Origin of the sequence: Winogradskyella sp. PE311 (genome assembly GCF_046545555.1) — a bacterium.
Lineage (GTDB): Bacteria > Bacteroidota > Bacteroidia > Flavobacteriales > Flavobacteriaceae > Winogradskyella.
In genome coordinates, this window is sequence record NZ_JBHZTH010000002.1 from 57,672 (window position 1) to 173,014 (window position 115,343).

The 115,343-nt window shown below is 32.2% G+C and carries 110 protein-coding genes and 3 tRNA genes (1 of these 113 only partly in view); 41 read left to right on the top strand and 72 right to left on the bottom strand.

The annotated features are described in order from the left end of the window. The 6 genes in view from ACFWU4_RS09815 to ACFWU4_RS09840 are tightly spaced (at most 19 nt apart) and all read left to right on the top strand, a layout consistent with a single transcriptional unit that may run on beyond the window. Positions 1–45 carry the 3' portion of an ATP-binding protein gene (locus tag ACFWU4_RS09815; RefSeq protein WP_411127340.1) on the top strand. 1,482 nt of this gene lie to the left of the window's left edge, so the window shows 45 of its 1,527 coding nt (coding positions 1,483–1,527); its start codon lies beyond the left edge, outside the window; the stop codon is at positions 43–45. Positions 46–48: 3 nt separating this feature from the next. Continuing rightward, the gene (locus tag ACFWU4_RS09820) at positions 49–3,126 is read left to right on the top strand and encodes a Z1 domain-containing protein (RefSeq protein ID WP_411127341.1); all 3,078 of its coding nucleotides are present in this window, start codon (positions 49–51) and stop codon (positions 3,124–3,126) included. Then, positions 3,123–4,091: a PD-(D/E)XK motif protein gene (locus ACFWU4_RS09825; RefSeq protein ID WP_411127343.1), complete on the top strand. Its 969-nt coding sequence runs from the start codon at positions 3,123–3,125 to the stop codon at positions 4,089–4,091. The genes ACFWU4_RS09820 and ACFWU4_RS09825 overlap by 4 nt, the downstream gene beginning before the upstream one ends. Next, the gene (locus ACFWU4_RS09830) at positions 4,092–6,722 is read left to right on the top strand and encodes an AIPR family protein (protein WP_411127345.1); all 2,631 of its coding nucleotides are present in this window, start codon (positions 4,092–4,094) and stop codon (positions 6,720–6,722) included. A 3-nt stretch (positions 6,723–6,725) separates the two neighbouring features. Continuing rightward, complete coding sequence (locus tag ACFWU4_RS09835) at positions 6,726–7,463, top strand: HNH endonuclease (RefSeq protein ID WP_411127347.1); 738 nt, start codon at positions 6,726–6,728, stop codon at positions 7,461–7,463. Between the two features lie 19 nt (positions 7,464–7,482). After that, the gene (locus ACFWU4_RS09840) at positions 7,483–8,952 is read left to right on the top strand and encodes a DUF2779 domain-containing protein (RefSeq protein WP_411127349.1); all 1,470 of its coding nucleotides are present in this window, start codon (positions 7,483–7,485) and stop codon (positions 8,950–8,952) included. Here the strand turns inward: ACFWU4_RS09840 and ACFWU4_RS09845 are convergent. The 5 genes from ACFWU4_RS09845 to ACFWU4_RS09865 all read right to left on the bottom strand — a co-directional run bounded on the left by ACFWU4_RS09845 (position 8,944) and on the right by ACFWU4_RS09865 (position 11,575). Then, the gene (locus ACFWU4_RS09845) at positions 8,944–9,366 is read right to left on the bottom strand and encodes a hypothetical protein (protein WP_411127351.1); all 423 of its coding nucleotides are present in this window, start codon (positions 9,364–9,366) and stop codon (positions 8,944–8,946) included. The two genes, ACFWU4_RS09840 and ACFWU4_RS09845, sit on opposite strands and share 9 nt — an antisense overlap. 50 nt (positions 9,367–9,416) lie before the next feature. Further along, positions 9,417–10,115, bottom strand: coding sequence for a hypothetical protein (locus ACFWU4_RS09850; RefSeq protein ID WP_411127353.1), 699 nt, complete (start codon positions 10,113–10,115; stop codon positions 9,417–9,419). 8 nt (positions 10,116–10,123) lie between these two features. Next, on the bottom strand, positions 10,124–11,014 hold the full coding sequence (locus ACFWU4_RS09855; protein ID WP_411127355.1) for a tyrosine-type recombinase/integrase: 891 nt from the start codon (positions 11,012–11,014) through the stop codon (positions 10,124–10,126). A 162-nt stretch (positions 11,015–11,176) separates the two neighbouring features. Continuing rightward, positions 11,177–11,446 carry a hypothetical protein gene (locus ACFWU4_RS09860; protein ID WP_411127357.1) on the bottom strand — a complete coding sequence of 90 codons (270 nt, stop codon included), beginning with the start codon at positions 11,444–11,446 and terminating at the stop codon, positions 11,177–11,179. A gap of 55 nt (positions 11,447–11,501) precedes the next feature. Continuing rightward, a tRNA-Met gene (locus ACFWU4_RS09865) sits at positions 11,502–11,575 on the bottom strand. Between the two features lie 128 nt (positions 11,576–11,703). Here ACFWU4_RS09865 and ACFWU4_RS09870 point away from each other — a divergent pair. Beyond that, positions 11,704–12,096, top strand: a complete 393-nt coding sequence (locus ACFWU4_RS09870; protein WP_411127359.1) for an START-like domain-containing protein — start codon at positions 11,704–11,706, stop codon at positions 12,094–12,096. 67 nt (positions 12,097–12,163) lie between these two features. After that, positions 12,164–13,018, top strand: a complete 855-nt coding sequence (locus ACFWU4_RS09875) for an aminotransferase class IV (protein ID WP_411127361.1) — start codon at positions 12,164–12,166, stop codon at positions 13,016–13,018. Positions 13,019–13,059: 41 nt separating this feature from the next. On the opposite strand, the gene ACFWU4_RS09880 is transcribed toward ACFWU4_RS09875, so the two are convergent. The 5 genes from ACFWU4_RS09880 to ACFWU4_RS09900 form a co-directional block, all read right to left on the bottom strand. Beyond that, entirely contained in the window at positions 13,060–13,614 is a 555-nt protein-coding gene (locus ACFWU4_RS09880; RefSeq protein ID WP_411127363.1) for a YqgE/AlgH family protein, read from the bottom strand. A 128-nt stretch (positions 13,615–13,742) separates the two neighbouring features. Then, positions 13,743–14,015, bottom strand: coding sequence for an HU family DNA-binding protein (locus tag ACFWU4_RS09885; protein ID WP_411127365.1), 273 nt, complete (start codon positions 14,013–14,015; stop codon positions 13,743–13,745). Positions 14,016–14,211: 196 nt separating this feature from the next. Then, positions 14,212–15,171 carry a methionyl-tRNA formyltransferase gene (gene fmt / locus ACFWU4_RS09890; protein WP_411127367.1) on the bottom strand — a complete coding sequence of 320 codons (960 nt, stop codon included), beginning with the start codon at positions 15,169–15,171 and terminating at the stop codon, positions 14,212–14,214. After that, positions 15,168–17,063, bottom strand: a complete 1,896-nt coding sequence (locus ACFWU4_RS09895; RefSeq protein ID WP_411127369.1) for an ATP-dependent DNA helicase RecQ — start codon at positions 17,061–17,063, stop codon at positions 15,168–15,170. Before ACFWU4_RS09895 ends, fmt begins: the two co-directional genes overlap by 4 nt. 1 nt (position 17,064) lies before the next feature. Beyond that, positions 17,065–17,625, bottom strand: a complete 561-nt coding sequence (locus tag ACFWU4_RS09900) for an AAA family ATPase (protein ID WP_411127371.1) — start codon at positions 17,623–17,625, stop codon at positions 17,065–17,067. Positions 17,626–17,703: 78 nt separating this feature from the next. Here ACFWU4_RS09900 and ACFWU4_RS09905 point away from each other — a divergent pair, with 78 nt between their 5' ends. From ACFWU4_RS09905 to murA, 3 genes are all read left to right on the top strand, one after another. Continuing rightward, positions 17,704–17,997: a DUF493 family protein gene (locus tag ACFWU4_RS09905; protein ID WP_411127372.1), complete on the top strand. Its 294-nt coding sequence runs from the start codon at positions 17,704–17,706 to the stop codon at positions 17,995–17,997. An 89-nt stretch (positions 17,998–18,086) separates the two neighbouring features. Continuing rightward, the gene (locus ACFWU4_RS09910) at positions 18,087–18,740 is read left to right on the top strand and encodes a DUF4290 domain-containing protein (protein WP_411127374.1); all 654 of its coding nucleotides are present in this window, start codon (positions 18,087–18,089) and stop codon (positions 18,738–18,740) included. 5 nt (positions 18,741–18,745) lie between these two features. Then, the gene (gene murA, locus ACFWU4_RS09915; protein WP_411127376.1) at positions 18,746–20,053 is read left to right on the top strand and encodes a UDP-N-acetylglucosamine 1-carboxyvinyltransferase; all 1,308 of its coding nucleotides are present in this window, start codon (positions 18,746–18,748) and stop codon (positions 20,051–20,053) included. Between the two features lie 373 nt (positions 20,054–20,426). Here murA and ACFWU4_RS09920 read toward each other — a convergent pair whose 3' ends face one another. The 23 genes from ACFWU4_RS09920 to ACFWU4_RS10030 all read right to left on the bottom strand — a co-directional run bounded on the left by ACFWU4_RS09920 (position 20,427) and on the right by ACFWU4_RS10030 (position 37,275). After that, complete coding sequence (locus ACFWU4_RS09920; protein WP_411127378.1) at positions 20,427–21,731, bottom strand: cryptochrome/photolyase family protein; 1,305 nt, start codon at positions 21,729–21,731, stop codon at positions 20,427–20,429. Positions 21,732–21,845: 114 nt separating this feature from the next. After that, positions 21,846–22,307, bottom strand: coding sequence for an SRPBCC family protein (locus ACFWU4_RS09925; RefSeq protein WP_411127380.1), 462 nt, complete (start codon positions 22,305–22,307; stop codon positions 21,846–21,848). A 34-nt stretch (positions 22,308–22,341) separates the two neighbouring features. After that, entirely contained in the window at positions 22,342–22,806 is a 465-nt protein-coding gene (locus tag ACFWU4_RS09930; protein ID WP_411127382.1) for a TspO/MBR family protein, read from the bottom strand. 1 nt (position 22,807) lies between these two features. Then, entirely contained in the window at positions 22,808–22,978 is a 171-nt protein-coding gene (locus tag ACFWU4_RS09935) for a Lacal_2735 family protein (RefSeq protein WP_411127383.1), read from the bottom strand. Between the two features lie 4 nt (positions 22,979–22,982). Beyond that, positions 22,983–23,519, bottom strand: coding sequence for a glutathione peroxidase (locus ACFWU4_RS09940; protein ID WP_411127385.1), 537 nt, complete (start codon positions 23,517–23,519; stop codon positions 22,983–22,985). 5 nt (positions 23,520–23,524) lie between these two features. Beyond that, entirely contained in the window at positions 23,525–24,211 is a 687-nt protein-coding gene (locus ACFWU4_RS09945; protein WP_411127387.1) for an SDR family NAD(P)-dependent oxidoreductase, read from the bottom strand. Between the two features lie 4 nt (positions 24,212–24,215). Next, a complete protein-coding gene (locus ACFWU4_RS09950) occupies positions 24,216–24,443 on the bottom strand; it encodes a hypothetical protein (protein WP_411127389.1) in 228 nt (75 codons plus the stop codon). Between the two features lie 3 nt (positions 24,444–24,446). Beyond that, a complete protein-coding gene (gene folE / locus ACFWU4_RS09955) occupies positions 24,447–25,139 on the bottom strand; it encodes a GTP cyclohydrolase I FolE (RefSeq protein WP_411127391.1) in 693 nt (230 codons plus the stop codon). Between the two features lie 55 nt (positions 25,140–25,194). Next, positions 25,195–25,467, bottom strand: coding sequence for a TIGR03643 family protein (locus tag ACFWU4_RS09960; protein WP_411127393.1), 273 nt, complete (start codon positions 25,465–25,467; stop codon positions 25,195–25,197). Further along, on the bottom strand, positions 25,464–25,895 hold the full coding sequence (locus tag ACFWU4_RS09965; RefSeq protein ID WP_411127395.1) for a hypothetical protein: 432 nt from the start codon (positions 25,893–25,895) through the stop codon (positions 25,464–25,466). The genes ACFWU4_RS09960 and ACFWU4_RS09965 overlap by 4 nt, the downstream gene beginning before the upstream one ends. A 102-nt stretch (positions 25,896–25,997) precedes the next feature. Then, positions 25,998–27,488: a deoxyribodipyrimidine photo-lyase/cryptochrome family protein gene (locus ACFWU4_RS09970; RefSeq protein ID WP_411127397.1), complete on the bottom strand. Its 1,491-nt coding sequence runs from the start codon at positions 27,486–27,488 to the stop codon at positions 25,998–26,000. Continuing rightward, positions 27,481–28,959: a cryptochrome/photolyase family protein gene (locus ACFWU4_RS09975; protein ID WP_411127399.1), complete on the bottom strand. Its 1,479-nt coding sequence runs from the start codon at positions 28,957–28,959 to the stop codon at positions 27,481–27,483. The genes ACFWU4_RS09970 and ACFWU4_RS09975 overlap by 8 nt, the downstream gene beginning before the upstream one ends. A gap of 3 nt (positions 28,960–28,962) precedes the next feature. Further along, a complete protein-coding gene (locus ACFWU4_RS09980) occupies positions 28,963–30,270 on the bottom strand; it encodes a DASH family cryptochrome (RefSeq protein WP_411127401.1) in 1,308 nt (435 codons plus the stop codon). Beyond that, a complete protein-coding gene (locus ACFWU4_RS09985) occupies positions 30,240–30,389 on the bottom strand; it encodes a DUF2256 domain-containing protein (RefSeq protein ID WP_411127403.1) in 150 nt (49 codons plus the stop codon). The genes ACFWU4_RS09980 and ACFWU4_RS09985 overlap by 31 nt, the downstream gene beginning before the upstream one ends. After that, entirely contained in the window at positions 30,386–31,813 is a 1,428-nt protein-coding gene (locus ACFWU4_RS09990) for an SDR family oxidoreductase (RefSeq protein WP_411127405.1), read from the bottom strand. The genes ACFWU4_RS09985 and ACFWU4_RS09990 overlap by 4 nt, the downstream gene beginning before the upstream one ends. Continuing rightward, positions 31,813–32,451, bottom strand: a complete 639-nt coding sequence (locus ACFWU4_RS09995; RefSeq protein WP_411127407.1) for a flavin reductase family protein — start codon at positions 32,449–32,451, stop codon at positions 31,813–31,815. Before ACFWU4_RS09995 ends, ACFWU4_RS09990 begins: the two co-directional genes overlap by 1 nt. Further along, positions 32,452–33,762, bottom strand: a complete 1,311-nt coding sequence (locus tag ACFWU4_RS10000) for an ABC1 kinase family protein (RefSeq protein WP_411127409.1) — start codon at positions 33,760–33,762, stop codon at positions 32,452–32,454. 5 nt (positions 33,763–33,767) lie between these two features. After that, on the bottom strand, positions 33,768–34,424 hold the full coding sequence (locus ACFWU4_RS10005; protein ID WP_411127411.1) for a TetR family transcriptional regulator C-terminal domain-containing protein: 657 nt from the start codon (positions 34,422–34,424) through the stop codon (positions 33,768–33,770). Between the two features lie 114 nt (positions 34,425–34,538). Further along, complete coding sequence (locus ACFWU4_RS10010) at positions 34,539–35,207, bottom strand: MIP/aquaporin family protein (RefSeq protein WP_411127413.1); 669 nt, start codon at positions 35,205–35,207, stop codon at positions 34,539–34,541. A 1-nt stretch (position 35,208) separates the two neighbouring features. Beyond that, the gene (locus ACFWU4_RS10015; protein WP_411127415.1) at positions 35,209–35,820 is read right to left on the bottom strand and encodes a low molecular weight phosphatase family protein; all 612 of its coding nucleotides are present in this window, start codon (positions 35,818–35,820) and stop codon (positions 35,209–35,211) included. Positions 35,821–35,880: 60 nt separating this feature from the next. Beyond that, the gene (locus ACFWU4_RS10020; RefSeq protein ID WP_411127417.1) at positions 35,881–36,351 is read right to left on the bottom strand and encodes a DUF6428 family protein; all 471 of its coding nucleotides are present in this window, start codon (positions 36,349–36,351) and stop codon (positions 35,881–35,883) included. 10 nt (positions 36,352–36,361) lie between these two features. Continuing rightward, positions 36,362–36,931, bottom strand: a complete 570-nt coding sequence (locus tag ACFWU4_RS10025; RefSeq protein ID WP_411127419.1) for a hypothetical protein — start codon at positions 36,929–36,931, stop codon at positions 36,362–36,364. 17 nt (positions 36,932–36,948) lie between these two features. Then, complete coding sequence (locus ACFWU4_RS10030; RefSeq protein WP_411127421.1) at positions 36,949–37,275, bottom strand: ArsR/SmtB family transcription factor; 327 nt, start codon at positions 37,273–37,275, stop codon at positions 36,949–36,951. Positions 37,276–37,445: 170 nt separating this feature from the next. Between ACFWU4_RS10030 and ACFWU4_RS10035 the strand changes: the two genes are divergently transcribed. Next, positions 37,446–38,294 carry a DUF2911 domain-containing protein gene (locus tag ACFWU4_RS10035; RefSeq protein ID WP_411127423.1) on the top strand — a complete coding sequence of 283 codons (849 nt, stop codon included), beginning with the start codon at positions 37,446–37,448 and terminating at the stop codon, positions 38,292–38,294. Positions 38,295–38,345: 51 nt separating this feature from the next. Here the strand turns inward: ACFWU4_RS10035 and ACFWU4_RS10040 are convergent, their stop codons facing one another. From ACFWU4_RS10040 to ACFWU4_RS10085, 10 genes are all read right to left on the bottom strand, one after another. After that, positions 38,346–39,323: a Gfo/Idh/MocA family protein gene (locus tag ACFWU4_RS10040; protein ID WP_411127425.1), complete on the bottom strand. Its 978-nt coding sequence runs from the start codon at positions 39,321–39,323 to the stop codon at positions 38,346–38,348. Then, the gene (locus tag ACFWU4_RS10045; RefSeq protein WP_411127426.1) at positions 39,313–41,130 is read right to left on the bottom strand and encodes a sodium:solute symporter; all 1,818 of its coding nucleotides are present in this window, start codon (positions 41,128–41,130) and stop codon (positions 39,313–39,315) included. Before ACFWU4_RS10045 ends, ACFWU4_RS10040 begins: the two co-directional genes overlap by 11 nt. A 162-nt stretch (positions 41,131–41,292) precedes the next feature. Next, positions 41,293–43,812 (bottom strand): PIG-L family deacetylase, encoded by a 2,520-nt coding sequence (locus ACFWU4_RS10050; RefSeq protein WP_411127428.1) that lies wholly within the window; start codon positions 43,810–43,812, stop codon positions 41,293–41,295. 114 nt (positions 43,813–43,926) lie between these two features. After that, on the bottom strand, positions 43,927–45,006 hold the full coding sequence (corA, locus tag ACFWU4_RS10055) for a magnesium/cobalt transporter CorA (protein ID WP_411127430.1): 1,080 nt from the start codon (positions 45,004–45,006) through the stop codon (positions 43,927–43,929). A 3-nt stretch (positions 45,007–45,009) separates the two neighbouring features. Beyond that, complete coding sequence (locus tag ACFWU4_RS10060) at positions 45,010–45,543, bottom strand: mechanosensitive ion channel domain-containing protein (RefSeq protein WP_411127432.1); 534 nt, start codon at positions 45,541–45,543, stop codon at positions 45,010–45,012. Between the two features lie 48 nt (positions 45,544–45,591). Beyond that, positions 45,592–46,539, bottom strand: coding sequence for a septum formation inhibitor Maf (locus ACFWU4_RS10065; RefSeq protein WP_411127434.1), 948 nt, complete (start codon positions 46,537–46,539; stop codon positions 45,592–45,594). 78 nt (positions 46,540–46,617) lie between these two features. Continuing rightward, positions 46,618–47,211, bottom strand: coding sequence for a Maf family nucleotide pyrophosphatase (locus ACFWU4_RS10070; RefSeq protein ID WP_411127436.1), 594 nt, complete (start codon positions 47,209–47,211; stop codon positions 46,618–46,620). A gap of 1 nt (position 47,212) precedes the next feature. Beyond that, positions 47,213–48,142, bottom strand: coding sequence for a geranylgeranylglycerol-phosphate geranylgeranyltransferase (locus ACFWU4_RS10075; RefSeq protein ID WP_411127437.1), 930 nt, complete (start codon positions 48,140–48,142; stop codon positions 47,213–47,215). Positions 48,143–48,219: 77 nt separating this feature from the next. Then, entirely contained in the window at positions 48,220–48,750 is a 531-nt protein-coding gene (locus ACFWU4_RS10080) for a KdsC family phosphatase (protein ID WP_411127438.1), read from the bottom strand. Further along, the gene (locus tag ACFWU4_RS10085; protein WP_411127440.1) at positions 48,750–49,547 is read right to left on the bottom strand and encodes a Rossmann-like and DUF2520 domain-containing protein; all 798 of its coding nucleotides are present in this window, start codon (positions 49,545–49,547) and stop codon (positions 48,750–48,752) included. The genes ACFWU4_RS10080 and ACFWU4_RS10085 overlap by 1 nt, the downstream gene beginning before the upstream one ends. Positions 49,548–49,617: 70 nt before the next feature. Here ACFWU4_RS10085 and ACFWU4_RS10090 point away from each other — a divergent pair, with 70 nt between their 5' ends. From ACFWU4_RS10090 to bshB1, 7 genes are all read left to right on the top strand, one after another. Then, on the top strand, positions 49,618–50,004 hold the full coding sequence (locus ACFWU4_RS10090; RefSeq protein ID WP_411127442.1) for a group III truncated hemoglobin: 387 nt from the start codon (positions 49,618–49,620) through the stop codon (positions 50,002–50,004). A gap of 16 nt (positions 50,005–50,020) precedes the next feature. Beyond that, positions 50,021–51,205 (top strand): MFS transporter, encoded by a 1,185-nt coding sequence (locus tag ACFWU4_RS10095; RefSeq protein ID WP_411127444.1) that lies wholly within the window; start codon positions 50,021–50,023, stop codon positions 51,203–51,205. Between the two features lie 76 nt (positions 51,206–51,281). Further along, entirely contained in the window at positions 51,282–51,731 is a 450-nt protein-coding gene (gene mscL / locus ACFWU4_RS10100; RefSeq protein ID WP_411127446.1) for a large conductance mechanosensitive channel protein MscL, read from the top strand. A 105-nt stretch (positions 51,732–51,836) separates the two neighbouring features. Then, on the top strand, positions 51,837–55,103 hold the full coding sequence (gene ccsA, locus ACFWU4_RS10105; RefSeq protein ID WP_411127448.1) for a cytochrome c biogenesis protein CcsA: 3,267 nt from the start codon (positions 51,837–51,839) through the stop codon (positions 55,101–55,103). Positions 55,104–55,176: 73 nt separating this feature from the next. Continuing rightward, positions 55,177–55,365 (top strand): hypothetical protein, encoded by a 189-nt coding sequence (locus ACFWU4_RS10110; RefSeq protein WP_411127450.1) that lies wholly within the window; start codon positions 55,177–55,179, stop codon positions 55,363–55,365. A 426-nt stretch (positions 55,366–55,791) separates the two neighbouring features. Next, a complete protein-coding gene (locus ACFWU4_RS10115) occupies positions 55,792–56,946 on the top strand; it encodes a trans-sulfuration enzyme family protein (protein WP_411127452.1) in 1,155 nt (384 codons plus the stop codon). A gap of 6 nt (positions 56,947–56,952) precedes the next feature. Next, positions 56,953–57,675 carry a bacillithiol biosynthesis deacetylase BshB1 gene (gene bshB1, locus ACFWU4_RS10120; protein ID WP_411127454.1) on the top strand — a complete coding sequence of 241 codons (723 nt, stop codon included), beginning with the start codon at positions 56,953–56,955 and terminating at the stop codon, positions 57,673–57,675. A gap of 44 nt (positions 57,676–57,719) precedes the next feature. On the opposite strand, the gene ACFWU4_RS10125 is transcribed toward bshB1, so the two are convergent. The 5 genes from ACFWU4_RS10125 to ACFWU4_RS10145 form a co-directional block, all read right to left on the bottom strand. After that, positions 57,720–57,795, bottom strand: a tRNA-His gene (locus ACFWU4_RS10125). Positions 57,796–57,922: 127 nt separating this feature from the next. Continuing rightward, positions 57,923–59,503: a M28 family peptidase gene (locus ACFWU4_RS10130; RefSeq protein ID WP_411127456.1), complete on the bottom strand. Its 1,581-nt coding sequence runs from the start codon at positions 59,501–59,503 to the stop codon at positions 57,923–57,925. 127 nt (positions 59,504–59,630) lie between these two features. Then, positions 59,631–60,665 carry a M28 family metallopeptidase gene (locus ACFWU4_RS10135; RefSeq protein ID WP_411127457.1) on the bottom strand — a complete coding sequence of 345 codons (1,035 nt, stop codon included), beginning with the start codon at positions 60,663–60,665 and terminating at the stop codon, positions 59,631–59,633. Positions 60,666–60,732: 67 nt separating this feature from the next. Continuing rightward, positions 60,733–61,068 carry an FUSC family protein gene (locus ACFWU4_RS10140; protein ID WP_411127459.1) on the bottom strand — a complete coding sequence of 112 codons (336 nt, stop codon included), beginning with the start codon at positions 61,066–61,068 and terminating at the stop codon, positions 60,733–60,735. 3 nt (positions 61,069–61,071) lie between these two features. Further along, positions 61,072–61,851, bottom strand: a complete 780-nt coding sequence (locus ACFWU4_RS10145) for a DUF3108 domain-containing protein (protein ID WP_411127461.1) — start codon at positions 61,849–61,851, stop codon at positions 61,072–61,074. Between the two features lie 149 nt (positions 61,852–62,000). On the opposite strand from ACFWU4_RS10145, the gene ACFWU4_RS10150 reads away from it, so the two are divergent. After that, positions 62,001–62,085 (top strand) — tRNA-Ser (locus ACFWU4_RS10150). A gap of 42 nt (positions 62,086–62,127) precedes the next feature. Here the strand turns inward: ACFWU4_RS10150 and ACFWU4_RS10155 are convergent. The 3 genes from ACFWU4_RS10155 to ACFWU4_RS10165 form a co-directional block, all read right to left on the bottom strand. After that, complete coding sequence (locus tag ACFWU4_RS10155; protein WP_411127463.1) at positions 62,128–64,287, bottom strand: molybdopterin cofactor-binding domain-containing protein; 2,160 nt, start codon at positions 64,285–64,287, stop codon at positions 62,128–62,130. 10 nt (positions 64,288–64,297) lie between these two features. Continuing rightward, on the bottom strand, positions 64,298–64,759 hold the full coding sequence (locus ACFWU4_RS10160) for a (2Fe-2S)-binding protein (protein WP_411127465.1): 462 nt from the start codon (positions 64,757–64,759) through the stop codon (positions 64,298–64,300). 85 nt (positions 64,760–64,844) lie between these two features. Next, a complete protein-coding gene (locus tag ACFWU4_RS10165; protein WP_411127467.1) occupies positions 64,845–65,435 on the bottom strand; it encodes an NTP transferase domain-containing protein in 591 nt (196 codons plus the stop codon). A gap of 101 nt (positions 65,436–65,536) precedes the next feature. Here ACFWU4_RS10165 and ACFWU4_RS10170 point away from each other — a divergent pair, with 101 nt between their 5' ends. The 3 genes from ACFWU4_RS10170 to ACFWU4_RS10180 all read left to right on the top strand — a co-directional run bounded on the left by ACFWU4_RS10170 (position 65,537) and on the right by ACFWU4_RS10180 (position 69,048). Continuing rightward, positions 65,537–66,163, top strand: coding sequence for an NAD(P)H-dependent oxidoreductase (locus ACFWU4_RS10170; RefSeq protein ID WP_411127469.1), 627 nt, complete (start codon positions 65,537–65,539; stop codon positions 66,161–66,163). Between the two features lie 37 nt (positions 66,164–66,200). Further along, positions 66,201–67,397, top strand: a complete 1,197-nt coding sequence (locus ACFWU4_RS10175) for a DegT/DnrJ/EryC1/StrS family aminotransferase (protein ID WP_411127471.1) — start codon at positions 66,201–66,203, stop codon at positions 67,395–67,397. A gap of 61 nt (positions 67,398–67,458) precedes the next feature. Further along, positions 67,459–69,048 (top strand): family 16 glycosylhydrolase, encoded by a 1,590-nt coding sequence (locus ACFWU4_RS10180; RefSeq protein ID WP_411127473.1) that lies wholly within the window; start codon positions 67,459–67,461, stop codon positions 69,046–69,048. Here the strand turns inward: ACFWU4_RS10180 and ribB are convergent. The 8 genes from ribB to pheT all read right to left on the bottom strand — a co-directional run bounded on the left by ribB (position 69,045) and on the right by pheT (position 79,692). Continuing rightward, positions 69,045–70,193 (bottom strand): 3,4-dihydroxy-2-butanone-4-phosphate synthase, encoded by a 1,149-nt coding sequence (ribB, locus tag ACFWU4_RS10185; protein WP_411127475.1) that lies wholly within the window; start codon positions 70,191–70,193, stop codon positions 69,045–69,047. The two genes, ACFWU4_RS10180 and ribB, sit on opposite strands and share 4 nt — an antisense overlap. Before the next feature lie 29 nt (positions 70,194–70,222). Continuing rightward, positions 70,223–72,202 (bottom strand): LptF/LptG family permease, encoded by a 1,980-nt coding sequence (locus tag ACFWU4_RS10190; protein ID WP_411127477.1) that lies wholly within the window; start codon positions 72,200–72,202, stop codon positions 70,223–70,225. An 86-nt stretch (positions 72,203–72,288) separates the two neighbouring features. After that, complete coding sequence (locus ACFWU4_RS10195; protein ID WP_411127479.1) at positions 72,289–72,930, bottom strand: LolA family protein; 642 nt, start codon at positions 72,928–72,930, stop codon at positions 72,289–72,291. 21 nt (positions 72,931–72,951) lie between these two features. Beyond that, a complete protein-coding gene (locus tag ACFWU4_RS10200) occupies positions 72,952–75,375 on the bottom strand; it encodes a DNA translocase FtsK (protein WP_411127481.1) in 2,424 nt (807 codons plus the stop codon). A gap of 30 nt (positions 75,376–75,405) precedes the next feature. Then, positions 75,406–76,179 (bottom strand): M15 family metallopeptidase, encoded by a 774-nt coding sequence (locus ACFWU4_RS10205; protein WP_411127483.1) that lies wholly within the window; start codon positions 76,177–76,179, stop codon positions 75,406–75,408. A gap of 77 nt (positions 76,180–76,256) precedes the next feature. Then, positions 76,257–76,625, bottom strand: a complete 369-nt coding sequence (locus ACFWU4_RS10210) for a diacylglycerol kinase family protein (RefSeq protein ID WP_411127485.1) — start codon at positions 76,623–76,625, stop codon at positions 76,257–76,259. A 7-nt stretch (positions 76,626–76,632) separates the two neighbouring features. Continuing rightward, on the bottom strand, positions 76,633–77,133 hold the full coding sequence (tpx, locus tag ACFWU4_RS10215; RefSeq protein WP_411127487.1) for a thiol peroxidase: 501 nt from the start codon (positions 77,131–77,133) through the stop codon (positions 76,633–76,635). 132 nt (positions 77,134–77,265) lie between these two features. Further along, positions 77,266–79,692, bottom strand: coding sequence for a phenylalanine--tRNA ligase subunit beta (gene pheT, locus ACFWU4_RS10220; protein WP_411127488.1), 2,427 nt, complete (start codon positions 79,690–79,692; stop codon positions 77,266–77,268). A gap of 184 nt (positions 79,693–79,876) precedes the next feature. On the opposite strand from pheT, the gene ACFWU4_RS10225 reads away from it, so the two are divergent. Further along, positions 79,877–81,091, top strand: coding sequence for a peroxiredoxin family protein (locus tag ACFWU4_RS10225; protein WP_411127490.1), 1,215 nt, complete (start codon positions 79,877–79,879; stop codon positions 81,089–81,091). Between the two features lie 4 nt (positions 81,092–81,095). Here ACFWU4_RS10225 and ACFWU4_RS10230 read toward each other — a convergent pair whose 3' ends face one another. The 6 genes from ACFWU4_RS10230 to recG all read right to left on the bottom strand — a co-directional run bounded on the left by ACFWU4_RS10230 (position 81,096) and on the right by recG (position 87,291). Next, positions 81,096–81,545, bottom strand: a complete 450-nt coding sequence (locus tag ACFWU4_RS10230) for a nuclear transport factor 2 family protein (RefSeq protein WP_411127492.1) — start codon at positions 81,543–81,545, stop codon at positions 81,096–81,098. Positions 81,546–81,644: 99 nt separating this feature from the next. After that, positions 81,645–81,791, bottom strand: coding sequence for a hypothetical protein (locus ACFWU4_RS10235; RefSeq protein ID WP_411127494.1), 147 nt, complete (start codon positions 81,789–81,791; stop codon positions 81,645–81,647). 27 nt (positions 81,792–81,818) lie between these two features. Continuing rightward, positions 81,819–83,213, bottom strand: a complete 1,395-nt coding sequence (locus ACFWU4_RS10240; RefSeq protein WP_411127496.1) for a TIGR00366 family protein — start codon at positions 83,211–83,213, stop codon at positions 81,819–81,821. Positions 83,214–83,452: 239 nt separating this feature from the next. Next, entirely contained in the window at positions 83,453–84,034 is a 582-nt protein-coding gene (locus tag ACFWU4_RS10245) for a tRNA-(ms[2]io[6]A)-hydroxylase (RefSeq protein WP_411127498.1), read from the bottom strand. A gap of 80 nt (positions 84,035–84,114) precedes the next feature. Continuing rightward, positions 84,115–85,185, bottom strand: a complete 1,071-nt coding sequence (locus tag ACFWU4_RS10250) for a flavin monoamine oxidase family protein (RefSeq protein ID WP_411127500.1) — start codon at positions 85,183–85,185, stop codon at positions 84,115–84,117. A 3-nt stretch (positions 85,186–85,188) separates the two neighbouring features. Next, positions 85,189–87,291 (bottom strand): ATP-dependent DNA helicase RecG, encoded by a 2,103-nt coding sequence (gene recG / locus ACFWU4_RS10255; RefSeq protein ID WP_411127502.1) that lies wholly within the window; start codon positions 87,289–87,291, stop codon positions 85,189–85,191. Between the two features lie 100 nt (positions 87,292–87,391). Between recG and ACFWU4_RS10260 the strand changes: the two genes are divergently transcribed. Both ACFWU4_RS10260 and ACFWU4_RS10265 read left to right on the top strand, forming a co-directional pair. Continuing rightward, positions 87,392–89,365, top strand: a complete 1,974-nt coding sequence (locus ACFWU4_RS10260) for a M1 family metallopeptidase (RefSeq protein ID WP_411127504.1) — start codon at positions 87,392–87,394, stop codon at positions 89,363–89,365. Then, entirely contained in the window at positions 89,365–90,249 is an 885-nt protein-coding gene (locus ACFWU4_RS10265; RefSeq protein WP_411127506.1) for a patatin family protein, read from the top strand. The genes ACFWU4_RS10260 and ACFWU4_RS10265 overlap by 1 nt, the downstream gene beginning before the upstream one ends. Before the next feature lies 1 nt (position 90,250). Here the strand turns inward: ACFWU4_RS10265 and ACFWU4_RS10270 are convergent, their stop codons facing one another. Further along, positions 90,251–90,769: a hypothetical protein gene (locus tag ACFWU4_RS10270; protein ID WP_411127508.1), complete on the bottom strand. Its 519-nt coding sequence runs from the start codon at positions 90,767–90,769 to the stop codon at positions 90,251–90,253. 223 nt (positions 90,770–90,992) lie between these two features. Here ACFWU4_RS10270 and ACFWU4_RS10275 point away from each other — a divergent pair, with 223 nt between their 5' ends. Genes ACFWU4_RS10275 through ACFWU4_RS10290 form a run of 4 tightly spaced genes read left to right on the top strand, consistent with a single transcriptional unit; the run spans position 90,993 to position 97,173 of the window. Beyond that, positions 90,993–93,149: a T9SS type A sorting domain-containing protein gene (locus tag ACFWU4_RS10275; protein ID WP_411127510.1), complete on the top strand. Its 2,157-nt coding sequence runs from the start codon at positions 90,993–90,995 to the stop codon at positions 93,147–93,149. Between the two features lie 17 nt (positions 93,150–93,166). Further along, positions 93,167–93,595 (top strand): hypothetical protein, encoded by a 429-nt coding sequence (locus tag ACFWU4_RS10280; protein WP_411127512.1) that lies wholly within the window; start codon positions 93,167–93,169, stop codon positions 93,593–93,595. 33 nt (positions 93,596–93,628) lie between these two features. After that, positions 93,629–96,436 (top strand): histidine kinase, encoded by a 2,808-nt coding sequence (locus tag ACFWU4_RS10285; RefSeq protein WP_411127514.1) that lies wholly within the window; start codon positions 93,629–93,631, stop codon positions 96,434–96,436. Continuing rightward, positions 96,433–97,173 (top strand): LytR/AlgR family response regulator transcription factor, encoded by a 741-nt coding sequence (locus ACFWU4_RS10290; RefSeq protein WP_411127516.1) that lies wholly within the window; start codon positions 96,433–96,435, stop codon positions 97,171–97,173. The genes ACFWU4_RS10285 and ACFWU4_RS10290 overlap by 4 nt, the downstream gene beginning before the upstream one ends. On the opposite strand, the gene ACFWU4_RS10295 is transcribed toward ACFWU4_RS10290, so the two are convergent. Both ACFWU4_RS10295 and ACFWU4_RS10300 read right to left on the bottom strand, forming a co-directional pair. Then, positions 97,170–98,738, bottom strand: coding sequence for an FMN-binding glutamate synthase family protein (locus ACFWU4_RS10295; RefSeq protein WP_411127518.1), 1,569 nt, complete (start codon positions 98,736–98,738; stop codon positions 97,170–97,172). The two genes, ACFWU4_RS10290 and ACFWU4_RS10295, sit on opposite strands and share 4 nt — an antisense overlap. A 3-nt stretch (positions 98,739–98,741) precedes the next feature. Next, complete coding sequence (locus tag ACFWU4_RS10300) at positions 98,742–100,016, bottom strand: M20 family metallopeptidase (RefSeq protein ID WP_411127520.1); 1,275 nt, start codon at positions 100,014–100,016, stop codon at positions 98,742–98,744. Between the two features lie 133 nt (positions 100,017–100,149). Here ACFWU4_RS10300 and ACFWU4_RS10305 point away from each other — a divergent pair, with 133 nt between their 5' ends. The 3 genes from ACFWU4_RS10305 (at position 100,150) to ACFWU4_RS10315 (ending at position 104,141) form a co-directional block, all read left to right on the top strand. Then, positions 100,150–102,483: an ATP-dependent helicase gene (locus ACFWU4_RS10305; RefSeq protein ID WP_411127522.1), complete on the top strand. Its 2,334-nt coding sequence runs from the start codon at positions 100,150–100,152 to the stop codon at positions 102,481–102,483. Positions 102,484–102,725: 242 nt separating this feature from the next. After that, positions 102,726–103,427 carry a hypothetical protein gene (locus ACFWU4_RS10310; RefSeq protein ID WP_411127524.1) on the top strand — a complete coding sequence of 234 codons (702 nt, stop codon included), beginning with the start codon at positions 102,726–102,728 and terminating at the stop codon, positions 103,425–103,427. Between the two features lie 93 nt (positions 103,428–103,520). Continuing rightward, on the top strand, positions 103,521–104,141 hold the full coding sequence (locus ACFWU4_RS10315) for an L-threonylcarbamoyladenylate synthase (protein WP_411127844.1): 621 nt from the start codon (positions 103,521–103,523) through the stop codon (positions 104,139–104,141). On the opposite strand, the gene ACFWU4_RS10320 is transcribed toward ACFWU4_RS10315, so the two are convergent. Next, on the bottom strand, positions 104,138–105,349 hold the full coding sequence (locus tag ACFWU4_RS10320) for a multidrug effflux MFS transporter (RefSeq protein ID WP_411127526.1): 1,212 nt from the start codon (positions 105,347–105,349) through the stop codon (positions 104,138–104,140). The genes ACFWU4_RS10315 and ACFWU4_RS10320 overlap by 4 nt on opposite strands. A gap of 82 nt (positions 105,350–105,431) precedes the next feature. Between ACFWU4_RS10320 and ACFWU4_RS10325 the strand changes: the two genes are divergently transcribed. From ACFWU4_RS10325 to ACFWU4_RS10335, 3 genes are read left to right on the top strand one after another with little or no spacing between them, the layout of a single operon-like run. Continuing rightward, positions 105,432–105,878, top strand: a complete 447-nt coding sequence (locus tag ACFWU4_RS10325; protein ID WP_411127528.1) for a DinB family protein — start codon at positions 105,432–105,434, stop codon at positions 105,876–105,878. Between the two features lie 41 nt (positions 105,879–105,919). After that, positions 105,920–107,683 carry an ABC transporter ATP-binding protein gene (locus tag ACFWU4_RS10330; RefSeq protein WP_411127530.1) on the top strand — a complete coding sequence of 588 codons (1,764 nt, stop codon included), beginning with the start codon at positions 105,920–105,922 and terminating at the stop codon, positions 107,681–107,683. A gap of 11 nt (positions 107,684–107,694) precedes the next feature. Beyond that, positions 107,695–108,231 carry a GNAT family N-acetyltransferase gene (locus ACFWU4_RS10335; protein WP_411127532.1) on the top strand — a complete coding sequence of 179 codons (537 nt, stop codon included), beginning with the start codon at positions 107,695–107,697 and terminating at the stop codon, positions 108,229–108,231. 186 nt (positions 108,232–108,417) lie between these two features. On the opposite strand, the gene ACFWU4_RS10340 is transcribed toward ACFWU4_RS10335, so the two are convergent. Continuing rightward, positions 108,418–108,831 carry a MerC domain-containing protein gene (locus tag ACFWU4_RS10340; protein ID WP_411127534.1) on the bottom strand — a complete coding sequence of 138 codons (414 nt, stop codon included), beginning with the start codon at positions 108,829–108,831 and terminating at the stop codon, positions 108,418–108,420. A 74-nt stretch (positions 108,832–108,905) separates the two neighbouring features. On the opposite strand from ACFWU4_RS10340, the gene ACFWU4_RS10345 reads away from it, so the two are divergent. After that, the gene (locus ACFWU4_RS10345; protein WP_411127536.1) at positions 108,906–109,295 is read left to right on the top strand and encodes a Fur family transcriptional regulator; all 390 of its coding nucleotides are present in this window, start codon (positions 108,906–108,908) and stop codon (positions 109,293–109,295) included. Between the two features lie 4 nt (positions 109,296–109,299). On the opposite strand, the gene ACFWU4_RS10350 is transcribed toward ACFWU4_RS10345, so the two are convergent. Next, positions 109,300–109,638: a winged helix-turn-helix transcriptional regulator gene (locus ACFWU4_RS10350; protein ID WP_411127538.1), complete on the bottom strand. Its 339-nt coding sequence runs from the start codon at positions 109,636–109,638 to the stop codon at positions 109,300–109,302. A gap of 91 nt (positions 109,639–109,729) precedes the next feature. Between ACFWU4_RS10350 and ACFWU4_RS10355 the strand changes: the two genes are divergently transcribed. From ACFWU4_RS10355 to ACFWU4_RS10370, 4 genes are all read left to right on the top strand, one after another. Then, complete coding sequence (locus ACFWU4_RS10355) at positions 109,730–110,404, top strand: NAD(P)H-dependent oxidoreductase (protein WP_411127540.1); 675 nt, start codon at positions 109,730–109,732, stop codon at positions 110,402–110,404. Between the two features lie 3 nt (positions 110,405–110,407). Then, positions 110,408–111,235 (top strand): SDR family NAD(P)-dependent oxidoreductase, encoded by an 828-nt coding sequence (locus ACFWU4_RS10360; protein ID WP_411127542.1) that lies wholly within the window; start codon positions 110,408–110,410, stop codon positions 111,233–111,235. Continuing rightward, positions 111,228–112,178, top strand: coding sequence for a 2OG-Fe(II) oxygenase (locus tag ACFWU4_RS10365; RefSeq protein WP_411127544.1), 951 nt, complete (start codon positions 111,228–111,230; stop codon positions 112,176–112,178). Before ACFWU4_RS10360 ends, ACFWU4_RS10365 begins: the two co-directional genes overlap by 8 nt. A 131-nt stretch (positions 112,179–112,309) precedes the next feature. Next, on the top strand, positions 112,310–113,599 hold the full coding sequence (locus ACFWU4_RS10370; RefSeq protein WP_411127546.1) for an APC family permease: 1,290 nt from the start codon (positions 112,310–112,312) through the stop codon (positions 113,597–113,599). Between the two features lie 131 nt (positions 113,600–113,730). Here the strand turns inward: ACFWU4_RS10370 and ACFWU4_RS10375 are convergent, their stop codons facing one another. After that, a complete protein-coding gene (locus ACFWU4_RS10375) occupies positions 113,731–115,272 on the bottom strand; it encodes an acyl-CoA carboxylase subunit beta (RefSeq protein WP_411127548.1) in 1,542 nt (513 codons plus the stop codon). Positions 115,273–115,343 lie beyond the last annotated feature (71 nt).

Below are 115,343 nucleotides of genomic sequence, written 5' to 3' on the forward strand. Positions count from 1 at the left end.
TATAAATCACTTCCAAAAGAAATATTAAACCTTTTAGAAAAATAAGCTATGAACAATCGAGAATATATTGATCAAATTATTAAATCTATCGAAACTCAGGTGATGAAGCATAAAGAAAATAACATTTATGTCACCCGAGAGTTTTTCGATTCCCCAGAAATCAAGTTAAATTCTAAGATTGCTATCGATGCGATTGCAAATGCTTTAAGTTGGCCAAGTCTAGACCAGAACACATTTACTTCATTCTTTGAGGTAGCCATTAAGGAATTTAGAGATAAGAACGCAACAGATATTCTTCCCAGCATTTCTATTAGAAAAAACCAAAAAGAATCTTGGTTAACAATTAAAAGGCAGGACAAACTCAATTGGAATACTCACGATCTCTCGAACTATCGAAATCGCTACTTACACTACCTAAGCAAAATAGGGCGTCCTAAGAAATATGTTGACGAAACTCGGAGATCAAGTCTAGAGATATTGAAAAAAATGGGTGATCCAAAATCTCAGAAAGAGTTTTATGTTAAAGGACTTGTTGTTGGCAGTGTACAATCTGGAAAAACTGCCAACTTTAACGCTGTTATTAATAGTAGTATTGATAGTGGTTATAAATTGATTATTGTCCTTTCAGGGATTATGGAAGACTTGAGAAAGCAGACACAGCAAAGAATTGAAAAAGAAGTTGTTGGCTACAGTAAAGCTGGATCAGGATTTTTAGGAGTAGGTGAAATTCAACCTTTTGGTGAATTGGGTGACAGTAAAGTTGCCCAAATAGTAATTCCGACTTCATCTGAATCTGACTTTAAGAAAACAATAAAAGAAGCAGATTTTTCATTGAACAATAAAAATATTTTGGTCTGTAAAAAAAATACTGGGGTGCTTAAAAATCTACTTCTTTGGCTCAGTGACTATTTAGATGAGAATAAAGAGAAACACGACCTGCCTTTTTTAATTATTGATGATGAAGCAGATAATGCATCACTTAACAATATGGGGCACCGAGGAAAAGAATATGCTACCACAATAAATGGACACATTAGAGCTCTTTTAGGGTTATTTAATCGGAAAACATATTTAGGATATACGGCTACTCCATTTGCGAATGTGCTTCAGGACAAAAATGAAGTGCCCGAGACTAAATGGACAATTTCATATAGAGAAAAGGGAGAAACTAAAACCAAAGATTTTGTTCAGGTTTCAAATTTATTTCCAGAAGACTTCATTGAGTTACTTTATCCTCCATCTGTGTATATAGGTGCGAAACACTTTTTCGAAACTAGGATTGATGATATTAAGAAGATTGAGCCATTGATCCCACCTCCTTTAAGAGATCATATTGATTGCTTTCCAAGCAGGGTGACAGTGCCCGAAATTGAGCCAACTACAAATTTTGGTAGAGGCACAAGAGCTTCGAGAAAAGATGATCCTTTTCCAAAATACTTGCCAGAATCTTTAAAAGAGGCAATTATGTGTTTCATATTATCTATAGCAATTAGATTATCCAGAAAGGAAGAAATGCATGAATCCTATTTACGTCAACCTCATAATACAATGCTGATTCATATTTCTAGATTTACTAATTGGCAAAACACCACTAAAAAACTAATTGTTGACTATGTGTCAAGACTCACTGAGAGTTTAAATAATGATTTACCTAGTTCAACAAAATCAATTTATTCAGTTTTTGAAAGAACATGGTATAAATATTATGCATATGTAGTTGAGAATATCTCAACTTATCTACCAGATGACTATGAGGATAATTTTTTAACTAAAAAAACTTTTGATGATGCTAAACAATTACTTGTTGAGGCTGTTAGTGGTATAGAAGTGGTTGCAGTTAATAGTGCAAGCGGAGATGAATTAATTTACCCTGATAAAACAGAAAAAAAATATATAGCGATTGGCGGTAATAAGTTGTCGAGAGGATTCACTTTAGAAGGATTAACAATAAATTACTTCACCCGAAACACAAATTTTGCTGATTCTCTATTGCAAATGGGCAGATGGTTTGGTTACCGACCAGGTTATATAGACTGTTGTAAATTATTTACTACAAGAAATAATATAGACAAATTCGATTTAACTACTACTACAATTGAAGAACTCGAGCATGCATTTAAGGATATGAATAGGTTAAATAAAACTCCACGAGAATTTATTCTTTGGGTAAAAACCAATCCAAGAGTAATTAGAGTTACTAGAACCTCGATGACGAGAAATACTGTCCAAAAGAGAATTAATTATAGTGGTGGCATAGAGCAGTCAACTAAATTTGAAATTAATAAGCATCGTATTGAAAATGCTTGGAAAGATTTTGAAAGCTTATGCTCAAAAAAGGATTGGAAATTCGACAACCCAAATTTCTTCACTTTTCAAACAGACAATAAGGGTTTGTATGAATTTTTGGACTTAGAAAATTCATTTGCAAATTTTGAAACTCCAGGCGTAAAAGAATATATAAAACTTTGTAATGAAGTTGGAAAATTAACTAATTGGACGATTGCAATTAAAAGAAATATGGGTGCTAAGGTAAAAATTGAACTTCAAAAACAAATTCAATCTTTTCCAGAAAACATGTATTTAACTATTCGTAGAGGACCTAAACCACTGAGTCAGCAAGTCTCAAGAGATTCTCTTTTACAAGATGATATTTTCCGTGCTTCAGGTAAGTCTGCTAATTTAGTTTCAACTGGGGATGATTTCTCAATTACACTAACTTCAGATGAAAAACGTAAAGCTGAAGAGCGATTTTATGAAAATAAAATTTCAGAATACATCGATTCTGGGTTTACCAAAAAGGAGGCGATTGAAAAGGCTAACAGAATTAAGTCTATTCCTGATAAAATCTATAGACGTAGTATGCAAGAAAGTGATGGTATATTGATGATTTACTTAATAGATGCTGAAAGAATATTTGAGTCAACCCAAGGGGAAGAGGACAAAGAATTACTCGAATATCGTGATAAGAAAAAAATAGATATTAATACGCCATTAATAGGTTATGCTCTAGGCTTTCCTAATATATCTGATGACATAGGTGGAGTTTATATAACTTCAGATCATCAGTATCAACTTGAATTTGAAGAAGACGAATTTGATGAATCAATAATTGATACTGATTTATGATAAATCCCAAAGAGATTGAGAGGAAATGGTTATCTATTGATGTTAAAGATATTACTGGATTTAGGTATATTAGATTAGATAAAAATAGTAAGCCTGAGTTTAATATTGGTTTTAATTCTGATGGTTTTAGATGTATAATACTAGAGCTTCCTAAAGATTTTTCTTTTGACTTTAATTCTGTTAAAAAAGAAAATTTATCAATTAGGAATATTAAAAAAGAAAATTATATAGTTATTGAGTTATTAAATATTGAGTATAATGATTTATTCAATGACTTACTAGTGTCTTTATATCAAAAAATTAACGATATAACTCATGCTCAAGATTATTCAAATGAATTTGTTTTAACATTTGGTAAGTGGATAGAATTCTTCGAAAATGATCGAAAGAATCAATTAAGTGAAGAGCAAATACAAGGTTTATTTGGAGAATTGTTTATTTTGAATGAGTATTTAAAAAAATCTAAGCCATCGGCAATTAGTTCCCTTCTTTCTTCATGGAAAGGCCTTTATGATTCTGCCAATGATTTTGAATTTAATTTAAAGAATGTTGAGGTTAAAACAAAAAAAGATTCTGTCCTATTTGTAAAAATTTCCAGTGAATATCAATTGGAAAAAGAATTAGATAAGAGTTTAGAATTATTAGTTGTTTCTGTAAAAATTGATTTAATCAACGGGAGATCAATATTTGATATGCTCCTAGAGATCATAAAACTGTTAAGAGAAACTCTTAGTGATTTATCAATATTATATCAGGCATTAAATCAAAAAGGATTAACTGTTGAGAATTTAAAGCAGTACAATAATCATAGATTTATAGTAACAAAAACAGAATCATTTAATGCTGGTCATGATGGTTTTCCAAAGCTGTCAATATCTAATATTGATAGTGAAATTTCAAATTTGAAATATAAGTTAAGAGTAACACAGTTGAACGAGTATTTAATTGAAATGAAAAAGTATTAAATGATATTAGAAGAGTATTTTAATTATAGAAAAGAATTATTAGATCAATCAAAAGATGATGAAGGTTTCATTCAGGAAAACTTAATCCTTTCACAAGTTTTACCTTCAATGTTAGATGCAAAACTTATAGATTCTGAAGATTTTACCAATTCTTATTTTAAATCAACTGGAGATAAATTAAAGATTAACGCTTACAGCATAAACGAGTCAGGGGAAAGACTTCAGCTTTTTTTAATAGATGAAAACTCTATTGATTTGGTGGCATCACAAGATGATTTATTGATTTCAACTAGAGCGTCATATGAGAGTCAGTTTAAGAGATGTACAAACTTTCACAACAAGGCAATAAAAGGGCATTTAAATGATGAAATTCAGGATTCAAGCCCTGTAAGACCATTAGTTTCAAGTATTTCTTCTTCGCAAGGAGCACAACAATTTGATGTAGTTGAAATATTTCTAATAACATTGACTTCCACTGTTTCTAAACAAGGAGCTACAATACAACCTAAACGAATTGAATTTGATGATGAAGAAATTGTAGTTACTTATTCAAAAAATAGAGAAAGACATAGTAAAGAGCTAATAGTTAAAAGAAGAATAATTGATCTTAATTTCTTGTACAATGTACTTATTTCTCAAGGTAGTAGAGAGGCATTAACTGTGAATTTTGAGAAAAATTTCGGAAATCCATTGAATGCGATTAAAGCAGCAGATGAAGATTATTTTGAATCTTATTTATGTGTTTTGCCTGCTTCTGTTCTTTCAAGACTATATAAAGAATTTAGTACCAGATTGTTGGAGAAAAATGTTAGGTCTTTTTTGCAGTTTAGAGGTGTTAATAAAGGAATTAGAGAGACAATTAGAAAAGAACCTGAGAAATTTGTTGCATACAATAACGGGTTAACCATAACAGCCACGGACGGTGATATTACATTCGAATCGGGTCAGTATAAAATTAAATCACTTACAGACTTTCAAATTGTAAATGGTGGTCAAACCACTGCAACTATTTATTTTACACAGAAGGATGGATTCGACATTAGCAAGGTTAAAGTAATGGCCAAGATTAATGTTGCAAAAGAAGCTACTGATGAAGAATTAGAGGAATTAATCTCTAATATAAGTACATATTCTAATGCACAATCTAGAGTATCTAAAGTTGATTTACGTTCAAGAAACCCTCAATTAGTTAGAATAAAGTCTCTAAGTGAAAGTGTGATGACTCCTTCTGGTAAAAAATGGTTTTTTGAAAGAGCAAAAGGTGAATTTAATACAAAGTTGAGAATTGCAGGTTCTAACAAAAGAAGATTAGCGAAAGAATATCCTACGCAAAGAAGATTTTCTAAAGAATTAATGGCAAAATACTATTCAGCTTGGGGTAATCAACCTCATTTAGTAAAAAAGGGTGGTGAAAAAATATTTAGATACTTTATTGAAAAATTGACTGGTGAAGGAGAATTTAAAAAACCTATAAATGTTAATCGGGATTTTTATGAAGAGCTCATCGCAAAGATTATATTATTTAGAAGACTAGAGAAAATATATGGTGCAGGAAAGAACTCAATGGGGCAATTAAGATCTGCGGTAGTGCCTTATACTCTTTCTATTTTATTTATGATAACAGATGCTAATAAAAAGGAACCTTCATTTGATCTCTTAAAAATATGGTTAAGTGAAGAATTAGAAAGTGACCTTGAGGCCTATCTAACTCAACTATTAAGGTTAGTAAATGAGCTAATTAAGAAATATTCTGAAAGTGATGATTATGGAGAATATTCTAAAAAGGAAGAGTTATGGAGGAGAATTAGTTCATCCAAGGAAATTAAAGAATATACAAGCACAGACGACACCAAAAAGATTATTGATAAATATGGTATCAGCAAGGCAGAATTAAAGAAAAGAAAAGGAGTAAATGATAAAACAGAGGAAGTGAATTTTAAAAATTTAAGTGATAATTTTTTAATTCATTCCAACGGCGTCAACTACTACAAATTAATTCAGTCAAATAGTGATTTATTAACTGGTGCGGATGAAAGAAGTCTTTTAAACATAATACATTCAATAATTAATAAAAAGGATATTGAGGATAACTTAATATCGGTTGAAAATCGTCTGACAAATAAATTTAGAATTGAAGTTCCTGACTTTTTTGATAGTATTGAAAGAGAAGAAAATTTACTACATAACACTTTAGATTATATAATTACAAATTATAACAAGTGTATTAATGAAAAGAAAGATATTCTGTTAGAATTTCAAAAAATTGAGGCAATTGCAAAAGCAAAGGAGATAAAATATGCTTCAGTAATTGATCAAATTGGGAAAAATCTGGCCAAAGGTATTTCGCCAACCATCAAACAATTGTATTATGCTTCTTATATAACAAAAGACAAAAGTGTAAAAGAATTAAAGCCTATAACAACACAAGTTGATATTAGTAAAGTCAGAATAGATGAGTTAGTAATGAGGAAAATGTTTGAATGGGATTCTACCGCAAAAATTTTAAGCCCTAAAGAACGAGCTTATATAGCTGATTTTGCCTGGGGATTGAAAAAGCTAAATAGTTTTCATGAAAAAAATATTAAAAAGCATCTAGAAACACTTTTAAAAAATGGCTTTAAAATATATTAGAAAATGGCAGAACGTTCAAAAGAATTAATTCAAGTTGGATATTATTTATCTAAATACGGACAAAAAGATCCACCAAAGAGGTTAGAAACAGCAAAATGGAATGAAGCATATAGAATGTTCTATGATGTTTTAAATGGAGGAAGAGCTGTGTTAGAATTTGAACATAGTTTAAAAAATTCAAGAGATGACTTTGATGGTTATTTTCCACAAACCAAAAGAGAAGGTTGGAAGGATAAAGATGGGAATCCTGAAAATTTAACAGGTTTTTCGGTAGATGTTTATGAGGAATTTAGCAATAAAGATGAAAATCAAATTTGGACAATAATCAAATCTTATTTGGATATAAATTATAAATTAAGGCCAGTTATTTTTAATGATCTTATAGCTGAAGATAATGCTAATAGTGATTTGTATTCTACAACAACAGAAGGAGGAATCAAAGTTAGAATATCTAAAATTATTGAAAGAAGCCCTAAATTAAGGCAACAGGCTTTAGACATACATGGCTATAAATGCCAAGTATGTGATTTTGACTTTGAATTAACATATGGTAAATGGGGGAAAGAATTCGCGGAAGTTCATCATATAATACCATTATCAGAATTAAAAGGTGAGAGTCACCAAACAAATCCTAAAACGGATTTAGCTATTTTATGTGCGAATTGCCATAGAATGGTACATCGAAAAAAAGAAATAACACTTTCATTAGATGAATTAAAAAATAAAATTAAAAATAAATAAAACTTTAAGGTTTAAATTAATGCTCACCAAAACAGACTTTAAGTATTATTTAGATTGTCCAGAATCTGTATGGTTATTAAAAAATAAACCACAAGTATATCCTAAAGGTAAGTTTTCATTATTTGTAGAAAAATTAATTAAAGAAGGTTATGAGGTAGAAGCATATGCAAAACAATTGTTTTCCAATGGTTTAGACTTACCAGTATATGGAAGTCCTACAGAAACACAACGAGCATTAAAAAGTAGTCATAGTGTTTACTTTCAGCCATCATTTAATACAAATAAAGACATCTTTGCACGAATAGATATATTAGAGCGTTTAGAAGATGGTACGTGGCATATCTATGAAGTAAAATCTTCTACCTCAATAAAAAAAGATAGAAAGCATAGACAAATAGAAGATGCGTGTTTTCAGAAATATGTATTGACTGAATGTGGTTATGTAGTTTCTAAAGTTTCAATAATCCACTTGAATAAAGAATATATTAAACAAGGTGCTATTGTAGCTAATGAATTATTAGAAATTACAGAGGTTACAGAAGCAGTAGATGGCATATATTCAAGTGTAGTTAATCAAATTAATTCGGCTTCAAATTTTATTAATAAAGAAGTAATTAATGAAACCGTATGTTCCTGTAAACACAAAACAAGGTCTAATCATTGTGATGCATTTGGTTATTTTAATACCACTATTTCAGAGTATAGTATTTATGAGATAGGTCGTATTTCAGCAAAAAAAGTAGGTTTATTAGCAGATAATGAGCAATTAGCAATTATCGATATTCCATTAGATTTTGAGTTAAATGTAAATCAACAAGCACAAGTAGAATCTGTAAAACAAGAACAACCAATAATCAATCAAGCTAACATTAAAAAAGAGTTAGACAAATTAAAGTTTCCATTACATTTTATAGATTACGAGACTTATGCAAGTGCTATCCCAAGATTAGATGGTTTAAGTCCGCATAAGCATTTAACCTTTCAAGTATCTATTCACACACTAACAGAAGATAATACTTTAACGCATTTTGAATATTTATTGGAGGCTATGAAAATGCCAATAGATATGTTACAAGCTATGCAAGACTTTACAGGAAGTACAGGTACGTTTGTATCGTGGCACGCAAGTTTTGAAATAGGCAGAAATAAAGACCTAATAGCATGGTTGCCAGAGTTTACCAATTACCTAACTTACATTAATGAGCATACGTTTGATTTAGAGACAATATTCAAAAAAGACTATATAGACTATCGTTTTCACGGTTCAAGTTCGATTAAAAAAGTACTACCAGTATTATGTCCAGATATTAGCTATTCAGATTTAGATGTTACTAATGGCACTATGGCTTTAGATACTTGGGGCAGAATGGTTTTAGACCCAAATTTTAACCAAGATATTGAAGCAACAAGAAAAAACCTTTTAGACTATTGCGAGTTAGATACTTTGGCAATGTTAGAAATACACAAGGTGTTGTTAAATTTATTGTAGTAAATAAACAATAATATTTTTCTGTAAATCATAATAAGGATATTGTCCTAAATGGTTTGGAACCATGTTTTTTACCAAATGATATCTATAATTCAATCTTTCTATCAATTGATCTAAATCTTTTTTGGTGGCAGGTTTGTTTTCATTTTTAGTAATTAGACTCTTTATTCCATCGGCAGCTAAAGCTCCAGCAGTGGCGTTACCAATTCCAACAACAGACATTTTTGTATTTTCATTACTATTATTAGTTGTTAAAACACCGTCTTTTTTTTGTACTGAGAGGGAAGTGTTAATTTTTCTTGCGTGATGAGCTTTAGAACGACAAGTATTACTGCAAAACTTTTGTACTCGACGTCGTTTTGGTTCAAATTCTTTAAAGCAGTATTTACAGGTGTAAAATTGTTGTTCTTTCATTAAGCGTAAAATAAACGTTTGTTTTACGCTAAATTACGTATTAAAAACCGTTATTCGTTATTTATTCTATTGAAATCGACATTAAATACAGATTTTAAGAGATGTTGGTCAACTTCATTTGTACTAATAGCTTTTGTTTTTGGTTTGGCAGATTTAGTAGGTTTATCTATTTTTAATTGAGTTGGTTTCTGCTTAATCGGTAGAGTGACGTTTGTTGATTTATCACCATTAAAAGAGTTATTATCGCTAATGTTTAAAATACGTCTAATTTCAAAATGCGATTTCCATTTACCAAAATGTTTATTTAGTTCGAGCTGATGTGCTACTAATACTTCATGTTGCAATTTTAAATACTCTTGCATTTCAGGTTTATAATTGATAACTCGATTTTTAGCTTCTTCTTGGACAATATCAGTAGCTGTTATCCATGAACTTAGTTCTTTAAAATAATCATCAATTAAGTAATGAAAGGCATCTTTATCTAAAGTGCTTTTTAATTCTAATAATTGAAAAACATTCGCTTTAAATATTTTTGACTTTTCTAAAATTTGAAGAAGCTCTGTACCTTTAGTAATAGGTTTAGTATCACCACTAGAATTGGTAATAAATAATGTATTTAAGAATCCTATTTTTTCTAAATTAATTAATTCCTTATCTGATAGTTGCTCGTATCTTTGACTAGGTATAAAGAATAAAATTGGTTGCTTTATTGACTCCATTAAAACCTCCATGTCGTTGCGTAATCCCATAGCTTATCTTATAGTAAATTTGAATAATCTTCAGGTAGCTCTGCATCAATATCTCTAAGATATTTTTCTAAAGCGGTCATGGAAGAGTGTCCCGTAATTTGCATTAATTTACTTTTTGCTTCATATGGTGAAGATTCCTTAACTAGTGCCCTATAAACTTTGGTTATAAATGTGTGTCTAAAGCTATAAAGCCCATAGTTATCACTAAAATTAAGGGCATCTTTTACCGTTTTATACCGTTTACTAAAATAGTCTCTACGGTTAATTAAATTAGTATTCCATTTTTCACCTATGGCATTAGCGCCAAATAAATAGTGTTCTTTATTTAGGTGCGATAGGTCTGGTAATTCTTTAAGTAATATCTGTGGAATAATCTTAGTTTTTAAGGCTTTATTCTTAGCTTTAAACTGTATCGTTTTTTCCTCGATATTAACATCTTTTACTTTTAGACGACAAACTTCAATAGGTCTAATAAAACTATACGCCATAAACTTGATAAACAATAATAAATGTGGATCCTCACTTTCTAAATATTTGAAAATCTCTATTTGTTCCTTGTGTGTATAAGTTTTGTGACGTGTAGGTTTACTCTTAAGAGTGCTAATCTGTTTAATAAAATTTTTCTCAATGATATCGTTATCCTCTAAAACTTGAAAAATACTACTGTAAACCGTTTTATGATTATTCCTATTTCTAGCAGAACTTCTAAGTTGAACCACGTTTAAATAGTCCACTACGAGTTTTTTAGTGACCTGGTTTATCAGTTTTACGTCTTTATGATTCTTTTTTAACCATTTCTGCAGTCCATTGAGTCTATTTTTATAGTCTTCTAAGGATTTTTCGGCTATAATGTTAGCCTTAAGTTCTATTGCTCTTTTAAAGGCATTATCTACTGTCAAAATCGTTGATTTTTTAGTAGACGTGTTTTTTGGAGTTTTAGTAGTTGCTTGCGCTTTTATTTCCGTTGTAATTACCGTTGGTGATTGTGCCTTTTGGACTTTTATCTTTTTTTGATGAAAGACGGTGTTATCTTCAAAAGGATTATAACCGTCTTTTAAAAATCATAACAAACGCTTTTTATATAAATTTAAAGCACTGTAGCGCTCGGCTTTAGTTTTAAATCTATTGGCTTTGCCATAGATGTTCTTCATACGTTTAAGCTTTCCGGTTTCTGGGTTACGGTAAGAGAAATAGACATACCATCGCTTGCTTAAGTCTCCTTCTGCATCGAATATTTTTGGTAGTGAAAATTGCTTGCTGTGTTCCAAATCGTGTTCCAAATCGTGTTCATTTTGGATGTCTAAGGTAATCAAATCATAAATAGTATTCATAAAAAAACGGTTTAGAGTGAACTAAACCGTTGGATTTGAATAATTTAACTATTTGTAGCGAGAACGAGAATTGAACTCGTGACCTCCGGGTTATGAATCCGACGCTCTAACCGACTGAGCTACCTCGCCATAAATGCGGGTGCAAATATAAAAACAAAATCTACGAGAACAAACATTAGATTCTAAAAAAAATAATTTTAGTTTAAAGTTTTGAATTGACCTATAAATGTATATATTGAGCCTATAATACTATGTTTATGGATGATAAAGAAAAATATGAAATGGAGTTTGTTATACAAGCTTCTCCTTCGCTTATATATACCTATATATCAACACCTTCAGGTTTGTCAGAATGGTTTGCAGATAATGTGAATTCTCGTGGAGAATTATTTACTTTTATTTGGGACGGTTCAGAGGAGCAGGCAAAGTTGCTAAGTAAGAAAAATGGGGAACGTGTTAAATTTAGATGGTTAGAAGATGATGAAGATGGTGCTTCTTATTATTTTGAAATCAGAATTCAGGTTGACGAAATTACAAAGGATGTATCTTTAATGGTTACAGACTTTGCCGAAGATGATGAAATAGATGAAGGAAAAATGCTTTGGACGAATCAGATTGGTAGTTTAAAGCAAGTTTTAGGTTCTAGATAACGAGTAACTAACTCAACTATTATATCTTTGTCTCGATTTAATTTTAAAAATTAATCGAGACTTTTTTATGATAAATTTTAACGGTAACCTTCTAGATTATAGTGATTCTAAAATTACACCAGAGAATAGAGGATATAAATATGGTGATGCTCTTTTTGAAACATTAAAAGTAGTTAATGGAAAGATTTTATTTTGGGAAGATCATTATTTTAGACTAATGGCTTCCATGAGAATTTTAAGAATGGAAATTCCTATGAACTTTACAATGGAATTTCTTGAAGCTGAAATTTTGAAAACGCTCGATGCTAATAATTTATTAACAAGCTCTGCAAGAGTTCGTCTAAATATAGATAGAGGTGAAAAAGGTAAGTATCTGCCTAATGAAAATGCTTCAATAGACTATAATATTATATCAGAGCCGTACACCAATCCATTTTACACTATTGATTCTGATAGCTTTTACAAAGTAGATCTGTATAAAGACTATTTTATGGCTCCTGGTTTATTGTCTGGCTTAAAATCTAATAATAAAGCATTACAAGTTATTGGTAGTATTTATGCAAAAGATAATGATTTAAATAATTGTTTGGTATTAAATACTAATAAAAGTGTCATTGAGGCCTTAAATGGTAATTTGTTTTTAGTTAATGGTGATAAAATTAAGACACCACCTTTAGAAGATGGCTGTTTAAAAGGAGTAATGCGCAAGCAAGTACTCGAAATATTATCTAAAGATGTTAATCTTTACGTGGAAGAAGCCTCTATAAGTCCTTTTGAGCTTCAAAAGGCAGATGAAATGTTTATAACAAATGTTATTAAAGGTATCGTTCCAATAACGCAGTATAGGAAGAAATCGTATTCTAGTGATTTTGCGCAAAAAGTAGTGACTAATTTAAATGCTAAGTTGAGACTCAGTTCTTAGATCGTAAATTCGGGCGAAAACTTTATTTTTAAGTTCAAGCTCTAATTATAACTAGGATTTTCAGGAGCATTAGACCAAATACTATATTCACCACCGAGTTCTAGCATTTTTTCGCGCCAAAAAGAAGGGCAGCATTTAGATATTATATCATTATTGTGAACGTTCTCAGAAATAAGCCAGGCATTCGATTCTAGTTCATTGTCTAGTTGCTGTTCAGACCAGCCAGAATAACCTAAAAAGAACCTAATTTCGTCTTTAGATATTTTGTTTTTATTTATTAGATCTAAAACAATACTAAAATCGCCACCCCAAAAAATTCCGTTAGAAATTTCGATACTATCTGGAATAAGTTTTGGTGATTTATGAATAAAATAAAGATTATCTTGTTCTACAGGTCCGCCATTATATACTTTGAATTCAGATTCGGTACCTTCAATCAGATCTTTAAGATGATACTCTAGAGGTTTGTTCAAAATAAAACCCACAGAACCTAGAGCATTATGGTCTGCTAATAGAATTACAGCACGGTTAAATGATAGGTCACCAATAATTGATGGTTCTGCAATTAAAAGATTTCCTTTTTCGGGTTTGGTCATTGATTGATGAGGTTTAATGCTTTTTAAATCTATTGTTTTTTTAGCAATTAAACAACTAAACTGTTTAAAATTAGTATAAAAAAAAGCCTACTCATTGAGTAGGCTCTGTATTTAAACAAAAAATGTTCTTAGTTTACAGCACTACTTAAGTCAGAACCTGCCTTAAATTTTACTACATTTTTAGCTTTGATTTTAATAGTCTTACCTGTCTGTGGGTTTCTTCCATCTCTTGCAGCTCTTCTAGAAACTGACCAAGAACCAAATCCTACTAAAGATACTCTGTTACCTTTTTGTAAAGATCCTTCGATGTCGATTAACATAGAATCTAACGCCTTCTTAGCAGCAGCTTTTGTAATCCCTGCATTCTCAGCCATACTGTTGACTAAATCTGTTTTGTTCATAAATTTTAAATTTAAATTGTTAAAAAATTGATTTCTAAATATTGATTGTTAAAAATCTACTCACAAAATTATTAGGAAAATTCAGCTACGCAAGTAATAGCAAGGGAAATACGGCATTTTGTTAATAAGTTACACTATTTGTTAATAAAGGAATGCATTTTGTCGGATTTTTTATTAAACCAATGATAATAAGGGATTACAGCAGTTTTGCGGATTCAGAAAATTGAAACCCATTTAAAAGAGATTTTACATCCATTTTACGCTTTCCTGGTAATTGAATTTCTTTCACATTTATATATCCACCTTTGCAGGCAATCTTTAACTCTTCTTTGGTTGTTATAATAGAGCCCTCTTTATGGTTATGTAATTCTATTAATTTTTCGACATTGTACAGTTTAATAGATAGTTTTTCTTCTTCATTATTATCTAAATAACACCAGGCCGTTGGAAAAGGGTTTAATCCTCTTATTTTGTTATATATAATATCAATAGGTTGCGACCAATCAACTTTACAATTATCTCTATTAAGTTTATATGCGGTTTTAAAATCTGTTGTTTGTGGTTGTATTGTGGTTGAAGTTTTATTTTCCTCAATTAGTTTAATGGTTTTAATGACTAACTTACTTCCAAGATTCATTAGATTATCATGTAATTCTCCGACCGTAGTATCATTTTCTATCTCGACTTCTTCACTCAATATAATAGCTCCGGTATCAATCTTTTCGTCAATAAAGAATGTTGTTACACCAGTCTTTGTTTCACCGTTAATTATTGCCCAATGTATTGGAGCTGCACCTCTGTAGTTTGGTAATAAAGAAGCATGAAGGTTAAACGTGCCAAATTCTGGCATTTGCCAAACGACTTCAGGCAACATTCTAAAAGCAACAATGATTTGTAGATTAGCATTTAATGAATTAAGTTTTTCAATAAATGTCTCGTTTTTTAAATTTTTTGGCTGAAGAATATTTAATTTATTCTTCAATGCGAATTCTTTTACTGCTGAAGATCTTAACTTCTGTCCTCGACCAGCCTTGCGATCTGGTGCTGTAATTACACCAACAACATTATAGTTATTATCCAAAAGAGCTTTTAAAGTTGCAACAGCAAAGTCTGGCGTGCCCATAAATACAATACGTAAGTCGCGTTTATTTTTCATTTAAGAGTATAGGTATTTGCTTGGGTTATTTTTATTTTATTTAATTCGTTTAGTTCAGAAAGAGTTTTTAATAGATCTTTTTCACTACAATTAATAACCTTTAGTAATTGGCGCGAAGATAAATCTTCTGCTCGTAATGCCTTTAAGATATGGTTTGAAATATCAAGTTTTAGTATTTTGTACGCTCTAGAGTTTTTATCATAACAAACCGAACATTTACCACATTTTTGAGTTTTTTTCTCGCCAAAATAACTGAGTAACTGAAGATTTTTACAGTCTGAATCATTTTTAGTATAATGTAATACTGATTCAACTTGTTTGTGCTTTAATTGATGTTGTTGTTCTATAATTTTTGCAATAGGATTGATTGTAATATTATCTTCTCTTGGTTTTAAAAACGTAATTTCCGAATCTGTATTTGCCATTTGCAAAGAGATGACTCCATCTTTCTCTAGTTGTTTTAATTGTACAATTACTATTCTTTCAGATAAATTAGTTTTCTTAACTATTAAATTGAGATTAACCTTAGTCTCATAATCAAAAATACCACCATAGGTTCTAAGTAAAACTTTAACCAAAGTATTTAACTCTTTGTGATTTTCTAGATATCTAAATAGTATAGTGTTACTTGTTATAAACTGAACTGTCGTTCTAAAATTAAAATGCTGAGTTAATGTAATAATTGAGTTTCTATCTAAAATAAGTAGCGTATTGTATGTAATCGACGTATTTAGTTTATAAGTGCTGCAAAATCCTCTAAAATCGAATTGATGTGTACTACTTTCTCCTTCACCATATGCTATCTGAAAATAGTTGCAAAGCTTAATATACACATTTTTTACGAAAGCCACTGAAGGTAAACTGCTCAAAAACTGATTACGTAAGTGGTCTTCATCGATACGTTGTTTTAAAATTATGGCATGGGCCAAGTCACCATCACGTCCAGCTCTTCCTGCTTCTTGATAATAACTTTCTAAACTCTCTGGTAAATTGAAATGAATTACCGTTCTTACATTGGCCTTGTCAATTCCCATTCCAAATGCTGTTGTTGCTACAATGATTTGCTTTTGTTTATTTGTCCATTGTTTTAGTCGTTCTTGTTTCTCTTTATTAGTAATACCTCCGTGATAATATGTAGATGAAAAACCTTTAGATTCTAAATAATTATTAATATCATTTGTGGCTTTTCTATTTCTTACATAAATAATTGAAGAGCCTTGATAAACATTCAAAAGATGTTCTAATTGATATAATTTATCATCTGTAAGGATTACGTTATACGCTATATTTGACCTTTCAAATGAAGCTTTGAATATTTTTGGAGATACAAAATCTAGATTTTTTATTATATCATTTACTACATTATCTTTAGCAGTAGCAGTTAAAGCAATACAATTAACATGCGGATGCAGTTGCCTTAATACTATTATATTTTTGTAAGCAGGTCTAAAATCGTTACCCCATTGACTGATACAATGCGCTTCATCTACAGCAATGAGATTTACTTTCATTTGCTGAATGCGTTCTTGTACTATTGGTTGGAGAAGACGTTCTGGCGATAGGTATAGAAATTTGTAATTACCGTAAATACAATTATCTAATTGCGTGTCTAAATCTTTGAAGGACATACCAGATGTTAAAGCAATCGCTTTAATTCCTTTTTGTTTTAAGGTATTTACTTGATCTTTCATCAACGCAATTAAAGGTGAAACAACAATACAAATACCATCCTTGATTAACGCTGGTATTTGGAAGCATATAGATTTACCACCTCCTGTTGGTAAAAGTGCGAAGGTGTCATCATTATCTAAAACCGTATTTATAATATCCTCTTGCAGTGGTCTAAAAGAGGTGTGATTCCAGTAACGTTCTAAAACTTCTATTGGGTGCATTTTATAGATTTAATTTCTCTATAATAAATTGTGTTCTGTCTTCTATTTTTCCGAAAGGGACTTCTATTATTTTATAATCAAACCGCTGGTAAGTCTGCATTAATTTATGGTAGATGTCAGTGGCTTGGTCAAATGTTTCAAAACGTTCTGCATCATCTTTATAAATAGCTTTCCATGGTGGTAATAAAAAGACAAAGTCATACCTATACGTTTTGCAAATATCGATAAAGTCTTTACCTACTTCTTGATTAAAATAGTCCATATAAGCTAGTACATCTGGCATACCACGATCAAAAAATGAAACCAAGTTATCTAACTTTTCAGAGGCCTTAAAATCAGCTACTCTAAGATTTATGAGTGTTGTATTAAACAAAACTGAATCATTAACTAATGCTATTGGGTTAGAATGTGTTTCAGTAATATCACCAGAGTTTTGTGCTTCAGCAGTTAACTTCCGAATAACCTCTTCATAACATTTATAACCTTTAGAGTTTAAGTTATCAATTATTGCTGTTTTTCCGGTAGCAGGACCGCCTGTAATAACTATTCTAATCGGATTCAAGTTGGCAGTATTTTTGCAGTAAAATTAAATATAAAAAATGTAAAGTTAAATGTATCTTTGCATCTGAAAAAAAATAGCATGGATAGTACTAATAAAAGCGACGAATTTTACGAAAAACTTAAAGCTCAGTTATACGATACGGCACTTTGGCCTGCTGAATATTTATATAAATTTATTGTTATTTCTAAGGGGACAGGTATTAAATCTATTGAAGATCTTTTTAATGATTTAGGCGCAGTAATAAACACTAAGGAGTCTAAAAACGGAAAATACACGAGCGTTTCCATTAATGTAAGGATGAAAAATCCTGAAGCTGTTATTAATAAATATAAGGAAGTAACCGAAAATGTTGAAGGTGTAATTTCCCTTTAAAATTCTTTTTGGCTTGGTATTTTTTTGTACTTTGCAGCGGAACCTAGAGACTTCAGGTTTTTATTAATTATACTACACATTTTACAATTTTGATTGACGATTTAGAATACAACACAGAACGCGAGCATTTAATAATTCCAGAGTATGGACGCCATCTTCAAAAGATGATTAATTATGCTAAATCTCGTGAAACCAAAGAAGAACGAAATAAGTTGGCTAATGCTATTATTTCCGTAATGGGAAATTTACAGCCACATTTAAGAGACGTACCAGATTTTAAACATAAATTATGGGATCAGTTATTTATAATGGCTGATTTCGATTTTGATGTTGAGTCACCTTATGGCTTGCCATCAAAGGAAGAAATACAAGCGCGACCAGAGCCTTTAAAATACCCTCAAAACCACCCAAAATATCGTTTTTACGGAAACAATATTAAGACCATGATAGATGTTGCTGTAAGTTGGGAAGAGGGAGAGCTTAAAGAAGCTTTAAAATTTACCATCGCGAACCATATGAAAAAATGTTTCCTTAATTGGAATAAAGATACTGTTGAGGATGCTGTAATTTTTAATCATCTTTATGAGCTTTCTCATGGCAAATTAGATCTTAAGAATAGCGATGAAGCTTTAAGTGAATCTAGTAGCTTGATGCGCACTAAATCTAAGTATGGTGGCAAGAGTAATTCCAACAAAAAGAATAATAATAAGAAGAAATATTCCAATAACAGAAAACGTTACTAAAACGTATGGGAACATTTAAAATAGAAGGAGGTCACCAATTAAAAGGGAAAATTCAGCCTCAAGGAGCAAAAAACGAAGCGTTACAAATCTTATGTGCAGTACTTTTAACTGCTGAAGAGATAAGAATAGACAACATACCAGATATTATTGATGTGAACAAGCTTATAGCTTTGCTAAAAAAGTTAGGAGTCAAAATCAATAAAGTTGCTAAAGGGTCTTATACTTTTAAGGCAGATGAAGTAAACTTACAATATTTAGAATCTGCGGAATTTAAGGAAGACGGAAAGGGGCTTAGAGGCTCTATAATGATAGTTGGACCATTGTTAGCAAGGTTTGGAAAAGGCTACATTCCAAAACCAGGAGGAGACAAAATTGGACGTAGACGTTTAGATACACACTTTGAAGGTTTTATAAATCTAGGAGCTAAATTTCGATACAACAAAGAAGATTTATTTTATGGCGTAGAAGCAGATAAGCTTAAGGGCACGTATATGCTTTTAGATGAAGCTTCTGTAACAGGTACAGCAAATATTGTAATGGCGGCAGTTTTAGCCGAAGGAACGACTACGATATACAACGCGGCATGCGAACCTTATTTGCAGCAACTTTGTAAGATGTTAAACCGTATGGGAGCCAAAATCTCTGGCGTTGGTTCTAATATGTTAATTATTGAAGGTGTAGATGTGTTAGGTGGTACAGACCATAGAATGCTACCAGATATGATTGAAATTGGTAGTTGGATAGGATTAGCAGCGATGACCAAAAGTGAATTGACAATTACTAATGTAAGTTGGGATGATTTAGGTCAAATACCGAATGTCTTTAGAAAAATAGGTATTACTGTTGAGCGCAGAGGTGATGATATATATATACCAGCTCATACTAATGGTTACGAAGTACAAAGTTATATAGATGGCTCTATTTTAACAATTGCAGATGCACCATGGCCAGGTTTTACGCCTGATTTGTTAAGTATAGTTTTGACAGTATTAACCCAAGCTCGAGGCAGTGCGGTCGTACATCAAAAAATGTTTGAAAGCCGTCTGTTTTTTGTAGATAAATTAATAGACATGGGAGCAAAGATTATTCTTTGTGATCCACATAGGGCAACTATAATTGGACACGATTTTAATTCAACCTTAAAAGCAACGACAATGACATCTCCCGATATTAGAGCAGGTGTATCTTTACTTATTGCTGCATTATCTGCGAAAGGCACATCAACAATTCATAATATCGAACAAATTGATCGTGGATATGAAAATATAGCTGAACGATTAAGAGCTATTGGAGCTAAGATTGAAAGAGTATAAGGGAATAGAAACTAATTCTTCATACAATTCAAAATAAAAGAGTAAAGTAAATACTTAGATAAAGTAATTACTTTACTCTTTTATTTTTTAAGTATTTTATTTTTCAAATCGTTGTTAATATTAAACCCTTTGTGTTTCTAAGTATTAAGAAGATAATGCTCTCTATAGAATTGGTTGAATTTAGTTATGTGTATGTTGTAAAGTAATAATTCGTTTAAAAAAGACAAAGCTCTGATGACTAATCAGAGCTTTTAAATTGTTTATAGAAATGGTTATTTCGGTTAAGACATTGTATGTCTTAAAACTTGTAACGCTTGCCTTTATATATTATTGTACAAATAGTTAAAAATTTTAAAATTATTTAATATAGCTGTTAATTTAATGCGGATTTATAAGTTTTTAAACAACGCTCTCTTGCCATTTTATGATCTACCATAGGTTGAGGATAAGTAAGTTCTTGGAATTCTGGAACCCATTGTTTTATATATTCTAAATCTTTATCGAATTTTTTTATTTGAGATGTGGGATTAAAGATTCTAAAATAAGGAGAAGCGTCTACACCAGAGCCAGCTACCCATTGCCAATTGCCAACATTGCTCGACATTTCATAATCGTGTAGTTTTTCTGCAAAATAGGATTCTCCCCATCGCCAATCTATTAATAAGTGTTTACACAAAAAACTACCGACTAACATTCGTACTCTGTTATGCATAAAACCAGTTTCATTTAATTGCCGCATACCAGCATCTACAAGCGGATATCCTGTTTGACCATCGCACCATAATTTAAATTCATCCTCGTCGTTTCTCCATTCAATCCGATCATATTTAGATTTAAAAGCTTGATCTTTTGTATGCGGATAATGCCAAAGTATTTGCATAAAGAATTCTCTCCAAATTAACTCTTGCCAAAATATTTCATTCTCCTCTGCTATAGCTTTCTTTATCATTTTTCTAACACTGACAGTGCCAAAACGTAAGTGCGGTCCTAGTCGAGATGTACTGTCTTTTGCTGGAAAATTTCTTGTTTCCTCATAGGTTTGAATCAATGCAGGCGTAACATCATAAGAAGTAATATTTTGTGAAGATTTTTCAAAACCTAAATCAGATAAGCTTAGATTTGGTAATCTAGAATGTTGGATGAGGTTATCTAAATACGAGTTTGTATAAAATATTTCTAAATCGATCGTTTTAAACTTTTCTTTCCAAGTGCGCATGTATGGCGTATACACTTTATATGGATCACCATCTTTTTTTACAATTTCTGATTTTTCAAAAATCACTTGATCTTTATATGTTTTGAAATTAACGTTATAGGATTCTAAAAGTTGATTTATATCATTATCTCTTTCTGTTGCGTACGGCTCATAATCATGATTGGTATATACAGAATCTATTTCGTAGTCCTTAAGAAGAGTTTCAAAAATGACTTTTGGTTTACCATGATAAATAGCAATGCTGCTTCCATATTCCTCTTGAAGCGTTTGCCGTATTTGTTGTAAGGTCTCAAATATAAAAGTTAAACGTGCGTCGTCTTTGGGGAGCTTAGCAAGTATATCTGAGTCAAAAATAAATATAGGTAATACAGGTAGCTTTGCTTTTAATGCAGCAAAAAAACCTACATTATCATCCAATCTAAGATCTCTTCTAAACCAGAAAATATTTACTTTTTCATTCATATTTATTTGTAATGTTATAGGATTGTGGTTTAATTATCGAAAAAAATTGCGATTTATTTAATTCTAATATACAGAATTCTATTGCTGACTAAAAAGTCAGACTTGCAACGGTCTTTAATACTTGCCAAAAATAGATTCTAATTGTTCTTTTCTATATTCAAAAATAGAATCTAGTTTAGGTTTTACTATAATAGGATGTATAAGTTGTCCTAAAAGACCTAACGGAACTTTATAGTCTATAATGTCTTCCATTTCTACACCACCATCAATCTCATGAATAAAATGTTTATGATGCCAAAAAGCGTAAGGTCCATACAATTGCACATCAACAAAATAACGTTTTATTTCAAGTTGTGTAATTTCACTAACCCATTTCGTTTTAAAGCCAGGTAAAGGAGTAACACCGTATTGTAAAACTTGACCTGCATACATTGGTCTGTCTGACCCTGAAATTATTTTCATGTTCATTTCAGGAGGTGTTAACTTGGATAAATTTGCAGGATTACATAAAAAATTCCAAGCAATATCCAGCGTTATAGGTAACTTTTGTTTTTTGTGTAAAGAATAAATTTTCATTATTTGCTTGCTTTTAATATTGTAAACAAAAGTATTAGTTATAAAAAACAATGTATGCGTTAAGTGAAGTAGCAATACAAAGCCATAAAATGTAGGGTAATAAGAGGTATTTTAATTTACTTAATTTTTCATCACCAAAACTTATATAAAAGTATATTATTAACAGAGTCAGGGCAATAATATTAACCAAAGCAACCATTGTTAAGTGCTGATTAAAAAATAGAAAATTCCAACTTACATTAAGAATAAACGCTATGCTAAATACGATTATTAAATGAGCAGATTTTCGAAGCGAGAATAAATATGAGAGGTATAAGGAAAAACATATCATTATTAATGTCCAAGCCCAGCTAAAAACCCAATTTGGAGGTGTCCATGGAGCTTGATTAAGACTTTTATACCAGATAGAATTTGGTCCATTGTTCATTAAGTAATAACCTAAAGCAAGGCCACCAAAATTAATAACAATGAACAAAATTAAAAGGTAGACTTTCTTCAAACTATTTTTGCTTAAGAATTTCTATCTGTTTAATTATTTTTTCAGCCTCAGCATATTTTTTATCACTTTCTGCTCTATTTGTTGTAGAAAGTTTATGCCAATCAGCCATTAATTTTTCGTATTCCTTTTGAAGTTTATCTAATTCAGAAGTCTTTTTAAATATACCGAACATAATATTAATTTAAGTATTTAGTAATTCTTGAGTTTGTTGGTTTAGTGATAGAATAGAAGTAATCAATGAATTCACCGTCTGTGTCTACCAGATATTTCTGAAAATTCCACTTAACAACAGAATTTTGTTTACCATTTGTGGCTTTTTTTGTCAGCCATTCATATAAAGGGTGCTGATTAGGTCCTTTTACATCAATTTTTTCAGTGATAAGAAATGATACACCGTAATTAACTTCGCAAAACTCTTTAATTTCATTAGGGTTTCCTGGTTCTTGTTTACCGAATTGATTACACGGAACACCAATTACAATTATATCGTTGTGTGTATCTTGTAATTGTTGTAATTCTTTGTACTGTGGAGTAAAACCGCATTTAGAGGCAACATTTACAAACAATATTTTCTTTCCTTTAAAATCAGCCAAGTTAATAGGATTCCCTTGTAAACTATTAATTTCTATATCGTATATAGGACGTGATGCTTTCTGAATGACGTCTTTGTCAGTTGTGGAAAGCGTTCCTACGAAAGCTTTTAATGGATTCATATCAATTATATTTTGAAACTAACAATACCACAATCCATTTCAAAAACTTGACCTGATAGGGATGCTGCCTTACTCGATAATAAGAAACCTGCCATGTCAGCTACCTCTTGCGGTTTTAAATATTTTTTTAAGGGATGACGTTCATTCATATTTTCAATCATTCTGTCATTTCTTAAAAGTTTTGAGGCTAATTCAGTATCTGTAACCGTTGGTGCTATGGCATTAACTCTAATGGTTGGTGCGAGTTCAGCCCCTAAAGATTTTGCTAAACCTTCTACTGCAGATTTTGATGCTGCAACACTTGCGTGAAATGGCATACCTAATTTAGCTGCTACTGTACTAAAAAGAACAATAGAAGGCTTATTACCATTTTTTAGTGCTGGTAAATACTTTTGTATGGCCTTAACAGCTCCTAAGACGTTGATCTCAAAATCGTTTTTAAAATCATCAATACTTAATCTATTGATAGGTTTTAAATTAATACTGCCTGGACAGTATACTAAACCATCTGCGCTTTCTATTTCTGGTAATTCATCAGAAGTTATGTCGCAATTATAGTGCCTTAGGTTAGGATGCAATTTTTCGGGTGCTGTTCTACTTATATTTACAACTTCATCATATGAAGAAAGCAAAGAATTAACAATTGCATTGCCAATTCCTTTGCTTCCTCCGATAACTATTAATCTGCTCATATGTTTATGCTGCTGTTAAAGGTCTCCCTTTTAAACGTTTTTCAATTTTTTGCTTTATAACCGTAAGACGTTTCATTAAGTCCATAAGCTTAGCATCTTTTTTCTTCTTATATACTTCGTTAACACCTAAGATTAAATCTTTAGCCTCTCTCGCTGCTAAAATTCTGTCACTTGTTGTTTTGAAAGAAAACTTTCTGTTTTCAAATTCATTAGCTTTTTCTAAAATATCCATAGCTTAATTATTTAAATAGTTTTGTAACTCTGCGATTTTCGCCGATGTATTAAATTCACCACCATAGTAAGTTGTGACTGTTGCTGATGTATCATCTTTAACTCCTCTAGAAGAGACGCATAAGTGTTTAGCATCGATAATAACAGCAACGTCTTCTGTGTCTAAAACTGTCTTTAATTCGTTAGCAATTTGATTTGTTAAACGCTCTTGCACTTGAGGTCGTTTTGCATAATATTGAACGATTCTATTTAGTTTAGAAAGTCCAATAACTTTCCCTGAGGATTTATATGCAATGTGTGCCTTTCCGATAATAGGAACAAAATGGTGCTCGCAATTAGAGTAAAAGGTAATATTCTTTTCTACCAACATTTGATTATACTGATACTTATTATCAAATAATGCAATTTTTGGTTTATTCTCCGGATCTAATCCAGAAAATATTTCTTCAACGTACATTTTTGCCACACGATCAGGTGTGCCTTTGAGCGAATCATCAGTTAAGTCTAGACCTAGTACGTCCATTATTTCTGAAAATAATATAGATATGCGCTGCTTTTTCTCGTTATTAGACATATCAAAAGCGTTCGGCTTCATTGGTGTTTCTAAGTTTGTAAATAGATGATCATCACCTATATCTTCTTTAGAAAAATCATTGAGATTGTGACCGTTGGTTTTGGAAATTGTTTTAGTATTCATAAAATCTTTTTAATGTGCTGGCTTTAAGTACTCCAAACTTAAATCAAAGCACGTGTTAACGTTTTGAAATAGAGTTATTTGAAATTGACTTTTGGCGAGAGCATTTAAACCTGCCTTTGTCAAAAGTTCTTTTTTTACTATGTTTTGTAGCTCTTCCTTGCACTCTCGCTCTCCATAATCTGAAGCTACTGGGCTTTAATTCTTTTCGCATTAAATTAATAACCTCTTGTTCTTTTAGACCAAATTGAAATGTTATAGCATCAAAAGGTGTTCTGTCTTCCCATGCCATTTCTATTATTCTGTCTATATCTCTAAGCTCTAAATTCATAAGCTATGAGGCATTGCATATTGCATATCATATTTAACTTTCTCGTCGAGTAATTTGTCAAAGAACTTTTTGTTTTCTTTGAACGTCTTACTATTTTTAAAATGAACAAATCGCCCTTGGGCATGTATGCTAGAACCATTAGTCTTATAAATGACTAATTGGTAATATGGAATAATCCACGTAAAGTTTTTTAAACCTTGATTAATCATTACCAATATTCCTTTTGGTCTTAATTCTATATTTGCATAATTAATGTCTGACACTTTGTTCATCATCGACTTCATGTTAGGGCTAACGTCTCCAATAATCATGCGTTTAGAACCTATACCACCTAATTTCAATTTTTGTACCAAACTAAAAGAACTGCCAATTAAATCAGCTATAATTTGCTTGTGTTCAGAATTGTGATGCGTTGTGTTAATTATCATACTTATGTAAAGTTACAAAATGTTTAACCTTTGTCTAATATAGTTAAACAAAAATTAACACATAATTATGATTGTAGGAAAATTGACTATAATTTTAATATTCTATTCGTTTCTAAGCGTACGTGTTCTGTCACTTATAGTATGTCGTTTAAGTATTCTTAAACTTTCACGTATAACCTCAGGATCTTTTTTCATATTCCAAAGAATATCACTCGCACGCTTACGATTTTCCTTAATATTTACTATTGGATTTGGATAGTCTTCTCCAAGTTTAAAATTATAGAATGTTTGCTCCATCTCTGTCATAAGATAAGGCTCGTGTATAAATGGTATATCTAAATCAGCTATCTCAGGAACCCATTTTTTTATAAATACAGCTTCAGGATCGTGCTTTAAACTATTTGCTGTTGGATTATAGATTCTTAATGTATTTATACCTGTTTCACCTGCAGCCATTTGTAATTGTGGAAAATGAATACCAGGTTCAAAATCTAAAAATTGTTGTGATAGATGCGTAGTTGCGGCCTGCCATGGTTGCCAAAGAATATGTGTAAAGAAAGAGGCTAGCATAGCTCGCATTCTAAAGTTTACATAACCTGTTTCTATTAAGCAACGCATACTGGCATCGACCAAAGGAAAGCCTGTTTCTCCTTTAAACCAAGCATTTTGATACTCTTCTGATATACTTTTTTTGAGTTTATGATAACCTTTGTTTACACTTGCTTCTTCCATAGTGTGTTCCATTTCAAACTTTTGTATGAAATGAGCTTGCCATCTTAGTCGTGATATAAAGGCTCCTATATGTTTTTTGTCTTTCGAATTTATTTTTACTTTTTGTGCTTGTTTAAAAACCTGTCGTATGGATAAATTTCCCCATGCTATATATGGCGAAATTCTGCTACAACTGCTCCGCGAAGCTTCCGGTTTAGAGATATTATGCATATAATCCTCGTGACGACTATCAAAGAATGAATTTGCATATTTCCATCCCATAGTGCTGCCTCCTTTTTGAAATTTTGAATCTAAAGGGGTCTCTAAATTTGAGACTGTAAAAAGTTTTTCAAGTTTTTCTATATCAATAGTGTTTAATAGCTGATTGGTATTAGGTTCAAAAACTTCTAAATCGGATTGCATGTAGTTTTCACAGCTTTCAAACCAATCGTTTCTATTCACTAAACCACGCTCAACACCATTATTTTTATTTTCAATCCAATTAATTAAATTATTTCTACAATAGCGTTTAAATTCTTTGTCTCTATTATATGTTATAAGAAGTCCAGTTTCTACATGAGAAAAAATGGTATCTACCTTATAAAATTCTTGAATAAGATTAAAAGCACTTTGTATATCACAGTCTACGGTTAAAACTTTAGTATTAAAGGGCTGTAGCTGCACATTTAAATCTATTAACGATTCTTTTATAAAATTAAAATGGCGTTCGCTATAATGTTCATCATTTAATAAAATATATTCGAATGCATAAAATATAAGTGTTCGCTTGCTAGATTTTAGTGCATTTGAAATAGCTTCATTGTCTTGAAGCCTTAAATCTCGTTTTAACCAAACTACATTAATATGTTCCCTTTCACTCATTATCTAACATTTTAAAAAACTGTTCTGCATTTGCAAAGTGTTTTTCTTTTTTGTCATTATCCATTTTGTCGAATGTTCTAATAAGCATGCCTAATCTAGGATTACTTAAAAAGAAATCGCGATGCTTGTCCATAAACGTCCAGAATAACCCATCCCATGTTGGTTGCCAATCGCCTTTTGAGTAATTGCTCATTTTCATAATATAATTACTACTACTTATATAGGGTTTGGTGGACATTAATCCTCCGTCAGCATATAAACTCATACCATAAACATTTGGCACCATAACCCAATCGTATGAGTCAATAAACAACTCCATAAACCATTTATACACATCGTCTGGATCAAACTCGCATAGCACCATAAAGTTGCCTAAAATCATTAAGCGCTCAATGTGGTGTGCATAACCAGTTTTTAAAACCTTTTTAATAACGTCATCAATAGGTTTTATACCTGTAGAGCCATCATAAAATGATTTCGGAATTTTTCTACTAAAGTTCCAAAAGTTTCTGTTACGTTCCTCTGTACCTTTTACTTCGTAAATACCTCTAATAAATTCGCGCCAACCTAAAATTTGGCGCACAAATCCTTCAGTAGAATTTAATGGGATATCATTTTCTTTGGCATATGTAATCGCTGTTTCAATAACGTATTTTGGTTCTAAAAGGCCAACATTAATTAGAGGTGATAATAAGCTATGATTTAAAAAGTGTTCCTCTTTTACGATGGCATCTTCATAGACACCAAACTCATGAAAACGAATCTCTAAAAATTGTTGAAACCAATCTTCTGCAGTTTTATAATCTATGGGATATATTGAAAAATCTGTGAGTAGACCATAATGTTCGCCAAACTTAGTGTTGGCATAGTTTTCAGCTTCATTATGATAATCTGTCTTATCTGGGAACTGAATATTTGGAGGTGTTTTATCTTTTGGATATTTTTTTCGGTTATCAGAGTCGTAAGTGAGTTTACCGCCTTCTGGTTCACCGTTAACCATTAAAATATTGCGATTTTTACGTTGTTGTTTATAAAAAGAGGTTTGAAAGAATTTCTTTTTTGTCGGTTTAAAAAATGAACTCAGTTCCTCTTTTGTATTTATAAATAACGGATTCTCATACCAAATAATTTCAACGGCTTTAGAGACTGAATTAATATGTTTTTGCAGCCAATTGTCTGTTGGATCAGTAATGTGAATTTTCTCAATACCTTCTTCAATGAGTTTAGGAATTAGGTTACGAACATCGCATAAATCATTTATAGCTTCGATATAGTGTATAGTCCTTCCTTTTTCTTTTAAATGAGCTTTATAGGCTTTCATCGTGGCACGATGGAATGCAATTTTCTGCTTGTGGAACTTGTAATGCTTGAAAAACAAAAACTCTTCAACTAAATAGATGTCACAATTTGCTTCAAGAATAGGTGTATTCTTGAAGAGTTGGTGTGGAAATATGAGTATAATTTCTTTCATATTTTAAAATAGGCTAGGATGTAACCAAAGTTTCCGGAACTTGCCATTAGTATCATAGCGTTCTGCTTGTAATTGCACATTAAATTTCCTGTCTCTAGGATCATTACCAACTCCTGCAACATACATCCAATTTCCATAATTGCTATGTACGTCGTAGTCGATAAGCATAGACTCAAAGTATGCTGCACCAATTCGCCAATCTAATTGTAATTCTTTTGCGAAATAAGACGCTACATTTTGTCTTCCTCTGTTGCTCATCCAGCCTGTTTGTTTTAATTCTATCATATTGGCATTAACAAAGTCAGATGCTGTCTCTCCATTAATCCATTTGTCGATTTGAGTTTTGTCAGTACTCCAGTCATAATTTTTACCCAAAATACCTTCAAGCTTAAATATTTGGCTGCCATGTTTCATAGAGACATATTTAAAGTAGTCTCTCCATATTAATTCGAATATAAGCCAGTAGGTCGATTGGTTTTTATAATGCTCCGTTTCAAATTGTTTTACTTTCCAATAAATGGTTCTTGCAGATATAGATCCATTTGCTAACCAAGATGAAAACTTAGAACTATAGTCTTTGCCAACCAATCCATTTCTGGTTTTTTTATAAAAGCCTAGTTTTTTAGTTTCAAAAAAGTAATCATTTAATCTTTTTATTGCTTCAGTTTCTCCACCATTAAAAGGGAATGCAGATTGTGGATGTGTCTTAAAATCTTCAAATCCTAAATCTTGAAGTGTTGGTATTACAGTTTTATTTTCAATTTGATTTTCTTCCGAACGTTTTTCAATACTTACGGTTTCTCTAATAGAAACATACTTTTCTAACTTTTTTCTGAAGACTGTGAATACTTGTGGCGTTTTGGAAATTTCAAAATTTATATGCTCAGGATGAAATAAGAATTGATTGTATTCCTTGTGAAAAGTTATGTTTTCTAACTTCGATTTTACAGCATTTTCTGCTGCCATTTCATCTTTTGTCCAATCGTTCTGAAGGTAAATATCAGTAACATTATAATTTGTACAAACTTCTGGAATGATGCTTTCGGGTAGGGCATAATAGATTAATAAATCAATATTTAATTCTGCTAATTGCTGTTTTAAATCGGTTGTAGTTTCAATAAGAAAATTTGCTCTGTACTTTTCTGTTATTTTAAAACCATGTTTATTAACCGCAAAATATTTTGGGTCAAAACAATAAATAGCTATAACTCTATTTTCAGAATTACAAGCTGATGCTAAAACAGCATTATCGATGGTTCGTAAATCGTTTCTAAACCAAACTAAATTTGTATGTTCTTGTTCTTTCTGCATTTATTACTACAATATTTTACGTTGTCCCAATCTTTCTGCCATTTTTTTCTCCATGTAAATGGTCTATCGCAAACGAGACATGTTTTTTGAGGTAGATATTGTTTTTTGATACCTCTCATTTATTTTTTTCTACTAAAGCGTTTATCATACCATTAAAAACAAAAGCGTGAAATGGTAAGACTGAATACCAATACAAGCGTCCCCAAACCCCTTTTGGCCTAAAAACTGCGCGTTGGTATAGTTTGTCTTTAACTATTTTAAACTCCAGCCAAGCTTCACCTGGAAGTTTCATTTCTGCAAATAGTAATAATCTTTTTTCTTTTTTATCAGCTAATAGTACACGCCAAAAATCTAACGGATCTCCAGCTTCTAAATACGTATCATGAGTTCTTCCTCTCCTTAAGCCCACTCCTCCAAATAGCTTATCAATATATCCGCGAAGTTTCCATAGTCGGTTAAAACTATACCATCCATTGCGTCCGCCAATACTCCAAATTTTATCTATTGTAAAACCTTCATCTTGGATAGTACGATGTCTCACATCTTTAAAACAACCATACTGTGGTAATTCAATGTGCTTAGACAATTGATCTTTAAAAACGCCACTGCTCACGGCATCTTTCCAGCTAGAAATCACAGCATTTTGCTGAATTTTTTGAAACGCTAAATTCACCGCAGTTTTGTAAGTCATTGGTTCAATTTCAATATGACTATTTATGTCGCTAGTTTTACCAATAACTTCAACTTTCATGCTGTCTACTAGAGCCTGTGCTAATTGAAAAGATGTGGATGTTACAAAATACAACCAGAAGGATGATAGCTTTGGAGATAAAACAGGCAGTGTATAAATGTAGCGTTTCAAACCACGAACTTCGCCGAATTGTAAAAGCATTTCTTTGTAAGTTAATATCTCTGGTCCAAAAATGTCATAAGCATTATTATATAATTCCGTTTTTCCAAGCGCACCAGATAAATAGGTGAGAACGTCTCTAATACCAAGTGGTTGTGTTTTAGTGTTCAACCATTTTGGCGTTACCATTATTGGTAGCTTTTCTACAATATCTCGTATAATTTCAAAAGAGGCGCTACCACTTCCTACAATGATGCCTGCTCTAAATGTAGTAAGTGCATAGGCTTCAGATTTTAATGTATGCTCTACCTGAAGTCTAGATTTTAAGTGTTTCGATAGAGAGTCATCGTTTACAATTCCACTTAAATAAATAACTTGTTTACATTCTGTTTTAGATACTAAAGTTTTGAAATTTGCAGCGCATTCTTTCTCTAAAGCCTCAAAATCATTATCGGATGTTGTAGACATCGAATGAATGAGGTAATACGCAGCATCAATATTATTAGGGATTTGAGCAGTTTCTGGTTCTAAGAAATCTACTTTGATAAAAGTACAATTGGGATGTTCTTCAATTTCATCAGGAATACGGTTCATATCTCGAACACAACAAACCAATTCGTGGTCGTCTTCTAGCAATTGAAGCGCTAGTCGTTTAGCAATATAGCCAGTTGTACCTGTTATAAGAATTCGCATTAGTCATTGGTTTTTGCAAATTCTGGTTTAGGTCTTTGATAGGCTTGACGCATTTTTAAATTAGGAATAGAATAACCATCTAAACCATTAATGGTTGCTACTTTTCCTTTGGATAGATCGATAAAACCATCTGTGACCAAAAGATCATCGGGAACATATAATTTCTCAATCTTACCAATAACTAAAATCGTATTATTTGCCTTGATTGGATATTCTTCGACATAACGCATCGCCATTTGTATAGGTGAACCTTTAACAAATGGAGCATGAAAATCGGCTTTGTAATCTTCTTCTAAATTGGTGACATCGAATTCAGAAATAGTTTCGTCGTATTTAGCAGATGTATGATGTGCATCTTCTAAAATGTCCTCGAAAATATGGTTGATGGTATATACTCCAGTCGTTTTAAGATTGTGATATGTATTTCGCATCACAGTCGTAGGTCTTAAAAAGAAACCTAATAATGCTGGATTAGAACCTAAGTGCGTTACCGAGCTAAATACTGCAACGTTAGATATATTATCTTCGCTTTTAGTACCAATAAGATTTGCAGATTTGTAACCAGAGCAACTGTTTATAAGATTAATTCTATATAAATGGTGCATTTGGTCAATATCATCTCGACTAAATTCTGCCATTTATAAATTGATGTAATTATTGATTTTAATATGCTGTGCTTTTAAATCAAACATTAAATTATAAAGTCCAAAGAAAGTTCTGTTGATATAAATAAAATGTGTTGATCCACGATTACCATTCATATTACGTAGTTCTGTACTCTTAGAATATTTCTGCCCCATTTCTGTAATCTGATTAAAAAATTCTGGATTTGAAAAATCAAATTCATCAGTATGAAATGGTTTTGTAAACAGACTTAATAATTCATGAAACATGGCACTAAAGAATTCAATTTCTTCTTTAGAATCATCTCTACGAAGTATTTCTAATTCGTACATTTTTTCAGCGAAAGCTTCAGGATTATTGATACAATCTTTTTCAGCTAATTCAAAATATGGTGTATAAAAATCCTCTGGAATAGTCTTCATACATCCAAAATCTAATGCTATTAAGTCTCCTTCTTTTGAAACTAGGAAGTTTCCAGGATGAGGATCTGCATGTACTTTCTTTAATTTATGAATTTGAAACATGTAGAAATCCCATAAGGCCTGACCTAATTGATTCGATTTTTCTTGATCATCATTATAAGCTACAAATTCAGAAAGATGTTCGCCTTTCATGTAATCCATAGTAATTATGCGCTCAGAAGAATATTCATCGTAATAATTTGGGAACTTTAAATTAGGGATATGTTTACAGGCTTCAACTACAGTTTTACTTTGTTCTATTTCTAAAATGTAATTGGTCTCTTCGGTAAGCTTATTTTCAACTTCTTTAAAGTACTTATCTGAATCTTTTCCTTTAATGTTAAACATCTTAATAGCTATAGGTTTAACCAAAGCTAAATCTGACGCAATACTTTCCGCAACTCCAGGATATTGGATTTTCACAGCAAATTTTTTCCCATCCTTCTCTGCAATATGGACTTGTCCTATACTGGCAGCATTTACTGAAGTTGCGTTGAAAGTATCAAAAAGGTCTTCGGGATGTTGCCCGAAATATTTTTTAAATGTTTTTATAACTAATGGTGGCGATAGTGGTGGAACAGAAAATTGAGACAAAGAAAATTTTTCCACATAAGCTTGTGGTAAAATACTTTTCTCCATACTCAGCATCTGTGCTACCTTAAGCGCACTGCCTTTTAATTTTTTGAGGCTATCATAAATATCTTCTGCATTATTTTGATTGAGACGTTCCTTGGCATCTTCCTTAGAATTTACCATTTTGTCTCCGTAATATTTTAAATAGTTGACACCTACTTTAGCTCCCGTTGATACTAGTTTACTAGCACGGGATATTTTTGTAATTGGTATACTGTCTATAGTCTTCATTCAGTCTAATTCATGTGCATTTTTTCTTTGTACAAAAACTTGCCAAAGTCGATTATGCTTTTTAGTGGAGTCGTATCAATTAAATCGAAACTTGCTCTAACAGATTTCTCTATAAATAAATCAGTCTTTTCAAATGAAGATGATGTGTCATCTAACCAAAACTTCATCGTTACTAATAATTGTAACCACGCAGATTCTTTTAAACCTCTATTTTGAAGTTTCACTAATTGCTCTTGTTTTAGATCTATAGTCTTTATATCTAAATGCTCAATATAGTTAGCAAATCTTTTCTTTAAATGTGCTAAAGTTTTTAAAGACTTCAGTTGATTCTTATTACCTTCTAAAACGTGTACAACATAACTTCTGTTAGCTGTTAGTATTTCAAAAAACGTGTAGTAGAAGCTTAATAGTTTGTTGCGAGCATCAAATGAATGATAGTCTTTACTCTTTTCTAGGTTAATAATCGTATGATCAAAAAATATCTTAAATATGGATTGCTCTAAAGATTCAAAAGAGCTAAAGAATTCATAAAACTTTTGTTCTTCAAATTTATTATCCTTAGCAAATGCATATACTGTATGTGGTTTGTGATTATGAATAAGAACATAATCCATATAAAAACCTATAATATCTTCCTGTGTAATTGATTTCTTTTGAGCCATTGTAACCTATTTTTATTACGATGTAAAGATACAAAATGTTTAACTATATGAATATAACGTTAAACAAAATTTAACAAGAATATATGAATGAAGAATTTAGTTTAAGAATTTTGGTTAACACTCAGCATCACAACATCGATCTTCCTTTACCAATTTACAGCTTAGAACTGCAAGCAAAGCGCCAATAAAAGGCGCTGTAAGATATAACCATAAATGTTGAAGGTTACCAGAAATAATTGCCGGAGCTAATGATCTGGCTGGATTCATAGATGCTTTAGTCATAGGCCCTGCAAACATAGCCTCTAAGAGAATAACTGCACCAACAGCAATTGCTGCCATTGTGCCTATTTCTTTACTTCCTGTGGAGACATTGATAATGACTACCATTAAAAAGAAGGTTAGTAGTAATTCAAAAATAAAGGCTTTGTAGGGTTCGAAACCTTCTGCAGGATAGGTATGTCCAAAACTTTGACTTTGTGGAAATAAAACCCAAAGTATTGCTATAGCTAAAAACGCACCTGCAGTTTGAAACAAAATGTATTTAGGGACATCTTTCCAGGCAAACTTTTTGGCAAAAGCAAAAGCTACGGTTACTGCAGGATTAAAATGTGCTCCGGAGATTTCGCCAAAAGCATAAATCATAGCCATTACAATTAGTCCCCAAGTTATAGCGACTCCAACATGTGTAATGCTTCCATTTGTAACTTCATTTACTGTCATAGCTCCACAACCACAAAATACCATGGCGAATGTACCAACAAGTTCTCCTATCTCTCTTTTCATGTTATTTTATTTTTGAAAACACGTATTTCAACTCTGTAGCAATTTGCAAACTACGTTCTAAATATTTTTCAGCTTGTTGAGGTGTATTATCAAACGCTTTTGGATCTTCGAAAGTAATTGGAATACGTTTTTCTGCTCCAGCAATAAACGGACAACCTTTATCTGCGCTAGAACAGGTCATTATTGCAGCAAATGTTTTTGAAGGATTAAATGGTGCGTCAAATGTCTTTGAAAACCCGATTACAGGATGCGCAATTTCTGAAAATTTAATAGCATAAACAGGATTGGCTCCGTTTGAAAGCGTTTCAATTTTAAATCCTGAACTTTCTAATGCCTTAGCTGCAGAAGGAAATAGGGCAGTTGCTTCCGTACCTCCTGAATATGTGAATACATTTTTAATGTTAAAATAATGCGCTAAAGTTTGAGCCCAAACTTGAGATAAGTGGCTTCTTCGAGAATTATGTGTACAAATAAAATTGAGATTTATTATTTGATTCTCATCGACCTTACCTTTTATATAATCTACTAAGGGTTGAAGTGTGGTTTTACGTTCTGCAGAAATCGAATTGAAATTTAAGTCTTCGATTTGATTTTTTATGTTTTGGTATAGCATTTAGTAATTATTTTAATTAGGTCTCGACTGCGCTCGACCAGACAGTATGAGTTTAGATTATTAACAACAACCAGAACCTGGCGAGCAGCTAGATGATGAATTCTGTAACTCTGAAAGCTTAACTCTAGGTTTCTCTTCTGGGATTCCACAAGCATCTTGTGCTAAGCAAGCGGTTTGTTTAGAGGTTAACAAAAAGTGTTTGCCATCGTAGTCTAAGTTATACTTTCCTATAGTATCGCTTTGGTATTCAACTTCAATTTCTAAATCTCCAATGCTAAGAACCTTTTCTGAAAGTTCAATGATGTTAAGTAATTTTTCAGGATGCAATCTATGGTCATAATCATTAGCTTCCCATAATTGAAAGTTTGCTACTTCTTCTTGCCTTACTGTTCCACCACAATCGATGAAGTGTTTAGAAATCTTTCCGACTTCTGTAACATGAAAGTGGCTTGGTACTAATGTGCCATTTGGTAATTGAAACGCAATGGTTTCTAATTGATTTAGTTTTGATTTTATTTCTGAGAGTTTCATATGTTTTGTTTTAACAGCAAGTTATTTTTAAGCGATTTGAATTGTAAAGACGTCTTCCAAAATCGAAAGACAAAAGTAAATGAACAAGTCCTAGTATTACAGCACCAGGTATAATATTTACTGCAATGAATTGCACAGTTTCAAAACTACTGTAGCTCATAAATTCGGCAGAATACAAGATGCCTTCTTTAGTTATAGTAGTTCTTGCAGCGATGATTAAAATAATAGCCGCAAAATGAAAGCTATTGGCAAATAAGTGCACAATGTATTCCCATTGCGGAAGACCATTCATAAAACTCCTGCTTTCTTTTTCTGAGTAAGCATCTAAGCCTAAAACAATTAAATCAGTTACTACAAGAGCAAGTGCAATCCAAAAACCTGCAATGCTAATATCTATAAATAATAAATAGACTATAGCAGGAAATAAAAGTGCTCTAATTGTATGTGTTTTATGTTCAAAAGAGCTTTCTTCTCTATTGAATAGTTCGTATTTCCATAAATGAAGGTAAGCACCATCATAAGTTGCTAATATCATGAAGCTTAAAAGGCTTATTATCGATAAGAAGAATAAGATTTCCATAGTTTTAGTTTTGTTGCTTAACAGCAATTCATGTTTATATCTTGGTCTAAGAACTCTGATATTACAGACTTCATTTTAGACCATTTCTCTTGATTTATACAGTAACATACACTAGTACCTTCAATATTTCCTTGTATTAGATTTAAATTTTTGAGTTCTCTAAGGTGTTGAGAGATAGTTGCTTGAGCTAGCCCAATTTCTTCTACTAAATCTCCACAAATACAAGTGTTAGCTCTAAATAGATGATGTAATATAGCTACTCTAGCAGGATGAGCGAAAGCTTTAGCAAGTGTTGCTATTTCATTCTGTGTATCCGAAAAAATCTCACTTTTTGTTAATCCCATTTGGTACATTAATTATTATATTGCAATATTACGATTAATAAATTATATACTGCAAGAGTTTTGTCAAAAATTCCCGTTTTTTTCTTTTAAGTATTCCTTAACATTTAGGCCTTTCGTTAAATTGTAATTTTATGCCAGTAAAAAAGAAATAAATAATTAACACTAACAACATGAAAAAATTAGTATTAGCTGTATTTGCTTTAACACTTATGTTATCCGTAAATGCACAATTAGAAACACCACAACCAAGTCCAATGAGTAAGTTGGAGCAGAAGGTTGGATTAACTGATATTACTATCGAATATTCTCGTCCTGGAGTAAAAGGAAGAAAAATATTTGGTGATCTAGAGCCATACGGAACTATTTGGAGAACAGGAGCTAATGCTAACACTACAATAGAATTTAGTGATGACGTTACAATTGGTGATGGAACTTTAAAAGCTGGTAAATATGCAATTTTCACTAAATTAGAAGAAAAAGCTTGGACAGTAATGTTCTATACAGATACAAATAATTGGGGAGCGCCAAAGGAGTGGGACGATAGTAAAGTTGCAGCAAGTATTAAAGTCAATGTAATGGATATACCTTTTAACGTAGAAACATTTACAATCGATATTAATAATATCACAAATACTGGTGGTACGATTGATATGATTTGGGAAAAGAGTTATGTAGCTGTTCCTTTTTCTGTGCCAACAGATGCTAAGGTATCAGCTGAAATAGATAAAATTATGGCTGGTCCTGGTGCTAATGATTATTATTCAGCGGCTGTTTATACTTTATCTACAGAAAATAACTTAGATAAAGCAATGATGTGGATTGACAAGGCTGTAGAGATGACTGAAGATCAACCACGTTTTTGGTATTTAAGACAACAGTCTTTAATTCATGCTGCGAATGGTGATAAAAAGGGTGCGATTGCAGCAGCAAAGAAATCCTTAGAAGGGGCTAAAGCAGCAAAGAATAATGGATATATTAAAATGAATACAGATTCATTAAAAGAATGGGGTGCAATGTAATTGTAATTGCATTTATATAAAAAAAGCGTATCTCAATGAGGTACGCTTTTTTTATTTGTATTCTAGTCCTATTTCTAACCTAATAAGATCAAGAATCTTTATAAGATCTTGGCTGTGTTTAAAAGTCATAATATTACTTTCTGTCTGACCTATTCTAATGAGTTCATTAAAATGCTCAATTTCGTAGCTATAACCTATCGTATTGCGATTGAATAGTTTTGTTGTTGAATTACCAAGCTTATCAATTAACTCTATTGAATTTGCTTCATGAAACCGACTATTTATTTTAATAGTTCCATGTTCGCAAGTCCAAATAGCTTCGGTCTTTGTTTCTTCTAAAAAGGTACTTTTAAGGACAGCCTTAGCAGTATCGTAGTGAAATAATATATGACATTCAGAATCTGCTCCAGAAGAATAAAACTCTGCATCAGCTTCAATCTCATTGGGTTGTCCTAAAGTTGAAAGTGCTGCAAAAACAGGGTATATACCTATATCTAATAAACTACCTCCTCCAACAGATTTATCAAATAATCTTGAGGTTTCGTCGTATTGAGGGTGAAAACCAAAATCAGCTTCAAGTTGCACTATTTTACCAAAATGTTCTTTCTTCAATAAATCTTGGACATATTGAAAATGCGGTAGAAAGGCCGTCCACAAGGCCTCCATCAGAAGCGTATTGCTTTTTTTAGCTGCCAAAATCATTGTGTTGACTTCTTCAAAATTGATAGCAAATGGTTTTTCGCATAATACGGGTTTTTTATTATTTAAGCACAATAAGGTATGCTCCTTATGAAAACTATGAGGAGTTGCGATGTAAATAGCATCAATATTCGGGTCTATGACAAGGTCTTGGTAGCTACCATATGCGACATCTGCATTAAATTGTAATCTAAAGTCTTTAGCTTTGTCAAGATTTCTAGAGGCTATGGCATAAAGGTTTGAAGACTCTGAATCATTTAGGTCTTCTGCAAATTTTGATGCAATTTTACCAGCTCCAATTATTCCCCAATTAATAGTTTTAGAATTCATTAGGCAATTTTTTAGGTGCCAATAACTGCAGCATATTGGCCACAAAAATAACGACTACACAACCAAATAAGTTAAGCCATAAATAAGGCATCCAATCAAACCACCAACCGATTACTACAATAGCTTGTGTAATAAGCGCTCCAATAAAAACAGCATTTCCTTTTATGTATTTAAAGAAGAATGCTAATAAGAAAATACCGAGTACATTTCCATAGAATATAGAGCCTATAATATTCACTAGTTGTATTAAATTTTCTGCTAAATCTGCAAAGCAAGCAATAATTATAGCGATAACTCCCCAGCCTAGTGTAAACCATTTAGTCATTTTCACCATGTGATCTTCATCTTTGTCTTCTTTTTGATTTCGCCCATATAAGTCAATTGATGTAATGGTTGCCAATGCATTTATCTCTGAAGCGGTAGAAGACATTGCTGCAGATAAAATTACTGCTAATAGTAAACCAATAAGACCAGTAGGTAAGTGATTTAGTATAAACCTTATGAACATATAATCTCTGTCATTAGTCTGCGTGTCTTTTGCAGCTTCCTTATAAAGTTCTGATAGCTCTGTTGATTTAGTTATGTATGCTTCACTTTTTGGCTTCGATTTTAAATTATCAACTTCTTTTTGAAGGATATTGTATTCAGATGTGTATTCTGGATCGACTGCTTTTTTGATCAAAAATTTAGATTCTGAACGATACGTTTTTTCGATACTATCTAAAGTAAAAAGTTTCTTTTTGGCATCAGGATTATCATTTTTAGCCAATTCTATGCTAAGTTCTTGCTTTTGAGAGAATAGGGCTGTTTGTTTATCTTGAAGTGTTTTATATTGATCACCATATTGTGAGTTTAACACAGTTTCTGTTGAAGCATCAATAAAATTTAATGGTGATGGATTAAATTGATAGAATACAAACACCATAACACCAACTAATAAAATAAAAAATTGCATTGGTACTTTTAATAAGCCATTAAATAACAGTCCCATTTGCATTTCTTTCATAGATTTGCCAGAAAGATAACGCTGTACTTGGCTTTGATCAGTACCAAAATAAGAGAGCATTAAAAATGTACCACCAATCAGTCCTGTCCAAACGGTGTATCTATTCTCTAAATCGAATGAAAAATCTAAGACTTCCATTCGTCCTGTAGCTCCTGCTATATCTATTGCATCTGTAAATGAAACTTCTTCTGGTATTAGATTTATAATTATAAATAAGGCTGCAAGCATTCCTGCAAAAATTACAAACATCTGTTGCTTCTGGGTAACAGTAACCGCTTTTGTACCACCAGAAACGGTGTATATGATTACCAACACTCCAATGACAATATTGAGAGTAACAATATTCCAACCTAATACAACGGAAAGAATAATAGCTGGAGCAAAGATGGTTATACCGGCAGCTAATCCGCGCTGTATAAGAAATAGAATTGCTGTAAGACTACGTGTTTTTAAATCGAATCTATTTTCAAGAAATTCGTAAGCTGTATAAACTTTTAGTCGGTGATAAAGGGGAATAAACACTAAGCAAATAATGACCATTGCTATTGGAAGTCCAAAATAAAATTGAACAAAACCCATACCGTCAGAGAATGCCTGACCTGTAGTAGATAAAAAAGTGATGGCACTTGCTTGGGTCGCCATTACAGATAAACCTATGGTCCACCACTTAGTTGTATTTCCACCTTTAATATAGTCTTGTGCATTTTTTTGACCTCTTGTTTTCCAAGTTCCATAGCCTACAATCGTTGCCAAGGTGATAACTAAAACCGTCCAGTCAATCCAATCTAAAGTTTGTTGCATAAATTTAAGCGAATGATGCTGTTATAAAGTAAAAGAGAACAATATATAAAGCGTTAGCCAACAATATAATAGTGTACATCTTATTCCATTTTTGTTTTTCTTGTGGTTGGTTCATTTTTGTTAGTTGTTAGTTGTTAGTTGTTAGTTGTTAGTTGTTAGTTGTTAGTTCTTTAGTTGTGTTTTATTTTCTTTACCAGCTGAGAGTAAATTGGCAAATAAGCGATACGCCCCAGAAACACCTGCAGGGAACTCTCTGAAGAAACTTAAGCCAGTATAGATGTAATTGCCTTTCCCATATTTTGCAACTAGCAAAGCACCTTCCTTAGAAGTTTCACCTTTGTCATTTGCCGCTAATAAAGGAGTAAATTCTTCTGACCATTCATTAGGAAAGTATAATCCACGTTCTTGCACCCAACCTTCAAAATCTTGGATGGTGATTTTGTTTGGGAAATTAAGAATAGGATGGTTAGGTTCTAATATTCTTACAAGAGCGTTTTCATCAGTGACACGATCTCGCGATAAATTTAAATTATATGGAGCCAAATTATCTACTTTTAATCGTCTATTAGTATTGTATTGTACTATAAGATTACCACCCTCTTTAACATAATTAAGCAAGAATTTTTGTTTAAATTTTAATTCATCTACAATATTATAGGCTCTAATACCAACAACAATTGCATCGAAGTTCGATAAATTTTCTGGTGAAATCTGTTCTGGTTTTATTACTGTAACATTATATCCTATTTGACGTAAGCTTTGTGGTACAACATCTCCAGCTCCTTCAATATAACCAATGTTTTTACCGCGTTTTTGAATGTCTAATCGCACAATCTTACTTTCACTTGGCATTAAAACAGTTTGGAAAGGGATATGAGAATAATCAATTTCTATTAACTCATCAGTAAAGAATTCTCCATTGATATTAACCATAGGAGTAATTAAACCTTCACTTTTTCCTTTTGGTGGAATTATAGTAAATATAACTTTTTGTATATCACCTTTATTTGAAATTTCAACTTTCTGCTTATCTGGAAAAACGCTCCAATCATTTGGGTATGCCATTTGTACATAGCCATCAATACTATCACGACCCGCTTTTACGGTAATTTCAATTTCTTTTTGCTGGTCGTTTTCAAAAATAAAAACTTTATCACTTATGCTTGCTGATACTTCTGGTATAATCTCAAAAGGTCTATACAATTCGCCTTTATCTGGTTTGGAATATCGATATACAACAGGTTTAGTAATTGTAAGTGGTGTGCCTTCTATATTTAGATTAAAATCTACAAATACTGATCTTGGAGTTTCTGGCAGTCCGATTAAATCTTGATATTTTACATTGTACATTCCTAATGTACTTTGATTATTAAGCCAATATGGTGCTGTATATGCCATATTATTGGGTATACTAATACCTTCTTCAAAATTTAACCGTTGGTTAGTGGGCAATTTCATGTTTTTAGATATGCCTTTATTTAAAGTTGATAAATTATAGGATACTAAATTAATATTGGCTGTGCTTCGATTTAAAACCTCCATGCGAAGCCCAACATTTGAGTTTGGTGCTGCATGAGGATTATTTGCAGAAACTTCTAGGTATAAGCCACTGCATGCCTCTAGTATAACTTTTAGTTCTTTAGTTTTTATAGCTTTCCAATGTTCGTCTTCTACGTTTTGAAGTAATTTATATGCTTCTAAAAGTTTGGGAATGTGAGTTGAGGGGTCAACAAAATTGAAGTTACTTTCAATTTTAGTCATAATATTTCCGATTGCTTGCCCACCTTTGATTCGATTCCACGAGGTGTCAATACCTGCAAATACATCATTGTTATTGTCTAAAGGATCTCCTTTAAGAAACTCGATATATTCATCTTGACTGCCACGAGAAGTGACACGACCAAAACCTTGGCATAAGTGCTGACTGCTTGCTAAAGAGGCTACTTCATTATTAGACATACCTTTTGAAGGGTAGTAAACTCCAATATCAAATTTTAGCATATTGCTTTTATCTATTTTGTCAAATTCTTCTTGACTGCCATAACGCCACCAAGAGGTATTATAAAACAGGCGCTTAGGTTGCCATGCTTCGGTAAGTTCTAACTGAGAAGTATATTTTGAGGGGTCATTGGCTAAATCAAAAGCTTCCATGCTTAACATAGCAGAGCTTGTATGATGTCCATGAGTTCGTCCAGCTCTTCGATGATCAAAACGATTTATTATAATGTCGGGCTTAAATTCTCTAATTGCCCAAATAACATCTGCTAACACGTCTTCTTTATTCCAAATTTCTAACGTTTCGTCTGGATGTTTGGAGTATCCAAAATCATTAGCCCTTGTAAAACGTTGTTCACCACCATCGATACGTCTTGCTGCTAATAATTCTTGAGTTCTAATAACTCCTAATAATTCTCTTATTTCCGAACCAATTAAGTTTTGTCCACCATCACCGCGAGTTAAAGATAAATAGGCAGTGCGTGCCTTAACTTGGTTAGACATGTATGAAATTAAACGGGTATTCTCGTCATCTGGGTGGGCAGCAATGTAGAGTACTGAACCTAAAACATTGAGTTTTTGTACAGCTTCATATATTTCGGAAGAATTTAATTTTTTAGGTTGTTGCGCATTAATAGTAAAGATGGTGCTTAAGAAAAGCAAAAGACAAAGTCTAATTGGGTACATGTGAATATTAGTTAGTTGCCCTTCAAATATATAAAAGATACTAAATATTAACCTTTTTTTAGGTTTTGTTTAACGTTGAGTTAATGGCTTTATTATCTCTAGTTAGCAGGAATTTTATAACCACTTTTTTCTCTTAAAATAAGCCAATAAGGCTACGAATATTATAAGCATTACTCCAAGAAGTATGAAGTATCCATTTTCATATTTTAATTCGGGTATGTGCTCAAAGTTCATACCATAAATACCTGCAAGGAAAGTCAATGGTATAAAAATGGATGACATTATCGTGAGTACTTTCATCACTTCATTCATCTTATTGCTAATGGTCGTCATATACATGTCCATTAAACTCCAGATCATTTCACGATAAATGTCGATGTTTTCTGAAACTTGAATTAAATGATCGTAAATATCTCTATAATAAGTAATTGTACGTTTGTAAATTAAGGGATGTTCGCCTTTTTCGATACGGTTTATTATTTCGCGCAAAGGAAAAATAGCACGACGTACTTTTAAAATTTCACGTTTTAGTTGTTGTACTTCTATATTTACATTGTCCCTTGCATGTCCTTCAAAAAGTTCCGTTTCTAAATCTTCAATTTTATTACCTAAAACTTCTATAATGTTAAAATAATTATCTACTACTGCATCTATTAAAGCATACATTAAGTAGTCTGACTTTAATCCTCTAATGCGACCGTTTGCGAGGCGCAATCTTTCTCTAATAGATTCGAAAACATCTCCTTCAGATTCTTGGAAAGTAATGACATAATTTTTTCCTAAAATGAAACTTACTTGTTCAATAACAATACTTTCATTCTTATCGTAATAAAGCATTTTTAGTACAACAAACATATAGTCGTCATATTCATCTATTTTTGGTCGCTGAGTAGTGTTTACAATATCTTCTAAGACAAGTGGATGCAGATCGTATTGCTTACCAATATTTTCAATTTGACCTGTATGTTTTAAGCCATCTACATTTATCCATGTAACCGAATCGGTGTCTTTATAATTAATTGCATCTTCGATATTTAAAAGTACAGATTCTTCAATCTTCGCTTTAGTATAATCAAAACATTCTACTTGAAAATCTTTATCAGATTTCTTCCCTGTGTAAATAAGAGTTCCTGGGACTTGACCAACGTGTTTTTGAGCATCTTTAGTTCTTTTTTTTGATTTTCGTTTAATCATAGTTTATTGAATAATACTGTCATCTAAAGCATCTTTTTCAATTAAAGTTACGGCTTTTTGAAGAATAAGATTATTGGGGTAAGTTGTTAAATCACCATTATCTTCTCTAAGGATTAATTGAAACGCTCTTATGTCTTCAATTATGGCTTCTATTGGGTAATCTTTGTCATGTATTTTTATTTTATCCCCTACTTTATAAGGAAAAGAGAAGAACATAATTACACCAGAAGTAACATTACTCAATATAGACCAAATAGCAAATAAACCAATACCAATTACTGCGAATACAGAAGAGAATACAACTGAAATCTGATTAGATTCTACTCCAAGTATATAAGCCTCAACGAGAATTGCAATTAGAACTAAGGTTACTGTTGCATAGCGTCCTATTAAACCAGCTCTTGCTTCTGTTGTACCACTTTTTGTTCCAATTTTTTTTACTGTTATTACTATAATACCTCTGATGATTAGCAGTAGTACGAGTAATAATGCAGAATATATAATTTCGGATTGATACGTTTTAAAAAATTCTGACATGATATAATTGTTAATGCCTAACAAATATAGCCTAGATTACTTAAAAACTTATTGCAATCTTAGTTTTTCCCTAAGCACTTCATTGGCATTATTATTTTTGTTCCAATAAGCAGATTTAATAGACTCTAATTTAGTTGCTTTTGTTGTTAATGTTTTAGAGTTAGGTCCATAACCCGATATCGAAGTTTCTTCCCAACCAAGAATGTCAAAAGGAAATTCTTGGTTAAAATTAATTTTCAAAGTTCTGTTTAGAGCAGCGTATGTAATTGTATAAATGCCATCTTTTAATGCCGTAGTTGCTTGATAGCTTTTAATATCTATATGCTTTAACCGTGTAAATTCTAAAGAAGGAATAATTTCAATTTCACCGATTGGCAAACTACTAGGATTAATGCGAAGTTTTGTCCAAATTTCATTTTCTGTCCAAGTTTTTTTTACATTGAAAGTTTGATCTCCTTCGCTTTCAAAATAAGAGTGCGACATTACTTCAAAATCATCTCGGTTATTGAGTTGCGTGTATACATGTCCGCACCATTCTTGCACGGATGCAGAAATTTTTAAAGCATGTTTATTATTAACTACAGGGTAGAATGTACTTTGCATTATAGAATATGGATAAATACCAGTATTAAAATTTTTAGTGGCATTAAGTTTTAAAATAGGAGTATTCTTTTTACTGTAATTATCAGCTTTAACTTGTTTGTTTGGTAAAAAGTCTTCAGTCACAAAAACTAACACGGCATTACCATTTCGTATTTCACCATATCGTGCTTGTTCTAATTTATAGGATGTAATTTCAGCTTCACCAGCGTACCAATAGTCGTTAAATTCTTTAGATAATATTGATTTTGATTCTATTACTTCTTTCTCTGTTTTTGGCTCTGAAAGAGCTAAATTTTCTGAAGGTTCTTGTTTATTTTTTTTACATGAATTTAATAATGTAAGACTTACCATGACAATGAAAAGGCATGTCATATTTTTAATAGACTTTCTCATAACTTAGAGTATTTGAAATTGTAAATTATTATCCTGAAAAGCTTTATTATAAGCAAAATGTAAAACAAAGTTAAAGTCTTAGGCCTTCTCAGCAATAGCATTTAACGTTTCGTAAAGTAAATGTGTGGGTAAACCAACAACGTTATTATAAGAACCTTCTACACTTGTTATTGCTATTGCGCCAATCCACTCTTGTATCCCATAAGCTCCGGCTTTGTCTAAAGGTTTATAATTGTTTACGTAATACCAAATTTCGTTATCCGTAAGTTTTTTAAAGGTCACTTTAGTTATAGTATTTACTACTTTTTGTTCTGATTTTTGAGTGAAACAAATAGATGTTACAACTTGGTGTGTTGTATCACTTAATGACTTAATCATTAGGAATGCATCGTCTTCATCTTTAGGTTTTTCAACTGGTTTATTATTGTGCCAAACTATAGTATCACTTGTGATTAGAATATCATTTTTTTGAAGGTTGCTCATAAATGGGCCTGCTTTGAGCTTCGCTAAATAATCTGTGATTTCTTCTCGTTTTAAATCTTTTGAATACAGTTCATCGACGGACTTAAGTCGAATTTCAAAGTCTAAATCCATAGTTTTAAAAAACGCATGGCGTCGCGGAGAAGCTGAGGCTAGTATTAAGTTGAAATTTTTAAGTTTTTCTCTTAACATATTAAGTAAATGAAATAAATTGATAAAGTATCATTGATGAAATTCCTGTAAGCATTACCAGTTTAATTACTAGGCTAATGTGTTTGTAGTGTGATTGTTTCTCGGCACTAAACAACTTAATACTAACGTATATTAATGGAGCAATCACCAATACTAAAAAATAACTAACGACTTCAATTTGTTTAAAGAGATTAACAACGACATAATAAACTACAGCAAACAATGCTATAAGTGAAAGTGCAAAAACAACTTTATTGGCGCGTTCTCTTCCTATAACTATTGGTAGTGTTTTCATACCTACTTTATAATCACCATCTATATCTTCAATGTCCTTTACGAGTTCTCGAATGAAGTTAATCATAAAAGCAAAAATGGCATAGTCTAAAATTATTTCGAAAAAAGCCACTTGAGCTGCCTTATTAACCTCTGTCATTGCAGGTAGTAACTCAAAAACACCAACGATTACTATACTTAGTGCAACGACTAGTGAGATAACAAGGTTACCAATTAACAGCATTTGTTTTAAGTAAGAAGAATAAATATAAAGAAGAGCAGAGGCAATTATAAAAATGACAAAAAATCCGGATTTACCAATGCCATTAGATAAATAATAACCCAAACCCACACCAACAACATTTAAAATAATAAATAATGTCAGCGCATTTTTTTCACTGATATATTTGCCAACAATCACCTTATTTGGTTTGTTTATACTATCTGTTTCAGTATCATAAATATCATTAATAACATAACCTCCAGCAGCAATAAAAACAGTTGCTATTACTAATATTGCAAATCCCAAAGGTTTAAGAGTTGTTATAACTCCGTGAGAATCAAAAAAGGGAAGAAGGAGTGCATATTTAATTAAGTATTGCGTTAGTGCAATCATAATTAAGTTTTGCCAGCGAATTAAATTTAGAAACTGCAACATATGTTATTTAAGAAAAAAAGTATGTAAAAATTATATTGTATTAATACTTTGTACTACCTAATACTTTCATAAAAGTATTAATCGTATTTAGCATTAAAATTACCGTTCCATTTATCTTGGACTTTAAGAACCTGTTCAATAACATCTCTAACAGCACCTTTGCCACCATTTTTATGGGAGATATATTTTGAAACGGCTTTAATTTCGGGTACTGCATCTTGAGGACAACACGGTAGACCGACCAACTTCATTACAGGATAATCGGGAATATCATCACCCATGTATAGAACCTGCGTTAAATCTACCTTACTTTCTTTTAGGTATTCATTGAGTTGTTCAATTTTATTATGTGCACCTAGGTAAATAGCCTTTATACCTAACCCAGTTAAACGTTTACGGACACCTTCATTAGAACCACCAGAGATGATGCAGACATTAAAACCTGTATCGACTGCTGTCTTTAAAGCAAATCCGTCTTTAATATTCATAGTTCTTAACATTTCACCATCAGTAGTTACAGTAATTGTTCCATCTGTGAGTACTCCATCAACATCAAAGATAAAGGTGCTTATGTCAGTTAAATATTCTTTATAACTTCTATCGTCCATTATATATTTCGTTTTTTCTTGTTTTTAGGTGAAGGTAAATTGTATTTATGAGTCTTTTTAATTGAATCAGTTAACATTTTATAAATAGTTAAATGCTCTTCGCTTTCAATTTGTTTTAAATGGCGCTTTATAGTTTTGTTATCGTTGCGTCTTGCGGGTCCTGTTTGAGCAACATATGGCGACATATTCTGAATCTTCTTTGCTGTCTCTAAAATTAAGGGTTTCATAATATCGAACTCAATATTATTAGATTCGCAAATCTCATGACCTATGCGGTAAAGTTGGTTAGTAAAGTTATTTACAAAAACAGCAGCTAAATGTATGCTTTGGCGTTGTTCAGTAGAAATTTTATGTCCTTTAGACCCAATTGCCTGAGCTAAATCTTTTAGAATTTGTCGATTTTCTTTTTTGTAAACTTCAATACAAATAGGGACTTCGGCAATATCTATCTCTGCCTCTTTAGAAAAGGTTTGTAGTGGATAAAAAACTGAAATTTTATTTTTTTTGTCTAAATCGTGCATTGCAACACTACCAGAAGTATGTGCAATTAATCTGTTAGAAAAAGGTAAATTTTGAGATAATTTTGCAATACTGTCATCACTAACCGCTAAAATGTAAATATCGGCTTCCTTTAAAGAATTTAAATTATTAGTAATATCAACTTCATTTGCGTAAGATGAAATGTTATGCAGTGATCGGTTATACCATTGTTTTACTAATACATTTTCAGCGTTAGAAAATGCTTTATATAAATGAGTTGCAACATTGCCTGCACCGAGTAAAATAACTGATATCATATTGTAAAAATACTAAGTTTTCTTATTCCAGAATAACAACTAAGCTATTAAAAGAATAACTTTGATACATATGAGTAAAAACGACATTAGAAACAGAGATGATTTATTCTTACTGGTATCAAAATTCTATGAAAAAGTAAAAAGGGATGATGTCTTAGGTCCATATTTTAACAAAACTATTAAGGATTGGGATGAACATCTACAGCACTTAACAACGTTTTGGGAGTCTAGTTTATTTCTACAGACTAAATACTCGGGTAATCCTCTAGAAACACATATTAAAATGGATAAGACTCATAATAATAGTGTAACAGAATTACATTTTGGTTTATGGCTAAACCTTTGGTACCAAACTATTGATGATTTATTTGTTGGTGATTATGCCGAGAATGCTAAACGACGTGCTCGTAAGATGAGCACTTTTCTGTATTTGAAAATATTTGAAGCCCGTCATTAAAGTAGTTATAATATATATGAAATCACCTAAATTAATTCTATTCATTATTGTATTGGCGCAATTTTTTTGTACATCCTTATGGTTTGCAAGCAATAGTATTATAGAAGAGCTAATAATTTTTTTTAGTCTAAGCGTAAATGGTTTAGGACATCTTACAATAGCAATACAATTTGGGTTTATAGTTGGTACTATTCTTTTTACAGCTTTAACAATTGCAGATCGTTTTTCTCCGTCAAAAGTATTTTTTATCAGCGCAATATTTGGGGCAATATTTAACATGCTTATCATCCTAGATATAAATACCCTAAGTAGTCTTTTGTTATTTAGATTCAGCACTGGTTTTTTTCTCGCAGGTATTTATCCTGTCGGTATGAAAATTGCGGCTGATTATTTTGATAATGACTTGGGTAAGTCTTTAGGCTATTTAGTTGGAGCGTTAGTTTTAGGAACTGCTTTTCCGCATTTTTTAAAAAGTATACCTTATGATTACTCTTGGCATACCATTATTTTTATAACAACAGGTTTAGCTGTTTTAGGAGGATTATTGATATTTATATTTGTTAATGATGGACCTAATCGTAAAAAAAATAATGGTTTAAGCCCTTTTGCCTTTGCTAAGCTATTTAAGGATAGAACATTTAGATTATTTGCTTTTGGTTATTTTGGTCACATGTGGGAGTTATATGCCTTTTGGGTATTTGTTCCTGTTATTTTAAAAGATTATTTCTTTTCTGTAAATCTCAATATAAATATTTCGTCCATTGCTTTTTTTATAATTGCAAGCGGCAGCATTGCATGTGTTATCGGTGGATATTTATCTCAGCGTTTTGGGCTTAAACGAATCGCTTTTATTTCACTTATACTTTCTTGCTTATGTTGTTTGGCTTCTCCATTTATAATCAATCAAAACTCAATTATTTTATTTATAAGTTTCTTTGTGTTTTGGGGAATGGTGGTAATCGCTGATTCGCCATTGTTTTCTTCACTTATTGCAAAAAGCGCCACTAAAAACATACAGGGTACGGCTTTAACTATAGTTAATTGTATAGGCTATACAATTACAATTCTAAGTATTGAGATGGTTAACTTTTTGTATCAAACGTATAATTCAAATTATATTTATTTAATACTAGCATTTGGTCCAATTTTAGGTCTTTTGGCATTATATAAAGTTAGAAACGATTCTGTTGTAAAAGCATAGCCAATTTTTAATATCAGATTATTTAGATGAGTATATTTGCTTCATTAATTAAGAAATAAAAATCTAAAACATCGATATGAAACTTCTGAAAGAATTTAAGGAATTTGCCGTAAAAGGAAATATGATGGATATGGCCATCGGTATAATCATTGGGGCATCCTTCAATAAGGTTATAGATGTATTGGCAAAACAGGTGATACTGCCACCATTATCACTATTGTCGGATGGAGTTAATTTTGCAGAAAGAAGATTGATTCTTAGAGATGCCGCAACAGATTCTACTGGTACTATTACTACGGCAGAAGTTGCTGTCGCCTATGGTAAATTAATAGAGGTATTTTTAGATTTTCTAATTATTGGCTTCACTGTTTTTATTGTAGTAAAAGCAATGAATAAATTAAGGAATAAAGCGCAAGATTCTAAAGATGAAACTGTAGTGACGCCTAAGGATATACAACTGTTATCTGACTTAAAGGATTTAATGGAAGAACAGAATAAATTATTGAAATCAAAAGTTTCAAATTAATTGAAAGAATTTTATTGAATTTTAACGCTTTTTGCTACTTTAAAAACGCTGTGAAAATCGTCAAAAAGCCTTATCTTTGCACGAGCAAAAAATAAGCCTAGAGCTATGCAAAAGAAAATCGCTAATTTCCTGTTTTCCACAAAACTTACTGCTACTTTATTTATTGTATTTGCTGTTGCCATGGCAGCAGGTACATTACTAGATAGAAATATGGAAACTTCGCCAACTCCATATACAAGACAGCTTATTTATAATGCCTGGTGGTTTGAGGCCATAATGGTGTTTTTTGTCATAAATTTTGTTGGTAATATATTTAGATTTCGACTTCATAAAAAAGAAAAGTGGGCAACACTTGTATTGCATTTATCTTTTATTCTCATACTATTAGGAGCTTTTGTAACCAGGTATATTGGTTATGAAGGGATGATGGCAATTGCCGAAGGTGAAACAGAAAGCGAATTTCGTTCTTTAAAAACATATGTAAGCGGACGTATTCTCGGAGATTACGAAGTCAATGGGCAATTGCAGCAAAGAAATATAATGGAGGAGGTCGATTTTTCGCATCGACTAGATAATGATTTTGATAAAACTTATACTTATGGTGACCAAGAAGTGAATTTTAGACTCACAAAATTTATAAAGGGAGCCGAAAAAGATATTATTCCTGGTCCTAATGGTGAAACCTATTTAAAAGTAGTGGAAGCTGGTAATGGGCAACCGCACAATCACTTTTTAAAAGAAGGTGAAGTTTCTAAGATGCACAATGTACTAGTTTCGCTTAATAAAGAACAACAAGGTGCAATTAATATTACTAATACCGAAGACGGGTTATTTATAAAGTCGCCATTTGAAGGTGAATTTTTAACAATGGCAACTGGTAAAACGGGTAAATTAGTTAAAGACAGTTTGCAACCATTGGCGTTGAGATCTAGATATATTATAGGTAATATGCAGTTAGTTTTTCCTAAGCCCGTAGTTAAAGGAGTTTTTGATATTGTTAAAAAACCAAGAATATTAAAAGGGGATGAAGATGGTATTGTATTAGATATTACCGTAAACGGGAAAACAGAAAGTATTAACTTGTTAGGTGGTAAGGGAACTTTTAATGGTATTGAAGAGGTTACTGTTGGAGGATTAGATGTCGCTTTGCGTTATGGATCTAGGTTAGAGAAATTACCTTTTGCTATAAAACTAAACGATTTTATTGCAGAAAAATATCCAGGTACAGAGAAGGCTTATTCTTCTTATGAAAGCAAGGTAACTGTTATAGATAAGGAAAACGGAGATTTTGATTATAGAATTTACATGAATAATATATTGGATCATCGTGGTTATCGATTTTTTCAATCTAGTTTTCGTAACGAAGAAACTGAAACTATACTATCTGTAAACCATGACCAATGGGGAACATATTTAACTTACGCAGGCTATTTTCTATTATATTTTGGATTATTAGCAATACTCTTTGCTAAAAATACGCGCTTTGATGATATAAGAAGTCGATTAAATAAGATTAAGACAAAGAAGTCAAAGATGATGACTATGATTTTGTTGCTTTTAAGTTTTTCAGGATTTTCCCAAGAACATTCTGCAGATGATGGTCATAACCACTCGCAGAAACCTTTAAAGACTCAAATAGATTCTATATTAAGTGAAAATATTACACCTGTAGACCATGCAGACAAATTTGCTGAAATGGTGATACAAGATTACAGTGGCCGCATGATGCCTATGCATACCTACGCCTCAGAAATGTTGCGTAAATTAAGTAAAAGCGACGTTTATGAAAATTTTAATGCAACTCAGGTATACTTGTCAATTCAAGAGAGTCCATTACTTTGGTACAATGTTCCAATAATTTATTTAAAACCAAGGAAAGCAGATTCTATACGTACGATAATCGGTGTGGATTATGGTGAAAAATATTCAACGTTAGTTGATTTTTTCACACCAGAAGGTAGGTATAAGTTGGCGCCTTATTTAGAAGAAGCATATAAAACCCAAGTGCCAAATGGTTTTCAAAAAGAAATTAAAGAAGCTGATTCTCGAGTAAATTTGCTATACAACGCAATAGAAGGGAGAACTGTTAAAATATTTCCTTTACCAGATGATGATAATAATACTTGGATTTCTTCATTAGAATTTAGAGAGGAAAAGTATCGCGATAAGATTAAAGATTCTTTATACGGTAATTTTATAAATAATGGTTTTAGTGCTTATTTAGTTACCTTAAACAAAGCTAAAGAAACTGGAGATTTTTCTAAGGCCGAGAACTTACTCGAAGGTATTAAGAAGACTCAGCAGAAGTTTGGAGGTGAGGTTATGCTTTCTGATGATAAAATTAATGCTGAAATACTATATAATAAGTACGATCTCTTTAAACGCTTGTTTAGTTGGTATATGTATGCTGCTACAGTTTTGTTTGTTCTTATTATTGTCCAGATTTTTAAATATAAAAGCAAAGGTCTTAAGATTGGCGTAAACGTTATGATAGGTGTAATATTTGTCCTATTTATTTTGCACACACTTGCATTAATTTGGCGTTGGTACTTATCAGGGCATGCACCTTGGAGTGATGCCTATGAATCTATGATTTATGTAGCTTGGTCGACAATGTTATTTGGTTTTATTGTAGGTGTAAGTAAAGAAAAAACACAATTAAAAGACGCGAATGTATCTAAACTTAAATCAAAGATTAAGGTAAAACGAAGCACTTCTAGTCTAACCGTTGCAGCTGCAGCCTTTGTCACCTCTATGATATTAATGATAGCACATTGGAATTGGATGGATCCTGCAATTGCTAATCTTCAGCCAGTATTGCAAGGATACTGGTTAATGATTCATGTTTCTGTAATAGTAGGAAGTTATGGGCCATTTACTTTAGGTATGATTTTAGGAGTCGTTGCTCTATTACTAATGGTATTTACCACGGATGAGAATAAAGAGCGTATGCAAATTAATATTAAGGAGCTTACCATTATTAATGAAATGGCATTAACAGTTGGTTTGGTTATGCTAACTATCGGGAATTTTTTGGGTGGTATGTGGGCCAATGAAAGTTGGGGACGTTATTGGGGCTGGGACCCTAAAGAAACATGGGCGCTAATTAGTATAATGATTTACGCTTTTGTAATTCATATGCGTTTAGTACCAGGATTACGCGGACGTTGGTTCTATAATTTAATGTCTGTTTTAGCTTTTGCGAGTATTTTAATGACTTATTTTGGTGTTAACTTTTATCTATCTGGTTTGCATGCATATGCGAGTGGAGACCAAATATTAAGTTTTCAATTTATAGCTATAACACTTGCTATTATTGCAATATTGGCTTTCTTAGCATATAGAAAGTACAGAGTTTTCTATAAAAAATAGTCTATTTTCCTACATTATTTTACTTGTGAGTTATAATTTTTATTAACTTGAAGCTTTAAACTAACCCTCAATAATGGATTACTTCAAAAAATTAGGCACTGCAAACCTGTTTATGTTAATGTTGTGCGCAGTTATAATTATTGTTGCAGAATATTTATTTCTAACAGGTGATGAATTACATGGTATTTTTGTAGGCCTATGGGCTCCGACTTTACTAGGAGTAATGATTTACTTAAAACTAGTAGATCATGGTAGCAAATGATATCGTTTTATGGTTTTCAGTAATTGTTGTAGCATTAGTTGCATTATGGGCTATTTTAATGATACGTGCCTATAACAAAGTTGGAAAAAATGATTAGACTTTAATCTTAAAGTCAAAAATTCATCAGTTTTACCTTTTCCTATAAGGAGATAATTTAATTCGCTAAACTCTTATAATTTAGATTAAAAGGATTTTAGAATTTAAGCATTTTACTACAAGACAAAGTTAAAATTGACATCTTCAATTGATTACTAATTTACTATTTAAAATAAGAGTAGTGACTTTTACCGCCATTCTACACTTAATAAGCAATAGTAATTAAAATTTATTCAACCAAAAACATACTAAATTTTAAATACCTTGTATATTATATATTTATACTGGTCGCTTTTTTTACTAAATTTATAAATTAAAGAAAAACATAATATGTCAAATAAAAAATTAGGCTTAAATACTATTTGCACACATGTTGGTGAATTAAAAGATGAGCAGTTTAAGGGTGCAGTTTCACCAATGTATCTGAGTTCTTCGTATGAGTTTTTAGATGTAGAAATCAAAAGATATCCGCGCTATTTTAATACACCTAACCAAGAATATCTTTCAAAAAAAATTGCTGCTTTAGAACATACTGAAGCTGCTATGATTTTTGGTTCTGGTATGGCAGCTATTAGTACGATGTTCTTGGCTTTTCTAAAACATGGAGACCATTTGGTAGTTCAGAATACATTATATGGTGGGACAGTAAACTTTATTAAGGAAGAGTTTCCTAAATATGGTATTGAATATACATTTACTAATGGCTATAAAGCTGAAGATTTTGAAGATGCTATTAAGTCAAATACAAAGCTTATTCATATAGAAACTCCATCAAATCCATTAATGACCATTACAGATATTAAAGCTATTGCTAATCTAGGAAAGTCAAAATCTATTTACACTTCTATAGATAATACATTTGCCTCACCAATTAACCAAAACCCAATTGATTTAGGAATTGATATGGTAATGCATTCTGCAACAAAGTATTTTGGTGGACATAGTGATATTTGTGCGGGTGCTGTTGCAAGTTCTGAGGAAGTTATTGAGCGAATTTGGAATGTGGGTAAAAACTTAGGTGGAAACCTTAGTGATATGACAGTATGGATGCTAGAACGCAGTATGAAAACGTTAGGACTAAGAGTGAAAGCTCAAACCAAGAATGCTTTTAAAATGGCAAAATGGTTAGAAAAACATGCAAAAATTAGCAAAGTTTATTATCCGGGACTAAAATCCCATCCTGATTATAAATTAGCAAAGTCTCAAATGAATGGATTTGGTGCTATGATGTCTTTTGAGTTAATTGGAGAATTGGACGCCTATAAATTTCAAAAGAATTTAAAACTTATAAAGTCTTCTATGAGTCTAGCTGGTGTAGAAAGTACTGTTATTTCGCCGCATTTAACGTCTCATGCCTTACTCACACAAGAAGAGCGTGATGCCATAGGAATTAGCGATCAATTAATTCGATTTTCTGTTGGAATAGAAAACACAAAAGATTTAAAGGCAGATATTGAACAAGCAATAAGTCATATCTCAAACTAGTATTATATGAAGTTAGATATATTAGCAATTGGTGCCCATCCTGATGATGTTGAATTAGGTTGTGGTGCTACTATTGCGAAAGAAGTTAAAAGTGGTAAAAAAGTAGGTATTATTGATTTAACTCGTGGTGAATTAGGTACACGTGGTACAGCAGAAACAAGAGATAAAGAATCATTTGACGCTGCTAAAATTCTTGGTGTACATACCCGAATAAATATGGGATTTGCTGACGGTTTTTTTACTAATGATAGAACGCATCAAATAGAGATTATTAAAATGATTCGTTACTACAGGCCCGAGATTATATTATGCAATGCAGTTGATGATAGGCATATAGATCATGGAAAAGGTAGTCAATTGGTTAGCGACGCTTGTTTCTTAAGTGGTTTACGAAAAATAGAAACTATACATAAAGAAGGAACTACAATTCAAGAACCATGGAGGCCTAAAACAGTCTATCATTATATACAATGGAAAGATTTAAAACCAGACGTTGTTGTAGACGTTTCGGGTTTTATGAATAAAAAGATGGAATCTGTTTTAGCTTATAAAACACAATTTTTTGATCCAAATAGTGACGAACCAGAAACACCTATTTCAAGTAAAAACTTTACAGATAGTATTTTATATAGAGCTCGTAATCTTGGTCGGTTAATAGGAGTAGAAGATGGAGAAGGTTTTACTGTTGAACGTTATGCAGCTGTAGATTCATTATTTAATTTAAAGTAGAAACAAAAAAAGCCTTTCATTTATTGAAAGGCTTTACTAATTTAGGGTGGAAGACCGGGTTCGAACCGGCGACTTTCGGTACCACAAACCGACGCTCTAACCAGCTGAGCTACAACCACCATTTTAATTAGGACTGCAAATGTATATTATTTCCCATTTTCTACAAAGTCTTTTTTTAACTATTTCATATTAAAAAAGCCTTTCAAAATTTAAACTGAAAGGCCTCAAATAAGTTATGTTTTAAAAATTATTTCGTTACTTTATCTACAACAACTCTTTCCGCTCTATTAGCTACTTCCCAAGCTGTATAAAAAACAAGACGTGTTCTATTTTCTAATAAATCATATTCAATTTTATCTGGTGTATCAGTTGGTTTATGATAATCAGCATGTGTACCATTAAAATAAAATATTACTGGGACATTGTTTTTGGCGAAATTATAGTGATCAGAGCGATAATAATAGCGATTACGGTCGTTCTCATCATTAAAAGTGTAGTCTAATTCTATATTTGTATACTTTTTATTTACCTCTTCAGAAAGGTTATGTAAATCGCTACTTAATTTATCACTACCAATAAGATAAATATAGTTTCTATCACCTTCTTTTCGTTTAGGATCCGTTCGACCTATCATATCTATATTAAGATCAGCAACAGTGTTAGCTAAAGGAAAAATAGGATCAATGTCTGTATAATATCTAGAGCCTAAAAGTCCTTTTTCCTCGCCTGTAACATGAAGAAATAGTATAGAGCGCTTAGGGCCATGTCCATTTTTTTCTGCCATTTTGAAAGCTTCTGCTATTTCTAAAATAGCAATTGTACCAGATCCGTCATCATCTGCACCGTTGTATACTTGACCATCCTTAATACCTTCATGATCTAAATGAGCTGATATGACTAAAATTTCATCTGGTTTCTCAGAACCCTTAATAAATGCAACTACATTTTCGGAGGTTACAGATTCAGAATTATTTTTGATAACCAAATTTAATTTAGTGGAAATTGCTTTAGGTTCTTTATCTTCCATAATGTTGTTATGCAAAGCTTTACCTAAACTTTCAGTAACCATTAACATCATAAAGTCACTATCATTACTTTTTAATGCTAATCTTCCTGACCTGCCAGAAGTTGCTACTCTTTGAAAATAACTAGCATAATTAGTAAACATATTAGAATCTAAATAAATTAACCCTTTTGCACCATTTTCTTTTGCAGCTTCTCGTTTGCTCGATAAGGATTGACGACCATTGGTCCATTTTGTATCTTCCGCTTTGCCAGAAGTCATATAATTGCCATTTTCATCTTTAGGTTCGCCAGTTTTGGCTAATACTATTTTACCTTTTACATCTATATTCTTGTAATCGGAATAATTATCAGCATCTATACCATATCCTACAAATATTATTTCATCTGCAGATAATTCCATACTGCTTGAAGCTCTCAGTACAATCTGATCCTCGTAACTTTTAAAGCTATTGCCATTTACAGAAACTTGAGCTACAGAAACACTTTGTTTTTCTAAAGGAACTTCTTGGAAATAATCATCATTTCCTAAGGGTGTTGGTATATCTAAATTTTTATATTGAGTCTTTAAATATTCAACAGCCATTTTTTGACCTTTTTCACCAGTTTCTCTGCCTTCAAATTCGTCAGAAGCATATTTAAATAACATTTCCTTTAATTCTGCTGATGTAATTGTAGAAGCATAATCTGCAGGGTCTGCAGACTTTTTATTATTTATTTTTTCTGAAGTTGAATTACTTTTGGAAGATGTTCCGCAACCTATAATTAAGGCAGAAATACAAAAGACGAATAATAACTTTTTCATTTTTATTTGAAATTAGATGTTAGTGTCGAAGCTAGTCTTGACCAACTTTATTTTAGACAGATGATAAATTTACGAAAATGGAATAGGGAAGTGGTTTAAGCTAAATTTCTTTTAACAAACTTTAACACTAGATAATTTCTGGATTTAAACGCTTATTTGAATTTGCTAGATACCACGCCGTTGAAAAAATTAATTTTGTTCGCTTTGCCAATAATTCGTAATTAATTTTATCAGGTGTATCTGTTGGTTGAGTGTAGTCTGCATGTTCGCCGTTAAAGAAAAAAATCACAGGCACTCCTTTTACCGCAAAATTATAATGATCAGATCTGTAATAATACCTGTTATGATCAGAAATATCATTGTATTTATAATCTAATTGCAGTTTATCATTAAAATTTTCATTGGCTTCTTGTACTATAAAATGTAATTCTGTACTAATGCGATCAGCACCAATAACATAGATGTAGTTTTCATTCTCTACATGTCTATCATCAACACGACCTATCATATCAATGTTTAAAGCTGTAATTGTATTTTCAATTGGAAAAATTGGATTTTCTGTGTAATAGCGAGAACCATGTAGCCCAACTTCCTCGGCTGTCACATGTAGAAAAACGATACTTCGTTTTGGTCTATACCCATCTAATACTGCTTTTTTAAAAGCCTCAGCCATTTCTAATACGGCTGCGGTGCCAGAGCCGTTGTCATCAGCGCCAGGATATATTTGTCCATTAATAACTCCTTCGTGATCAGAATGAGCAGAAATATAAATATACTCATCAGGAAATTCTGAGCCCTCTATATAAGCAATTATGTTTTGAGACTCATTTAAATCATTTGGTAAAGCATTTTTTGGAACTTTTTGATAGTAATTAGGATGGGTTAATGGTGCTTTGATATCATGGGATTTATAAAAATCTCTAATGTAATTGCAGATTTGATTATGACCTTCTTCACCAGTTTTTCTGCCAAAATACTTTTCGGATGCCACTTCTTCTACATGCAATCTAAGCTCATCAACAATAATCGTATTTAAATATTGTTCTACAATTTTTGTGTCATCATAAGAAATACCTTCTTTAAGGTTGTCAATTTTTTCGCTATGTCTTAGTGTAGAACAAGAACCGACAAGAATGAGTGCAGACGCGACAAAAAACTTCATGTAACTAATGTATTTGCGTAAAAATAAGTTAAATGAGTGACATATTTTCTTACATCAATAGAGAATTTTAGAAATCTTCATCTATTTCTATGCCCTCTAGTATTTCTTTTGAATCTTCTAGGTTTTCTTCATCCCTTTGTTCTAATAGTTCTGTATCTCCTAGTTCTTTAGATGAGAAAATCCCTTTATAGATTGTTAGTGTTAAAGATATAATAACCAATAAAAATATGTATTGGATCGTTTTTGTTTTTACTTTTTGCTTTTTAGATAGAAATAAAATAAGTAGTCCACATATAAAAGCAATAATTATAGGAGCAACAGCCAAATTAGATAATGGAGTTACAGATAGAATTACAGCAAGTATTGCAGAAATGAAACCTAATATTATAAATAGTTTTTTCATATGTTAATTTTTTAATCCTGTTGCAGATTGAATTTTTAGTTCACCATTACCTACAGGTATTTTAAATTTTGCATATACAGGTACTTTATTAGCATCTGCGGTTAACCAAAGTAGATTATTATTTTCACCTCTTAAAATATTATTTCCATTCATAGATATTGCTAATTTATAGCATTCTTTTTTACCAATCTTAGTTGAAATAGTTTCTCTTTTAATATATTTTATGCTTATAACTGTTTCTGTATTATCGAATAATACTGTGAAATTTTGTTGGTCTCCTGGACTTGCTTTATGAATATCTAAATTTCTAATATGATATAAAGTGCTAACTAAGTCTTTAGTTGTTGCACCAATCTTTAATGACTTATTTTCATCCCAAGTTCCACCTTCTTTATTTTTTTTACGCTTTATACTTTTAACAAGTTTAGATTTGTGATTGTATTTATATTGCATAAACTTATAATAACCTCCTTCACTAATATCTCTTTTATATAGATAAGGGGTTAATGTTTTTGGATTCACATAACTCTCGTAGATATCTCTGATTTTAAAAAAATTATCCCATTTCTTGTACGTTGTTGCCGTACATTTTAATCTAAGTAAAGTGCTTTTTGAAGTTTTTACTTCAGAGGTTTCCATTTTTACCTGAGCAATATTCGTTAGTAAACCAGACATGTTATATGATGCAGTGAAAATAAGTTTCTCACCAGCAGTAATGGTTTTATTTTGGGAAAAACAGTTAAAGGTAATAGCAGTGATAAAAAGAAAAATATAATATCTCATAAAGATTGATTTGTGATAATAACGTTATAAATAACAGATATTGTGCCGAAAATACAATACGTAATTAAATGTTGCTAATTTTGTTTTTAAAAAACTATTAGAAAACCTTTGTCTACATCAAAAAGGATTTTATATTTGCACCCGCTAATGGAGAAATGGCAGAGTGGTCGAATGCACCAGTCTTGAAAACTGGCGAGGGTCACACCTCCGGGGGTTCGAATCCCTCTTTCTCCGCTAAAAGGCTTTATCTAATTGATAGAGCCTTTTTTAGTTTAATTATGCAGACAAATCTGTTTTTCGTTTGTTTAATTCTTTAATAAAAGGTTGTTTGGATATAATTTGACCAGTTGCAGCTTTTATAGCGTTTGCTAAAGCTCCACCTGCGGGTGGCAAACCAGGTTCGCCTAGTCCAGTTGGCGACAATTCATTTTCGACAAAATAAGTTTCAACTATTGGTGTTTCTTTCATTCTAATTAGTCGATACGTATTAAAGTTTATATCATTTGGTTTGCCTTTTTCGAATGAAAAGTCTCCATACATTGCATGTCCAATTCCATCAATTACACCGCCTTCTATTTGGTTTTTTGCGCCAGTAGGATTAACTACAATTCCACAATCTACTGCTACAGTTACCTTTTCTATTAAAGGTATTCCATTTTTAATTGTAATATCAACAACCTCAGCTACATGTGTATTGTGACTATAATATGCTGCAAAACCTTGATAATTGCCCGTTTTACTTTTACCCCAATTACTTTTTTCTACAACAAGATTAATGGTGTCTTTCATTCTTTTTGCAGAATACTCAATACTAGGGTCTTTACCGTCTTCGACATTATTTAATAGATCTAACCGTAATTGAACTGGGTCGATATTTAATTCATCCGCAAGTTCATCAAAGAAACTTTGCTCTGCGTAAGCCAAGAAGTTAGTGTATGGAGCGCGCCAAGCCCCTGTTGTAATATTACTATTATAATTTCCTGTTTCAACTTTATAATTTGGAATAGCACCAGCTGGAAAGAAATTTGGGATTAGGCCGTACATATTAGAGTTAATAGCCGCTTCCTTTAAATGATAGCCAGTCACTTTTCCGGCTTTTATAGATGCTTTAATTCTATATTTAATAGCAGGCCTATAAATACCTGCTGCCATGTCATCTTCTCTAGAAAAAATGACTTTAACAGGCTTTTTGGTTATGTTAGATATTTCTGCTGCTTCTAAAGCGAAATCTCCATATAGACGTCTACCGAATCCTCCTCCCATTCTTGTCATTTCTAAATGAATATCCTCTGGTTCTCTATCAATTAAGCTAGCTATTCGTCTTGCTGTACCAGCAGGTGTTTGTATTGGTCCTACTAAATGTACTTTGTCATCAGACACGTTAGCATAGAAGTTCATGGGTTCCATACAATTGTGTGGCAAAAATGGGGACTCGTAAGTACGTTCAATAATTTTTTCAGCTCGTGCGAATGCTTTTTTAACATCTCCATCCTCTCGTCTTATATCTAAGTTTTTACCATTAAGTATCTGATTTAACTCTTTATCATGATCTGAAGTGCTTTCTAATGAATCATCATTTGTCCAATTTATACTTAAAGCTTTTTTGCCTTTCATTGCGGCCCATGTATTTGAGGCTAAAACAGCAATTTTATCACCGAATTGAATCACGTCTGTAACACCATTTATTGTTTTTGTTTCCGCGGCATCAAAAGAACTTATTTTCTGTCCAAATGCTTGTGGACGCGCAACAGAAACATACTTCATGCCTTTTGCAGTGTAATCTAAACCAAATAGGGGTTTACCAGTTATGATATTATCGATATCAACGTTTATCGCATTTTTTCCAATAATTTTAAAATCCTTAGGGGATTTAAGGCTCACATCTTTTGGTACTTCTAATAAAGCTGCTTCATTTACAACAGCTCCATATCCTAACTTATCTCCATTAGTATTAGTAATAATTCCATCTGATGCAGAACAAGAAGAAGCATCAACACCCCATTTTATGGCTGCTGCATTAACTAACATTTGTTTTGCTGTTGCTCCCGTTTGCCTTAGTGCTTCCCAACCAAAGCGTATAGATTGACTACCTCCGGCAACTTGTCTCGTATAGTTATTTGTGTCGAGAACTCCTTGAGAAACCGTAACATGCTTCCATGGCACATCAAGCTCTTCTGCAATTAACATTGGCATGGATGTTTTTACTCCTTGACCAATTTCAGGATTAGGAGAAAAGATTGTAACATATCCATCATCTGATATTTTAATAAATGCATTAAAATCATTAAAGTTGAGTTTTGAAATATCTACGGGTGGTGCAACTGCTTCTTTACAAGAGTTAAAAAAATTAAACCCAATTAATAAGCCACCACTTGCAAGTGCTGAAGTTCTTATGAAGTTACGTCTGCTAAACGTTATTTTTTTTTGATTTTCCATTATACGCTTTTTAAGACATTTTTTTGGCAGCTAAAGCAACCGCTTTTTCTATTCTATTATAGCTAGCACATCTACAAATATTGCCATGCATGGCATTTCTTATATCGTTCTTACTTGGGGTTGGATTCTGTTTTAAAAATGATGTTGCTGTCATAATTTGTCCAGCTTGGCAGTATCCACATTGAGGTACATCGAGCTCTTTCCAAGCTTCTTGAACAGGGTTTAATTTTTCATCGGCTAAGCCCTCAATAGTTGTAATTTCAGCATCTTTTAAACTAAAAGCGGTAACTGAACAACTTCGTAATGCCACACCATCAACATGTACTGTGCATGCCCCGCATTGCCCAATACCACAGCCATATTTAGTGCCAACTAAATTTAATTCATCCCTTAGAACCCAAAGTAATGGAGTGTCATCATCTGCAATGACCTCTTTAACTTTTCCGTTTATTTTTAAACTATAACTTGCCATACTGTTTCTTTATTAAGCTAAAGTTATAAAATATTTACAGGAATTATAGAGATATAAGTATTTAATAATCAACAGGTATTAAAATCTAATTCGTATTTTTTTCTAAATATTTATTGTAATCGTGTTTTGTATCAATGTCGATAAGTTCATCTTTTGATTGAATACTTTTCACAATTATTAAACCCGAATTTAAAAACTCTTTAGCTCCCTTATCTCCATTAAGTTTAAGAAGTTGTTGAAATGTTCTCTTTGGAAATATTGCGGGAACACCATTGATGCCACTATAATTTGAAGCAATAATCTTTTCTTGATTAGCCTTAAATATTTTTATTAGTTTATCTAGGTAGTCGCTATGAAGGTTCGGTTGATCGGCAAGCATAATTATTGCTGCATCAAATAGTTTTGGTTTAATATGTTCAATTCCTTTAATAATACTTGAACTTAGGCCTTTATTATACTCAGTGTTAACAATGGTTTCTATCTCATAATTATTTATAGAATTCTTTATAAGTTCGGCATTAGCCCCTAAAACACAAAAAACTTTTGAGCATTTTGAGTTTAATGCATTTTCAATTGCAATTCCTAAAAGTGTTTTTTTTCTAATAGTTAATAATTGCTTTGGTTCTTTCATTCTGGAAGAACTTCCTGCAGCGAGAATTATTATAGCAATATTCATGGTAGAACTTTTAAGTAAAATATTTTCTAAAATTAAGCATCTTTAAATTCATTTATAATAACGCCATGTCTTTATTCATTATTTTTGTAAAAAAAGGATTAATGATAATTGAGAAATTAAATTGGCGTTATGCGACCAAGAAATTTGACACTAACAAAACACTTACTACAAAAAAAATATTAATTTTAAAGGAGGCTTTTAACTTAACTGCTTTATCCTATGGGTTACAGACTTTAAAAATGGTAATTGTTGAAGATAAATCTAAAAGAGAAGATTTAGTGAAGTTAGCTTACGGACAAAGGCAAGTTGCAGATGCGTCGCATCTATTGGTACTTTGTATTCAGAATAGTATTGATACAAATGATGTAGAACAGCATTTTGATACTATAAAAAGGGTAAGAAATACGCCTGATTCTATTTTAGAACCCTTTAAAAAACAACTATCAGCTACAATAGCACAAATGTCTGCCGATAAAAAAATAGTTTGGGCTACAAAACAGGCTTACATAGCTTTAGGAAATTTAATGACCGTTTGCGCAATTGAAGACATAGATAGTTGTCCTATGGAAGGCTTTTTACCAAAAGAATTTGATAAAACTTTGGGATTAGACGATTTAAATTTAAGCTCCGTTTTACTTTTACCAGTGGGTTATAGGGCAGAGGACGATATGTTTGCTGAACTTAAAAAAGTAAGAAAACCATTATCAGAAATAGTAATAGAATTATAAAATATATAATTTTAGAATAATTTAAGTAATAAATTTTATGCCAGGATTCGAATTATTTAGTGATTTAGAACGTAACCAAGTTAATGATGTTTTAGATAACGGAGTATTGATGCGCTACGGTTTTGATGGCATGCGAAAAGGCCATTGGAAAGCAAAAGAACTTGAAGCTGAATTAGAAAAGACATTTGATTCTAATCACGTACAATTAGTTTCTAGCGGAACAGCTGCAGTTTCTGTAGCCTTAGCTTCAGCTGGTGTTGGTGCTGGTGATGAAGTTATTATGCCAACTTTCACTTTTGTAGCAAGTTTTGAGGCTATTATGATGTTGGGTGCTATACCTATTTTGGTGGATATTGATGATACGCTTACATTAGACCCTAAGGCGGTTGAAGCTGCAATTACTTCCAAGACTAAAGCGGTTATGGTCGTGCAAATGTGTGGAAGTATGGGAGATATGGATGCTTTACGAAAAGTCTGTGACTTTCATAGCTTAATTTTTGTTGAAGATGCTTGCCAAGCTATTGGAGGTAGTTACAAAGGTCAACCGCTCGGCAGTATTGCTGATGTTGGTTGTTTTTCTTTCGATTTTGTAAAAACTATAACTTGTGGTGAAGGTGGAGCAGTAGTTACCAATAACAAAGATTTCTATACAAATGCAGATCATTATAGTGATCATGGCCACGATCATATAGGTAGCGATAGAGGTGCAGAAACACATCCGTTTTTAGGTTATAATTTTAGAATTTCAGAGTTACATGCTGCCGTTGGTCTAGCTCAAGTAAAACGATTGCCAGAATTTATAGCGATACAAAAGAAAAACTATTCTATAATTAGAGATGAGTTAGCTAAAATACCAGAAGTAACTTTTAGAACTGTACCAGAAGGTGGTGAAGAGAGTTATTCATTTCTTAATTTCTTTTTACCAGATGCTGATACTGCACAAAAAGTTTCAGTAGCATTTAAAGAAAGTGGTATTGATGTTTGTTGGAACTATTACCAAAACAATTGGCACTATATTAGAAAATGGGATCATCTAAAAGATTTAAAATCACTATTCCCTGTTTCTAAAGAAGTTAAGGACGGTTTAGAATATCTTCAAACTAAATCCTTTGAGCAGTCAGACGCTTACATTTCTCGTAATATATCTTGTCTAATAAAATTGTCTTGGACCGAGGAAGAAGTGTTAAAAAGAGCTAGAATTATGGCTGATTGTATCTCAGAAATTTGTAAATAAAAATCGTATTGAAGTCTGTATAGTCTATGTATAGGTTCAAAATATTTTTTCTAAAATAAATATGTCTAAATTTATTAAAAATACATTTATGCGCCTCAAATACATTGTTACCTTAAGTTTATCTCTATCTATTAGTTTTTTGTTTTCGCAACAAACACCTTTAGATTTTTCTAGTAGTTCGCATAACTTTTCAGGATTTGATGGAAGTGGGTTTTCCTTTAATACTAATCCTGAGGATGGAGCGGATGATGTAGGGCAGTTTTTTAATAATGGAAGCATGCCATGGCAGGGTTTCTATTTAGATTTAGCTGAGCCAATAAATTTAGCAATAGAGCAAGTTATTACACTATCTTTTTATCAGTTTGACCCTAATGCTCATACAATCATGGTGAAATTAGAGAACGGAACAGAAGTCGATGTCGAGGTGGTACAAAATAATTCTGGTACTGGTTGGTCTAACGAAATAACTTTTGATTTCGCTAATGCAACCATAAGTGGTACATCGAGTAACACTAATGCAAATGGTTCTTATTCTCGATTAACAATTTTTATAGATGGAGGAGTTAACTCTTCTGGCACTTATCTAATTGATAATATTAACGATGGGTCTGAAGCTGTTGATCCAAATGCCTTAGATGTAATATATACAGATTTAGTTTGGGAAGATGATTTTGATGTAAACGGTGCTATTGACTCTAACAAATGGTTTCATCAAACACAATTACCTTCTGGAGGAAATTGGTTTAATGGTGAAGAACAGCATTATACAAACCGTATCGAAAATTCTTTTGTGGATAATGGATTTTTAAATATTGTTGCTATTAAAGAATCCTTTACAGACCAAGGAGAAACAAAGCAATACACTTCTGCGCGACTAAATTCTAAGTTCGCTTTTACCTATGGTAGAGTAGATGTAAGAGCTAAGTTACCCTTTGGTGACGGAACATGGCCTGCAATTTGGACTTTAGGCAAAAATATAAATGAAGATGGTGGCTATTGGGATAACCAGGGTTTTGGTAATACAGGTTGGCCTGGTTGTGGTGAAATAGATATAATGGAGCATGGTCTTGGAGCAACCAATCATGTGAGTAGTGCTTTACATACTCCTTGTGCTGGTTGTTTTGGAAATACCATGAATTTTCAGTCATTTGTGCTAAACGATGTTGCAAATGAATTTCATGTATATTCAGTTAACTGGTCACCAAATCAAATTACTTTTTTAATTGATGGTGTTGGTTTTTATACATATAATCCTGCTGTTAAGGATGACTCAACATGGCCATTTTATGCAGATCAGTATCTCTTACTAAATATAGCTATGGGAGGAGTTTCTGGTGCAATAGATCCTAGCTTTACTCAAAGTTCTATGGTTATTGATTATGTTAGAGTTTATCAGAACAATGTGCTAAGCGTTGGTGATTTATTTGCAGAAAAAATTCAGGTTTATCCAAATCCAGTTTCTAAAGTTTTAACTATAAAAACAGATGCTAAAATTGACGGATTATCCATATACAATACATTAGGTCAACCTGTATTAAATCGAAATTTTAGTTTAAAAAACATAGATGTATCTCACTTAAATTCTGGGTTATATATCTTAAAAATTAAAGCTGAAGGTAAATCAGTAATTAAACGAATACTGGTTAATTAATAATTTACATATTCAGCAATTTCTAATCCATAACCAATCATACCGACACGTTTGGTCTGCAAATTATTTGAAATTAGCTTGAGTTTACTGATTTTTAAATCATGAAGAATTTGAGCGCCAATACCAAAATCTTTAGAATCCATACTTATCCTTGGGGCTTTAACTAATTTATTTGGAACTTGACTTTCTTTAAGAAGTTCTAATCGAGATAACAAATTAATAGATTCTGCCTGCTGATTAATAAATATAATAGCACCTTTCCCATCTTTATTAATTACATTAAACATATCGTCTAATTTTTTGTCTACATTATTAGTTAATGTACCTAAAATATCATTGTTTATTAAGGTTGAATTTACACGCGTTAGAACAGGTTCATTAGATTTCCAATTACCTTTAGTGAGAGCTATATGTATTTCATTATTTGTAGTTTGCAAATATGCGCGAAGTCTAAATTTACCAAAACGCGTTTCTATGTCAAAGTCTTCTTTTTTCTCAATTAAAGAGTCGTATTCCATACGATACGCTACTAAATCCTCTATCGAAACTATTTTTAAGTCAAAGCGCTTTGCTACTTGCATAAGTTGAGGTAAACGAGCCATTGTCCCATCTTCATTCATAATCTCAACAATTACACCAGCTGGTTCAAAGCCAGATAGTCTAGCAAAATCTATGGCAGCTTCAGTATGTCCTGTTCGTCTAAGAACTCCACCTTCTTTGGCTACTAATGGAAATATATGACCTGGTCTTGCTAACTCAAAAGGTTTAGTTTCTTTTTTAACCAGAGCTTGTACTGTTTTGGCTCTATCACTTGCGGAAATACCTGTACTTACACCATTGCCTCTTAAATCTACAGATACTGTGAAAGCTGTTTCCATAGGATCTGTGTTGTTGCGTACCATCATGTTAAGTTCTAATTCTTCGCAACGATGTTCTGTGAGAGGTGCACAAATTAAACCACGGCCATGGGTTGCCATAAAATTTATCATCTTGGGAGTTACCATTTCTGCTGCTGCTAGAAAATCTCCTTCGTTTTCGCGGTTCTCATCATCAACTACAATGATTACCTTGCCTTGTCGGATATCCTCAATGGCTTCTTCAATAGAATTTAATTGTGTTTTTGTGGTCGAAACTTTTGTAGTCATTGTAGCTGTTTTGTGCTGCAAAGATACGTTTATTTTATGTTTTGCGTACAACTTTGATAGAAGTCCTGACCTATTTTACTTCTAAGTATAATATACTTTAATGGGTAGAGAGGAAGTGTAAGAATTAATATAATTGGATTAATACGCTTGTTTATTTGGTCTATGTTTTTATAAAATTTTGAATAAACTATAGCGTCTACAATTGCATATATAATAAAGAATAAAAATGCCACTAAACATAAGTTTAAAGATGCTTCCGCTATTTCTGGTAACTTGTTGTTCTTTAGAATAAAATGAAGTCCCAATAATATGGCTCCGATGCAATAACTGACTAAGCTTGTTTTAGAATAATCCTTGTAATCTTTTAATAGTCGTTTGCCATTTATTAATGTGTCCGAAACTTCTAGCCCTTCTTTTTGTAATCCTTCTAAGGAAATATTGCGATTTAATAAATTGTGCAAAGCAATTTCTTTAGGCTTCTTATCTAAATCAAAATTATCTTGCTTTTTAATTATTGTAACCAACTCTTTTATAGAATATTGTTTATAATAATTATAGGATTTTGTATCACTTTCAGAGAGCTGTAATTTGTTTTTTGCAGTAAATAATCGCTTCAATGGTACTATTAAAGCATCAAATTGAAAAACACCTTTATCATTTGTAGCTCTTGTGGTTAAATAGATACTTAATGGAAACATTATAGCTGTAGATAGCCAAGAACCAATAATTGGACTAAAAGATCCCTTCTCTGCACTATTCTTAGCAAAAATTCCAAAGAAGTGATAGGTTAAGAAAAGTACTATCGCAATAACAATAGGAAGTCCTAAACCACCTTTGCGAATCAAAGCTCCTAATGGCGCACCAACAAAAAATAAGATTATACAGGCAAAAGCTAAAACAAATTTGTCTTGTAAAGCAATTATATGCTTATTGAGCCATATAGCTCTGGTTTCTAAATTCTTCTTGTTAGAATCAATAATTTGCCTTGTACTATTTGCCGAGTTTATTGCCAAATTGACAATTTGCGATCTTTCTCGATTACTAAAAAGATCTAAGATATTTCCTTCAAATAAAGTGTCTTTTTTTATATCAATATTTGAGTTTAATGTATTGTAAGTCGTTCTATTAAAAAGCGTTTTAGAAAGTGTGTTAAAATCTTCCTTTCTCTGAAATTTTAAACTGTCTATTGAATATAGAAGTTGATTGGTGGTCTGCATATTATGTCTGCCCTTATAATTTTTTTCGTCTAAATCTTCAGAATTCAAAATTTCTAAGTCTACATTTATAATATAACTATCAAAATAGCTTTTTGCGTGAGGTTTATTGGTGTTTTTTCTTGTATCTCTATTAATGATTTCCTCATAATAATTACCATTAATCAGCTCTAGTTGTAGTACGTTAGAATCTGGACTACTCTTTAATTCTCCTTTTTCAGAGACAATCACTTTATAATTACCTGTTCTTACCGAACTTTTATCATGTATAATAACACCATCCAAAAACTGCCCACGATCTCCCGATTTTTTATCAACCTTTATATTAATATTTCCAATTTCGTTAAATTGTCCTTCGGCAATAGCAAGTGCTGGTTTTACCTTGGCAATATTTCGTCTTAAATTGTAAAAGTTATATTCTCCCCAAGGAATAACATTATTAGCGAAAAAGAAACAAGCGATTCCTAAAGCGACGATAAAAACACTTAGACTTCTCATAGCGCGTTGCAGTGAAATACCAGTAGATTTCATCGCAGCAAATTCATAGTTTTCGGCGAAATTACCAAAAACCATTATGGAGGATAAAAGAATAGTTAGCGGCACTACTAAAGGTATTAGCTTTGGCATATAATACAGAATGAATTTAGCAGTAACAGATATGTCTAAATCTTTACCTGCCAGTTCTGATATATAAAGCCAAACTCCTTGAAGTACAAAAATGAACATGAATATAATTAAGACGCTAAAAAACGTCTTTAAAAATGTGATAAGTATGTACCTATCTAATATTTTCATGTACTTATTATTATTTCTGAATAGTCTTAAGTAATATCACATTAACATTACTTTTTTGGGTCAACAAAGAGATAAATTATTAAACCTTAATCAATTTTATTAATAAAATAATCGCTGTATTTACTTTCGTCAAATGTAAATAAGGTTTTTGAAATAGGCTCATCCGTTTTAAAAGAATTAACGGTTAGTGTTGTTTTTGTTCCATTTTTACCAACCTCAATAAGATTATAGATGTGCTTTGTCGTTGCGTCTATACCTAAGAGCACATGTTTTATTTCAGAATTAGTATCCATAGGATTCAATTTTACATATTGAATTTTTCTACCATTAACATTCTGTATAATATCCATTTTGTAGGTGTAACCATCTTCATAGAAAGAAAGCATGTCGCTTGGTGTAATAGTACTTTCATCTTCAGTGTTTTCTGAGGAGACAGTAACTTCTTCGTCTTCAGGACTTATAGTGTATAACGTTTTGCCATCGAAAATACGAGTAATACCAAGAATATTTAGTTTGTATTTTTCACCTTCAATAACCACATCACCACGTGTTTCTTGGTTAATGTTTTCACTAACATTATTTAGTTCGTATTTAAAGTCTAGACTTATATTTTTATATGCTTTTATTTTACTACTAACTTCTCCTAATAATGCCTCTGCTTTTGCATCATTTTGAGAAAAACCTACCATACCAAATGCTAAAAAAGCTATTATAATTATTCTTTTCATCTCTATAAATATATACTGTTATTATTTTTCGTTTTCTAAAAGTTGATCTAAAGCTACTAAATCTGGCACCAATACTTGTCTTGCTTTACTACCTTCAAATCCTCCAACTATGCCAGCCGCTTCTAACTGATCTATAATTCTACCAGCCCTGTTATAACCTAGTTTTAATTTTCTCTGTAATAATGAAGCTGACCCTTGTTGCGATGTTACAATTATTTCTGCTGCATCTCTAAACAATTTATCTCTGTCAGAAATATCTATATCAAGATTTGTGCCACCTTCTTCACCAACATATTCTGGTAATAAATGTGCATCAGGATACGCTTTTTGAGAACCTATAAATTCGGTTATTTTTTCAACCTCCGGAGTATCTACGAACGCACATTGAATACGGATTAAATCATTACCTTGAGTATACAACATATCACCACGACCAATTAATTGATCTGCCCCAGAACCATCTAAAATTGTCCTAGAGTCTATTTTACTAGTAACTCTAAAAGCAATACGAGCAGGGAAGTTGGCTTTAATTATACCAGTAATTACATTAACAGATGGACGCTGAGTTGCTATGATTAAATGAATACCAATGGCACGTGCTAATTGTGCTAACCTAGCGATAGGTGTTTCTACTTCTTTACCAGCAGTCATTATTAAATCGGCGAACTCATCTACTACTAAGACGATGTAAGGCAAAAATGCATGACCATCATTAGGATTTAATTTCCTAGCTTTAAATTTTGTATTGTATTCAGCAATATTTCTACAGAATGCATTTTTAAGCATTTCGTAGCGGTTATCCATCTCAATACAAAGTGAATTTAAGGTATTAATAACCTTTGTGTTATCCGTAATAATAGCGTCTTCACTATCTGGTAATTTAGCGAGGTAATGACGTTCTATTTTATTGAACAGCGTTAATTCTACTTTTTTAGGGTCAACAAGAACAAATTTCACTTCTGCAGGATGCTTTTTATAAAGTAAAGACGTTAAGACAGCATTTAATCCCACTGATTTACCTTGTCCCGTTGCACCTGCCATTAGTAGATGAGGCATTTTAGCTAAGTCTACAACCAAAGTTTCATTACTAATTGTTTTACCTAAAGCAATAGGTAATTGCATTTTTGATTGCTGAAACTTTTGAGAAGCAATTACAGAACGCATAGAAACGATTGTTGCGTTTTTATTCGGAACTTCTATTCCAATTGTTCCTTTTCCTGGTATTGGAGCTATAATACGAATACCTAGAGCAGCAAGTGATAAAGCAATGTCATCTTCTAAATTTTTAATTTTAGAAATACGAATACCGGCTTCAGGTACAATCTCATAAAGTGTAACCGTAGGACCAATAGTTGCTTTAATGCTACTTATGCCAATTTTATAATTACTTAAGGTTTCAACAATTCTATTTTTATTTTCTTCAAGTTCTTCTTGGTCTATTGAAATACCTTCATTATCATATTTCTTCAATAAATCTAGTGGAGGAAATTGATATTTTGCCAGTTCTAGTGTAGGGTCAAACTGGCCAAAGTCTTCAACGAGTTTATCTGCCAAATTATCTGTTTCCGATTTTTCTTCTTTAGAAGTTTCAACTTCAATTTTTAGCTCAGGCTCTTCAATTGTCTCTTCTTTGGGTTTTTCTTCAACCACCATCTTAAGCGTGTCAGTCTTTGGTTTGGGCTTAGAATAGTTACTAATAGTTGGCTTTGGTTTGTCAAGCGGGATTTCAAAAGCAGATTTTATAGCTTCCGCTTCTTCTGTTAAGCTATTATCTATTATTACAGAAGAATCATCATCAGACTCAAACTGCATATCATCTTTTATGTCTCGTTTAGCACTCTTAAAAAGTACAACAAACGTATCTCCTGTTACTTCAAAGCGAATGGCTAAATAGGCTATAAGGCCAAATAGTAATAGTAAGATTGTTCCTATTTTACCAATGTAGTCTTGAAAAAAATGATTCATTTCGTACCCTATTACACCACCAAGGACATCATATTTATGAGTGAAAAAGCCAAATAAAACGGAGAGCCAAATAACTATTAAAGTTCCCCAAACCCAATGTTTTCTCAGTTTAGCTTTTTTAAGGTTTAGCGTTACATAAACTCCCGATAGAAAAATTAATCCTGAAAAAATGAAAGAAGGAATTCCAAAACCTTTTGTAATGAAAAATTCACTAACCCAAGCGCCTAATTGACTTGCCCAGTTTTTATAATCTTCTGACCGTTCTGGGAAAGTGTTAAGCACACTTTGATCTTCCCTACCAGTAAAGATAAAAGACAAAAATGATATAAAGAGGAGCACACCAAGTATAATGAGTAAACTACCAAAAATGAGTTTTTGCTGATTAGACAATTTAAACGAAAGCTTTTTTGATTTATCCTTTGTTTTAGCTTTTGCTTTTGTTCTGGTTGTTGTTTTCCTTTTTGTTGTTCTTTTTGCCATCTTAAGTTGCCGCGAATGCGGTAATCTCATTTATTTATAATTTTTCACTTTATCTGAAACACCATTTACGTAGTTCTCTTTAACCTTTAAATTTTCAGCAAGTTCAGAACCTATAAACCCGGTAATATCTTTATTAGATATATAAGTGTTATAAAACTCTAAATAGTTATTTGCTAAAGGTAAATAAGACCAGTGCCATTTCTCGAAATTATAGCCTGTTCTGCCATTACTTTTTTCGGTATAAACCTGATAAAAACCAAAGTCATTAGCATTATTAACTAACCATTGATGTATTTCTAGTCCTTTTCCGCTGTTAAAATACGAATTATTTAAACTATTTAAGTCGATATCTGTTCCCCAATGATGTCGAGACGAACTTGGCATGGCGCTGTATTCTAAAATTTTAAATGCACATTCTAAAGGTTTGAGGTTATTATACGTTTTCCATTTGCGTTCCCAGATTGCTTTTTGCTCATTAAAATTACGTGTTCCAGATAGTATTTTTAATTGGATACCATCTTTTTTTGCTGCGTCTAATAATTTTAAAAATGCTGTATATACTTCATCTTGAAGATATATGAGTTTAGTAGAATGTTCCGAGCTAACTTTTACAAATCTCGTGTCTATTTTATAGTCAAGCTTACCCAGAATAAAATCTTTGGTAATATTAGATAATAAATTTTCAGGTACTAAAATAGAATCTACAGCAGTTTCAGCCATAGCTTTGGTTATTATTTTTTTCTCATTAGTGTTACAACTAACAATAAAAAGTATAAAAGAAAACGTTGTAATTAGGTGTTTCATTTTATGCTTAAGATTGATGTGATTTAGATTTAAGGAAACGTATAATCGTATAACGCTTTAAGTATTCGTTTTGGTATTTAAACAAACTTTGGTATATAAATTATACCAGCGATTATCACAGCGATTATGGATGCTATAAAAACTGCGCCTGCTGCTACATCTTTTATGAGTCCAATTTTTGGGTGATGATCTGGGTGAATAAAATCTGCAATATACTCCGCAGCTGTATTCATTCCTTCCATACTCATCACTAAGCCTATTATACCTATTTGAGCTAACCATTCCGTTTTAGAAATTTCGAAATAAAACCCAGCAATAGTAATTGCAATAGCTATAAAAAGTTGAATTTTTATACTTGCTTCAGTTCTAATAAGTACAAGCATACCTTTGAAAGCATAACCTACACTTTTAAGTCTATTTAATAGAAATGAATCTTTTTTTTGCATTAAAAATCTAAGATAAACTAGCTAGAGCAGTATCGTAATTAGGTTCATCTGCAATCTCCTTGACCTGCTCGGTATGTAAAATTGTTCCGTCAGTATCTATTACAACAATACAACGCGATAAAAGTGTCTCAAATGGACCAGTCGCAAAGGTTAATTCGTAGTCACTTCCAAACTTACCAGTTTTGTAATCTGAGTAGCTTTCTACATTTTCAATGCCTTCTGCACCGCAAAAACGAGCCATAGCAAATGGTAAATCTTTAGAAATACATAATACTTTTGTGTTTTCTAATGCGCTGGCTTTTTCGTTGAATGTTCTGATAGATTGAGCGCAAGTACCAGTATCTACACTTGGAAAAATATTTAGTACCAATCTTGTGCCAGAAAAGTCGGAATTTGTTTTATCCGCTAAGTCAACTCCTGTTATTTTAAAATCTGGTGCTTTACTACCAACAGCTGGTAAATTTCCTATAGTTTCTACTGGAGTACCTCCTAATGTTACGTTTGCCATTTTATGATGTTTTATTTTTTGATAAAAATAAAAAAAGTGAATGGCTTATATGTGAATAATATGATAATGTTTGAAACAAAAAAAACCTGCTTGTCTTTTAAAACATGGCAGGTTTATTTTTTTAATAAATTTCTACCTTAACTCAGCACCCAATTTAGTTTCAAAGTTAGATTGTAGCTTAGACATAATTTTATCAATCTGCTTGTCATTTAAAGTTTTGTGCTCATCCTGAAGCGTAAAACTAACTGCATAACTCTTCTTACCAGCAGGAAGGTTTTTCCCTTCATAAACATCAAAAAGATTTACGTTTTTTAATAGTTGTTTTTCAGTTTGCTTAGCAATGGTATGTATATCTTCAAAAGTTACAGTATTGTCTAGAAGTAAAGCAAAATCGCGGCGCACTTCAGGATACTTAGGTATAGCTCTGAATTTTATTTTATTGTGTTGAGCCATTTCTATAACATTATCCCAGTTAAAGTCAGCAAATAATACATTTTGAGAAATTCCAAAATGTTTAAGTACAGATTTTTTAACGAGACCGAAATCAACTAATTTTTTCTTACCAAGCGACAGGTTCATGCCTTCACTGAATATATCAATTTTTGTAGGAGCTGACCTTAAACGATTTAAACCTAATCGATCTAAAATACTTTCAATAGTGCCTTTTAAGTAAAAGAAATCACTTGCATTGGTAGTGGAGTTCCAACGTTCTTCAGTTTTATTTCCTGTTACAAATAGCGATAAGTGTTTATACTCTTCTCTGTTATCTGAATATTGATGGTAAGTTTTACCAAATTCGAATAATTTTAAGTTTTCACGTTTCCTATTAATATTATGCGAAACCGCTTCAAGGCCAGAAAATAATAAGGATTGACGCATCACTTCCAAATCATTACTCAGGGGATTAAGCATATGTACATTATGGTCTGACTTAAGATCTTCACTTAATTCTATATATTTTGGAGATGTAAGCGAATTGGCCATAATCTCGTAGAATCCTTGTGCAGCCAATTGATTACCTATAATATTCTGAAGTTTATAATCCTCAAAACGCGATGAATTGGAAATAGATGCATTTAGTTTCTCAGTTGTACCAATATTATTGTAGCCGTATACTCTTAAGATTTCTTCAATAATATCTGCTTCGCGTTGTACATCATTTCTATAAGCAGGTACAGTTAAACCTAAACCTGCTTCAGTAACATTATTTACTTTAATATCTAAAGACGTCAAAATACTTTTTATTGTTTCTCTAGGAATTTCTTCACCTATAAGTTTTGTTGCATTTTCAAAGCTAAGACGTACTTCAAAATCTTTTATTTTATTTTGATAAGCATCTGATATGTCACTTGTTATTTCACCACCTGCGATTTCTGTAATTAGAAGTGCTGCACGTTTAAGCGCATATTCGGTAATATTTGGATCAATACCACGTTCAAAACGAAATGAAGCATCTGTGTTTAATCCATGACGTTTAGCAGTTTTTCTAATACTTACAGGGTCGAAATAGGCGCTTTCTAAGAAAATATTTACAGTGTTTTCTGTAACGCCAGAATCGATACCACCAAATACACCAGCAATGCACATTGGTTTTTCTCCATCGCAAATCATTAAATCATCTTCGTGCAATTCACGCACAACATCATCTAGAGTTGTAAATTTAGTACCAGCTTCACATGTTTTAACTTCAATTTTATTGTCTGTAATTTTATTGGCATCAAAAGCATGTAAAGGCTGCCCAAGTTCGTGTAAAACGTAGTTAGTAATATCTACGATATTATTGATGGGTGATAACCCAATAGACTTTAGACGATGCTGCAACCAATTAGGTGAAGCTGTTACTTTTACGCCAGAAATAGTAATACCACAATAACGTGGGCATTTTTCCTTATCGATTACATCGACGTCTACTTTTAAAACACGTCTTTCAATTTTATAAGAACTTACCGAAGGTGTAATTAATTCTAAATTTACGTCCTTTTGCAACAAACCAGCTTTTAAATCTCTGGCAACACCATGATGGCTCATTGCATCTGCACGATTAGGTGTGAGCCCTATTTCAAAAACATCATCATTTTCTATATCAAATACTTTAGATGCAAGTGTCCCAACTTCTAAGTCATTATCCAATATCATAATACCGTCATGAGATTCTCCAAGGCCTAATTCATCTTCGGCACAAATCATTCCATGACTTTCTTCTCCACGAATTTTTCCTTTTTTAATCTTCCAAGCTTCTCCTTCTGCAGTATATAACGTAGTGCCTATTGTTGCTACGGGTACTTTTTGCCCTGTGGCTACGTTAGGTGCTCCACAAACAATTTGTAAAGGTGTTTCAGCACCAATATTTACAGTAGTTACTTTCAACCGATCAGCATTAGGATGTTGCTCGCAGGTTAAAACCTCACCAATAACTATGCCTGCCAAACCTCCTTTTACAGATTCATAGCGTTCAATACCTTCTATTTCTAAACCAAGATCGGTAAGCAACTCACCAGTTTTCTCAGCATCCCAATCTATCTTAATAAACTGTTTAAGCCAGTTGTATGATATCTTCATAATTTCAGTTCAATGAAGATACAAAGATAATAATCCTTAATTCCTAAAGAAATGAGGAGTGATAATTTTTAATTTTTTTATAGTTGTTAATGAACATTGTGCTGTTTGTGAAAAACGAAATATGTTCTTACTTTTTTTTGTAAGGTATTTGTTGTTAATTCGAATATTATAAAAACCTTTTACTATGCGTCAAATTATTGCTTGTTTATTGCTTTTTGTTTTTTCTTCTTGTAAAAAAGAAGCAAATGATCACAAACTTAAAGTGGGTACCTATAGAGCTACTTTACAACTGCAAGACAATGAAGTTTTACCTTTTATTTTTGAAGTGGATTCTCCAGAAAAGTTAAGGATTTTTAATGCGGAAGAAGTCATCGAAGTTGATGAGATTGAATATAAGAACGATTCTGTTTTTATTAAAGCACCGGTTTTTGAAGGTTTTATAGCTGCTTCATTTGATGGTGATAATTTTAAAGGTAGTTTTATTAAAGAAAGTTTAGATAGAGTAGTGCCATTTAGTGCAGAATTTGATAATAGAAATCGATTTAAGGTAAAATCTGACTCTAATAGGAATGCATCTGGCATATGGGAAACTGTATTCAGTAAAGATATTGAAGGTGATGAATATGTTGCGAAAGGTATATTTAAGCAAGAAGGAGAAAAGGTTACAGGTACGTTTAGAACAACAACAGGCGATTACAGGTATTTAGAGGGCGTTATGGATGGAAATCAACTGAAACTGTCAACATTCGATGGTGCGCATGCATTTTTATTCACAGCTACAGTTACAGACTCAACTATGGAGGGTCAGTTTTATTCTGGTAATCATTGGAAAGAGCCTTTTGTAGCCAAAAGAAACGAAAACTATGAATTACCAAGTGCTAATGCTCTTACCTTTTTGAAAGAAGGTTATGACGCTTTAGAGTTTTCATTTCCAGATGAGGATGGGAATGTGGTATCATTAACTGATGAGCGTTTTAATGATAAAGTTGTAATTGTTCAAATTATGGGAACGTGGTGCCCTAATTGTTTGGATGAAAGTAAGTATTATACACAATATTATCGAGCTAATGCAGAACGTGGTGTTGAGATTGTCGCTTTAGCTTTTGAATATGCAAAAACAGAAAGTAAAGCGTTTAATAGTATTGCTAGATTGAAAAGTAAATTGGATATAGCATATCTTATACTATTAGCACAATACGGAAGTTCTGACAAAGCAAAAGCTCAAGAAAAACTGCCGATGCTTAATCATATTTTATCTTATCCGACTTCAATCTTTATAGATAAAACAGGTAAAGTGCGTAAAATTCATACAGGTTTTAATGGACCTGCTACTGGTGAAAAGTATGTTGAGTTTAAAACCGAATTTGAAGGGTTTATTGGCGAGTTGCTAGCTGAATAATATATTAGTTGCTTTTAGGAATTGCCATAGTGTGATTTGCAATGAGGTAATATTTTCCATCAGTATCAACATATGTTCTCATAAAATGATAGGTCGTTGGGCTTGGGCCTCGATCTATGATTGTATAGCCACTAACGATAGCTGTTGTGCCAGAAATTATAACTTTTACGTCTTTAGAAACACGTGATTTAGTACTTGTATTATTATTCTTTATATATCTTTTAATTCGTTCTAAAACAGCAGCTTTATTGTCAATTGTATTAGCATGGTTATGAACCCATATATAGTCTTCTGCTAATAGGGACTCAATAAAATCAAAGTTCAATTCTAATTGAGCTTTTTCCCACGCAGCATCTAATGTTTTAAGTTTTTCTTGAATGGAATCACTTTCTTGAGCGGATATTGGGACTATTGATAATCCAATAATAGTTATAATTATAGCAACTAGTTTCATTGACTTTTACTTAGATACTAACGAAGTTAAAGTTTTCACACTTAAAATCAATAAATTACCAAGCAAAAGAGATTATGTTTTATAAACAAATAGTAGTTCTTAGTTATTTGGTTTATAATTTTTAACCACAATAAACTCTTCTGCTTTTGTATCGAGAATCAAAGTACTTTCATTAAAAGGTTGATTGCCTAACCATCCGCCAATCCTAGTAAACGGTGTCACTAATGGTTGTGACCAGGTGTACATATCTATATAACTAACACGTTTTAAATTTTATAGCGGTACATAAGTTACCATCAAGGCTTGAATTATAAATAGTATTACAAAGGGTATAAATAAATAACCTATTATATCTCTAGCTTGTATTTTAATACCTTTCCCCATAACAGGAAATACTAATAATAAGAAAAATGGTTGTAACAAATTACTCAAGCTTTCTCCGTATGCAATTGACATTGAGGCTCTGGCAGTCATCAAGGTAACTTCCGAGGTAGTAAGGTTGGTACCTAAGTCTTGAACCATATTGATAATACTAGGGCCAATGACAGCAAATTCACCACCTGCTGAAGGAATAGCAAAATTAATAACACCACCTGTGAGATAGGCAATAAATGTGTAAGATTCTGGTGAGGCAATAGAGACTAATGCTCTACTTATATTTTCACCTAAACCAGAAGCAAGCATTATACCCATAATGCCAGCGTAAAACGGATACTGAAAAAGTATTCCAGATATATTACCGCTAGAACGTTTCATTGCAATACTATAACGCATAGGTGTTACATGTAAAAACAATCCCATAATGATAAAGATGAAGATCATGATATCAAAATTAAGATCAAAGCCATTAGTCGTAAAATGGTAAATTATATAGATAAGACCTAATAATGCAACACTTATCTGTAACCAGCCAGCATTATTCATTGAGTCAGAAACCGCTTTAAATGGTAGTTTATAAGATAGAGCTTCGTCTTTTATTGAGCAATCTTCTTCTGTAGTTACCGTTTGTAGATCCTTAAGTTCTTTGCCGTTAAAAGACTTTGGTATAAGCAACCACATAATACAAGGTACTATTATAACGAATAAAAGAATCATTAATATGTTTAATGTAGTACCTAAACTGTAGGCTGTTGAAATGGTATCTGTTAGTATGCCGTCTGTTATTAGGAAATTATTCTCGGTATTTAATAATAAGGGAATAGAACTCGATAATCCGCAAACCCAAGCTCCGCTAGAGAAGTAAACACAAGCAATTAAGTAGGGATAATGCACTCCTTTGGTGCGTAAAGCTAATTCTCTTGCGAGTATGGATGTTACTACGACCATACCAAAACTAACTAAGGAAATAAGAACACCAAAAACTATAACTACAATATAAACCTGCACAGGTTTAGCTATTTTTTTAGATAATATGTCAATTCCTTTTTTTATTGGTGGTGCTTGCGCAATACTATATGCTGTAATTACGATCAATACAATTTGCATTCCGAAAGACAATAGTTTCCAAAAACCATCATACCATCCTTCTAAAATTTTTATGGGTTTACTATCTGTAAGTGTTAATGCTAATAAACCTGTTATAAGCGTAAGTAATAATGCAAAGACGTAGGCGCTTGGCATATATTTAGTAAATGCATCTGTAAATTTCTGACCTAGTTTAGTGATCATTTTGTAGCGGTTAGTTGAGCTAAAGATAATTTTTTTCTAACTCTTAACAATACGTTAATTAACATAGCTCTTTATTTCTTTAACAAGTTCCTAACAGCTAACCTCTAATAATCAGACTACTTTTCGATTAAATACTTATAGTTAGTGTTAAGTATTCATCATCAAAACACAAATAGAAATGTTTTGGAAGGTCTGGTCTTTGTTGGTTGATCAGGCCTTTTTTTTTATAGTCAAATATGTTATCCATGGATTGTTTCAGAATTACCATAACTTTTTATGACTTCACCTTCAAACTCAACTAGCTCTTTCCAGCGTCTATCTACGTCAATACCTTTACCATATTTTCTAGCAAAAGTTATAAATATGGTATAATGGCCAGCTTCGCTAATCATTAAATCATGATAGAATTTAGCAAGTTCTTTATCTTTAATTCTTTCAGATAATAATTTAAAACGTTCGCAACTTCTTGCCTCAATCATTGCGGAAAATAATAGTCGGTCTATCATTCTTTGCAAATGATTACCTCCATTATTCATAAATTTATAAAGCTCATTAACATAGCTGTCTTTGCGCTCTCTTCCTAAAGTATATCCGCGTTTTTTTATGATATTATGTACCATCTGAAAATGCTCTAACTCTTCCTTAGCTAGTTCAAGTAGTTCTGTAACTAAATCTTCATATTGCGAATTGTGAACTATTAGTGCAATGGCATTTGTAGCTGCTTTTTGTTCGCACCACGCATGATCTGTTAATATTTCTTCTATGTTTTCTTCGGCAATAGTTGCCCATCGCGGATCAGTTTCTAATTTTAGGTGTAACATACTATTGTTTAAATAAGGTGTAACATACTATTGTTTAAATAAGGTGTAACATACTATTGTTTAAATAAATATTTGTAAATCTAATTATAAATTGTCTTTAGTTTTTGAAAAACGATTTTTGCACTAGTAATTGCACCTTCCATTTTGCCAGAGTAAATAGAACTCGTTTCTGCTCCAGCAATGAATAGCTTATTATTTAAATATGTTTTTAAAAATAAAGAGTGTCCATTATTTGCTTGAGGCATTAAAAACTGTTCACTTACAGCGGATGTATACTTCTCATTCACCCATACACATTCTTCATAACTTTCATAGTTTAAAGCCATATCTCCATAATACTTTGCTAATTGGTCTAATGCTAATTTTTTGCGCTCTTCTTTTGTGTGTTTAAAAGACGCACCATTTATAAAACCACTTAATGCATATAGATTATTACTCTTGTCAGAGTGGTCGTAAAACTCTTGAATAATTCCTGCGCTACTATAAATAGTACCACTCGTTCGTTCTGATCTCCAAAATGGATTTTTATATGTAAAACCGATTCTGATGGAGTTGTGCATCCAAGTATGAGTGTTTAATAAAACATTATTAATTTGATGAGGTAAAGTTGGATTTACTTTTATACTTTTTGAAAATAATAAAGGCGGAATGGTAGAAACTATATGTTTACATTCATAACTTGTATCATTAGTTATTGCTACTAATGTGTCGTTCAATAAATTAATTGATTGAATATTTTGATCGCATTTAACGACGTTTTCTTTAAGACTATCATATAATTTATCAATTATAGAAAAAGTGCCATTTGAAACACGGTAACTAACAGAGTTATTTGTTGGAAGTTTTACTAGCTGAGCAGCTTGTGTTTGATTAGGTTGGTATATTGCCGTTTCGCCATAATATTGCTCAAAAACAGGGATTTTAAGCTCTTTTAATAAAGCAAAAGTATTTGTTTGATCTTTAATTATCCATGTTGCACCAAGTTCTATTGGTGCTTGATTTTTATTGTATTTAGTGTTAATTCTACCTCCTATATGAGAGCGAGCTTCTACAATTGTAACACTGATATTTAACATTCTTAAGTAATAACCAAGTGCCAAACCTGTTAGGCCAGCTCCAATTATTAAAACATCCGTATTTATGGTTTTCATTATTTAAGAAATATAATTCCAAATGTTACGATACTTGTGCATCTGTCTATACGTGTTAAGAATTGCCTTATGTTCTGGTAGGGCTAAACTTGGGTCTAGTTTTAAAATGGATTTCGCAAAATAGCGAGCAGACTCCAAAATATCTTTATCTTTTACAATATCAGCGATTCTGAGGTTTAATATACCACTTTGTTGGGTACCCATTATATCACCTGGTCCACGTAATTTTAAATCTACTTCGGCAATTTCAAACCCATCACTGCTTCTTACCATGGTTTGTAATCTGGTCTTACTGTTTTCCCCAAGTTTATGACTTGTCATTAAAATACAGTAACTCTGTTCGGCTCCACGACCAACGCGACCGCGCAATTGGTGTAATTGAGATAAACCAAAGCGCTCAGCACTTTCAATAATCATTACAGATGCGTTAGGTACGTTCACACCAACTTCAATAACCGTTGTCGCTACCATTATGTTGGTTTCACCTTTTGCAAAACGTTGCATTTCGTAATCTTTGTCATCTGGCTTCATTTTACCATGCACAATCGAAATCTGATATTTTGGCATTGGAAACTCTCTAGAGATACTTTCATAACCGTCCATTAAGTCTTTGTAATCCATTTTTTCGCTTTCCTGTATTAAAGGATATACGATGTATATTTGACGACCTAGAGCAATTTCATCCTTCATAAACTTAAAAACATTCAATCTGTTATTGTCATATCGATGTACAGTTTTAATAGGTTTTCTTCCTGCAGGTAATTCGTCAATAACCGAAATATCTAAATCTCCATAAACAGACATTGCTAAGGTTCTTGGTATTGGTGTTGCTGTCATTACAAGTACATGCGGAGGTGAGGTGTTTTTGTGCCATAACTTACTTCTCTGCGCGACTCCAAATCTATGTTGTTCGTCGATAATTGCAAGCCCTAAATTTTTAAATTTCACCTTATCTTCTAAAAGCGCATGCGTGCCAATAAGTATCTGTAAATTACCGTTTTCCAGATTTTCATGAATTTCCCGTCTTTCTGAAGTTTTACTTGATCCATTGAGTAGTGAAATACTGATATTTAACGGTTTACATAGCTCACTTAATCCGTTATAGTGTTGAACTGACAAAATTGCAGTAGGAGCCATAAGACAGCATTGAAAACCGTTGTCAATCCCCATTAATATTGACATAAAGGCAACTATGGTCTTCCCAGAACCTACATCTCCTTGTAAAAGGCGATTCATTTGTGCGTTACTGCCTAAATCTTGTCTAATTTCTTTTAAAACGCGTTTCTGTGCATTGGTTAATTTAAACGGTAAATGATTATTATAAAAAGTATTAAAGTGGTCTCCAACCTTATTAAAAGGGAAGCCTTTTATTTTTGATTTATGAATAAGATTTTTGAGAATTAATTGCAATTGGATGTAAAACAATTCTTCAAATTTTAATCGAAATTGCGCTCTTGCTAAAAGCTCTGGAGTCTTTGGGAAATGGATATTGAAAAGTGCATCTGATTTAGATATTAGTTTTAATTCTCCTTTTGTTGAATCGGAAAGTGTCTCGGAAAATCTCCCTTTTGTTTCTAAGAAAAGCTGTTGCATTATTTTTGTAATAACACGATTTGTTATGCCTTTATTCGATAATTTTTCAGTTGAGGGATAAATCGATTGCATGGCAGACCTTAAGTTGCCGTCATGTGTTTCTTGCGTTTCAATTTCTGGGTGAGGCATACTGTATTTACCACTAAACCAATTTGTCTTTCCAAAAATTACATAAGTTTGTCCAATTTTAAGACTTTCTCTAATCCATTTTTGACCACGAAACCAAACGAGCTCCATCACGCCTGTGTCATCTTTAAAATCAGCAACTAAGCGTTTACCACGTTTTTGAGACACTTCTCTAAAACCTGTTATAACACCAATTATTTGTACTTCAGCATTATTCCGAAGGAGTTGATTAATTTTATAGTATTTGGTGCGATCTATGTAGCGATTAGGAAATAAATTGATGAGGTCTTGATACGTTTTTATACCCAATTCTGAGCGTAATAAATCTGCTCGATTTGGCCCTACGCCTTTGAGGTAGTCGATAGGTGTTTGTAAATTTACGCTCATACCTGCGAATTTACTTAATTCCTTCCTAAAAAGGAACTTCATATTTACGACCAATCACTAAAATTTGTACTTTGCCGCTATACTTGTGTAGTTTTGTGATATGAAAAGAATTTTGTTTTATTTCTTTCTTTTAATTTTAAGTTCTGCTTATGCTCAGCAAACTAGTATTGTTGACTTTAAGCGTGTTGAGGCCTTGCTTGTATTTAATCAATTTACAATTGATAGTACAACATATAATTCTTATGAAATAGATTTTGATATTTTAAGAAATACAGATTCCATTTATTTAGATGCAGTAAATATGGATTTTAAACATGTTGCTGTTAATGATACTGCTGTAAAATTTGAAAATAGTGGCAAGAAGTTAATAATCTATGATGATTTTGTAAAAGGGCAGCATTATAAATTGAGTTTTATTTTTTTTAATGCACCAAAAAAGGCAATGTACTTTCTTGGTTGGGAGAATGAGGGGAGAAACCAAATATGGACACAAGGTCAAGGGAAATACACAAGTAATTGGTTACCTAGTTTAGACGATGTTAATGATAAAATAGAATTTGATTTAAAATTTTTAGCACCTAAAAAGTACAAGGTGGTTTCAAATGGTAAATTAAAATCTAAGTCAGATAACGTGGGTAGTATACTTTGGGAATATGACATGAAACAACCTATGTCTAGTTATTTGGTAGCTGTTGCTGTTGGTGTTTATGACAAAGAATTGAATACGTCTAAAAGTGGTGTTCCGCTAGAGTTTTACTATTATCCTGAAGACTCTTTAAAAGTGGAACCTACTTATCGTTATAGCAAGCAAATGTTTGATTTTTTAGAAGAAGAAATAGGATTTACTTATCCTTGGCAAAATTACAAACAAGTGCCAGTACATGATTTTTTGTATGCTGGTATGGAGAATACGTCTACCACTATTTTTTCTGATGCTTTCGTTGTAGATTCAATAGGTTTCAACGATAAAAACTATATAAACATTAATGCGCATGAGCTGGCACATCAATGGTTTGGGGATTTAGTTACCGCTAAATCTGGTGATCACCATTGGTTACAAGAGGGTTTTGCAACTTATTATGCGTTGTTGGCTGAGCGTGATATTTTTGGGAAAAATGACTATTATTTTAAGTTATTGGAGTCCGCTTTAGATCTAGGTCGTCAAGATTTTTCTGGAAACGGAACGTCACTTTTAAATCCTAAGTCGAGTAGTTTAACTTTTTATCAGCGAGGTGCTTGGGTATTACATGCATTACGAACTAAAGTGGGAGATGATATTTTTAAAAGAGCTGTTGTTAACTATTTAAAAAAGCATCAATTTAAAAATGTAGAGACTTCAGATTTTATTAAAGAAGTAGAACGCTTATATCGTAAGCCTTTAAATAGTTTTGTTAACCTTTGGATAAAGCAAAAAGATTTCCCGGTAGATGATGCGTTTGATATATTAAAATCGCAATCGACCTATATTAATGAATACTTGATGGTTGATTGCCAGGCTAAATCATCTAAATGTTCAGAGTATCTTAAATATTATGTCTCCGACGAAGCAAAAGTGAAGATTATTTCTCAAGTCCCGGAATTGGTTACATCTGATACGTTTAAAAATAGTCTAAAGGTGCGACAAGCGATATCAAAATATGTAAAGAAAATTCCTGATAACTTGAAAGCAGATTATGAGACTTTACTAGATGACAAATCATATATCACCATTGAAGGTGCGTTATATAATCTTTGGACAAATTTTCCAAAAGAGCGTGCTAAGTATTTATCCAAAACTAGAGATATAAGTGGTCTTAGCGACAAAAATGTTCGCATATTATGGATTCTTTTAAACTTAAATACGCCATTCTATCAAGCAGATAATAAACAAGGATTATTTAATGAGTTAGTGAGTTATACTGATGAAAAACATAATATGGATTTAAGAATAAACGCTTTTAAATATTTAGATTTAATTAATTCTTGTAATGAACAATGTAAATCTAATCTTGAAAAAGCTAAATCTCATCATAACTGGAGATTGGTTAAGTTTGCTAAAGAAATGTTAGAGAAGTTAGAACTAAAACAAGATTAATGCGAGCATTGGTAATTTCTGGAGGCGGTAGTAAAGGTGCTTTTGCTGGAGGGGTAGCTCAATACCTAATGGAGCACGAAAAACGACAGTATGATATGTTTTTAGGTACCTCAACAGGTAGTCTTTTAGTACCGCACTTAGCTGTTAATGAAATAGGTAAACTATATGATATTTTTACTAATGTTCAGCAACAGGATATTTTTAGTGTGAGTCCTTTTGTGCAGCGAAAAAAAGGGGACAGAGAATTTGTCTCTATTGACTTTGTTAATTCATTATGGCAGTTTATTAAGCGTAAACGTACATTTGGAGAAAGTAAAGCATTAAGGCGAAAAATACGAAGAGACTTTACTCTTGAAGAATACGAAAAAATTAAAAAAAACAAACATGATGTTGTGGTAACTGTTTCAAATTTGTCAATGAATAGAGTAGAGTATAAGTCTATTAACGACTGCTCGTATGAAGAATTTTGTAATTGGATATGGATTTCTTGTAATTACATTCCTTTTATGTCTTTAGCTAAGGTTAACGGTTATGAGTATGCCGATGGTGGTCTGGGTTGCGTAATACCGATTAGAGAAGCTATTCTTAGAGGTGCCACTGAAGTTGATGCCGTGGTTTTAGAGGCCGAGAATATGGGTAAACAGAGAGTTTTAGGTAAGAATCCATTTTCACTAATGATGAATTTGTTTGGACACCTTTTAGACCAAGTAGAGCGCAATGATATCGTAATAGGTAAGTTAGCGGCTAAGAATAAAAATGTAAAACTTAATCTATATTACACTCCAACGAGTTTAACTGAAAACTCATTAATATTTAGTAAGCGTCTTATGGAAAAGTGGTGGCGTCAAGGTTTTGACTACGCGGAGCAAAGACATTCTAATTAACTTACCAAAGACTACTTACTTCTTCTTTTATATAGGATAATGCTGCATTACTAGGTGCGGATTTGTCCATTAACTCAGTTAATATAACTTCTCTAAGCTTGTTTGCTGTGTCGGTTTTTTCTTGCATGTTAGATTTTCTAATAAGCTGTATGGTTGCATTTTTTGCAGCCAAAACTATATTCCAACATTGATCGCTTACATAGATTTGTTGTGATAAATTGTGTTCAAATTCTTGTTGAATTGTTGCAATAAGTAAATTCTCATAATCATCTTTATTTGATGAAGTTGGATTAACTCTAGTTAGTAGTTTAGCGGGTGCTATACGTTCTAAAAATAGTGTAATTCGTTCATATGCCTGAAGTCGAATTGGGAATGCTTCTTTTTGTAAGTCTTTTATAATTAAAAAATTACGACGGTTGTTTTCGTTTTCTACATGTTCCCTAAAAAAAAGATAAGCAATTGCTCCAGTTACAATAGCAGGAATACAATATAATAATAGACCTAAAATGTCAAGTTCCATAAAATAAGACGTTTGGTTAACAAACATAGTTTGTTTTTAATTATTGCACAAGAATTCACTTCATTGTATGAAAACGGCGTTTCATTAAATGACAATCCGTTTTCGTTGAATACAATAGTATTTAATTAATAGTTCATCATATTTTGCTTGAGCTATTAATCTAAAACCAAATCAACAACACATTACTATTTAGAATATATATGTGTTTTTAACCTACTTAATTATGAAAACAAGATTATTCTGCTTTGCCGTAATATTCATTTCTTATGGATATTCCCAAAACACTTTTGTACCAGATGATAATTTTGAGCAACGCCTGATTCAGTTAGGCTATGATACTGGACCTTTGGATGATTATGTCTTAACATCTAACATTGATGGTATTACGAATTTAAATTTATTGAATCAGAATATTTCAGATTTGACTGGTATTGAGGATTTTTCGTCTTTACAAAATCTTGATTGTCGTAATAATCAACTAACTCAAATTGATGTATCACAGAATTTAGCTTTAACTGGTTTGCTTTGTCAAGGAAATCTTTTGGTAAATTTAGATATCACGCAAAATACTGCTTTAACACATCTATATTGCGGATTAAATCAATTGTCTACGTTAGATACGAGTCAAAATACTTCATTAACTTTTCTTTCTTGCTATAGTAATAACTTATCAGTATTGGATATAAGTCAAAATCCAAATTTGATAGAAATTTATTGTCTTAATAATCAAATTAGCGTTTTAGATACTTCGCAAAATCCAAATATCACAAGAATTGACTGTAATAATAATCAAATGTCATCTATTAATGTTTCGCAAAGTTCTAACCTTTTGCGCTTATATTGTTTTAACAATCAAATTTCAGAAATTGATATTTCTCAAAATACAAGTCTAACTGTATTAAGTGCCTTTAACAATAACCTAACAATTTTAAATGCTAAAAATAGTAATAATAGTAACTTCTCATTATTCCAATCTTATGGTAATCCCAACCTAAATTGTATAGAAGTTGATAACGTTGTATACTCTGATGCTAATTGGTCACAAATTGGTCCTGCAAGTAGTTTCAGTACAAATTGTCATTATACCGAGACATATGTACCAGACGATAATTTTGAAAATTACCTAGAAACACATAACGCAAGTGGTGCAACTGTTTCTGTTGGAGATCCAACAAGCATGGGAAATGGTATTGCTAATGATGATTATGTTGCTACAGCAAATATAAATACAGTCACCAATTTAGATGTAAATAGTTTAAATATTACAGATTTAACAGGTATTGAGGATTTTATGGCTTTAGAAGAGTTACGAAGTTACAATAATCAATTAACAGCTTTAAATGTTACTCAAAATACAGCTTTAATTCTTCTTTTTTGTGACCAAAATCAACTAACGAGTTTAGATATCACTCAAAATACAGCTTTAAACTTTTTACGTGCTTACGATAACCAATTAACTAATATTGACACAACACAAAACCTTCAACTTACATATCTTAATGTTAATAATAATCAGATGTCTAACTTAAACATCACGCAAAATACGGCTTTACTTGAGCTTCATTATGTTAATAATCAATTACCAACATTAGATATTAGTCAAAATACATTATTGACTACACTTTGGTGCGCTGCTAACAATATTACATCTATTGATGTTTCTCTGCATCCTAATTTGTATTTTTTAGAATGTGGAATTAATCAATTAACAAGTTTAGATGTCACACAAAACACCCAATTACTGTATTTAAATTTTCATAATAACTTAATAAGTAATATCGATATAAGTCAAAATAACTCTTTGATTCAAATTTTAGCACAAAATAATCAATTAACAAGTTTAGATGTTACACAAAAGACAGGTTTAGCTACACTTCGCTGTGAATATAATCAATTAGCAAGTTTAGATCTATCTCAAAACTCGGCTTTAACTTTCCTGTTTTGCTATAATAATCAATTAGCATCCTTGAACGTGAAAAATGGAAATAATACTAATGTTAGTTTTTTTAATGCAACTAGCAACCCAAACCTAACCTGCATAGAAGTAGACGATGCAGGATACTCAACAGCAAATTGGACAAACGTTGACCCAGTATCAACTTTCGTCAACAACCAAACAGAATGCGAAACACTATCTTCAGAAACAGTCGAGCAGCTAAATTTTAATATATATCCCAATCCTTTTAAAGATGTACTATTCGCAGAAGTAGAAGATAAAGCAAAATACGAAATTATATCTGTAAACGGACAAGTAATAAAGACTGGTCACTTAGAAACTGGGACTACAAAAATTCAAATAAATGATATGTCTAAAGGCTTGTATTTTATTAAAATATCTTCAAAATATAAAAGCGAAACAAAAAAGCTTATAAAACAATAACCTAAATCTATAAAATTATGAAAAACTTATTTTTATACATCGCAGCTGTTTTATTTACAACAACATCTATGGCACAAGTAGAATCAAAAAAGAATACAACTAATGCAGAAGTGGAAGAAAAAGCCAATCACAATACCACGAGAAGTAATAGAAAACAAGGTGGTATTGTTAATTTTGATATAAATAAACCAGAAGACCAAGCCGGTATTTTTGAACGTAGAAAGTGCATTAAAGCTGGCGGAACATTTTACGAAAACCCTAATGGTACTAAGTTTTGTATGCCTGCAAGATCTACTGCAGACAAATCTAAGGCTGTACCCACTGAAGAAATTGAGGGAGGTATTTTTGAGCGTAGAAAATGTTTAAAAGCAGGTGGAGTTTGGATGACAAATTCTAATGGGTCTATGTGTTTAAAAAAATTAGATTCCTCTGCGCGAAAATTGTAATTTAGGATTCTAAACTATTATAAATAACCTAATTTGAATAACGTAAAATTCCATATCTCAACAATAGTCTTGTTTTTGATATGGAATTTTTCATTTTCTCAAAACTATACCAATTATACCACTAAAGATGGTTTGCCAAGTAACTTAGTGTATCGTATAACACAAGACCAAGATGGCTTTATTTGGGTAATTACAGATAAGGGTATCAGTAAATTTGATGGTTATACCTTTAAAAACTTCACGATAAAAGAAGGCTTACCAACCAACGATATTTGGAATGTAAGAATCACACCAGATAATAAAGTATGGTATTTCTCAGAGATCGATGCACTTGGTTATATACAAACTGATAGTGTACATTCTTATAAAACAAGTGGAGGCAAGGTTATGATGCCAATGCGAATCAATCAGTCTGGAAATTCTATTGAGTTAAATGAAGCTAAATATAAACATCAATTTAAAAAGAATGTCTGGCAGGAAATCCCGATGGATATTACCAACTTTAAGCTTCAATATAAAGGTTTACGAGTTATTCTGGGCCCAGATGCAAAATTGCAACTCAAAATAGATAGTAACGAAATCGTTTTTCAATCTAAAGGATATATGGTAAGACAAGCAATGAATTACCAACTTAATGATTCTTTATATGTTTTAAGAAATGATGAATTTTACGAATTGATAAACCTAAAAACCTTTGCGTCTAAATACATAGTTTATAAAAATCAAAATGGCTTTTATAGAGCGTTGAAAAATGCTAGGTTTCATTTGGTTAGCAATGGGATTCAAGTTACAGGAAATAACAATCTTATCGTTTTAGATAAAAACCTAAATTGGTCTAAACACTACAAGATTCCGTCTTCACTTAAGTCTCATTTTAGTTTTAAGGATAAAGAGGGTTGGATTTGGGTGGCAACCTTTACAAATGGCATTTATAAACTTCCTAAAAATTACGATAAAATTAATCGGCTTTTTGAAGGTAAGCGGTTGTCTAGTATAAATAATATAGACGGTGTTATGTATGTCGGTGTAATAGGAGAAGGTGTTTATAAGGTTACAGATACTATTTTAGAGTTACAGATACCTTATTCCAAATACACCTATGATGTTGTAAAAATTAAAGATCGTATTATATATGTTTTAGAGTCTGATATTTATATTGAAGAAGAAGGTGATTTTAAACATATTAAGCGAAGCGAGTCAAATAATTTTGGAAAACGATTTGTTAATTATAAATCGAATTTAGTTTCTGAAGGCTTTTTAAGTATTTATGAATATAGCATAGATGAGTCTGGTTCTTCAAGGGTTTTTGATGACCGTAATTATTCAGGGATTTTTGTTCAAAATGACACACTTTTTTCTACAGATAATAAGCGTCTTGTATATTATGATGAAGGGTTAAGACAATTTAGTGATTATAAGGCTATTGAATTTAAGAGTAGATTTTTAACAAGTGCTACTTATAATAATAAAACCTACGTAGCTATAGAGGGTAAGGCTCTCTACGAATTTAAAGACGGTATTGTAACTCCTGTTTTAAGTGATGATAATGCATCAATAAGTAACATATTAATTGAAGATAAATCGTCTATTTGGTGTGTAGCCGATAATGTGTTAACGCATTATAAGCTTTTAGAAGATGGTCGATATGTAAAGCAAAATTATAGAGAAATAAATGGATTATTAGTAGATGACTTAAAAGATATAGCATTAAAGAATAACCATTTGCACTTAGCGACAGATGATGGTCTTATGGTTATAAATATTGAGGACATTACAGATAGTTCTAAATTTTCGACGTATATAAAGTCTGTGAAAATTAATGGAAAATCAGTTTCAAAAGATAGTCTTGAGTTACCTTATGATAAGAATAGAAATCTTAATATCGATTTTGGTGCTATCAATTATGCTAATGCTTCCCAGACACATTTTGAATATCAACTATATCCAATTCAGGATAATTGGGTGACAACAACCGCTGGAGAAATAAACCTAAGCAATTTAGAACCTAATGATTATAATCTTAAAATGAAGGTTTTTGATGATGAAAATGAAAGTGTTATTACTCTTCCAATTAGCATTAAACCCTTATGGTGGCAAACGCTTTGGTTTAAACTATTTGCTATTTTATGTGCTGTAACTTTGGTGGCTGTAGCTTCGCGTTACTTTGCCAAACAATCTGAATTTAAAAGGAATCAAAAAATATTTGAAGACAAACGGCTTTCAGAATTACAGCTTAATGCGCTACGATCTCAAATGAATCCGCATTTTGTTTTTAATTCTTTGTCTGCGATTCAATACTATATAAACAGCAATGATATAGAAGGTTCAGAACGCTACTTAGTAAAATTTTCTAAGCTTATTCGTCAGTTTTTCGAACTGTCTAAAGCTAATGACATTACCATTAATGATGAAGCAAATTTGCTTACTAATTATTTAGAAATTGAAAAGTTGCGATTTAAAGAAAAGCTCTCATTCAATATTGAAATCAATGAGGCTATGGATGCTAATTCACTTATGATTCCTACCATGTTATTGCAGCCAATTGTAGAGAATGCAGTTAATCATGGAGTATTTAATAAGGAAGACAATGGCAGTGTTACAGTTATTTTTAGCAAATTTAAAAACAGCATTAAAGCAGAAGTTATTGATGATGGAGTAGGCTTTGCTAATACAGTTAAGTCTACTAAAGATAAAATAAAATCGTCACATGTTCTAAAGGACAGATTGCATTTTTTAAATCAGTCAGGAAAATGGAAGATTGATTATTCAGAAACGGAAGCATATCCTAATGCAGATGATAAAGGAAATATTTCAACATTTATAATTAAGAAATTAGCATGAAAAATATATCAGCCATATTAATTGATGATGAAATATCTAACTTAAAAGGACTTCAGCAAAAGATAAATAAACTATTTCCAGATATTGAAGTGTTAGATACGTTTCAAAAGCCTGAAGCAGCAATAAAAAAGTTAGAGACAGAGCAGTCAGATATTGTGTTTTTAGATATAGAAATGCCTAGAATTAATGGTTTTGAATTGCTCTCTAGCCTAAAAGAAATCAACTTTCAAGTCATTTTTGTTACAGCCTATAATGAATATGCGTTGCAAGCGTTTAAAAAATCTGCCATAGATTATGTTTTAAAACCTATTGATGATGATGATCTCAAAATTGCTATAGATAAAGCTCTAAAAGTTATTGAAGACAAACATATAAGTGAAAACAACACAAAGCTTTTAAGTCTCTTAACTGCATCTATTTCAAAAACAAATAAACTTATTGTACCTACAACTAAAGGCTTGTCTTTTATACCACAAGAAGAAGTATTTCATTTAGAAGGTTATGAAGGTTATACCAAAATTCATTTGTTTGATAACACAACCCTAATAAGCTCATATAACTTAGGAAAATTTAAAAAACTATTAGGTTGTACTTTTTTTAAATGCCACAAATCGCATATCATTAACCTAGATAAGGTTAGAGCCTTTGAAAATGAAGGCTATGTTGTTCTTGAAAATGAAGAACGCGTACCTATCTCTAAAGCGAACAAAAAAGTATTCTTAGATTTATTTAATTAGGCTTTATTTTGTGCTTTATAACCACCCAAATGCTCACAATCTTTTAATGATTGCATACCTTTAAATGGCACTGTTGTTTTTTGATAGCCATATGTTCTATCTAATTCGGCAGATAGATTGTGGTCGTCTACATTAACCTCTATATCTGTCATTTTAAACTGGCAAGGATGCTCATATCCGGCCGCATGTGTAATTTCTAAAAATTCTTTTCTAAAGGTTTTAAAATATTGTCCGGCACGTTCGGATTTTAAGGGTACATCTATACCACGTTGTAGCCATTGACTTTGTGTAGCTACTCCGCTAGGACATTTATTAGTATGGCATATTTTAGCTTGAATACAGCCAATACTCATCATAGCTTCTCTTGCAACATTAATAATATCTACTCCCATAGAAAAAGCCATTGCTGCTTTACCAGGAAACCCTAGTTTGCCACTACCAATGAAGACTATTTGTTTTTCTAACCCTTTTCTCTGAAATAGCTTATATAAATCACCAAACCCATATACCCATGGTAAGCTTACATGGTCAGCAAAACTCGGAGGCGCAGCACCTGTTCCACCTTCACCACCATCCACGGTTATAAAATCTGGTCCTTTTCCGGTGTTTTTCATAATGTCAGTTAATTCTTCCCACTGATCTAGTTTACCAATTGCAGCTTTTATACCAACAGGCAAACCTGTTTCTTCAGCAATAGCCTCAATAAAATCAACCATTTCTGGTAGCGTAGAAAATGCCTTATGCGTTGGAGGCGATAGTACATCTTTACCAACTTCAACACCTCTAATATCTGCGATCTCTTTTGTTATTTTAGCACCAGGTAATACTCCGCCTTTGCCAGGTTTAGCGCCTTGTGAAAGTTTTAATTCTATAGCGCGAATGAAAGGGTTGTCATCCACTAATTTTTTCATCTTTTCCATTGAAAAATTACCATCTTCAGTCCGAACGCCAAAGTAGCCTGTTCCGAAATGGAATACGACATCGCTACCATTACTGTGGTAAGGTGATAAGCCACCTTCTCCCGTGTTATGATATGCTCCAGCGATCTTACAACCTTTATTTAATGAGTCTATAGCTCTAGCTGATAATGAGCCATAACTCATTGCAGAAACATTAATGATAGATGCAGGGCGATAAGGTCTTTTTCGTTTGCTATGAGCTCCAATTATTTTGGCACATGGCAAAAAGTATTTGTCTTTTGCATTCACATGATTCTCTGTTACTTTATAGGGAATCATGGCGTTATTAATGAATATGTGTTGGTGCGCATATATATCTCTATCTGTACCAAACCCTTCATAGTTGTTTTCGCTTTTTGCAGATGCATAAATCCAACCACGTTCTATGCGATTAAAAGGCAATTCTTCTCTATTACTTGCTATAAAGTATTGACGAATTTCAGGGCCAATGCTTTCAAATAAATAGCGAAGATGACCCACTACAGGATAATTGTGGCTAATTGTATGTCTTCGTTGAACAATATCGCGTATTGCAACTATAGCTAAAATAATAATAATCCAAAGCCACCATGAGACAGAGCTTAGTAAATCTATAACGGACTCCATAAATTAATTATTTAGATAGTCTAGTGTAAGTTTAGTAAATGCTTTAACACCAAGTAGCATGCCACTTTCGTCGATTATAAAGTCTGGTGTGTGGTGCGGAAAAGCTCCTTTTGGTTCTTCAGAAGGCGTCATACCACCCAGGAAGAAATATATACCTGGTACAACTTCTTGAAAATAAGAAAAATCTTCTCCACCAGTGGTAGCTTTCATAAGCTTAACATTTTCTGTGCCAGCTACATTTTGTAATGATGGTAACATTTTGTCTGTCAAGTCTGGGTCATTATAAGTTATAGACGTCTGATTTCTAAATGCGATAGTGGCTTCACCTCCATAGGCTTTAGCTATAGTTTCTGTCATTTCTTTCATACGTCTTTCTATCATTGAGCGCATTGCAGGATCTAAAGTTCTTACAGTACCTATTAATTGGGCAGTTTCTGGGATTATATTAAAACGTGTGCCAGCTGTTATTTTACCAACTGTAATAACTGCTGCTTCATCTGTTAATTTAGCTTCTCGGCTAATAATAGTTTGTAAACCATCAATAATCTTCGCAGATATCATAATAGGATCTACGCCAGACCAAGGTTGGGAGCCATGTGTTTGTTTGCCTTTTACGTCAATTACAAAGCGTTCAACAGAAGCCATAATTCCTCCTTTTTTATATTTTAAAGTTCCAACTGGTGTACCTGCATTAATATGTAAACCAAAAATAACGTCAACCTTAGGGTTTTCTAAGACTCCTTCCTTTATCATTAACTTAGCACCACCTTCTTCACCGGGAGGAGGTCCTTCTTCCGCAGGTTGAAAGATGAATTTTATAGTCCCTTTTATTTTATCCTTATGTTTGGATAATACTTCAGCGGTAGCCATTAAAATGGCTGTATGTGTATCATGTCCACAAGCATGCATTACTCCCGTTTCTGTTCCCAAGAATGTTGTTTTTACTTCGGACTTAAATGGTAAATCATTACGTTCTGTTACAGGTAAAGCATCAATATCTGCTCTTAGTGCTACAACTTTTCCTGGTTGGTCGCCTTTTAATAAGCCAACAACTCCTGTGATAGCTACACCTGTTTTTACTTCTAAACCTAGAGATTTTAAATGTTCTGCTATTTTCTCAGCTGTTTTAAATTCTTGATTAGATAGTTCAGGATTTTGATGAAAATGACGTCTCCATTCTATTAACTTGTCTTCGATATTAGTAATATCTTCATTAATAGTGCTTTGAGCATATGATAAGGAACAAGTAAAGAATAATAACGCTAAAAAGGTCTTCATGAAATTTAAATTTGCACTAAGATATTGAAATTTCATAAAACAGAACTCTTAATATTTTGTTTATAATTAATACTATTTGTGTATTGTTAAACCTATGACAATTGTTAATTTCACAGTTCGAAAATTTTAGTCCTTGAAAAAGTATCTCAGTCAACTTAATAGCGCGCAATTAGAACCTACTTTACAGGTTAACGGTCCTATGATTATCATAGCAGGAGCCGGTTCTGGTAAAACTCGCGTACTCACTTATCGGATTGCGTATTTAATGAGTAAAGGCATAGATGCCTTTAATATTTTGGCTTTAACCTTTACTAATAAGGCTGCCAAAGAGATGAAAGGCAGAATTGCTGATATTGTTGGAGATGGTGAGGCAAAAAACCTATGGATGGGAACATTTCATTCAGTTTTTGCTAAGATTCTTCGGTTTGAAGGGCATCATCTAGGATTTCCAAGTAACTTCACTATATATGATACGCAAGATTCGCAAAAGCTTATGGGTTCCATTATTAAAGAAATGGGATTAGATAAAGATATCTATAAGACAAAACAAGTGTATAGTAGAATATCATCTTATAAGAATAATTTAGTTACGGTTAAGGCCTATTTTAAGAACCCAGAGTTAATGGAGGCGGATGCCATGGCTAGACGTCCAAAAATGGGAGAAATCTATGCTGCTTATGTAGATCGTTGTTTTAAGGCAGGAGCTATGGATTTTGATGATTTACTACTTAGAACTAATGAGTTGTTAACACGTTTTCCTAATGTATTGGCTCAGTATCAGAATAAGTTTAGATATATATTGGTAGATGAGTACCAAGATACCAATCACTCTCAATATCTTATTGTAAGAGCACTTGCAGATCGTTTTCAAAATATATGTGTAGTAGGTGACGATGCGCAAAGTATATATGCCTTTCGTGGTGCTAATATTAATAATATTCTCAACTTTCAGAAAGATTATGACGGTGTGAAAATGTATCGTTTAGAGCAAAATTACCGTTCTACAAAGAATATTGTTGGTGCTGCTAATTCTGTGATTGAGCATAATAAGACAAAGCTCGACAAAATTGTTTGGACAGCAAATGACATTGGAGAAAAGGTGATTGTCCATCGCTCAATGACAGATGGTGACGAAGGGCGTTATGTGGCAAGTACCATTTGGGAGACTAAAATGAATCAGCATTTGCCCAATAGTGACTTTGCAGTCTTATACAGAACAAATGCGCAGTCTCGTGCTATTGAAGATGCATTTCGAAAACGCGATATACCTTACAGAATTTATGGTGGATTATCATTTTATCAGCGAAAGGAAATTAAAGATGTTACTGGTTACCTTCGTTTAATTCTTAATTCTGCAGACGAGGAGGCGTTAAAACGTGTTATTAATTACCCAGCAAGAGGCATTGGTCAAACAACAATAGATCGGTTAATTGTAGCTGCGAATGCAACAGGGAAAACTATATATGATTTAATAAAAGAGATAGATACTGTTTCTATAAATATAAATAATGGCACTAAAAATAAGCTGAGAGATTTTGTAACATTAATCGAAAGCTATAAAGTGATGAATCAAACCGCTAATGCATTTGATTTGGCTGAACATGTTACCAAAACTAGTGGGTTAATTCGAGAATTAAATAAAGATGGAACACCTGAAGGTGTAACTCGAATGGATAATGTTCAAGAATTATTAAATGGTATCAAAGATTTTGTAGAAGGGCAAATTGAATTAGCAGATGCAGGCGATTCATTAGCCGAGTTTTTAGAAGATGTTGCATTGGCCACAGATTTAGATGCAGACAAAGGCGATCCAGACCACGTTGCTTTAATGACCATTCACCTTGCTAAAGGATTAGAATTTGGTCATGTATTTATTGTTGGCATGGAAGAAGATTTATTTCCAAGTGCCATGAGTATGAATACTAGAAGTGAACTAGAAGAAGAAAGACGTTTATTTTACGTAGCTTTGACACGAGCTGAAAAACAAGCGTATTTAACATATACATTATCGCGTTATCGTTGGGGTAAATTAATAGATGCAGAGCCAAGTCGATTTATTGAAGAAATCGATTCAGAATTTGTAAATATAACCACACCACTTAAAGAACAACGTTTTAATCCTATGTTAGATGCTTCTATATTTGGAGATATAGAACCAAATAAAGTTAGATTTGCAAAACCAAAATCACCTAAATTTCAGAAAAAAGTGGCTAAAAAGAAACCTGAAAATTTTAAAATAAGTACTCCTAAAAAAATGAAACCAGTCGCTGACTCTGAAGAGAGTTCAGAAGGTTTTGAAAGTAAATTAGAGGTAGGTAACATGGTAAACCATCAACGTTTTGGTAGAGGTGAGGTTATTAAAATTGAAGGAAAAGGTGGTGATGCTAAAGCTGAAATTAAATTTCAGAAAGGCGATACAAAAAAGTTATTGTTACGTTTTGCAAAACTGACAATTATGCGTCAGTAATTATTCATTTTTCTATAAAAGACCAAATAAATATATTCATCTTTCAAATTATTTAATGGGTGTAGTTTCTTTTAAAATTTTGTTCTATTTATTAAAAATGCTTTAGCAGCACAAACTGATGTCTTCTCTAATATGTGAGTAATGTAACTACTTGATTTTGCATTTTTTAAAATTTATTCATTTTACGCGAGAGTTTTTTGTTAAAAAAGTATCTAAAATATTAGACTTATAAACTTACAACAATGAAATATCTTATAGCTGTTATATTTGTAGTTACATTTAATTTGTCATTTTCGCAGCCAGGTGGTGGTGGGCAAAGAAATGGTGGTGGTCGTTCTGGTGGTCAGATGAACAATCCGCAACAACAAAATAAAATACCAGAGTTTTCTGCAATTAAGGCTGCAGGTATTTTTTCATTCAACGAAAATGAAGCCATCAAAAAAATTAGAATTAAAAATGACGATAAACTAGAATTAAAGGTAATTAGAGCAATTTCAGCATACAATATGAGAATGGATGAGCTTACATTATTAAACACTGAAAATTTTGATAGTATTAATGTCTTTATGAATGCGATGCGCATAAAGCGTCAAACAAGAGGCAATAGGACAGGAGGTCGCATGGCGAATGAGCAAAACAGATCTAGTAATGATACTAGGCGAAGGCATAGCGAAGATGATGAAGATCCAATACGAAACTACATGAAATTGAGTAGAGAGAAAATTAAAGTCGTCCAAACAAAGGTATTGAAAGCAGAAGAGCATCTGAATACTGAATTAGAAGCCGTATTAAACGATAAGCAATTTAAGAAGTGGATTAAATACCAAACCAAACTAAAAAAGGATAATGCACCTAAGAAGGAAGCATCTCAATCGCAAAATCAGAATAGCGGCAATAGAAATGGTAGACAGGGAGGCCCTCCAGGTGGTGGTAACCGTTTCTAATTAAACAACGATTTCTTAGCTATTGAGTTTTTAATTGAGATTAGTTTTTTAACTATTTTAAATTTGGTTACTTTGTATATTCAATTTACACTGATGGCCGAGTTTATTAAAATTTATCCCGAGAATCCCAATCCGAGGGCAATACAGAAAATTATATCTGTGCTAAAAAGAGGTGGATTGGTAATCTATCCGACTGATACGGTTTATGGATTAGGCTGCGATATTACGAACATTAAAGCTCTCGAAAAGATTGCAAGAATTAAAGGTGTTAAATTAGAGAAGTCTAACTTTTCTTTTGTTTGCCAAGATTTGAGTAATCTAAGTGATTATGTTAAACAAATCGATACAACAACGTTTAAGATATTAAAACGTGCACTTCCTGGCGCTTATACTTTTATTCTTCCTGGTTCTAAAAATCTTCCTAACCCATTTAAAAAGCGTAAAACTGTTGGAATACGGGTACCAGATAACTCAATTGCTTTGGCTTTGGTGTCAGCATTAGGAAACCCAATAGTATCTACATCTATACGAGACGATGATGATGTTTTAGAATATACTACCGATCCAGAATTGATACTCGAAAAATGGGGTAATCTTGTGGATATTGTAATTGATGGTGGGTATGGAGGCAATGAGGCTTCTACAATAATTGATTTATCTGAAAATCCGCCTGAAATTATAAGAGAAGGAAAAGGTAGTTTAGAAATTTTCTAGTCAATATTAGATTTCTTTAAAAAGGGATTATATGTTGTATAGAATAGGGTTAATGAAATAAGCCCACAAATCATAAAACCTATAAAAAGAGGAGTGACTGAATCTACCACAAAACCTCCTATATAATTAGCTATAGGTACAGCCATAACAGTAGAAATAAATCCATTTAATGCAGAGCCAATACCAGCAATATGTCCCATTGGTTGCATGGCTAATGCTCTAAGGTTGCCAAATAAAAATCCAATAGTAAAAAATTGAAGTGCAAAAAAAGTAATTAGGACTTCTATAGTAGGATTATTTTTTGAATAAAATAGTACTATAAAAACAATTGAAATTAATATAAAACTAACCATTGATAGATGTACAATACGTTTCATACCATATTTAACAACTAACTGACTATTCATAAAAGTTGCTAAACCAACAGAAATAGCTAAACTTGCAAAGATGAGCGGAAATTCTTCAGCTAAACCGTATTGCTTTTCAAAAATTTGTTGAGAAGTACTTAGATATACCATGAAAGAACCTGTAATAAACCCAGATAGTAGCGTATAAATTACTGCAGACTTAATTTTAAAAAACTGAATAGTTCCTGTTTTAAAAATAGATAAACGGTAAGGAATTCGATATTTGTCTTTTAAAGTTTCTGGTTGTCTAAGCCAAAACCAAATCATAACTAAAATACCAAAAACTAATGTAAAGGTGAATATAAATTTCCAATTATATTGGTTCATTAGAAACTGCCCTAATGAAGGCGCTATAACCGGAACTAAAATAAAAACCATGACTACAATCGATATAATTTTAGCCATATAATCACCATCGTATGAATCTCTAATCATAGCAATACTCATTGTTCGTGGTGCTGCTAAACCTGCGCCCTGCAACACGCGTCCCAATAGCATCATCTCAAAGTTTTTGGTTGTTATGCAAATGATTGATGCAATTACAAATAAAATAAAACCAGCATAGACTATTGGTTTTCTTCCAAAGCTATCAGATAATGGGCCAAAAACAAGTTGTCCAAAACCTAGGCCCAAAAATATTGAAGTTATTAATTTAGGATTATCTGCTGTATCGTTAACACTTAAATAATCACCAATCAAAGGAAGTGCTGGTAATACTGCATCAATTGTTAAAGCTACTATAGACATTAAGGCAGCCATTAAGACTACAAACTCAAATTGAGATCGTTTTTGATTTTGCATGGCTCAAAAGTAAGTCAATTATTGCCTACTTTTGATTAGAGATTCTAGTAATATCAGATTTATCTATAAAAACAGACATCCTATGATAATAGACACAGTAATTGCATTATTTACGCGAGATTTAAATAAGTTAAAAGAAGAAATCAGTGCATATAAAAACGAATCCAACCTTTGGAAAACAGATGGCTTAGTATCTAATTCTTCTGGTAATTTAGTACTTCATCTTATTGGTAATCTAAATCACTTCATTGGGGCAGGATTAGGTAATACGGGTTATATACGTCAGCGTGATTTAGAGTTTTCTGTAAAAGATGTACAGAGATCTCAATTGATAGAACAAATTGATAAAACGATTAACGTTTTAGAGGAGACATTAAAGAATTTAACGGTTAAAGATTTGAAAAAAGAGTATAAGTATCGCGTTTTTAAAGAGCCAACAACCACTGAATATTTTTTAATACACCTAATAATGCATTTGGCCTATCATCTAGGACAAATTAATTATCATAGACGCTTGTTAGATCAGTAATCTTTTTCTCAACATTTTATATTTATAAAACATTACATTAAATGCAGCATTTAAAAGAAACATCTAAAACGGATAAACCAAAAGTAACTTTAAAAACAGCTTTTAAAACGATTATTTGGCCAAGACGTAATTTGGTATTTTTAGGTTTACTACTTATAGTTATTAGAAGCCTATCGGGATTTGTATTACCACTTGAAAGTAAAGTCCTATTGGATGATGTTGTTCCAAATAAAGATTATAATACGTTATATCAGTTAATAGGTATTGTTATTGGAGCCATATCCATACAAGCAATTACATCCTTTATGCTAACTAAAGTATTGAGTATACAAGCTCAATATTTAATTAGTGAGTTAAGAGCGCAAGTTCAAAAAAAGGTATTGTCATTGCCTATTAGTTTCTTTGATAATACTAAATCAGGAGCCTTAGTTTCTCGCATAATGACAGATGTAGAAGGTGTTAGAAATTTAATTGGAACAGGTTTAGTGCAATTGGTTGGAGGTTCATTTACAGCAATTGTAACTTTAGTAATTCTATTAAAAATGAATGTATGGATGACACTTTTTACATTCATACCATTATCTATTTTTGCGTTTATAGCGTTAAGAGCCTTTAAATATATTCGTCCCATTTTTAGAGCAAGAGGAAAAATTAATGCTGAGGTAAAAGGAAGATTAAATGAAACCTTAGCTGGAGTTAGAGTTATTAAAGCCTTTAATGCAGAAGAACAAGAAAATACAGTTTTTGAAAAAGGTGTAGATAATATTTTTCAAAACGTAAAAAAGAGTTTAACAGCAACAGCTATAATGACGAGTTCGTCAACATTTTTGATTGGTTTGGCAACAACCGGAATCATGGGAATTGGCGGTCACTATATGATTAAAGGTGAAATAACACCAGGCGACTTTCTACAATTCACATTTTTATTAGCATTTATGGTAGCTCCAATAGTTCAGATGAGTAATATCGGAAGTCAACTAACTGAAGCTTTAGCCGGATTAGATCGTACAGAAGAACTCATGAATCTGGCAGCTGAAGATGAGCAAGAAGATCGAACGATTCAGCTTGAAACTATAAAAGGAGATATAAAGTTTAATAATGTATCCTTTGCTTACGAAGAAGGAAAACCTGTTTTACACAATATAGATTTTGATGCTCCTTCGGGTTCTGTTATTGCATTGGTTGGTAGTTCTGGTTCTGGTAAATCTACTATTGCTGGATTATCAGCTACATTTTTAAATCCAGATTCTGGCATAATAACTATAGATAATCAAGATTTATCAAAGGTAAAACTCAGTAGTTTTAGACAGCACCTTGGTGTGGTTTTACAAGATGAATTTTTGTTTGAAGGCACCATTAGAGAAAATATAATGTTTCCTAGACCAAATGCTACTGAAGCGCAATTACAGAATGCTGTAAAAGCAGCTTATGTTAATGAATTTACGGATCGTTTTGATGATGGTATAGAAACTTTAATAGGTGAAAGAGGGGTAAAACTATCTGGAGGACAGCGACAGCGTATAGCTATAGCAAGAGCAATTTTAGCCGACCCTAAGATTATTATTTTAGACGAAGCAACTTCTAACTTAGATACAGAAAGTGAAGCTTTAATTCAAAAAAGTCTATCAGAATTAACAAATAACAGAACAACAATAGTTATCGCTCATAGATTAAGTACAATAAAACGAGCAGATCAAATATTGGTTATAGAAGCGGGTCAAATAATGGAAAGAGGCACGCACGATGAGTTATTAGCAACTAAAGGACGTTATTATGATCTTTATACATTTCAGTCTAAAATTTAATCTTCTTAAAAATGAAAATTATATTCAATAATTATAAAATTTCTCTATTAGATAAAAACGATGGAGTTTTGTTTTTTAATTTAATAGATTCTAACAGGCAGCGATTAGAAGATTTTTTCGCAGGAACTGTTTCTGAAACAGAGACGCTTAATGATACTTTAGATTATTGTGCAGAAATTCAAAATAGAATAAAAGCTAAAAGTTATTTTCCATATATGATTACAGATTCACATACTAATAAGTTTATTGGATTGGTAGATGTGAAAAATATAGATTGGAATGTACCTAAAGCAGAATTAGGTTCTTTTATAGATAGTCGGTATGAAGGAAAAGGTATTGTGACTAAAGCCACAAGTTTAGTGATAGATTATATTGTTGAAGAAAACAGATTTATCAAATTATTATGCAGAGCTAATAAAAGAAATAAAGGGAGTATTGCTGTAATTATAAAAAATGGTTTTGAGCTAGAAGGAACTATTAGAAGAGACTATAAAACAACAAAAGGAGAAATCGTTGATTTAAATTATTATGGTCGTGTGTTCGATTAAAATTAAATAAGCTAATGTTCTATAATAAATCCAAAGCTCATCATTTCTGATGAGCTTTTTCAAACAAATCACTTAACTTAACACAATTAAGCGATTGATATTTTCATTAACAATCAATAAATTTTGAAATTGATTATTAAGTCTTGTCTTGTTATATTTTTCCCAAACTATTGTATAGCATCAACTTTATTTTTTAGACACACAATATTGCGAATTGTTACATCTACAGTGTTTTTGATTGTATAGATGTAAAACAAATAATGCAATAGCCGGTAAATAGAGTATGCCTTCTGGTACAGGTGAGAATTCAATTTTTTCATTGAAAATTAATAAACATAGAAGTATCCAATTAAACCACAAACCATATTTAATCCACTGCTTAGAGCTTTGATTAGAAGACCAATACACTGCAAAAAAGGAAACTGCAAGAAAGATATAGTCTATTGTAGTCCACCATATAGGAGCACTTTCGCAACATGCAGCAGAGCAGGTCTGAGCAATAAATATGAATGGCGTAGCCGCGCAATGAATAAGGCAAAGACTACTAGCCATTGCGCCAATTGAATCTGAATTCTTCTTTTGAAAATATTTTGTAATCATAAATTTAAATGCAACTGAGTTGCAAAAATAATATAAAATTTGACAATGCAACATAGTTGCAGTAAATTTGTTTTATGAGTGTAAAAAGAAAGACAAAGGCGGTATCAATAATTATTTCAATTTTTGAAAGTATTTCAGATGCTATTTCTGTGGTAGATTTAGTGGATCAATTAAAAACACAGATGAACAAAACCACAGTTTATCGTATTCTTGAGCGTTTAGAAAACGAAGGTACAATTCATGCGTTTACAGGAAGTAATGGATTAAGATGGTACGCCAAATGCCATGAATGTACAGCGCATTATCATAACGATATACATCCACATTTTGAATGTAAAGATTGCGGAAAAGTAGAATGTCTAGAGATTAATATTACGATACCAAACGTAAATGATCGAAATATAATGTCAGCCAATGTATTACTATCAGGGCAATGTGTAGAATGTACGATTAATGCGGCTTAAAAATTCAAGAAATAGAATTTCCCCATTCTGCAATGGACAGAATTAGTGGGATTAAAGATTCGCCCAACTTAGTTAATTTATATTCTACTTTTAGTGGTGGCTTCTTAGTATAAACTTTGCGCTGAATAATTTTATCATCTTCAAGCTTTTTTAGTTGTAAACTTAATGTTCTTTCTGTTACACTAGGCACTAGTTTTCTCAACTCATTATAACGTAATTTACCATCTATTAAGTGAAAAAGAATTACGGTTTTCCATTTTCCACCAATGACACCCATAGTGAGACTAGCACAACATGGATATTCTTTTCCGTTATATGAGTATGTTTTTTGCTCAATTTTCATACTATCATTTTTGACCGTTATTGCAAATATAAAAAACTATACTTAGTTTTGCTACTATAAAAAGTATAGTATATAAAATAAATGTAATAATATGAGTAAACCAAACATTTCAAAGAAAGATATTTTAAATGCATTTCAATACAGACATGCTACAAAAGAGTTCGATTCTACGCGCCAATTAGCAGATGATGATATCAATTTTATTCTAAAAACAGCAAATCTATCACCAAGTTCTTTTGGCTTTGAGCCATGGCACTTTATCGTAGTTCAAGATAAAGAATTAAGAGAGTTACTTAAGCCTGTGGCTTGGGGAGCACCTTTAAAGTTAGATACTGCAAGTCATTTTATCTTGGGTTTAAGTATGAAAGCACCAATGACCAAATGGGATTCGGATTACATTATGCATATGATGAAAGATGTAAAATATTTTCCAGAGGATGTTATAGAAATGTATTCTAAGTTCTACAGAGAGTTTCAAGAACGTGATTTTAATTTAGACTCGGATAAAAAATTGTTTGATTGGGCCTCTAAACAAACTTATATAGCCCTTGCAAATATGATGACTTCTGCTGCTTTAAATGGAATTGATAGTTGTCCTATAGAGGGTTTTCATGAAGATAAAGCAAATACTTTATTAAAAGAAAAATTTGGTGTAGATACTGAAAAATACGGATTGTCATATATGGTAGCTTTTGGTTATAGAAAAGCAGAACCACCGCATGCTAAAACAAGACGACCTTTAGAAGAAGTCGTCACTTGGAAATAAGCCATGAGTAAAAATAAAGCGAATACTATGGGTAAGACTATATTAATCACAGGAAGTACAGACGGTATAGGTAAACTTACAGCCATTAAGCTGGCTAAAGAAGGCCATACAGTTTTTGTACATGGAAGAAACAAAGAAAAATTAAACCATGTTATTTCTGAAATAAAGGAAACTTCAGGCAATCAAAACATAGATGGTTTTGTAGCTGACTTTTCAGATATTAAAGCTGTCAAACAAATGTCAGAAGACGTTAAGGCTAAAATTGCTAAGCTAGATATTTTAATCAATAATGCAGGAATCTTTAAAACTTCCGCTACAAGTAAATTTAAAGGTTTTGACATTCGGTTTGTTGTTAACTATTTAGCGTCTTATGTATTAACAAATGGGATATTACCAGTATTACAAAACGGAAATCACTCACGTATTGTTAATTTAAGTTCGGCTGCACAGTCACATGTTTCTGATGCTACTCTAGCAGGAGAAAGTATCCATGATGCTAGTGAGGCATATGCTCAAAGTAAACTAGCATTAACGATGTGGAGTTTCGCTTTCGCGGAAACGAATCCAGATATCATAACCATAGCAGTAAATCCAGGCTCATTATTAAATACTAAAATGGCGAATGACGCTTATGGGCAACACTGGTCACCAGCTGAAAAAGGTGTTTCAATTTTATATGATTTAGCCATGTCTACAGATCATGAAAATGATTCAGGCAAGTACTTTAATAATGATAAAGGTGTTTTTGGAAACGCACATCCAGATGCTTATGATGATAAGAAAATAAGTCAATTAATCACTGCCACAAAAAGTATATTGAATCATGAATAATAATGCACTCGCACAAGCTCGTGACCTTAGCTTACCTTCTCGTGAAGATTCGCTAAAGCGCGACCCATCTGTCTCTCATTTTTGGAACAGTAATCGAAAACTGCTCGAAGATGCTTGGTCAGAATGGGAAATTGAAAATAAAGATAAATTACTGGTTCCTGATGAAACCTTACTTGATCCAGAATTGCGAAAAGCGATAAACGACGCCTGGGAAAACCCAGAAAAAGAAAATGCTGTTGCAGATTTATGGGAAGAAATAATCCCTGGAGTCTATGTTGCACAGTTTTTTGATCTTGAGCGTTTAACAGATTTTCGTAATTATTTAGAGGATGTGGTAAATTCAGAAATTCCAAGACGTGCACCTTACGGAATTCAATTGAATCGCTACGGAATTATGCTAGATCCACGCTCGGAAGGTCATTTGGCAGCGCCTAATTTCCAAGATTTTTACAATACGATGATGGATCGCTTTATGCGTCCGATTGCACGTTTGTTATTAGGGACTTACGGTTATGATAACCAAACATTTGGCTTTTCTATTCAGTATAATCCTGACAAGGATAAAGATTTACATGCGCATACTGATGCTTCTGCTGCTACTTTAAATATCAACATTAACTTACCTGATGAAGAATTTACAGGTTCACAAGTTGATTTCTATGATAAAGCAACAGGAAAAACTGTGCAAACTGTATTTGAACCAGGTAAAGCAATACTCCATCGTGGTAATGTGCCGCACGCTACGCATCCTATAACTAGTGGACAGCGTAGTAATTTGGTGGTATGGCTTTACGGAGACCAAATGCAAATTCCGCGTGGTGGTGCAAGTAGTTATGGTAGTGTTGGCAACAGAGCATCTTCAGTGGATGATAATAAAAGTGTAGGCGCTCGTGAACGTTGGAGTGTTCCAGACAGTCCTAAAGATACTTTTGCACCATTTTAAAAGAATAAATTTTTTAATCGAATTTGTTAAAGTAACTTTATTGAAATGAAATATTTAGTATATAAATAAAATCCCAAAGAATCTACCAGAACGGGAACTTACACAGATGTATTAAATTAAAACCATCTAGAATGAATAAAAAAATAGGATTAAAGGAAGCCATTTCAATCGGAATTGGAGGTATGGTTGGTGGTGGCATATTTGCTGTACTTGGTTTGGCTGTTGCTTTAGCAAAAGGTGGAACACCAGCATCTTTTTTATTTGCTGGTTTAATTGCACTAATTACATCTTATAGTTATGTAAAATTATCACTCAAATATCCAGACAGAGGAGGAACCGTTAAATTTATTAATCAAGGTTTCGGAATAGGTGTTTTTAGTGGTGGTGTTAATAATTTGCTGTGGATAAGTTACATTATTATGCTTGCGTTATATGCTTCTGCATTTGGTTCTTACGCACCTAATTTGTTTGAGCTAACGAGTGATAAAACTCTAGACTCACATATATATGCATCTGCTATTGTCATTCTAGCTACAGCAATAAATTATTATAGTATTACGGTTGTTGGAAAAATAGAATCTTATGCAGTAATTATTAAACTTTTTATTTTATTGTCTTTTGTTGGATTCGGTATATATGGATTGATTGGCAATCCGCATTTGGAACAATTATCACCTGAGAATTGGGAATCATCATTTAAGCTACTTACCGCAGGAATGGTGATTTTTGTGGCTTATGAAGGTTTTGAGCTCATCGCTAACGCAGCACCAGATATAGAAAACCCTAAAAAAAATATACCAAGAGCATATTTTTGGTCTGTCATTTTTGTAATATGTTTGTATGTTATCATAGCAACAATTACAGTTGGATCTTTAGATTTTAAGACTATTTCAACAGCGCAAGATTATGTTCTGGCAGAAGCTGCAAAGCCGATGTTGGGGAAATTGGGCTTTACAATAATTACCATAGCTGCATTAATATCTACATTTTCTGCGATTAACGCGTCACTTTATGGAGGTAGTAGAGTAAGTTATGAGATTGCAGAAGATGGTGAATTGCCTAATCAGTTTACAAACCAACTTTGGAATCAACCAATAGGTTTATTAATAACCACAATTTTAACACTTGTTTTGGTCAATACATTACAATTAGAAAGTATCTCTACCGCAGGTAGTGTTGGTTTTTTATTGATTTTTGCTATCGTAAATTTTGCTGGATACAAATTAGCAAACGAAACAGATAGTAAGAAAAGTATTCCGCTTGTTGGTGCACTATTATCCTTTTTTGCTATGATTGCCTTACTTGTTCAGCATTATGGTACAAATAAAATTGATGTTTTTATTGCATTAGGTATCATTGCATTTAGTTTTGTAGTAGAATTCATATATAGAAAATCAAAATATTCAAAAAAAAGATTATAATATAATAAAGTGAGTAATATCTTAATCTACAAATGATTTAATGGTAATATTATAATTAAAACCAATATATTTCAAAAAGAAAAACGGTTTGAGGAATCACTCAAACCGTTTTATATTATTTAGTTTTCTAATTACAACGGAATATTCCCATGCTTACGCTGAGGTTTTACAACGTCTTTATTTTCAAGCATACTAAACGCTTTTATCAATTTTCGTCTTGTATTATGAGGTAGAATCACTTCATCAACAAAACCACGCTCTGCTGCACTATATGGATTAGCAAAAAGCTCAGCATACTCGGCTTCCTTTTCTTTCCATTTGACTTCTTTATCATCTGCTGAAGAAATTTCACGTTTAAAGATAATCTCGGCGGCACCTTTAGCTCCCATAACCGCAATTTCGGCATTTGGCCACGCAAAATTCATGTCTGCACCAATGTGTTTTGAATTCATAACATCATAAGCACCGCCATAAGCTTTTCTTGTAATAACCGTAACTCGCGGCACTGTAGCTTCAGAAAATGCATATAGTAATTTTGCTCCATTTGTTATTATGGCATTCCACTCTTGATCAGTTCCTGGTAAAAATCCTGGAACATCTTCTAATACCAATAAAGGAATATTAAAACAATCGCAAAAACGAACAAAGCGAGCCGCTTTAGTAGAACTATTAACGTCCAAAACACCAGCTAAAAACATAGGTTGGTTAGCAACAATACCAATAGATTTACCGCCTAATCTCGCAAAACCTACAATAATATTTTCTGCGAAATCTTTGTGTATTTCATAAAAAGAATCTTCATCAATAATTCCTTCAATCACCTGATGCATATCATAAGGTTTATTAGCATTTTCTGGCACAATTGTATCTAAAAGGTCTCTTATTTCTTCTTTGAGTTCAAAATCTAAATCTTGAGGTTTTTCTTTATTACTTTGAGGTAGATAACTTAGAAGTCGTTTTACATCTTCCAAACATTCTACATCATTAGTAGATGTTTTATGAGCAACGCCAGATTTTGATGAGTGTACAGATGCACCACCAAGTTCCTCGCTCGTAACTTCTTCGTTAGTCACTGTTTTTACAACATTTGGTCCAGTTACAAACATATAACTAGTGTCTTGTACCATTAAAGTGAAATCTGTCATTGCAGGTGAATACACAGCACCACCAGCACAGGGTCCCATAATTGCAGAAACCTGAGGAATCACTCCAGATGCTTGAACATTTCGATAGAAAATATCTGCATAACCACCTAATGAACGCACACCTTCTTGAATCCGTGCTCCACCAGAATCATTTAATCCAATGATTGGTGCTCCAACATTCACAGCCATATCCATAATCTTACATATTTTTTCAGCATGTGTTTCTGATAAAGAACCACCGAAAACGGTAAAGTCTTGAGCAAATACATAAATCAATCTACCATTAACGGTACCATAACCAGTAACTACACCATCACCATAAAATTGCTGGTTTGCCATTCCGAAATCCTTTGTCCTATGTGTCACTAGGGCACCAATCTCTTCAAACGAACCTTCATCTAATAAATACATAACACGCTCTCTTGCGGTTAGTTTCTTTTTTTGATGTTGTTTATCTATTCTGGCTTGACCTCCTCCTAGTTTGGCTAAGGCTAGTTTGTCGTTTAGTGTTTTTATTTTTGAATTCATATTCTCCTTAATTTGTCATTCTGAACTTGATTCAGAATCTAGTTTTTTATGTGGATTCCGCATCAAGTGCG

Excerpts from the sequence above, each read along its gene's own strand:
- mscL (WP_411127446.1), top strand. The coding sequence starts at position 51,282 with ATGAAACTTCTGAAAGAATTTAAGGAATTTGCCGTAAAAGGAAATATG.
- ACFWU4_RS10000 (WP_411127409.1), bottom strand. The coding sequence starts at position 33,762 with ATGAAGACTATAGACAGTATACCAATTACAAAAATATCCCGTGCTAGT.
- ACFWU4_RS09835 (WP_411127347.1), top strand. The coding sequence starts at position 6,726 with ATGGCAGAACGTTCAAAAGAATTAATTCAAGTTGGATATTATTTATCT.
- ACFWU4_RS10080 (WP_411127438.1), bottom strand. The coding sequence starts at position 48,750 with ATGGACGATAGAAGTTATAAAGAATATTTAACTGACATAAGCACCTTT.
- ccsA (WP_411127448.1), top strand. The coding sequence starts at position 51,837 with ATGCAAAAGAAAATCGCTAATTTCCTGTTTTCCACAAAACTTACTGCT.
- ACFWU4_RS09885 (WP_411127365.1), bottom strand. The coding sequence starts at position 14,015 with ATGAACAAAACAGATTTAGTCAACAGTATGGCTGAGAATGCAGGGATT.
- ACFWU4_RS09850 (WP_411127353.1), bottom strand. The coding sequence starts at position 10,115 with ATGGGATTACGCAACGACATGGAGGTTTTAATGGAGTCAATAAAGCAA.
- ACFWU4_RS10140 (WP_411127459.1), bottom strand. The coding sequence starts at position 61,068 with ATGAAAAAACTATTTATAATATTAGGTTTCATTTCTGCAATACTTGCT.
- ACFWU4_RS09940 (WP_411127385.1), bottom strand. The coding sequence starts at position 23,519 with ATGAATCCATTAAAAGCTTTCGTAGGAACGCTTTCCACAACTGACAAA.
- ACFWU4_RS10265 (WP_411127506.1), top strand. The coding sequence starts at position 89,365 with ATGCGAGCATTGGTAATTTCTGGAGGCGGTAGTAAAGGTGCTTTTGCT.
- ACFWU4_RS10145 (WP_411127461.1), bottom strand. The coding sequence starts at position 61,851 with ATGAGATATTATATTTTTCTTTTTATCACTGCTATTACCTTTAACTGT.
- ACFWU4_RS09950 (WP_411127389.1), bottom strand. The coding sequence starts at position 24,443 with ATGGATATTTTAGAAAAAGCTAATGAATTTGAAAACAGAAAGTTTTCT.
- ACFWU4_RS10095 (WP_411127444.1), top strand. The coding sequence starts at position 50,021 with ATGAAATCACCTAAATTAATTCTATTCATTATTGTATTGGCGCAATTT.
- ACFWU4_RS09840 (WP_411127349.1), top strand. The coding sequence starts at position 7,483 with ATGCTCACCAAAACAGACTTTAAGTATTATTTAGATTGTCCAGAATCT.
- ACFWU4_RS09965 (WP_411127395.1), bottom strand. The coding sequence starts at position 25,895 with ATGATAATTAACACAACGCATCACAATTCTGAACACAAGCAAATTATA.
- ACFWU4_RS10335 (WP_411127532.1), top strand. The coding sequence starts at position 107,695 with ATGAAAATTATATTCAATAATTATAAAATTTCTCTATTAGATAAAAAC.
- ACFWU4_RS10355 (WP_411127540.1), top strand. The coding sequence starts at position 109,730 with ATGAGTAAACCAAACATTTCAAAGAAAGATATTTTAAATGCATTTCAA.
- ACFWU4_RS10030 (WP_411127421.1), bottom strand. The coding sequence starts at position 37,275 with ATGGGATTAACAAAAAGTGAGATTTTTTCGGATACACAGAATGAAATA.
- ACFWU4_RS09845 (WP_411127351.1), bottom strand. The coding sequence starts at position 9,366 with ATGAAAGAACAACAATTTTACACCTGTAAATACTGCTTTAAAGAATTT.
- ACFWU4_RS10350 (WP_411127538.1), bottom strand. The coding sequence starts at position 109,638 with ATGAAAATTGAGCAAAAAACATACTCATATAACGGAAAAGAATATCCA.
- ACFWU4_RS09925 (WP_411127380.1), bottom strand. The coding sequence starts at position 22,307 with ATGAAAATTTATTCTTTACACAAAAAACAAAAGTTACCTATAACGCTG.
- ACFWU4_RS09880 (WP_411127363.1), bottom strand. The coding sequence starts at position 13,614 with ATGACCAAACCCGAAAAAGGAAATCTTTTAATTGCAGAACCATCAATT.
- ACFWU4_RS09975 (WP_411127399.1), bottom strand. The coding sequence starts at position 28,959 with ATGAAAGAAATTATACTCATATTTCCACACCAACTCTTCAAGAATACA.
- ACFWU4_RS10050 (WP_411127428.1), bottom strand. The coding sequence starts at position 43,812 with ATGTACCCAATTAGACTTTGTCTTTTGCTTTTCTTAAGCACCATCTTT.
- ACFWU4_RS10230 (WP_411127492.1), bottom strand. The coding sequence starts at position 81,545 with ATGAAACTAGTTGCTATAATTATAACTATTATTGGATTATCAATAGTC.
- ACFWU4_RS10320 (WP_411127526.1), bottom strand. The coding sequence starts at position 105,349 with ATGCAAAATCAAAAACGATCTCAATTTGAGTTTGTAGTCTTAATGGCT.
- ACFWU4_RS10110 (WP_411127450.1), top strand. The coding sequence starts at position 55,177 with ATGGATTACTTCAAAAAATTAGGCACTGCAAACCTGTTTATGTTAATG.
- ACFWU4_RS10180 (WP_411127473.1), top strand. The coding sequence starts at position 67,459 with ATGTCTAAATTTATTAAAAATACATTTATGCGCCTCAAATACATTGTT.
- ACFWU4_RS10015 (WP_411127415.1), bottom strand. The coding sequence starts at position 35,820 with ATGCTATACCAAAACATAAAAAATCAAATCGAAGACTTAAATTTCAAT.
- tpx (WP_411127487.1), bottom strand. The coding sequence starts at position 77,133 with ATGGCAAACGTAACATTAGGAGGTACTCCAGTAGAAACTATAGGAAAT.
- ACFWU4_RS09960 (WP_411127393.1), bottom strand. The coding sequence starts at position 25,467 with ATGAATTTAGAGCTTAGAGATATAGACAGAATAATAGAAATGGCATGG.
- ACFWU4_RS09905 (WP_411127372.1), top strand. The coding sequence starts at position 17,704 with ATGGATAGTACTAATAAAAGCGACGAATTTTACGAAAAACTTAAAGCT.
- corA (WP_411127430.1), bottom strand. The coding sequence starts at position 45,006 with ATGATTAAACGAAAATCAAAAAAAAGAACTAAAGATGCTCAAAAACAC.
- ACFWU4_RS09895 (WP_411127369.1), bottom strand. The coding sequence starts at position 17,063 with ATGCACCCAATAGAAGTTTTAGAACGTTACTGGAATCACACCTCTTTT.
- bshB1 (WP_411127454.1), top strand. The coding sequence starts at position 56,953 with ATGAAGTTAGATATATTAGCAATTGGTGCCCATCCTGATGATGTTGAA.
- ACFWU4_RS10020 (WP_411127417.1), bottom strand. The coding sequence starts at position 36,351 with ATGAAACTCTCAGAAATAAAATCAAAACTAAATCAATTAGAAACCATT.
- ACFWU4_RS10115 (WP_411127452.1), top strand. The coding sequence starts at position 55,792 with ATGTCAAATAAAAAATTAGGCTTAAATACTATTTGCACACATGTTGGT.
- ACFWU4_RS10275 (WP_411127510.1), top strand. The coding sequence starts at position 90,993 with ATGAAAACAAGATTATTCTGCTTTGCCGTAATATTCATTTCTTATGGA.
- ACFWU4_RS09820 (WP_411127341.1), top strand. The coding sequence starts at position 49 with ATGAACAATCGAGAATATATTGATCAAATTATTAAATCTATCGAAACT.
- ACFWU4_RS10250 (WP_411127500.1), bottom strand. The coding sequence starts at position 85,185 with ATGAAAACCATAAATACGGATGTTTTAATAATTGGAGCTGGCCTAACA.
- ACFWU4_RS10085 (WP_411127440.1), bottom strand. The coding sequence starts at position 49,547 with ATGATATCAGTTATTTTACTCGGTGCAGGCAATGTTGCAACTCATTTA.
- ACFWU4_RS10325 (WP_411127528.1), top strand. The coding sequence starts at position 105,432 with ATGATAATAGACACAGTAATTGCATTATTTACGCGAGATTTAAATAAG.
- ACFWU4_RS09870 (WP_411127359.1), top strand. The coding sequence starts at position 11,704 with ATGGATGATAAAGAAAAATATGAAATGGAGTTTGTTATACAAGCTTCT.
- murA (WP_411127376.1), top strand. The coding sequence starts at position 18,746 with ATGGGAACATTTAAAATAGAAGGAGGTCACCAATTAAAAGGGAAAATT.
- ACFWU4_RS10310 (WP_411127524.1), top strand. The coding sequence starts at position 102,726 with ATGAAATATCTTATAGCTGTTATATTTGTAGTTACATTTAATTTGTCA.
- ACFWU4_RS10010 (WP_411127413.1), bottom strand. The coding sequence starts at position 35,207 with ATGAAAAGAGAGATAGGAGAACTTGTTGGTACATTCGCCATGGTATTT.
- folE (WP_411127391.1), bottom strand. The coding sequence starts at position 25,139 with ATGAATACTAAAACAATTTCCAAAACCAACGGTCACAATCTCAATGAT.
- ACFWU4_RS09980 (WP_411127401.1), bottom strand. The coding sequence starts at position 30,270 with ATGCAGAAAGAACAAGAACATACAAATTTAGTTTGGTTTAGAAACGAT.
- ACFWU4_RS10340 (WP_411127534.1), bottom strand. The coding sequence starts at position 108,831 with ATGATTACAAAATATTTTCAAAAGAAGAATTCAGATTCAATTGGCGCA.
- ACFWU4_RS10295 (WP_411127518.1), bottom strand. The coding sequence starts at position 98,738 with ATGGAGTCCGTTATAGATTTACTAAGCTCTGTCTCATGGTGGCTTTGG.
- ACFWU4_RS09995 (WP_411127407.1), bottom strand. The coding sequence starts at position 32,451 with ATGGCAGAATTTAGTCGAGATGATATTGACCAAATGCACCATTTATAT.
- ribB (WP_411127475.1), bottom strand. The coding sequence starts at position 70,193 with ATGACTACAAAAGTTTCGACCACAAAAACACAATTAAATTCTATTGAA.
- ACFWU4_RS10300 (WP_411127520.1), bottom strand. The coding sequence starts at position 100,016 with ATGAAGACCTTTTTAGCGTTATTATTCTTTACTTGTTCCTTATCATAT.
- ACFWU4_RS10190 (WP_411127477.1), bottom strand. The coding sequence starts at position 72,202 with ATGAAAATATTAGATAGGTACATACTTATCACATTTTTAAAGACGTTT.
- ACFWU4_RS10165 (WP_411127467.1), bottom strand. The coding sequence starts at position 65,435 with ATGAATATTGCTATAATAATTCTCGCTGCAGGAAGTTCTTCCAGAATG.
- pheT (WP_411127488.1), bottom strand. The coding sequence starts at position 79,692 with ATGAAGATATCATACAACTGGCTTAAACAGTTTATTAAGATAGATTGG.
- ACFWU4_RS10060 (WP_411127432.1), bottom strand. The coding sequence starts at position 45,543 with ATGTCAGAATTTTTTAAAACGTATCAATCCGAAATTATATATTCTGCA.
- ACFWU4_RS10195 (WP_411127479.1), bottom strand. The coding sequence starts at position 72,930 with ATGAAAAGAATAATTATAATAGCTTTTTTAGCATTTGGTATGGTAGGT.
- ACFWU4_RS10170 (WP_411127469.1), top strand. The coding sequence starts at position 65,537 with ATGATAATTGAGAAATTAAATTGGCGTTATGCGACCAAGAAATTTGAC.
- ACFWU4_RS09830 (WP_411127345.1), top strand. The coding sequence starts at position 4,092 with ATGATATTAGAAGAGTATTTTAATTATAGAAAAGAATTATTAGATCAA.
- ACFWU4_RS09970 (WP_411127397.1), bottom strand. The coding sequence starts at position 27,488 with ATGAGTGAAAGGGAACATATTAATGTAGTTTGGTTAAAACGAGATTTA.
- ACFWU4_RS09935 (WP_411127383.1), bottom strand. The coding sequence starts at position 22,978 with ATGTTCGGTATATTTAAAAAGACTTCTGAATTAGATAAACTTCAAAAG.
- ACFWU4_RS09920 (WP_411127378.1), bottom strand. The coding sequence starts at position 21,731 with ATGAATGAAAAAGTAAATATTTTCTGGTTTAGAAGAGATCTTAGATTG.
- ACFWU4_RS10375 (WP_411127548.1), bottom strand. The coding sequence starts at position 115,272 with ATGAATTCAAAAATAAAAACACTAAACGACAAACTAGCCTTAGCCAAA.
- ACFWU4_RS10035 (WP_411127423.1), top strand. The coding sequence starts at position 37,446 with ATGAAAAAATTAGTATTAGCTGTATTTGCTTTAACACTTATGTTATCC.
- ACFWU4_RS10205 (WP_411127483.1), bottom strand. The coding sequence starts at position 76,179 with ATGAAACACCTAATTACAACGTTTTCTTTTATACTTTTTATTGTTAGT.
- ACFWU4_RS10210 (WP_411127485.1), bottom strand. The coding sequence starts at position 76,625 with ATGCAAAAAAAAGATTCATTTCTATTAAATAGACTTAAAAGTGTAGGT.
- ACFWU4_RS10360 (WP_411127542.1), top strand. The coding sequence starts at position 110,408 with ATGAGTAAAAATAAAGCGAATACTATGGGTAAGACTATATTAATCACA.
- ACFWU4_RS09945 (WP_411127387.1), bottom strand. The coding sequence starts at position 24,211 with ATGAGCAGATTAATAGTTATCGGAGGAAGCAAAGGAATTGGCAATGCA.
- ACFWU4_RS10235 (WP_411127494.1), bottom strand. The coding sequence starts at position 81,791 with ATGTACACCTGGTCACAACCATTAGTGACACCGTTTACTAGGATTGGC.
- ACFWU4_RS10025 (WP_411127419.1), bottom strand. The coding sequence starts at position 36,931 with ATGGAAATCTTATTCTTCTTATCGATAATAAGCCTTTTAAGCTTCATG.
- ACFWU4_RS09990 (WP_411127405.1), bottom strand. The coding sequence starts at position 31,813 with ATGCGAATTCTTATAACAGGTACAACTGGCTATATTGCTAAACGACTA.
- ACFWU4_RS10065 (WP_411127434.1), bottom strand. The coding sequence starts at position 46,539 with ATGAGAAAGTCTATTAAAAATATGACATGCCTTTTCATTGTCATGGTA.
- ACFWU4_RS10135 (WP_411127457.1), bottom strand. The coding sequence starts at position 60,665 with ATGAAGTTTTTTGTCGCGTCTGCACTCATTCTTGTCGGTTCTTGTTCT.
- ACFWU4_RS09875 (WP_411127361.1), top strand. The coding sequence starts at position 12,164 with ATGATAAATTTTAACGGTAACCTTCTAGATTATAGTGATTCTAAAATT.
- ACFWU4_RS10045 (WP_411127426.1), bottom strand. The coding sequence starts at position 41,130 with ATGCAACAAACTTTAGATTGGATTGACTGGACGGTTTTAGTTATCACC.
- ACFWU4_RS10175 (WP_411127471.1), top strand. The coding sequence starts at position 66,201 with ATGCCAGGATTCGAATTATTTAGTGATTTAGAACGTAACCAAGTTAAT.
- ACFWU4_RS10280 (WP_411127512.1), top strand. The coding sequence starts at position 93,167 with ATGAAAAACTTATTTTTATACATCGCAGCTGTTTTATTTACAACAACA.
- recG (WP_411127502.1), bottom strand. The coding sequence starts at position 87,291 with ATGAGCGTAAATTTACAAACACCTATCGACTACCTCAAAGGCGTAGGG.
- ACFWU4_RS10260 (WP_411127504.1), top strand. The coding sequence starts at position 87,392 with ATGAAAAGAATTTTGTTTTATTTCTTTCTTTTAATTTTAAGTTCTGCT.
- ACFWU4_RS09985 (WP_411127403.1), bottom strand. The coding sequence starts at position 30,389 with ATGAGAGGTATCAAAAAACAATATCTACCTCAAAAAACATGTCTCGTT.
- ACFWU4_RS10345 (WP_411127536.1), top strand. The coding sequence starts at position 108,906 with ATGAGTGTAAAAAGAAAGACAAAGGCGGTATCAATAATTATTTCAATT.
- ACFWU4_RS10090 (WP_411127442.1), top strand. The coding sequence starts at position 49,618 with ATGAGTAAAAACGACATTAGAAACAGAGATGATTTATTCTTACTGGTA.
- ACFWU4_RS10200 (WP_411127481.1), bottom strand. The coding sequence starts at position 75,375 with ATGGCAAAAAGAACAACAAAAAGGAAAACAACAACCAGAACAAAAGCA.
- ACFWU4_RS10075 (WP_411127437.1), bottom strand. The coding sequence starts at position 48,142 with ATGTTGCAGTTTCTAAATTTAATTCGCTGGCAAAACTTAATTATGATT.
- ACFWU4_RS09860 (WP_411127357.1), bottom strand. The coding sequence starts at position 11,446 with ATGAATACTATTTATGATTTGATTACCTTAGACATCCAAAATGAACAC.
- ACFWU4_RS10315 (WP_411127844.1), top strand. The coding sequence starts at position 103,521 with ATGGCCGAGTTTATTAAAATTTATCCCGAGAATCCCAATCCGAGGGCA.
- ACFWU4_RS10225 (WP_411127490.1), top strand. The coding sequence starts at position 79,877 with ATGCGTCAAATTATTGCTTGTTTATTGCTTTTTGTTTTTTCTTCTTGT.
- ACFWU4_RS10290 (WP_411127516.1), top strand. The coding sequence starts at position 96,433 with ATGAAAAATATATCAGCCATATTAATTGATGATGAAATATCTAACTTA.
- ACFWU4_RS10240 (WP_411127496.1), bottom strand. The coding sequence starts at position 83,213 with ATGATCACTAAACTAGGTCAGAAATTTACAGATGCATTTACTAAATAT.
- ACFWU4_RS10155 (WP_411127463.1), bottom strand. The coding sequence starts at position 64,287 with ATGGAAAATCAAAAAAAAATAACGTTTAGCAGACGTAACTTCATAAGA.
- ACFWU4_RS10160 (WP_411127465.1), bottom strand. The coding sequence starts at position 64,759 with ATGGCAAGTTATAGTTTAAAAATAAACGGAAAAGTTAAAGAGGTCATT.
- ACFWU4_RS10005 (WP_411127411.1), bottom strand. The coding sequence starts at position 34,424 with ATGGCTCAAAAGAAATCAATTACACAGGAAGATATTATAGGTTTTTAT.
- ACFWU4_RS10270 (WP_411127508.1), bottom strand. The coding sequence starts at position 90,769 with ATGGAACTTGACATTTTAGGTCTATTATTATATTGTATTCCTGCTATT.
- ACFWU4_RS10245 (WP_411127498.1), bottom strand. The coding sequence starts at position 84,034 with ATGTTACACCTAAAATTAGAAACTGATCCGCGATGGGCAACTATTGCC.
- ACFWU4_RS10070 (WP_411127436.1), bottom strand. The coding sequence starts at position 47,211 with ATGTTAAGAGAAAAACTTAAAAATTTCAACTTAATACTAGCCTCAGCT.
- ACFWU4_RS10365 (WP_411127544.1), top strand. The coding sequence starts at position 111,228 with ATGAATAATAATGCACTCGCACAAGCTCGTGACCTTAGCTTACCTTCT.
- ACFWU4_RS10370 (WP_411127546.1), top strand. The coding sequence starts at position 112,310 with ATGAATAAAAAAATAGGATTAAAGGAAGCCATTTCAATCGGAATTGGA.
- ACFWU4_RS10330 (WP_411127530.1), top strand. The coding sequence starts at position 105,920 with ATGCAGCATTTAAAAGAAACATCTAAAACGGATAAACCAAAAGTAACT.
- fmt (WP_411127367.1), bottom strand. The coding sequence starts at position 15,171 with ATGAAAAATAAACGCGACTTACGTATTGTATTTATGGGCACGCCAGAC.
- ACFWU4_RS09825 (WP_411127343.1), top strand. The coding sequence starts at position 3,123 with ATGATAAATCCCAAAGAGATTGAGAGGAAATGGTTATCTATTGATGTT.
- ACFWU4_RS10130 (WP_411127456.1), bottom strand. The coding sequence starts at position 59,503 with ATGAAAAAGTTATTATTCGTCTTTTGTATTTCTGCCTTAATTATAGGT.
- ACFWU4_RS10040 (WP_411127425.1), bottom strand. The coding sequence starts at position 39,323 with ATGAATTCTAAAACTATTAATTGGGGAATAATTGGAGCTGGTAAAATT.